Below are 86,374 nucleotides of genomic sequence, written 5' to 3'. Positions count from 1 at the left end.
TTAGGCGAATGGAGTATTCGTGGTGCGATTCTTACGGGAACAGAACTTTGCGACAGCGTTCCTGCCGTAGTGATCGACTTCTTGGACGAGAATGATCCGGCTTGTGGTGGTGTAGTTCCATGCGAAACTCCTTACCCTGCGGTTGATAATGCAAGCTTGAGTGCAGTACAAAATCCAAATGGCTCAATCACCTTCTCTTGGACACCAATCAACGGTCAAATTGGCTGTCAGGTAAATGCACGAGTTGGAGATATTGCCAATCCTGATGCTCAAACAAGTATCATCGTTGGAGGACCTACATCTAGTTCCTTTACAGCTGGAGTAGGTGCGTTGGCACCTTATCCGTTCGCTACGATCAATTTCAGAGTTCGCTGCGGATGTCAACAAAATCCCACCACAATTGCCGGTCCTTACTCCGATTTTGTAAGTGTGTTCAATTTCCCACCTGCAGGTTCTGCTATTAGCGTAGTGGCTGATCAAGATGTAAAGCAGAAGTATGTTAAAGTAGAAGGTAACAGATTGTCTCCTGCGGTAACGCCGACAATGGATAATTGGAATCCTGTTTACCAGAACCCGAATATCATGACTGGAACGGTTAGCAAGAGCGCAAGCTCATCAGTGAAGAAGTCATTTGACGTTTTCCCTAACCCAACTGCCGGATCAGTTAACTTGAACTACGCAGCAGCTGCTGAAGGGCTTGTTAACGTTCGTGTATTTGACTTAGTTGGAAAGGCTGTGGCTGATTACAGCTTCGTCGTAAACGAAGGTTCAAACTTCCTGAGCTTAGATCTTTCTTCTTTCGAGAAAGGACTGTATGTTATTGAAGTACTTGAAAATGGAGCTTCTTCAACTTCTAAAGTTGTTTTGAAATAATCCATTTCAAATATGATTACCGAGAGGGGCGCAATTGTTGCGCCCCTTTTTTTATTTTCGCGTTTCAATTATATAACCCTTATGATTTTTAGATTCTTTCTTCCATCTGTCTTACTGATACTATTATCCATTGAGTGCAGCAACGCACAAATGATTCAAGACTCTTTCCGAGAAATTGATGTGCTTGAAAAGAGTGAGTCGGATCAAAATAGCAATAAACCTTTCTTGGTGAATACAAGACTTTTTGATTTTGACTCTTCAGTTTTACACCCGTGGATAGAAGGTATTACTCATTTGCGGGTTTTTGGTGTCGATTTTAAAGCTGGCAAGGATTCACAAGGACTCTACCGCTATGTTGATCAAAACAGGGTTGATGACTTTATTTCATTCTGTAAAGAGAAGAATCTAAAAGTTGTTTGGACCCTTAATGTGACAAGTTTCACGTTAGACCAAGAGATGGCATACGTAAAAGGTCTAATTAATCGAGGTCTGAATATTGTTGCTTTCGAATACGGGGGAGAGTTTTATCTGAAGAAGTATGCACTGGGCAATATGTCGGCGAAAGGAGTGGTCGAGACCATCCGTATGGATGGAGAGAATCAAGACTATTTGAATCTCTTGGACATGTGGCTACCACCATTTATGGAAGAGTATCCTTCTGATAATTACGAACATATTTTGATTACGGCCTCCGCAAGTAAGGAGAGGAACAAAATGATGAACTACAGACGGGAGTTCAATAGAAAAGTCTTTGAATACGTGAAGGGGAGGCCGGAATTACAGGGGAAGGTCAGCTTCTCCTACCACATATACGCCGGTGCGAAACCTGATTCGTACAACAACGATGAGGAAAATGTGCTAACGCCTGAAAAGGTTGACTGGTCATTTTTAAATGAAAAGCCAGAAGGAAGCAGATGGGTCGTTACCGAGTCAGGTTATTATGTCAGAGACTTTTCCCAATCCGAACTAGAACAAGCCAAAAAGTTCTATACGAAACAGTATCAAAAACTAGGGAGTAAAGGTTTGATTGGTGTCCATACCTTGTATATTCCCTCGAACAAGAAGAACCCTCTCTCGATGTATGATCAAAATGGCATCACGCCTGTAGGAGAAATGATTGACAGTTGGATCAAGTCTAGGGATACGACTAGCAGCGACAACTCTGACGAGACAGCAGATCAAAACACTGCAGGTACTTCAGAAGATGCCTCAAGTCGCACTCCTAGCTCAGGTTCCACATCCGCAAATAAGAAAATCACTTTAGTGAAAATCTATCCTGAATTTGATGGATTATTCGATTGGATTCATTTCAGTCAAACACTTGAGTTCAGTAATGGCAAATCTTACAACAGATCATATTGGTTTTCCAGTCCTGATTTTTCTAATGAGGATTTAGGTAAACCGATCGGATATTTTAAAAATGTAATTAAGTCCAACTAAGCCTCCTATTTCAAGAGTCAATTTGTGGGTAAAGTCTTGACTACTCGATAAAAAGAGAGTACCTTTCCCACCTGTCTCACCTCTTAATAAAATCACAGAATGAAAATGTTAACCTTAGGCAAGCTATGCCTAATAAGCGCCTTCTTATTATCCAATTTATTCTCGAATTCCCAATCATCCGATCACGTATCGGGAGAGGTCATTGTCATGCTTCATCCGGGAATGGATTACGAAAGTTTGAGCAAAGGCCTCTTTCGAGAATCAGGTTTGGAATCCAATCTAAAACACCTCGAAATACTTTCAGAATTATCTAATATTCACTTGTTTTCATTTCAGCAATCAAGCATTGATGAAGACATCTTATTGCGATCGCTTCAAGGTTCTGATTATGTTCGAGCTGCTCAGTTTAATCACTTCGTGAAAGAAAGAGGTCTACCGAATGATCCACAGATCGGCACTCAATGGCACCATGTGGATGCTTCTGATAACGACATTGATAGTGATTTGGCATGGGATATCACCACTGGTGGCACAACGGCCAATGGTGATGAAATCGTTGTTTGCGTAATTGAGCCCGGAGGAGCCAATTACAATCACAATGATTTGGTGGCCAATCATTGGGTTAATACCAATGAAATCCCGAATAATGGAGTCGATGATGATGGCAATGGTTATGTAGATGACTACGACGGTTGGGACCCCTCTACCAATTCGGATAACATTTCTTCCGGTGGACATGGGACCGCCGTTTCAGGAATGATAGGTGCCAAAGGAAACAATGGAATTGGTGGTGCCGGAGTAAACTGGGATGTGAAAATCATGCAAGTCGAAGTTGCAAGCCTCACGGAATCAAACGTGATTGCCTCATACTCTTACCCTCAAACTATGAGAAACCTCTACAATACTTCGGGAGGTGCTCAGGGCGCATTTGTGGTGGCAACCAATGCCTCATGGGGAATAGATGGGGCCAATCCCACAAATTATCCCGTTTGGTGCGCTTACTATGACGATTTAGGAGCAGTAGGTATTTTGAATTGTGGAGCGACAGCAAATAATAATGTAAACATTGATGTGGTGGGTGATATGCCAACCGCTTGCGGCAGTGACTATATGGTGGCTGTGACTGCCTCAAATAGCAGTGATCAAAGAACTTTTTCCGGTTACGGTGCCACAACAATCGACTTAGCCGCACCAGGTGAATCTGTCTACCTTCCTTCCGGATCTTCAAATTACAGCAATACCAGTGGGACTTCTTTTGCCAGCCCCTGTGTAGCAGGAGCAATTGCCTTGGTTTATTCAGCGCCATGTGCAACACTTGCGTCAACAGCATTGGCAAACCCACAATTAGCTGCTGATATGGTTCGCGGTTATATATATGATGGAGTTGACCCTGTCGCATCTCTTCTCAATGAAACCGTAACAGGTGGAAGGCTCAACGTGAACAATGCTTTGGATTTAGCGCTGCTTTCTTGTGGGCCACCTCCTGTTTGTGTCCCTCTTAGCATCGATCTGTCAGAAAAATGCACACTGAATGAAACCAGCGGAGTGGTTGAAGCCTCAATAACCGTAGATGCATCTTTTGATTCAGATTTTTGTAATGCAGAGACAGTGTGCTACCAACCTCAAGGAGGAGCTATAACCTGTATTGATTTAGCTTCGGGAGCTTTGTCCAACTCGTCAAGTTTTGAAATCGACGGACTCAATTCAAATACGACTTACAATATTTACTACACTGCTTCAGACGGAACGAGTGCAACTCAATCAATTACCACGGGCGATTGCTCAAGTCTTGTAGCAGGTTGTACTGATCCTTCTGCACTCAATTACAGTCCCAACGCAGATGTTGATGACGGCTCTTGCCAATTCCCTTGCTCAGAAGTGTCACTCTCTGTACTTACCGATTGTTGGGGCAATGAAGTGAGCTGGGAAATTGCCGATGATCAAGGAAATATAGTCGCGTCTATCGCGCAAGGCGACTACCCCGATGAAACACTAAACACTTGGTCTGAATGCCTTGCGCCAGGTTGTTATACTTTCAACATATTTGACTCCTTTGGAGATGGAATGAGCGGAGCCTCCTACAGTTTTTGTGGAGTGGATGGAGATTATGAAATGCTCGGTCCTGACGGCGAGATACTTTTTGAGATGGGTGCTGCTGACTATGGTTCGCAGGCCACTCATTCTTTTTGCATAGAAGGGACTGGAATTCCTCCATGTACTCAGCCATACCCACAGGTTACCGGGCTAAGCTCCACAGTTCAAGTCAATGGAGTCTTACTCCAGTGGAATCCGATTCTCGGATCAATAGGCTGTCAAATTCAAGGGGGAGTAATAGGCGGCGGAAATGCCTCGATCACTATTGGTCAACCTGAGGCATCGCAATACTTTGTAGGAAACAATAGCTTACAAGCAGGTCAAAACTACCAATGGAGAGTAAGATGCGGTTGTTCCAACAATCCTTTAATAGCTGGCTCTTGGAGTGAATATGATCAGTTTTCACTTGCTTCGGCGCTTGAGGCCCGAGCTTCATCTTCCAATGTAGATTCTGATCAAGAGGTTGTTGTTGCTCCTAACCCCACAAATGGATTTACTCAATTATTTCTGAATTCCGATGAGTCTTTGAATGGAGTGATATCGCTATTCGATATTACGGGCAAGCTGGTCCTTCAGGAAAATGTTGCTTTATCAAAAGGTGCCAATACGCTTCAACTTGATTTTACCGACTACCATTCAGGGATTTACCTCTTGACAACTCAGTGGGGAAATAAAGTATTCCAATCCAAACTAATCATTCAATAATCAATAAATATGAGATATAATATCTTGACTAAAGCGGGAGTCGCACTGCTATTCGTAGCGGCTATTGGCTTTCCCAACACTTCTTCTGCACAGACCACAGATGTTGGAGAGCCATATGGATGGCAATCCAAAACTCAATTGGAAATAGAAAAAGTAACACTGCCAAAGGTGGATATTGACCAATTAAAATCTGAGGATGCCATTAATATGGCAAATAAGGTTGGTCCATTTCGATTCGGTCACGAACACATTGTCAATCTTGATGTAATTCAATCTGCTACTATTACTTCTACTGCCGAAGGTGAAGTATATCAGGTAGAGTTCATCTCTAAGGATGCACTGACGATGAACGTCTTTTTCCAAGAGTTTGATCTTGGGCCTGGCGAATATGTGCATGTATTTGATAGTGAGGGAAAGTTTTATGACGGAGCTTACACTGCCGCAAACAACCAGCCTGATCTATTGCTTTCTACCTTACCTATTCCTGCCACAAAAATCGTAGTTGAGTATTTCAGACCTTCAGATTCTACTTATGATTCGAAGCTCACGATCGGACATGTAGTTCAGGGATATCGACAAGTTGCTCAACATTTTGTTGATGCTCTGCATGGCACTGCAAAGGGGTTGAACGACAGTGGATCTTGTAATTATGACACGGGATGCTCCCAATTGCCTGGTAACCCTTTCGGTGCTCCCGGAGAATGGGATGATCCTATCGCCTCTGTCGCAATAATTCTAATAAATGGTTCAGGTATTTGCAGTGGCGCCTTAGTAAACAATACCGCCAATGATGGTACGCCTTATTTCCTTTCTGCAAATCACTGTGGTACTTCAGGTGGTGGAGGAAGATCATTCCTATTTGGATATGAGTCGGCAACCACGAGCTGTGCTACAACTGCGAATAGCAGTAATGGCCCTACAACAGCCCAAATCAGTGGCGCTACTTTAAGAGCAAGTAATTCAGCTTCAGACGTGGCGCTTTGGGAATTGAATAGCACGATTCCAAATTCTTACAACGTCTACTTTGCGGGATGGGACAATAGTGGAAATATTCCCAACGAGATTACGGGAATTCATCACCCAAGCGGAGATGTTAAGAAAATTTGCCGCGAAGAAGATTCTCCTTTCTATGACACTGCAGGCGGTGCTCAGGTTTGGTGGATCAATGAATGGGAGTGGGGTGTAACCGAGCCTGGTTCATCGGGATCTCCAATCTTTGATCAAAACAAAAGAATCGTTGGTCAGCTTTATGGCGGGCTGGCGGCTTGCTCAGGAACAGTAAACAATGGAACGTATGATTACTACGGCCGTTTCGACGTTTCCTGGGATAATGGTAGTAGCTCTTCAAGTCGATTGAGTGATTGGCTTGACCCACTCGGTTTAAACCCAACAACGCTTGACGGGTACAACCCCAACCAACCGAGTGCAAATCTTGACGCAGCTGTGCAATCAGTAGATGGAGTTTCAGGATTTTTCTGCAACCAGGAGATTTTCAACCCTTCTGTTCAAATTAGCAATGCCGGAGTTAATACACTTACCTCACTTACTATTGCTTACTCACTTAATGGATCTTCACTGGGATCAATCGAATGGACAGGTAGTTTAGTGTCAGGCTCGAATGAGTCTGTGAGTCTGCCTGTTTTGAATATCAGCGAATCGGGACTTTACGACTATGAAGTTACCGTGTCGAATCCCAACGGAGGATCAGATGAGAATGCCTCCAATAATTCAGGAGTTTCGAGTCTTGAAGCTGCAATTGATGCCAACTCGGCTCAACTGGATTTAACATTTGACTGCTGGCCAAATGAGGTTAGCTGGGAACTTGTGAGTGATGCTACGGGCAATGTTTTAGCAACGGGAGACGGATACCCCGGCGATGCTGACGGAACAACTGTTTCTGAAATATTCTGCTTGGCAGAAGGGTGCTACACATTCACGATTTTTGATTCGTTTGGTGATGGTATGAGCGGTGCATCTTACACTAGCTGCGGTTTTGATGGAGACTATCAAATACTAGATGATGACGGAACCGTTCTTGTTGAAATGACTGCGCCAGGTGCCGATTATGGTGATTTTGCTACCCACTCTTTTTGTATAGATGGTGGTACGGTGCCTTGTGCTCAGCCTTACCCTGTAGCACAGAATCTGACTACCACGACACAAATCAACGGTGTGCTATTGCAGTGGGATCCTATTCCCGGTTCGATAGGTTGTCAAATTCAAGGAGGTTTGGCTTCAGCTTCCGGATTGGCCTCATTTACTACCTTCCAGCCCAACGCCAGCTCATTTTTAGCTCCATCCAGCCAGCTCCAAAACGGACAACAATACCGTTGGAGAGTGCGCTGTGGATGTACTACTTCTATCATTGGCGCATGGTCTGATTTTGATTTCTTCAACTGGAACGTAGCTACGAAGAATTACGCGGATCTTTCGGATTCGATGACACTCTTCCCGAATCCGGCTAACAACGAAATGACAGTGAAGCTGGATTCAGGTAATTCGGGAGTCTACATTGCCACGTTCTACGACCTTCAAGGACGCATGGTCAAAGAAGAACAACATGTTATTGACGGAACACAAATGTTGCGGTATGATATTAGTGATTTAGATGCAGGGGTGTATTTATTCCAAGTATCCAATGGAATATCTACTTTCTCTGAAAAGCTGATTAAGCAATAATAAGCTGATTTTTGATACAAAAAAGGGCGGCCAATTGGCCGCCCTTTTTATTCTATTTATGTCGATATAGCTAGTCTACTAGTTCAATTACCATTGCCGAAGCTCCACCACCGCCATTGCAGATTCCTGCACATCCGCGTTTGGCATTGTTTTGCTTCAATACATTGATAAGGGTTACGATGATTCTCGCTCCCGAACATCCCAGAGGATGTCCCAGAGAGACAGCTCCACCGTTTACATCTACTTTCTCAGGATTAAGTCCGAGTTCTTTCATATTGGCCAAAGCCACTACTGAGAAAGCTTCGTTCAACTCCCAAAAGTCAATATCGGAATTTTCCAATCCCGCTTTTTTCAATGCCTTGGGAATAGCCTTGGAAGGAGCCATGGTAAACCATTGTGGTTCGCGAGCCGCATCAGCGTAGCTTACGATTTTAGCAATGGGTTTTACACCTAAAGCCTCGGCTTTTTCTTTGCTCATCAAGATCACAGCAGCGGCTCCGTCGTTCAAGGTGGAGGCATTGGCTGCGGTTACGGTTCCGTCTTTGGTAAATACCGGACGCAAAGCAGGAATCTTTTCCATCCTTACATTCTTGTATTCTTCATCTTCTGAAACCACGATCGGGTCACCTTTTCTTTGAGGTACGGCAACGGGAACAACTTCGTCAGCAAACTTTCCTTCTTTCCAAGCTTTTGCCGAACGCTCGTAAGATTGGATCGCAAAATTGTCTTGATCTTCACGAGTGATGTCGTACTCCTTGGCGCAGAGGTCTCCGCAGGTTCCCATGTGTTTCTGGTCGTAAACATCAGTCAGGCCATCGAATACCATTCCGTCCAACATCGTTATGTTGCCTAGTTTAGTTCCCATTCGCGAACCCGGAAGGTAGTGAGGGACGCGACTCATGCTTTCCATTCCACCTGCCACTACTACATCGGCATCGCCGAGCATTATGGCTTGAGCGCCTTGCGAGATAGCCTTCATACCTGAAGCGCAGACCTTGTTCACAGTTGTACAGGGTACCTGGTCACCGATGTCGGCAAACATTGCCGCTTGTCTGGCAGGAGCCTGCCCCAAACCTGCTTGAAGGACAGAACCCATCAGTACTTCGTCTACTTCAGAAGGGGAAAGATTGATTTTTGAAAGTGCGCCTTTTATTGCAGTTGAGCCAAGTTTTGTGGCGCTTACAGATGAGAGACTACCATTAAAACTTCCTATCGGAGTTCGCACGGCAGAAACGATATATACTTCTTTCATTGGGTTAAATTTTCAGTGGTTTTAAGGCGGCAAAGGTAATGATTAATACCGTCGAAAATTAGGAAGATATGTATCCGAAATGCCTAAGGGCTTAAGGTGTAACTAGATAAAAATCTTGAGTTCCACCCATATTTACCGTGTCATTATTGAAGGTAAATCGTTTGGAAATATTGTTGTAATCACAATCACCGTCGTATTCACCCTCTAGCTCAATATTTTCTATAACACCTCCATAACTTGTTGTGGGATCCACTATAGTGTAGCCGTATATGGTAAAATATGGGGACTGACGATTAACGAATGGATATTCGTCATTGATGTAAAATCGACCTCTTCCCGAGGGGTAATTTCCATTCAAAAATACTGTATCGGCCAGCAAAGGTTCGCTGAAAGGAATGAAACGAACAATGAATATTTCATCCAAAGCCTCATTGGTAAAGCCATCGGAACTTTGGTCAAGTTCAAAGTATAGTGCATTGATTGCTTGAACGTCCGGGTCATCACACTTCTTGCTGCATGAGCTAAATATTATAGCAGTCGATACAAGTACGGTAAGGCAAAGGAAATTTTTCATTCGCGGCAAAAATAAACAAAACAAACTTTGAATCCCTTCTATTCTTAATTTTGAGCTCATGCAGAAAATTCTATTGACTAACGTCGTTTTCCTCTTAATCTTACTTGGCGGTTGCAATACTACTTACCACTATACTGAGTTTATTAAACCTTCGAATCGATATGTGCCATCACCTATCTATGTGGTAGGTGTGGCTCAAAGAAGTACAACTCCAAAAACGGTTTGTTCGGTTTATACCAATGGTATTCCCTACAGTGAATTGAAGAATATCCCCAACAAATCGGCCAATATGACCATCGAGAATTTGAAGAAGCTTTGCGAAAAAATGGGGCGATTCAAATTCGTAGAAATTGAGATCGATGAATCAGACGTAAGTAATGAAGAATTCGCTGCAAAACCTTTTAGCGAAGCTGAAATAGAGAGCCTTTCCAAAATTTATGATTTGGATGGTATCATTTCTCTTGACGGACACAATATGGTCATCCGCACTTCCGGATCTGTCAGCGTAGTTTCGGTGACCGATGGGAGCGGCATGCCAACACAAGTACCCGAGTTTTCCAAAGAAAGCGAAGTGAGTATGTCACTTTTCTGGCGATTCTACGATTCCTCAACCGGACAGATGATAGATGAATACCAAGAGAACTATGAGCGAGTTTTTGGCCGAGTAGCTTATTCGGAAGAAGAGATCCAAGAATTTAAGGATGAAGACATGGGCTTGATGGATGTGTCGGGTATGGCCGCTTACGATTATTTTGAGCGAATTTCACCGCACTGGGAGCCTGACTACCGACAGTACTTTAGTCTGGGCTCAACTGAATTGGAGCAGATAGCGGAAAAGCTCGAATTGACCGGTGATTGGGAAGAAGCTGCAAACTCATGGCGAGAACTGACTGATTCTGAAGAAGCCAAAGTGAGTCATCGCGCATCTTTCAATATGGCCTTGGCTTCAGAAATTCTTGGACAGCCCCGAGTAGCAATCGAATGGATAGACCGAGCCAAGATGATCAATCCTACTAAAAAAACCGTGAAGTACGCTGAAGTGCTGGATCGTCAATTGCTCATTTACGAAGTAGTCAATAGTCAGTTGGGAGTGGAGTGATAGCTCGGGCTGATTATCTAAAGTTGCGACTTACAATCAAGTCATCTCCGCCATTTTAGCAGAAAGCTCGGGTACTTCAGTTAAGCTTTGAGGCAAAGGGAGTATTCTAAAAATGCTCTATGTTGTTGATTTAGATCAGAATATGGAGAAGTCTTATTGCATTTCTCCAAATTATTTTCGTCTCTTGTAGCAAAACGACATCTTTACTCGTCAAACTCTTGAAGCCTTTAACCACCGGATGGAAATCAGCCTGATAAAAAAACAGTTAAAAAGTGACCGTAGGGTTCAGACTGAAGTGTACAATACATGTTGCCGCAGGGTTTATGCTTCTTGCCTCAGAATTTTGAATGATCCTCATGAAGCAGAAGATTTTATGCAAGAGGCATTCATTCAAGCGTTTGATCGGATTGATTCTTTCCGCGGAGATTCTAAGCTGTCTAGTTGGATTTGTAGGATTGCCATAAACAAATGCTTGGATCACTTAAAGAAACGTAAAGTTCCTTTTGATATGGATGCAGAAATCGATGGCAGTCAGCAAAGCTATGATCAAAACGGAGAAGGTAATTACGACGTTGATCGAATTAAAAGAGCGATGAAAGATTTGCCGGAAGGCTGCAGAGTCGTTTTCTCACTTCACCTCTTTGAGGATATGGATCACAAATCCATCTCAAAGCAGCTGAGGATAAAGGAAGCTTCATCTCGGGCGCAGTATGCCCGAGCTAAGAATAAAATTATTGAATTGGTAAACGAAACATATGTCTGATTTTGAAAAATTCATAAAAAAAGAGCGGGATTCCTTTGATGAGGAACCGATGCCCTTGGGGCATGAGAACCGTTTTGTGATGAAGCTCGAAAAAAGAAAACATGATAATGAGAATCGGCAAGGGTTTTGGCGTGTTGCCGCAGCTATCATTGTCTTGCTAGTAGCGGGTGGAAGTTTACTACTTCCTCGATTTAATAGTCCCGTTGATGTTCAATACGGATCAATGGCTTTGAGCGATGTTTCATCAGATATGGCTGACATCGAATTGTATTACACATCTCAATTAGAAGAAAAGTACGCTGAACTTCAAGAAATGTCGGAAACAGATATAGAGGTAAAAATCCTCTTTGAGGAATTGGCTTCATTAAATGAGGAATACGAAAATCTGGAAAGGGAGCTATACCGAAGCGGTACAGACGATAGAGTGGTCTTGGCCATGATCGAAAACTTCAGGCTCAGGTTGAAAATAGTAGAAGAGTTAGAAAAAATTAAACAAGAACAATTAAGCTGATCACCATGAAAACAATTTTATCCATTGGCTTATTTCTCCTTCTGTTCATTGGGGTAAATGCCCAGATCGATCAGAAAGTGGAGAGATCATTCAAAACAGGAGGAAATCCTGAATTGAGTATCAAGAATTCTTTCGGAGATATAAAGATCAACACCCACGATAGCGGTATCATCGAAATCTTAGTAGAGATTAATGTTGTTCCATCAAATAAACGGAACTACGAGAAAGTCAGAGACAAAGTCAGAATTGATATAAAAGAAATTGGGAATAGGGTGGAATTAAGAACCATAAGTGACTTGGATGGAATTTCTACAGAGGAAATGTCCATAGACTATACTGTCCTCATTCCTGAAAATACCATGATCGAAGTTGTCAATCAATTTGGAGATGTATGGATTGAGGGTACGGAGAGTAAAGTTATTGCTCGAATTCAACATGGAGATATGTATGTTGGCGTGGTAAAAGGTAAAGACAGCCAAATTAAGATGCAGTTTGGTGATCTTCGATTGGAGTCAGTTCAGAAAGCTGAATTGGATATACAACACGGTGATTTGAGGGCGGAAAAATTAACTGATGTAGAATTAGATCTCCAATTTTCAGATGCTAGGATTAATGAGTTAAACGGAGAGTTATTTGTGAAGTCTCAGCATTCTGATTTGAAAATAGAAAATGTGAGTAAGAGCGTAACGCTAATAGAAATTGACGGTCAATTTTCTGATATCACTTTCGAATCAGGCCCTTGGAGTGAGTTTCGGATGGACCTGGAAGGTGGGTTTACGGATATTTCAATTCCACATTCAGTTATAAGTTTGGTGAATTACCACTCAGAAGAGATGCATACCGAAGAGTACCGCATCAATGAAAAAGTATTGGGAAAACGAATTATAATCAACGCCAATCACAGCGATGTCGACTTTGATTAAATGAAAACTGCGCTTACTTTAGTAAGCGCAGTTCACTAATCACCCGACTGTAAAAGAAGATAGCATTCGTCGCAATTTCTTTCAAGTATCGCAACACTATCATTTTTTCTACACATCAAAGTTAAATTATTTATTCGTTCGGATATATTCAATATATTTATGATTCATATAAGTGAATCTTATGAATTTTACTCTTCATCAGTTGAAGGTATTTTTGAAGGTCGCCGAGCGAGACAGTGTGACCGAGGCTGCTGCAGACCTTCATCTCACCCAACCGGCTGTTTCATCTCAATTAAAACTTCTTCAAACTCAAGTTGGCTTACCGCTTACTGAAGTAATCGGACGAAAAATTCACATTACCGAAACCGGTAGGGAATTCGCAGAGCTGGCCAAAGAAATCTTGAAAAAGACAGAAGAGCTCGATGAGCGGATGACCACTAAAAAGGGAAAGGTCAGCGGGAAACTGAAGCTTTCTGTGGTCAGCACCGGTAAGTACTTCGTTCCGCCCATATTGGCAGAATTCAAAAAGGCTTATCCCGAAGTCAAAATATCTCTGGATGTATCCAAGAGAGGCGAAAGTGAAGCTGCACTATTGGACTACCAAGCAGATTTTATGATTGCTACTTCAAGTACTTCTCTTGATTCTTACAGTAAAATTGATTTTTTGCCAAATCCATTAATCCTGGCAGGTCCCGCTAACCCTGTGGACTTTGAGCTTCCGAAAGGAAAATTGACTGCGAAACATCTAAAGAAGCTTCCATTCATTTATCGCGAAAGAGGATCGGGAACGAGAAAAAGAATGGATAGATTTCTCCACCAAGAAGGTGTTGAACCCGATATTAGCATGGAGCTCGTGACGAATGAAGCAGTAAAGCAGCTCATTCTCGCTGGTTTTGGTGTTTCATTTCTTTCCATTTATAGCACGCGATTAGAGCTTCAACACAACGAACTTCAAATCATCAATCACTCCAAGCTTCCGCTAAAAGGGCAGTGGAGTTTGGTTTGGCTCAAAGGAAAAAAGCATACCCCTGCTACTCAGGCCTTTTTAGATTTCCTGGTTGAAAATTCTGACGAGTGGATTGATCGACTATTCCCTTGGGTAAAAGAGTACGTTTAAGCGTAAGGTCATTACCTTTGCAGCCATGTTAAATAAAGTTGATCCCGCAGAGCTCAAAAGCCTTTTAGAACAAAAGCCAAAAGTGCTTATCACAATGCACAAAGGCCCTGATGGGGACGCAATAGGCTCTTCACTTGGATTTTATCACTTTCTAAAACAGAAAGGGGTGGAAGCCGTGGTTGTAGCTCCTGATAATTTTCCGAAATTCTTGAAGTGGTTGCCCGCTTGTGATCAAATCATCGATTGCGACCACCAACCTCACAAAGCTGAAAAAGCCATAAAAGATTGTAATCTCATTTTTTGTCTTGATTTTAACCATCCTTCCCGCATGGGTGCTTTTCAGGAGATGGTGATGAAATCAGACAAGCCAAAATACGTGATTGATCACCATCAGGATCCTGACGACTTTGCCAATCAGTACTTCGTAGATAGCGATGCCAGTTCAACCGCAGAAATGATCTATCGACTGGCAGCTGAAATGAATGATGAAAAATTAATCAATGCCGACTCAGCCATTTGTCTGTACACCGGATTGGTGACCGATACGGGTTCATTTCGCTTTTCTTCCGTTACGCCTGAAGTCATGAGAATAGCGGCGACTCTGATGTCTACCGGAATTGATCATGTGAGAGTTTACAACGAAGTCTATGACAATTCTTCTTTGGATCAATTAAGGCTCAGAGGCTACGCTTTAAGTGAAAAGACGGTAGTGATTGGAGAAACCGGTGCTGCTTACATTTCGCTTAGCGAAGAAGAATTGGAACGCTTTAACTACCATAGTGGCGACACGGAGGGACTTGTAAATTATGCCCTTTCGATCGAGGGAATTCATGTAGCCGGATTTTTCTACGAAAGAGATGGATACATCAAGCTTTCGCTTAGAAGCAAAGGAAAAGTAGAGGTGAATAAAATTGCATCGGCTCTTTTTCAAGGTGGTGGGCACAAAATGGCTGCAGGTGGGCGTAGTGATCTTAGTCTGGCGGAGACCATCGCAAAATTTGAAGCAGTTGCCAAGGCGGGATTTCAACTAGAAGCCATTGACTTATGAGAATAGCAACGCTCCTTATTCTTTGGACACTTCTCTTTGCTGCGTCTTGCAGCGATTCAAAACAGGGATCTCAGCAAAGAATGCCTACTCAAGACGAGCTAATCGAAGCCAATAAACGCAAGGTCGGCAAAGAAGCTGATCTCATCAACCAATTCATTGCTCAATCGGGTTGGGAAATGAAAGAAACCAAAACGGGAATTCGTTACGATATCTATCATCTTGAGGATGATACGGTGAATGCCAAATCAGGAGATGTCGTTTCTATCTCTTATAGTTTGCATTTGCTCGATGGAACCAGGGTTAGCGATACTAATCTAAGTGGTCCTGTGATCTTTAAAGTAGGAGAAGGTAATGTTGTATCCGGCCTTCATGAAGCTGTTACCCTTTTGTCAGTGGGAGATAGTGCAAGACTTATATTGCCTTCTTACCTCGGCTACGGACTCACAGGCGATCAAAACAAAATACCTTCCAATGCAGCGCTTTTCTACGATTTGTCATTGGTTAGTTTGGACTAGCCTTATACTCTTATTCCTCTCCTGTAAATCGCCTCCTAAGTACAACGTAACGGACAAAGGTCTGCAGTGGAAGCTCCTCTCTTTTGCAGATAATGAACAATCGCTTGATTCAGCAGAGCAGTACTTCGTGGAGGTTTTGGTCACTCCCCTTCATCGCTCAGATACGCTAGCCTACGTTTATGATCAATTCGTAAAAAGAGGAGGTGATCCCTTGCGAGATTTCCTTCAAAGCCGATCAGTGGGCGATAGTCTTGAAATGGTCACCGCCTTGCGCGATACTTTGAATACCGATCTTCCTTATCAGGATACATTAATTTACCACCTGCGAATTGATCGGATGCGAACACAACGACAGCTGGAGGATAGTCGCCTACAAGAGCTGGTCGGACTCGATTCACTTATGCGCATAGATACCGTTGCTTCTGCTTATCGCGAAATAGGTGGAGCATATTTCAGAACGATACTAAAGGGAGATACCACAGCAGTAAGGAGAGGAAAGGAAATTGTCATTCACTATCAAGGGAGAAACCTAGCGGGAAAGGTCTTTGATGACTCTAGAAGAATGGCAGCTCCCTTGCGATTTGTCTATGGAAATGAGGATCAAGTTTTGAAAGGGTTGGAAATCGCAATGTCGCAAATGCACCTTCACGAAAAGGCTGAAGTCATTCTTCCTTCATGGCTTGCCTTTGGTAGTTCCGGAAGTGCAGACGGCAGAGTTGCGCCCTACACTACTGTGGTGTATCAAATCGAAGTACTGGAGCTGGCTAAAGATTGATCAACGCAAGTTTCCAATGACAAATATGCATGGCTGCTTGTGCAAAGCCGGCTTATTCTTTTTCCAGTTTTGAACAGGAAGGGTTCTCACCATTTCATTCTCAGTAGTGATATTTCGAGCAATACACAGTAGTGTTTGAGGATGACAAACTTGAATCAATTCTTCAAAAAGCTTTTCATTTCTAAACGGCGTTTCCATGAAAATCTGCGTATATCCTGTATCTCGTTGATGAGCTTCCATAGACCTGATGGCCTTTCTGCGTTCTGACTGGTCAATAGGCAAGTACCCATGGAAGGTAAACTGCTGTCCGTTGAATCCTGAGGCGATCAACGCTAAGATGATCGAAGAGGCACCGGTATGCGGAATCACCTGAATTCCTTTTTTGTGACAGAGTTCGACGACTGTGGCACCCGGATCGGCTATTCCTGCTAGTCCGGCTTCAGAGATGAGACCCATGTCAGTTCCTTCCAGCAATGGCTTGATGAGTTGAGGAATCTCAGTAGACTCTGTCCGCTTGTTTAAAGGATAGAAAACCAAGTCGTTTAGAGGAATTCTCGTTCCCGCCTTTTTCAAGTAGCGTCGCGCTGTTTTTTCGTTTTCAGCAATAAAATGAATCAAGTCGCGACTCACTTCCAAGACTTCCTCCGGAACGACCCTTTCGGGATTCGTTTCGCCCAAGAGGGTAGGTATGAGGTGGAGTTTTCCTAGTTTACTCATCAACTTGATTCAAGAATGATTCTGCCGCTTCATCTAGCATGTCGTAAACTTTTTTAAAGCCTTCGTTCCCTCCAAAATAAGGATCGGGAACTTCGCGATCTTCTCCTGGCTGACTCAAGTTCAAGAAGAGTTCTACTTTCTCTTTTTGCGCACTATCGTTTGCCAAGGCAACCACATTTTGGTAGTTGCTCCTATCCATTACAAAGATGCGATCGTAATAATTGAAATCAGCCTTTTTGAATTGCCTCGCCCGAAGATCAGAAATATCATCCCCTCGCTCATTCATACATTGTTGAGCCCTTTTGTCGGGAGTTTCTCCTACATGCCAGTCGCCTGTGCCGGAAGAGTCAATTTCGAGAGAAATGCCTCGTTCTTTTGCTTTTGTACGCAGTACTCCTTCAGCCATAGGGCTTCGGCAAATATTGCCCAAACAAACGAATAATACTTTCATGCCGCGAAGGTATGAGTTATCATAGTGTTGTAATATCGAGACTACTCTTTCTTTGCGGCAACTTCCAACAAGTGTTTTACACCTGCCTCCAACTGTTGGTCAACCCCTTGTGATGCCATGCCTGGCTCGTTGTAGATTAGAATGTCCGGCTGAAGCTCATTGTTTTCCATCAATTCGCCTGTGCGTACATCCTTCATTCCCACTTGAGGAATTCCAAATACGGTTCCGTCTTGCATGCGTTCCCACCATACGGCCGTTCCCGTTCCTGCAACAGGAGTTCCTATCAGTTTTCCAATTTCAAAAAACTTGTACGTATATGGAAACATGTGTGCATCTGAGTAATTGCTTTCGCTCATCAATACGCAACTTGGCTTTGTCCATTTCCCCAAAGGTTCACCACCCATATTGTCCTGACCTCGAGGTAGAAATTGTAGATAAGCTTCACCACTGAGGAAGGTCGCCAAATCATCATGTAGCCAGCCACCACCGTTGAATCTGGTGTCGACAATGAGACCTAGTTTTTTATTGTGTTTTCCAAGGGCCTTCTCGTACACTTCGCGAAAGCTGGATGAATTCATTCCTCTCACGTGTACGTAGCCGATTTTTCCTCCACTCAGGCTGTCTACTTGAGCCTCGCGACTTTCAATCCATCGCTCGTAGAGCAATTGGTTTTCTTCCCATCGACCGATTGGTTCTACTACTTCATCCCATCTTTCTCCGGACTCCGGGTTGAAATAAGAAATCAACGTTTTGTCTCCGGTCTTTCGATTGAATAGCGGGTAGTAATTTTCATCTCTTAGGATTGTCTCGCCATTTATTTTTTCAATCACAATTCCTTTTTTCACTTTCCCTTCTTCGTTGATCACGGGGCTTTTCCCCAATACCTCGGCAATTTTCAATCCATCGCCTTGATAGGTTTCGTCATAAAGTAAGCCCAAAGAGGCAGTTTTGTCTCCCTTTTTGTCACTGGATCTATATCTTCCACCTGTGTGAGAGGCGTTGACTTCACCCAGCATTTCAGATAGCATATCGGCAAAATCATACGGGTTATTAATGTATGGTAGGTATTTAACATATTCGGCTTTGTAATAATCCCAATCTACTCCATGCAAATCCTCCAAATAGAACTTCTTCTTAAACTGTCTCCAAGCATGTTCGAAAAGATAGGCTCTTTCTCCATCAGTGTTTAGATTCATCTCAGATGAGAACGAAACACTCTCAGATTTTCCGTCTTTGACGGTGATCTTTTTCAAGCTACCTTTTGAATTGACGAAGAGGTGTTCGAACTTTTTGTCAAACTGAATATCTGAATAGCCTCCATCCAACTTGGTGAAAACCTTGGTCTCCTTGTCTTTAAATTGAGTTTTCCAGAGGTCAAATCCTTCTCCTGTACTTGCCATGAAATAGAGGTTTTCACCCTCTTTGTCCAAGACAAAGTCGGCGAGGAATGATGAGAATATGGTCAATCGAACCTTACGGTCATCCAGTCCTTCCCAGTCAACAGTGATGTCCTTTACCTCTTCTTTCTCTTCGTCTTCATCATCCCCGTCTTTATTCTTGTCCTCTTCGTCTTTTTCTTCCTTCTCCTCTTTCTTCTTTTTGTCTTTCTGCTCTTCTTTCCAAAGTTCGTAATCGGCTTTGTCTAATGTGAATTTCTTGAAAGCGTTTTCTGTTAAAAAGAGAGCATAAACATCGCTTTGACTGCCCCAGCTTCCATGTGAGCGAAATCCTGCCTTATCGGACGCCCAATAAACCACTTCGCCTTTCATGCCGAATTTGGGCCGACTATTTCCATACCCACTTTTGGTTAAGTTGATCGGATCTTCTTCCCCGGTTGCCTTTACCAGTCCCACCTGATCATTCCAGCGATTGTTGTCAAAAAACTGAACGAGTAACCATTTTGAGTCGGGTGACCAGGTGTAATATTGGTCGCCATCTGAATAAGAATAAGAGTATTCACCAGGTACTACCGTTCTGGTCATTCCCGATTTGAGGTTGATCACTTTAAGGGTAGTTCGCTCTTCAAGGTAAGCTACCTCCTCGTCGTTTGGCGAGTAGCTGGCTTGAAATTCTTCAGCCTCAGTATTGACGATTGGCTTTTCTTCAATGATGGTTGCATTGTAAAAATACTTGTCTTCTTCTCTACCCAGACTGGCTTCATAAACATTCCAGCTGCCGTCACGCTCACCGTTGTAGAGCAATTTCGAGCCGTCGCTGTTGAAGTCAAGTCCTCGCTCTTGTTCAGGAGTGTCGGTTATCCTCTTCGTCTTCGAATAGTCTGTGGCAGTTACGAATACTTCTCCTCTCACGATGAAGGCTATTTCTTTTCCATTTGGGGAAACCTCAAAATCACTCGCGTTTCCATTAATCAACTCTACTACAGCTTCGTTGTAGCGTCGGTCCGTTCTGATAGTAATATTGATTTTCTTGGGTTGTTGCGGTTCCAATTGGGTGTAGATTTCACCGGCATAGTTAAAACATAGCATTCCATTATCGGCCCTCGAAAGTGAGCGAACGGGATGTTTATCCAGATTGGTTACTTGCTTTAAATTAGTGAGGGAATCTCCTGACAGAGTTCCTTTCCAGACATTGAAAGAGCCCGATCTTTCAGAAGTAAAAAACACTTGATTTGCAGTTCCCCAAACCGGCTCGCGATCTTCTCCACGCCAAGATGTGAGCTTTTTGTATTCTTCATTATCGAAATTATAGGTCCAAATATCTCTGGTTACAGAGGATACATGGTGTTTGCGGTATTTGTCTTCGTAGCCTTTTCGGTCGTGGAAAATGATCATATCTCCTGACTCGTTGTATTTGGTCGCGATGGCAGGTGTTGTCAAGATTTGTTCTTCTCTTCCACCTTCTGCAGGAACAGAATACAATTCAGGTAGAACTCCCGATGGAAAAAGTACTGACTCAGAATCATCAACTCTCGAAGATCCATAAATAACCTTTTTACCGTCAGGACTGAAATCGAAGGCTACATCGTCAGCAGAGTGAAAGGTCAACCTTTTTGGAGAACCCCCTTCGGCTTCTATTAGGAAAACATCTTTATTTCCGTATCGCATAGATGAAAATGCAATATGCTTTCCATCGGGACTCCAAACGGGTTCACTCTCGTAAGCATCGTGTATAGTAAGTCTTTTGGCTTCACCTCCTGAAATTAAAACCGTGTATATATCTCCTTGATATGCGAAAGCAATAGTGCTTCCATCAGGAGAGAGCGCGGGGTATCTCAGCCATAAAGGGCTATCAGAGTCTTGAGCTAATCCTGAGAAAGTAAGTGATAGCAGAATGAGAGGTAGAAGATACTTTTTCATGTAGATGGTTTTTGTGGGTGTAAAAAACAAAAAAATCCCGCGATTGAAGCAGGATTTAAAGGTTTTTGGGAAAAGAGACAACTCACCATCCAAAGGTATTTGCCGCTCCTTTGAATGGGCCAACGATTTTTGAGGTAATCCAACCACCGTAAAAGTCTCCTTCCTGAGCTTCAGCTTTTTCGCCGTCGATGAAGCAAGCTTCAACTTTAGAGGGATAAAAAGCGATATGATTTTTCAGCTCCGAATATGCAGCCTTTGGTTCTTGATAATACCAAGCGGCATTGTCTACTTTCAATTCTCCCAACTCCAAGTGGTAGTAGTTTCCCTTGCCTTTCCATTCACAAAAAGTAGTTTGATTTGACTTAGTCAACACCTCCTGATCAATGTCTTTAGGAGGAATATAGATCGTGGGAGGGTGGCTGGTTTCCAGAATTCTCAGCGCCTTATTTGAAGATGCTATCCGCCTTCCGGCAAAAAATACTTCGACCAAAGAAGTTACTTTTTCCAATTTTGGAGGGCGTGGGTAGTCCCACACCGATTCCTGACCTTTTTTGGGTTTTTCAGCTTTTGGATTTTTGGCCATACTTGTTCGTTCTTAAACCTTTGATGCAACGTGAGTCGAAAGGTATACTGAGAACACTGACAATCAATCAAGGTTCAGACTAGTCATCATCTTCGTCACTAGAGTCATCATCGGAATCGGGCATGTAGTCCAAATCAGAATACTTGTCCTCAAAGTCAGATTTCACGGTCTTTTTCAGATTACCATCATCATCGTAATCCTCATCTTCTTCGATTAACTCTTCTGCGCGGGCTTGCGACATTTTGATGAGGTATATTCTTTCATCCGTTTCAAATCGAAGAGCGCTCACTCTGTCTCCATCTTTGTTATTGAAATGAATGAGTTCATCACTGAATCCGTATGGATAAGTTAGCTTTATCTGCTCTTGAATAGCAGGAGCTATTTTTTCGAAAGAAGTAATAATTCTGGGTTTGCTATCAATTGCAGACATGACTATTTGAAATTTTTCGGGTTAACAAATCCGTGCTAAGAAAATAAATAAATCAACCATTCTGACGAAAATCAGCAGCACTTGCCAAATATGGTGAAATCCTGTTGAAAACAACCAAGCGGCAACGATGTAAACGGTTATCCAAAAACTTCCACATCGTTATCTTTGCCGCCATGCAAGAAACCATTTTGATATTGGATTTCGGGTCGCAATATACCCAGCTTATCGCGCGTAGAGTGAGAGAGCATAATGTTTATTGCGAGATTCATCCCTACCATGAATCTCCCGAACTCACTGCTAATATAAAAGGAGTAATTCTTTCGGGTAGTCCTTTTTCTGTTCATGATGAAAAAGCTCCGCAGATCGACTTAAGTCTTTATCGCGAGAAAGTTCCCGTACTCGGAGTCTGTTATGGCGCCCAATACATTGCTCAGCTCGATGGTAAAGGAGAAGTGAGAAAGAGCGATAAACGCGAATATGGTAGAGCAAATCTGAGATCAATCGACTCCGAATCTCTTTTGTTTAAAGATATTCACATTGGATCTCAAGTGTGGATGTCTCATGGCGATACTATTTTTTCTCTACCCGATCATGCAAGAATCGTTGCATCTACCCATGATGTGGAAGTCGCAGGTTATGAAGTAAAAGGAGAAAACACTTTTGGAATTCAATTTCACCCTGAAGTGTATCATAGCACTGACGGTAAACAGCTGCTGCATAATTTCTTGATTGATATATGTGGTTGCAATGGGTCATGGACACCTCATAGCTTTGTAGAGCAATCCGTATCAGAGTTAAAGGCTCAATTAGGAGATGATAAGGTAATTCTCGGATTGAGCGGAGGTGTGGATAGCTCGGTTGCTGCCGTTTTGCTGCATCATGCTATCGGCAAAAACCTTTATTGCATTTTCGTTGACAACGGTCTTCTGCGTAAGAATGAGTTTGAGGATGTCTTGCACTCGTATCAAGATATGGGGCTGAATGTTCGCGGGGTAGACGCCAAGTCACGCTTTTACGATGCATTGAAGGGAATAAGTGATCCTGAAGAAAAACGCAAAGCCATCGGCCGTGTTTTTATTGAAGTATTTGATGACGCAGCTCACGAGGTGCAAGATGTAAAATGGCTTGCTCAAGGAACGATCTACCCTGATGTAATCGAATCTGTTTCAGTAAAAGGACCATCAGCTACGATTAAAAGTCACCACAATGTTGGTGGCCTACCTGACTTTATGAAGTTGAAAGTCGTAGAACCATTGCGCGCACTTTTTAAAGATGAGGTTCGTTTAGTAGGGAAGGATTTGGAGATTTCTCAAGCCATCTTGGGGAGACACCCTTTCCCCGGCCCCGGATTGGCCATTCGAATTTTAGGAGACATAACGGAAGAAAAGGTCCGTATTTTGCAAGAGGTTGATCATATCTTTATTTCAAACTTGAAAGAATCGGGAGAATACGATAATGTATGGCAAGCAGGAGCGATTTTGCTTCCCGTTCAAAGTGTAGGCGTGATGGGTGATGAACGGACATATGAGAAGGCAGTTGCCCTTAGAGCTGTTTCTTCTACAGACGGAATGACCGCCGATTGGTGTCATTTGCCTTATCCACTATTGGCAAAGATTTCAAACGAGATCATAAATCGAGTTAAGGGCATAAACCGAGTGGTTTACGACATTAGTTCAAAACCACCTGCAACTATAGAATGGGAGTAAAAAACGGACTGTTAAGATTCATCTTTGTCGCCGTAGCGGCAATGATTGCCTCCGGCGTTTCGGCTCAGAATTATGCCCAGCGCACGATTGATGGAAACGATTACTATCTCTACTATGTAGAGCCTGGAAATACGCTCTATGCGATATCAAAGATGTTCTCGGTTCCAGTGGATGCTTTGGTTACTGCCAACCCTTCTGCAGAGCAAGGTCTGGAAATTGGTCAGGAAATACTCGTTCCTCTGGGAGAAGTAAATAAGCGAGAAGCCAAGAAAAAAGAAGTTAAGGTAGACGGAGACGTCATTTTGCATACCGTTCAAAAGAAAGAAACGCTTTTCTCCATCTCGAAGGATTATGGAGTATCTGTGAATGAACTGATGGAAATGAACCCTGAATCAGCGCAGACTTTGAGCACAGGAGTTATTTTGAGAGTTCCTTCAGCGAAGAGCTCAAACGTTCAAGAGAAATTTTTGGAGCCTGCTCGAAATGATTCGTTCATTGTTCATCAGATTCAATCGGGTGAAACGATTTTTTCTCTTGCCAAGCAATACGGAATTTCTCAGGATAGTCTTTTGACCATGAATCCTGATTTGGCACTTGGAGTAAAAAAAGATCAATACTTGATTATACCGACTTATACCGAGTCGTTCCTGGAAAAGCGTTCAGCGGAAGAACGCGAATCAATTTTGAGTGAACTGGATATTCCTGTTGGCACACAAGAGGTGTATGACCTAGCCTTGATGTTGCCTTTTGAATTGGAGTTAAATGACAGTATTGAAAAAGTATTGACCAAAGGTGAGGACCTTTATATTCTTACCGAAATTGCGTTGGAATACTATCGGGGAACGAGATTGGCACTTGATTCATTAGCGAAGTTAGGGTTGAGCGCAAACCTGCATGTTTACGAAGTAGGGGAGGATATTGTCAGAACCCGAGAGACTTTGAAGAAGAAAGAGCTTCGTGAAATGGATATGATTTTTGGTCCGATGCACAAGGCTAGTTTGGCATTGGTGAGTGATATGACCATTGATGAGAAGATCTATTTGGTTTCGCCGAACTCTTTTACAAACGAGGTCTTTGAGGATAACCCTTATTTATTGAGAGCTTTGACCTCGAGAGAGACACTACTCAGATACTTGGCAAATTACATTGCTATCAACCATCAAGATCACAATGTTTTGATGTTGAATAGTGAGTCGCCCAAGGAATGGCCAATGCGAAAGGAATTCATTAATAACTACAATACCGCCGTTTCAACTTTTAATAATATCTACTCCGATTCATTGCGAAGTGTCACGAAAGACATGTTTAATAGAGAAGGAGGGGGAGGCAAAATTGTCGAATTTCTGAAAAAGGATACGCTCAATGTGATTGTCGTACCCTCTAACGATTTGGCTTTCGTAAGTGATGTGATGACGAGGTTATCATTGCTCGAAAACGACTACCAAGTCCAAGTATATGGACTCGACAAATGGATCAATTATGAAAATATCGAAGCTGAATACAAGAATCGGTTGAAGTTAAGATTGGTGGTTCCCTCATACGTCGATTTTGAAAGTCCTACGACTATTCAGTTTTTAAAATTATATCGTGAGGCATATGGCACTGAGCCCTCTCATTTTGATTATGGATTTAAGGGGTATGATTTGACATTGTTTTTTGGTGAAGCTCTTCTAAAAGAGGGATTGGGATTCCCGTTGGCATTTGACCGATTAAAGTTGGAGGGAACGGCCGGCTCTTACCGTTTTGGCAAATCAACCACGGGAAAAGAATTTGAAAATAAGGAAGCCTACATCTTGCAGTATGAGGACTTTGAAATAAAAAGGGTGAACTAATGTCTACACCTGATCGAAAAGAAATTGAAGCTTCTTACCGTCAGATTCAATCCCTGATCTGCGAGAAAATCGAAGAAACTGATGGAGCGGGTAAGTTTATAAAGGATAGCTGGAAACGCGAAGGCGGCGGTGGCGGACTCACACGCGTTATGTCAGAAGGGAGTGTCTTGGAGAAAGCAGGAGTAAATTTTTCAGCTGTAGAAGGAGAAGTAACTCCGATGATGGCCAAGAATCTAGGGATGGATGCCAAGTGGTTTTTTGCCACAGGTGTCAGCATTGTTATGCATCCGCACAACCCTCATGTTCCGATTATTCATATGAATATTCGCTATTTCGAAACGGATAAAGGTGATTATTGGTTTGGTGGCGGAATAGATCTTACTCCTCATTATGTAGTCGAAAAGCAAGCCAAGCAATTTCACAGAAGTCTGAAGGAAGTATGTGACCGGTTTGATTCGAGTTGGTACCCACGCTTTAAAAAGCAAGCAGATGATTATTTCTATATTCCTCATCGGAATGAGACAAGAGGAATCGGCGGCATCTTCTATGACCATGAGTCGGAAGACTCGAATCAGTCAAAATCAGAGATTCTGGAATTTTCACTCGCGCTCGGAAGACTTTTTCCTGAAGTCTATTCCTCTTTGATAAATGAAAACAGAGATAAGGCTTTTAGTAATTCCCAAAAGGAATGGCAGAAACTCAGAAGAGGCCGCTACGTTGAATTCAACTTGGTTTATGATCGCGGGACTCGGTTTGGTTTATTGAGCAATGGGCGAACAGAGTCGATTTTGATGAGTCTTCCGAAAGAAGCCAATTGGTTTTATGATTTCTATCCTGAACAAGGGTCTGAAGAGGAGAAAACTCTCGCATTGCTAAAGAAAGAAATCGATTGGATCAAAGCTTGATCCATTGGCCTTTTGCACCTGTTGATCCATTATCAAGTTCCACTAGATAGATACCCGTATTCAAGTCGGAAGCTTCCGTTATTCTTAAGGTGCCTTTTTTTGATTTCCGTCTATCAATATTCAGTACTTCATTTCCGGTTAAGGCCAGTATTTTCACCGAGACTTTACCCTTCAATGAGTGCGTAATTATCAATTCCCCATTCGTTTCTTCTTGGATAGTCAGCGAGTTTGATTGCTCATTGATAATCGAGTAGGTATCAATAATCGAGGTGCGCACGGAAAGCTGCTCGTCATCTAGCCGCGTCCAAACCGGTCTGACGACATTGCCATGAGCAGCGATATTGTTGTAATCACCAAAGAAAATTTCCGGATTGGGGTAAAATGGACTTTCGCTGATTTTGACCTCTGTAAAAGTTGAACCTCCATCTTGGCTTACTGCAGCATAAACATCAGTTCCGTTGTCATCGCCGTTTCTTCGGTCATGGTAGACAAACCATAAGTTTCCGTTGGTTTGGTCAATATCCATCCAAGTAAAAAACTGATGGTTTTGGGATGAGTCCTGATTGACTCTGATCGGCTCCGACCATGATAATCCTTGGTCTGTGCTTTTTGAGAGGAAGATGTCGGTATTGTCGACACCATTTCGTTGATCAGCCCAATTGACGTAAACGGTTCCCTGATTTGGCCCTTCAGAAAGGTCACACTTTGTAACAGGCATTCCATTGACACGGTAAATACCGGGAATGTTAATATTCCACCCTCCCACATGTTCGGCAATTGGTAGTTCTTCCTCTTCCCAAGTTTTACCTGCGTCGAAAGAGCAGTTAAATACCAATCCATTTGGGCCTGACCAGGCAACGTAAATTTGTCCATCAGGACCGACTGCCGGAACTGCACCTTCCACAGTTTCGTCATCATCCAAACAATCTCCATCCACACTATTCACTTGAATAGGATGGCTCCATGTTTCCCCTTTATCAGTTGATTTTGAGAATAGAATATTCGATCGATCCGCCGGATCTTTTGAATCGTACTCATCGAATTGAGTCCAGGTAACATAGATTTCGTTGTTTTCGGGATTCACCACAGCCCAAGGTTTATCCTGTGCTTTATCTCCGTTCAATCCAAAATAGCTGCCATCATTAAAGCTTTTCCCTCCATCGTCTGATCGCTGGCAAACCATACGGTCAATCCAATTTCCGTCAGGGACTTTTGATAAGTGAAAATGGTAAAAACTTCCTGTCGTATCTTGAATAATCACAGGGTCTCCCCACACTCCGTATGGTGATAACTGCTTTTTCTCTGACCACGATAACCCACCATCTTCACTCAGGTAGATGCTGTAGATGTTTGCGCCTGCCAAGAGTCGATGTGGATGCCTCTCATCAATACAGATAGAAATTTCATTGGGATTGTCAGTCGCTGAGATTTCAATAACCGGATTTTGGGCACTGACGGTAATCGCTAAGAAGCTGAATAGCAAAAAAAGAATTTTGTTCATAGGTCAATAATAGCAAAAAGGAGACCACCAATGTTGGCGATCTCCTTTTCAGCTATGAACAAGATTTTAGATTATCTCGCAATCATGATCTTCTCGATAACCGTTTGGCTTTCGGTTACAAATTTCACAACATAGATTCCATTAGGCAACGCACCACCATCAAATGCCAAGCGGTAAGTGTTTCCTGCCTGAACATCTTGGTTGAACAACGTCTCAACTGAGCGTCCGTTCATGTCGAAGATTTCAACTACTGCACGCTCTGTTTGCCCTACACTGAACTCAATTGTTGCTTGACCTTCAGTTGGGTTCGGGTATGAGTTGATAATCGTAGAAGGAGTTGTTACAAATTGAACAACGTCACCTTCACTTTGACCAGGCTCATTTTCTTCCTCTGTCGTTCCTTCACAGTTCCAGATTGCTCTTACACCGTCAAGGTCATAACCATCAGGAGTTGAAGTCAACGTATCGTTGTTTCTGATCTCAACCACGGTAATGTAGTCAAAATCGCCGGCTGCGCTGATATCTACTCCATTGTCGCTTTTGCAAACTGTTTCGGCGAAGAAGAAGTCTACTCCGTTTTGAGAAACATAAACATCTGCATACTCAGGATAAGCGTCACAACCAGGGTTTCCGTATGAAGTTTCTACAACTTCGAGGTCATCGCCATCAAGGTTTGGAACTGCACCGTTGAAGTCCAGCTTAATGCTTCCTCCGTAACCTAGAGTTACGAATACCAATTGATCAATTCCTTCAGGCATTCCTTCAGCTTGAGTTGAGTCAGTGCGGTTAGTAGCTATTGCACCACCGTTGCTTCGCACACCTTCTACATAATCGAAAGCTTCAGCTACATAGCACTCTCCTGGTTCAGGAGTAACTTCCGGATTAGCATCACCGCATCCACCGGCAAGGTCTCCTGCACTTACATTGATGTCAATGTTGTATACAGTTTCAGTAACACTAGCAGTAGCAGGGTCAACAACTCTAAGTTGAGTTCCTGCATTACCGACTAGGATCATTCCACTTTCCATTACAGCTGCTCCATACATTTGATTCAAGTCTACATCAAATTGAGAAACACCGTCTGTGATGTTGTAGAAGCGATTTTGTGATCTGTTGATCAACCAAACGTCGCCGTCATTGGTTTGGATAATATCTCCACCACTAACCGGTACGTCGACAGCATTTGAGGCTTCTCCTGTTGCAGGATTAACTTCGTAGACTTTGTTTTGGTTTGCTGAACCAACTAGAAGTGTTCCTTCTTCAGTTACAACAGCAGCATAAGTTTGGGCTACATTCATGTCGCCCATAGCTATGTTTGAGAAAGTGCTCAAAACATCTGTTACGGGGTCATAGATGGCTACGTCACCACTTCCTTTTACGATGTAAAGCAATCCATTGATTTCGTCATAAGCCAAGTGAGGATCTCCGAGACCTTCAAGAAGAAGTTCTAAAGAAGCAGAACCATCACCTAAAGTAACACGGTAGATGTCTCCACCTTGATTTCCATTAGCGGAAAGGAACAATTGGAAGTTTTCGCATTCTGATCCTTGGTTTCCATCGAAGCATCTGCTCGCCAAGTCACCATTGAATAGTTCCAGACCTGTTTCGAAAGTCTCGCCTGTAGCAATACCTGTTCCAGGCTCGTACACTTCGAATAGTCCATTTAAGTTTCCATTGGAAATCAGTAGGTTTCCATCGGGTAGATTTGCAACACCGTTGATTTCTTCGGCGGCAACGTCAAACTCACCCTCTCCGTTTACTTCAAAGAAACGACCTAATCCTCTGTTAGCACACCATAGCGCACCATCAACAAATACGAGGTCTCCACCACCAACATTGGCTTCACCAAAAATAGTAGCGTTTCCTGTGGTAGGGTCTACTTTGTAGATGATATCTCCGGCTTGAGATCCAACATATACAAATCCGTCGTCACCTGCAACCACAGCTGGAATTTGACCGATGTTACTTCCGTCTACGTTGATTTGTACTTCATTTACTGAGGCAAGCGTTTCAGGATCCCAAGTTGTCAGCATTCCAGAGCCGTATCTTACGATGTAAATCAATCCGTTTGGACCAACTCCGATGTGGCTTCCAGCACCAAAAGTACCAAGCTCCACTAGATCAGCTCCGCCCATTTCATTGAAGTTAACTGAATAAAGGATATCGCTTCCACCACCTACTGCATCTTCCATGTAGTAGGTACGTAAGTCTGAACAACCTTCAATTGATGTACTTCTTTCAGAACACCCTGAAGCCATATCTCCATTTTCAAGTGTGAATGGTTCTCCGTTTAGAATGGCGTTGTATGCAGTGCTTTCGCTAAATCCTCCATCTACATCATATGTCAAGAATTGTCCATTATTTCTTGAGGAAACAATAATGCTTCCGCCATCTTCTAAAGTGGCAATACCCGTCACTTCACCGTTTACATTTCCAAGAACGGTATTCTCAAAACCTGGAATTACTTCGTATAATTTCCCTTCAGGCTTTGAAGCCAAGTAAAGGCTACCTGAAGCGCCAAAAGTGATGTCTCCACCTTGAATATCATTCCCATCAGAGAAATCAGAAAGAGTATATGGATTTGATCCCAAATCAACCACGTAGATTTTTCCATCGTTGGCAGATCCGCCGATCAAGAGGTTTCCTTCAGCGTCAAAAGCAGCAACTGTAATTCCCACACTTGGAGAAACACTTACCTCTTCGGATAGAACTCCGGTAGAAGGGTCCAGTGTACTAATAGAACCATTCGTTCCGTTTACTACATAAATGAGCCCGTTCATCTCATTATAAGCGATGTGTGCTGCATTTGGAATATCTTCAACAATAGCTGAGAGAATTGCATCCTCACCTTCTAGTGAGACTGAATAAATGTCAGTTTCTGTTCCACCCGATGCAGGATAGTTAATATCTGCATAGTAATAAGAGAAATTAGTACAGACTCCTTGAGCAAGGAGTGTCATTCCCGAAAGGAATGTAAAGGCAGTAAGCATACCTTTTTTCATGTCAATTTTTATCATAGCTGGTATTTTTGATTGTTTGTTATGGTTACAAAAGTATAGCGGATTTCGACGAAAGTCAATATTTATACGACGAATGATGATTTTTCTCTTTAAGTCTTTGGCATTGCGAGATATAATTTGTTGTGATAGTCTTTGCCGAACCCTGAATTAGCAAAGGTTTGGGGTCAATTAACCTAGACTGATATAAAAAAAGCCTCCCCGTTGTGGGAAGGCTTTTGGTTGTATAAACTTTTAGAAATTATCTGGCAATCATGATTTTCTGAATTGCCGTTTCACTATGAGTAACGTACTTCACAACATAGACTCCGTTAGGAAGAAGTGTTCCGTCAAAGGTCATTCTATAAGTATTTCCTTCTTGTACATCTTGATTAAGTAAAGTAGCTACAGAGCGCCCGCTCATGTCGAATACTTCAATTACTGCTCTTTCAGAAGAACCTGGCACTATTTGAACATTGGAGATTCCTTCCGTTGGATTTGGGTATGTTACGAAAGAAGTAGCGCCTTCTCCAATCACCACAGCTGTATTCTCAGCTGTAGGAGGTTGCTCCAATCCTACGTAGTTGTCTCCGCATCCACCAGCAAGGTCTCCTGCAGTTAGAGAAAAGTCAAGTTCGAAGATAGTTTCTGTCAATCCCGGAACCGCGGGGTCTACAACTCGTAGTTGGTTTCCTTGGTCACCAACTAGAATCATTCCGCTTTGCATTACTGCAGCACCATAGATTCCGTCAAGCTCCACATCGAATTCAGTCACACCATCAGTCAGGTTGTAAAAACGTCCTTGACCCCGGTTAATAACCCAAACATCACCATCATTGGTTTGAATGAGATCTCCACCGTCAACATTAGCATCCATTGGGTTAGAGGCTGCTCCTGTAGCAGGATCAACTTCATAAACCACGCCGAAGTTTGAGCCTACCAATAGGGTACCTTCATTTGTTACGACTGCAGAGTAAGTATCAATAATATCCATCTGTCCCATCGTAATGTTAGAGAAGGTTGTCAAAATATCAGCTACAGGATCGTAAACTGCTACTTCCCCTGTTGGTCCCAAGATGATGTACATAAGTCCATTGCTTTCGTCATAAGCGATGTGTGGACGACCAAGGTCTTCCAGGAGTAGCTCTAGTGAAACCGTTCCTTCTTCAAGGTTGACTCTGTAAATATCTCCGTCTTGGTTGCCGTTTGCCGCTAAAAACAACTGGAAGTTTTCACATTCTCCTTCTTCATTGTTATTGTCAAAGCATCTACCGGCAAGGTCTCCCCAGTAAAGCTCAAGGCCAGAATCAAACTCTTCGCCTGTCGCATTTCCCGTAAGTGGTTCATAAACTTCAAACGTATTTCCTAAGTCACCATCGGCTATTAGTAGGTTACCGTTAGGTAGTGTTGAAACGCCATTGATTTCAGCTGCTCCCACAGTAAACTGGCCTTCACCATTTACTTCATAGAAAGTAGAGTTGGATCTGTTTGCATACCATAAAGCTCCACCTGCGAACACCAAGTCTCCACCGCTAATATTCTCATTTCCGAATACTTCAGCATCACCTGTGCTCGGTTCAACTTTGTAGATTGTATTCCCCGAACCAATATAAACGAATCCATCATCGCCTACCACTACGGCAGGAATGCTAGTTATGTTATTTCCATCCAGATTTATCTGAACTTGAGCTTCAGTATCTGTATCAAGATCTAGAATAGTCATCATCCCTGTACTCACCCGTACAATGTACAATAGGCCATCTTGACCCAATCCTAGGTGAGAGTCTCCATCAAGCGTTCTAATTGCTGTTAGGTTTGCTTCACCCAAATCGGTCAATTCAACGTTGTATAGAATTACGTCTCCTCCACCAAGTGGGGTATGAATGTAATAAGTTTGGAAATCATCACATCCTTGGAATACGGGTTGTCCGTCGAAACAACGAGTGGCTAAGTCACCATTGAATAGGGCTAGACCTGTTTCAAATACTTCGCCTGTGGCAGCTCCTGTTCCCGGCTCGTAAACCTCGAACAAACCGTTCAAGTTTCCATTTGCAATCAAAAGATTTCCATCAGGCAAAACAGAAACACCATTGATTTCTTCAGCATCCACATCAAATTGGCCTTCACCATTGATCTCGTAGAAACGCCCCTGTGATCTGTTGGCCAACCAAAGGTCATTCCCAACAAATACCAAGTCTCCACCTGCGACATTTCCTTCACCAAATACTTCAGCTTCGGCCGTCATTGGATTGACTTTGTAAATCATGTCCGTAGCGCTTGAGCCTACATAAACAAATCCATCATCTCCTACTACAACAGCAGGAATGCTGGTAACGTTTTCTCCATCAACATTGATTTGACCAATGGTTTCGACGATAGGGTTGAGTGGATTGACCCTGCTTAGCATTCCGTTGTTGTGACGGACAATATAAATGAAGCCATCTTCACCAAGGCCCATGTGTGATCCACCGCCAAGATTATCTACAAGAACAGAAAGATTTGCTCCTCCCATTTCGTTGAAATCAACGGCGTATAGAATAACTGGCCCTGCGCCTTGGGCGTTGTGGATGTAATAAGTTCTTAGGTCATCGCATCCTTCTACTGAAGTGCTGCGCTCAGAACATCCTGACGCCATGTCGCCATTCTCTAAAGAAAAAGGCTCATCATCGAGAATTGCATTGTACTCTCCACTTACTGTTACTTCGCCGTCAAGGCTGTACACTAAGAATCGATCGTTGTTCCGAGAGGAGACAATAACACTCTCACCATCTTCAAATGTTGCCATACCGGTTACCTGACCGTCTACGTTTCCTTTCAAGTCGTTTTCAAAACCGGGAATAACTTCGTAAAGTTTCCCCTCGGGCTTGGAGGCCAAATAGAGATTTCCTGCCTCGGAGAAAGTGATGTCTCCACCTTCAATGTCATTTGATCCTGAAAATTCTGACAAGGAGTAAGGTTCTGATCCAAAATCTACTGAGTAAAGTTGACCACTGTTAGCAGAACCACCGATCAATAGATTTCCTTCGTCGTTGAAGGCAGCAACAGTGATTGAGATACTCGGACTAACGCTTACCGCCTCAGATAATACAAAAGTTGAAGGGTCTAGAGTACTAATTGCGCCGTTATTTCCATTTACAACATAAATCAATCCATCAATTTGATTGTACGCAATATGCGCAGCGTAACCTAAATCTTCAACAATTGGAGATAGGATTGCGTTCTCTCCATCAAGAGTAACAGAATAGATATCTGTTTCTGTACCTCCCGACTGCGGATAATTAATATCAGCGTAGTAGTAGGAAAACTGTGTACACACCCCTTGTCCAAAAGCCATTAAGCCTGAGAGAAAGGCGAAGGCGGTGAGAAAGGAATTTTTAAAGTTGAATTTTTGCATAGCGATTTTGTTGTTGCGTTAAGGTTACGAATTTAAAGTGCTTTTCGATGAAAGTCAAAATAATATCGACGAATGAATTGTCATTATAACCAAGGTAGGTCTCCAAGTGTTCGGGTTTTGAATCACAATATTGTATTTTGACCAAATGCACAAAGGGTTCCTTTTAGTAATACTTCTGTTAGCATCAATTCAATGCCTTGCTCAGGGTGAAGAATGGTCAGTCGAAAAAATTTCAGAAATGGAGTCTCGCCGTTTCATTCAGCACGAATCAAAGAGTGCCACATCTGATGTGGGGCAATCATACGACTGGAAATATGCAGTTTGTAAGTGGGAGATTGACCCTTGGCAAAGACGAATTGAGGGAGAGGTGACGAATACCATTGAGCTCTATGCTACGACAGATTCAATTGACTTTGACTTTAGTTCTGAGCTTGATGTAAGTGGAGTTTGGGTAGATGGAGAAGAAGCAAGTCATTATGGCTTTACTCAGGAAAACTCAATTTTTATAAAGTCAGACTTATTGCAAAGCAATTTGGAGCATGAGATCCGAATAGTCTATGAGGGACAGCCGAGACAGAATAATTACCTTTCTTTCAATCAGGGTTTTCACGGGAGTAGTGTTCCCGAGATATGGACCCTTTCTCAACCTTTTGGGGCGGCTGATTGGTGGCCTTGTAAAATGTCTTTAAGTGATAAGCTCGATAGCATAAGAATAGAGATTACCGTTTCTGCCGGAAATAAGGCTGCATCTCAAGGAGTTCTTGAAGAAGTCATCCTAAATCCCGATCAAACGAGCACCTATGTTTGGACGCATCGTTACCCCATTCCTTTCTATTTGGTGTCTATGGCAGTCACGAACTACGCTGAATTCAGCTATTTCGCTGAATTGGAAAATGACACTGTAGAGATTCTGAATTATGTATATCCTGAGCGGATGGAAGATGAAATGGACAGAGGGCTGGAAATAGTCTCATTGATGGAACTCTTTTCAGATTTATTCGGCGAGTACCCCTATGCCTCCGAGAAGTATGGGCATGCTCAAGCCAGTATTCCGGGAGGGATGGAACATAGCACAATGAGCACAATGTCGGGGCTGTCATTCAATTTATCGGCTCATGAATTGGCTCATCAATGGTTTGGCAATAAGGTGACTTGCGGGAGCTGGTCGGATATATGGCTGAACGAAGGCTTTGCGACATATATGAACGGGCTGGCTATAGAGTACCTGAGGCCTGATGAGTTTGATGAATGGAAAGCCGCTAGAATATCGAGTATTACTCGTCAGCCTGATGGGTCGGTATTTGTGACGGATACCTTGGATAGAGATCGAATATTTAACGGGCGCCTCAGCTATAATAAAGGTGCCTACTTACTACACATGTTAAGGTGGGTTATCGGCGATGAATCATTTTTTGAAGGCTGTCGGAACTATTTAAACGATCCTGATCATTCATTTTCATATGCTCATACGGATGAGTTTATTCAAATCATGGAAGAGGTTTCCGGAAAAGACCTTTCGGAATTTTTTAGCGACTGGTATTACGGAGAGGGTTTTCCCAATTACAAAATTTGGTATGCCCAGACGGACGGAGGGGTGTTTGTGAAGATCAATCAGTCACCTAGTCACCAATCAGTAGACTTTTTTGAAATCCCAATTCCCATTAGGCTAGTTGGTGCAGAGTCTGATACTACGGTGGTTTTGGATAATGTTATTCAGGGCCAGATGTATTTTTTAGAAGTGGACTTTGTTGTCAATTCACTAGAGTTTGATCCTGATCGATGGATACTGGCTTTAAGTGAAGTTGGAATTGATCCTGATATCAATGATGAATATGAGAACTTGTTTCAAGCCTATCCGAATCCTGCTTCTACAGAGGTACGGTTTTTCTCTTCTACCCCAATCAGCGGTCTGAAGACTGCTGAAGTTTATAATGTCAATGGTAAGTTGTGCAAAAGCATAGAGCCGGAAGGTGGGATTCTAAACGGTTTTAGAATGGATATTTCTGAGTTAGAGCCTGCCGTTTATATCGTAAGATTTCAAGGGTTTTCGGATTATTCTGTAAGATTCATAAAAATGGAATAAAAGAAAAACAGCATTTGTTATAGCCAAAATCGTATGAAGGAATTCAAATTATTAATGGAACAAGATTCGTTTAGAGATTTAAATCATATTCAGTCGGATTGCTACCAATATGGATTTAAACTAACTTCGTGTTTGAATCTCGCTGTATTAACTCTCTCTTATGAAAAGTACTAGAAGTAAAGATTTTAAAATTGTTGTCCTATCGATATTGCTCTCTCATTTTGGACTACAGTTGACCGGGCAGGCTGATTACAGCTTTTTAGATCAGACCTGCTATGTTACAAATATTGACGGGGATACTGTGAATACGGGTAATCTACTCATGGAGGATATTCTCACCGAAGATCAGCTTGATATTTTCACTTTTAGGTATGATACAGATACAGTGATCACAAATCGAAACGGACAGGAAGTTCCTGTCTCTCGGAGATTTGATATCTATCTGCCAGATGACTCGCTTTCATTTAAATATTCAGGAGGTGATATAAATGCTTTGCCGGTTGTCGTTATACTACATTCGGGTCAGGGGGATAAAGATAGCGCTGCGCCCAACGGTTTGGCGTGGGCTCGGAGAGGATATATTGTAGTAATTCCTTCTATCCGTTCTGACAGATTGGGTGCAGACTATTGCTATATATACACCAAGTCTTTGTATTTGGCTGCTCAAGACATTTCGGCAGTAGTGAGATCTTTTAGCTTTCTCTATGATGACAGTCAATTGCCTGTCTCAATGGTTGAGGACAATCCTTTGAACGAAAGACCTGTGGACGGAGAATCAATTTTTTACACGGGCTTCAGTTACGGAGGCTCCGCAGGATTTCATGCAGCGAGCAGAATGACACAAGAACAGTGGGAGCCCTATTTAGGAGCGGGAGATGAATACCAAGTAGATGGAGAAGATGGCTTAGTTGAACTAGGTGACGGTGGGTTGCTTCATTCAACGGGTCGCGTTTTTATTGATAACTATGAATTCCCCTACGAAAGAATAAAAGGAGTAATGTCTCGAACTGCGGCCATTTTCAAACCTGAGCAGTTGAGTTATGACCTGAGCCCCGTTAAAGTTCCCGTTCAAATCGTCTGTGGAACGTGTGATCAAATTATTCCATATGAAGAAAGGACGTTTGTAAATGACGAGGGTCTTTGTGATGCACGTGTTACTTTTCCTGATGGAACCAGCGATACTACCATCACCTTCTATGGTCCACAATATATTTCAGATGCCATGGACGAGGCCGATATTTATCATGAGCTCATTACTTTTTGTAACGGTGGCCATACGACTAATCCTTGTGTTTTAGATTATATTAATGCGGCCGAGGTAAGGTTTGTAACATCCATATTGAAAGAGGAAATTGATAATACTGAGAAGTATGACGAGGTGTATCGATACCAATTTGAGAATTACTCGAATCAGTGTTGTGAGCTCGGTGAAGGAGAGTATTCTTACCTTAATAAGTGCAACTGTGAACCTGACAACCCTTTCGAAGTCGTAGATCTGCCATACATAAGCATGCCAGGTTGCCAATTTATGAATGAATGTGATCTGGACTCCATTTGTGAATTGATACCTCTATCAGATGACTTTTTCGAACAGAGTAGGATCACCTCAAATATTGGGCTTGTAAAATGTGAAGAGGGTCTGTGCTTGCAATTTTCGTCCAATGAAGAATACGTCGTTAGTTTTACCTATTACTCAGAAGAGGGAAAAGAGCTTCTAACCGTCAATGAAAGAATTTACTCAGGAATAAATACTGTTCCCGTGCCCTCCGTTTTACCTCGTAACCGAACAATCATATTGCACTTAGAAGGATATGAAAGTATCAGATTCTTTTTGAGAGCTATCTAGCTCTTTGATAACTAAAAATTGCAAGGGCTGCTTTCCTCGAGAAAGCAGCCCTTTTTTACTGGACATTGGTTCTTTTTTTTGACCTAAAGAATGGGTTCAGCTCATTTCAATTTACTTTTTCTTCTTATGCTTGTGCTTACCATTGTCCTTTTCAGCTTTGCCTCTGGCTTTAAGTGGGTCAATTTTCGCCACCACATTAATAATACCCGCTTCCAACCCTTCAAACCATTGAGCCATGAAGGCCTTTCGAACATCTCTCTCAACGAAGAAGGCGCCCTTTCGGTATTCTTCATGTGCAGGGTTATCTTTCCAAAATACCAAGCCTCCTAAAACGGTCGCCAAGGCATTCAGCATTTTCTTCTCTTCTCCCGTTTCCTTATCTACTGCTGCAATTGAAAGGTCGCTATATTCGAAAATTAATTCTCCCGAACAGCTATACTTGTTTCCTATCATATCCAGATTCAGTCGGTTTAACTCTCCCGCCTTAATTTCAATACCGATAGCTTTTTGAAGGAATTCACTCATCAAATCAAGTTTGCTATTTTCCATCATAATAGAACAATCAAACGGTGAGTCATCTCCGAAATAATAGGTTGTTTCAATTCCTCCCGATGCTTTTCCCATTAACGAATGTCTTGCGTTTAAAATGAGGGCGGGTTCTGCCTCATTAATATTTTGTACTGCCACAGTTGCATCAGCGTTTTGAATATTCAAAGATGCTTCCTTGCCATTTTCTTGAATTAAATTTATGGTCACCTCAGCCTCTGTTATTGCAAGGGAGTCCAGTCTAAATTTGAAAGGCAACTGGGAAAGCATCTCTTGAGGCATCAAAGTGACTCGGTCAGGAAATGGCCAACGGTTATCCTTATTTACATGGAGTTGAGCCTGTTTTACCGAGCAAAAGGGAATTCGAATAGAATCAGGAAAACTAGCTAGGTCGACTCTCGTCTTAATTTCAGGAATATGCGCTTCGATCATTCCTTTGTTCCAGCCATAATACTTCGTAAACGCTCCCAACGATAGAGTAGGGGAAAGAGAAAGACTATCAATAAACAGATTATCTCCGAGCGGTTTCCGAATGGATCCAATATCAACTGAGTAAAGAGAGTCTTCCGAAATCAGCTTATCCAAATGGATAGCGAATTGCGAGTTTAAAAACTGAGCCTTAAGGTCTATAGCCGCGGATGAATCTCTTTGAAATTCGCTGAGCGAAAAGCTAAAACGCCCTGAAACTTCTGTGGGTCCCGGCGGGTCGTAGTCAAAATTTCCGGCAGAGATACGGATGCCATTCACCTGAAGTGGTGGCTTTTGTTTCAATTCAGTTTCAACAGAAATGCTGTCCTTATTTGTTCCTTTTTTTGGGCTTTCATGCAAAACAGCGTCCACTCCATAAAGGATGATAGAATCTATTTTAACCCCTTCACTACGAATCAGAGAGGTTACAGAGAGCTCTTTGATGATCAGTTGTTCCACTCTGGCACTCCATGCAACGATTCCTGAATCACTTTTAAATACCTCGACTTCATCAATTTCTGCTGATTGAGTTAAGGCATTGATGGAAATACTTTTGAAGTCGATATCAAAGTCTTCTTCTGTATGAAGTTTAATTTGCTCTCTGAGAAGATCTTCCAGATGAGCGTTTAAATATAGAACGGCTGACGTGCCAATAACAATGACTAGTCCCAGTAATATCAAAATCGCCAATCGAAGTTTGCGGTGCTTTTTCACTTCGACAAAATAGGCAAAGAATAAATAATCAATGAAAAAATGGCGCCATTGAGGGGCCATCTATCTTTATTCTAAAAGAAGGAAGTTCTCTTTTTATCGTGCAGACAATTCTTTAACCGCTCTTTCAGGCTCTCCAATGTAATCGCTTAGTGGGCGAATAATACGGTTGTGGGCTTGTTGCTCCATAATATGAGCACACCATCCGGTGATGCGACTCATTACGAAAATAGGAGTGAACATATCGATTTCAAATCCCATCATGTAATATGCAGGACCTGCCGGGAAGTCCAGGTTGGGGTAGATACCTTTTTCAGAAACCATCGTTTCTTCCAATATATTGGCAATTTCCAGCCACTTTTTCTCGCCCGTAAAATCGGCCATTTTCGTTGTGTACTTCTTCATGGTAGGTACGCGGGAGTCTCCCTTTCGGTAAACGCGGTGCCCGAATCCCATCACTTTTTTCTTTTCTGCCAACGCTTCCAGCATCCATTCTTTGGCTACATCCGGTTCGCCAACTTCTTTGAGCATATGCATTACTTGCTCATTTGCCCCACCGTGAAGTGGGCCTTTCAAAGCGCCGATTCCGCCCACTACCGCACTGTATATATCACTGGTAGTAGAGGTGATTACTCGAGTAGCAAAAGTGGAGGCATTGAAGCTATGCTCAGCATAAAGAATCAATGAAACGTCGAAAGCTTTCACAACTTCCTTGGCAGGGACTTTTCCAAAGCACATGTGAAAGAAGTTTTCACTGATGGATAAGTCCTTGTTTGGTGCAATGAAATCCAGTCCTTTAGAGTGGCGGTATGCCGCAGCAATGGCCGTTGGAATTTTAGCGAGCAAGCTGATAAACTTGTCCATGTTTGTCTTGGGAGAATCATCCCAAATACGTGGATCTTCCATCCCGATAAAACTCACCGCTGTGCGCAAAGTATCCATGGGGTGAGCCTCTTTTGGAAATTTCTTGATCACTTCAAGAAGGTCTCCTGACAAATCACGGTAGCTCTTTTCCTTTGCTGAAAATTCTGTTAGCTGCTGCGCATTTGGCAAGTCAGGATGAGTCATCAAGTAGGCGACTTCTTCGAAAGAGCACTCTTCTGCTAAATCCTGAACCTTGTAGCCTCGGTAAACCAACGAATTGATTTCGGGCATCACTTTAGAAATCGATGTCTCGTCGGTTATTACTCCTGCGAGACCTTTTGGGGCAATTATTTTATCACTCATCAGTAGGTGTTTTTAAGGGGTGGTTATAGTTTGAAATTATACAGCGAACTGTCATAGGCGTTGTAGTCCTCGTAGTGCAATACTTCGTAGAGTCGCTTTCTAGTTTGCATCATTTCGAGGGCTCCTTCTTGGCTTCCTTCACTTGAAATGATATCCAAACCTTTCTCTACCGCGTGCATGGCCAATCGCTGGGTGGTAACTGGATAAATGACCAAGTTATATCCCAAGCTTTCCAATTCTGATTTATTCAGAAGTCGCGACTTACCAAACTCGGTCATATTTGACAACAATGGCACATCTACCGCATTTCGGAAAGCTTCAAATTCTGATTCATCTTTCATCGCTTCGGGAAAGATCATATCGGCTCCCGCATCGACGTAGGCCTTTGCTCGGTCAAGTGCTTTGTCCAACCCTTCCACTCCGCGTGCATCGGTTCTGGCAATCAAGAGGAAGTTTTCATCAGTTTTGGCGTCAGCCGCTGCTTTTACTTTTTGAACCATCGCATCAACTGAGACCAACTCCTTATTGTCTAAGTGTCCGCATCTCTTGGGGTTGATTTGATCTTCGATGTGGCATCCCGCCATTCCCAAGTAAGTTAATTCTTTGATGGTACGTGCTACGCTCATGGTTTCACCGAAACCTGTATCAATATCCATAATGGATGGAAGCGAAGTAACCCGTGCAATAGCAGAAGCAAATTGCGCTACTTCCGTCAATGTGGTCATCCCAATATCAGGGAGACCTAAAGAATTTGCCATTACGGCTCCCGAAACATAGACGCCGTCGAAGCCTTTTTGCTCGATAAGCATAGCCACCATTGGGTTGTATGCTCCAGGAAATTGAAGGAGTTTCCCACTAGCCAATTCCTTTCGGAAAGCGGCTCTTTTTTCGGAAGGACTTTTATCGCTTATGATCATTAGAAAATTCCTTTAGTATTTGGTGTGTTTTCTTTCACTTGGTCGAATGGCATCTCCACGGTCAAATCATTTACTTCCGCGGCTGTGAGGTCTTTTAATCTTTCGGCTACTCCAATAAAGCGATCTCTTTCGACTTTCGTGATCAGCTTCTCGGTTAACATGTCGAACTTCCCAATGTAATTTGGACGTACGAATGGACGGGCACCTGCAGGGTGAGCATTGGCTCTTTCGATTTCGTCTTCGATGACTTCACCGTTCTTCATGGTTATGATCACCTTACCACCAAAAGCCTTCTTGTCAGGATCAGAATCGTGGTAGAGTTTCGTCCATTTTTCCTTTTCAACGGTAGAGATTTTTTTCCAAAGCTCAACAGTCTCAGGTCGCTGAGCGCGTGAAGGAGCATACGAAAGTTCGTGATGCCAAGTACCATCTTCAAGCGCCACGGCAAAGATGTACATGATACTGTGATCGAGTGTTTCTCGGGTAGCATGTGGATCAAATTTTTGTGGATCGTTGGACCCAGTCCCAATCACGTAATGCGTGTGGTGCGATGTCTCTATCAAGATACTTTCGATTTGCGAGAAGTCATTGATTCTTTCTTTCATTCTCGCTGCTAAATCAATCAGTGCCTGTGATTGATACTCGGCGGAGTGCTCCTTTGTATACGTTTCAAGAATCGCTCTTTTCTCTTCACCCACTTCTGGAAGTGGAATGGTATAATGCGCATCGGGACCATCGAGTACCCATGCGATTACGCTGTCTTCTCCTTCGTAAATGGGGGAGGGGCTCTTCTCTCCACGCATGGCTCTGTCTACCGCCTCAATGGCCAGCTTTGCTCCATGCCCCGGGACGTAAGCTTTCCAGCTTGAGATTTCTCCTTTACGACTCTGTCGTGTCGAAACCGAAACGTGGAGTGCCTGCTGAATGGCTTGATACGTTGTCTCCGTATCCAACCCAAGAAGGGCGCAAACTCCCGCGGCCTGTGCCGGGCAAAGGTGAGCTACGTGGTCAATCTTGTGCTCGTGAAGGCAAATGGCTTTTACCAAATTTACATGTACTTCGTAAGAGGCAACAATACCTCTGAGGATATCTTTTCCACTTTTGCCCATTTGCTGCGCAACAGCAATTACTGCGGGTATACTGTCGCCGGGGTGCGAATAATCCGCAGCTAAGAAAGTATCGTGATAATCCAATTCTCTCACGGCAACGCAATTGGCCCATGCCGCCCATTCTGCATGTACTTTAAAATCTGCGGGCATTCCAAAGATATTGGCCCCTTTATCAGTTCGTTTATGACACAAAGCTTGAGCTCTTGCATTCACCACAGGTGTTCGATTTACAGAAGCTATGGCGACTGAGGCATTGTCGATAATACGGTTGATAACCATATCCTCAACTTCAGCGCTGATCGCGACGTCATCGGTTACCATTTTCGCCAATTTATAAGCGAGTTGCTCTTCTTTCGGAAGGTTAGCTTTTGATGGATAAACTTTAACTGAATGATTTTTCATGAAAGGTGGTTTATGCTTTGAAATTTGCCGCAAAGATAATGAATCAAGCAGGAAAATATGATGCACAAAAAAAGCCGGATTTAAATCCGGCTTCAGTAATTAAATCAGAATTGCTTATTGCGTCTTAATCAATCTTTCTTGATGATTTTGACCGTTCTCATCAGTCCATTTTATCAAGTATATACCCTGAGACTTATCAGAGAATTCCAACATTCCTCTTGGTCCGTTTACTACGATCTGATCAATAAGAGCACCAGTAATACTGAATACTTGAATCGTCTCAATGTCTACTCCTGACATGGAAGATAATTCCACATTATCTCTTGTTGGGTTAGGGAATAGCACAAAGTCAGCGTCTACTGACGCTGCTGATAATCCTTGAGGAGAAGCAGCGCCACCACAAGCATCGCCTTCGTAAAGTCTGATATTCCTGAAGTAAGAATTGTTACCTGGTGATCCATTCACATTGGCAGACAAAACAACCAAATCAAGATCATTTCCTGTAAAGTACGTTCCCACAGGGATGACGTATGATTGGTATGAGGAACCTGAGTAATTATCAAAATCAGAAATGACTTGTGGATTATTAAGAGTACCGTGCAGCTTAAAGAGTGCTGGAAGTGTTAGCGAATTATTCGTTTCAACGGCAATAGCGTGGATTGATCCCTGATCGGTGCTTCTGAATTCGAATGACAAATTGGTATTTGCAGTTACATCGTAATTAATAGGTATATATTTCAGGGAATTATCTTCTAAGAAGATAGCCGTTCCGCCTTCTTGAATGGCCCAGTTTCCATTGTCTCTAGATGGAATGTACGACTGAATAGAAAATTCATTGAAATTGATGAAAGCACATGCCTCCGGGTCGTCAAGACAAAAAGAAGTAGATTCAGAAAAAGTAAAGCTACCACCTGAAGCTAAAACATTACCAGCTGCATCTGCAAGAGAGTAATTACCTGCTCCTTGAGAACAACAAATTCCGTCACCAAATGAATCAAGTATTTCAAAATCGTAGCAACCAACAGGAACACAAATATTTTCTGTAAAAGTTGTGAAATCAGAAGCGTAAGGACCACCAGATGCAACGATAGTTCCACCGTCAGTAATCTGCCATGTGGTTTCATCTGGATAATCATCAGTGTTAATTGTCAAAACCAGACTTTCATCTTCACATTCAGTCGGTGGGCTTGTAACACATGTCGTTCCCAAGCATGAACGAGAATCGATGTAGTTTGCCATTCTAGTGCTTGGTTGAGGGCCAAATCCTAAATTGAAATTAACACCAGTACTCAATAAGTGGCAGTAGCTCATGATTGTTCCCCCCCCTGATGGTATAGAAGCATTACAACCTTCACTAAAGCCAGCTGCAAATCCACATCCGTCAATCGCCGTACTATTGCCATTCCACGCACAAGCATGTGTATGAGGAGACGAAAGGTTATGACCAATCTCATGAGCAGTAACATTTACATCCCAAGAGTAACTTGGAATATTGTTGAAAAAGCCAAAGATTCCTGAAACACTCACTCCATTACTAACGGAGCAAAGGCCTGAAAGGAAGGCAATACCTCCACCTCCAGCTCCGGTAATGAGTTGAGTTAGATCAGCATTTGGAGAGTTATTGGACATTTGAAAGAGTCTGTTCTCTAAGTCGCCAGAATATGGGCTACTTCCATTCCATGCAAATATTTCTGATATAGCGATGTCAATGTCATCGTTGGCAAATAGAATAACTACTTGATTGAAAAGAGCAGTGGTGTAATTTGTCGCTCCGACGGTTCCGCCAAAATCGTTCACGATGTCACTGTCTATCTCGATACGCATCCTTACACATTGTACAGTCTTTGGTGCTCCGAATGTTTCAATTTTTTCAGAATCATCGTGATCCTCAGAAGGGATTGCATTGCATGAAAAAGTTTCATCCAATAAAAGATCTTGATCCTTATACCAGATGTGTGCATTTGTTTCCGATCCATCTATTTTTCCTACTACGTAAGTTTCTGAACCGTAAGAAACCAAACCGTTGATTTCATCTTCTGAAATGGTCATGGCTACCAGCGAATGTTCTTGTCCAACTACTATTCCTCTGTAAAATCGAACATCTGGAAGAGGTAGGTACGAGTCGGGAGCATCACTTGTTGAGATTTTCACATCCTCAGTAAATATACTCTGCTCATAAAGCAATACCTCAAAGGGTTCTTCACCAACGGGTAATTGCATTTTTACAAATTCCGAAAGTTCTGATGAGGAAGATTTAGATTCATCAAGGAAGAATGCTGTACCGTCGAGAAGAGCCGATTCTTCTACACCTAAATTCCGAAGAGCTTCGGAACCTTTTGCAGTTGCAGCTTTAAATGGTGAGATTTTTTCAAATACCTTACCCGATTCTTGGTATTTGAGGATGTTCTTTTTTATTGCTTCTTGAGCCATCAAGGTACTAGTTGCAAATAAGGCAATACAAACGAATAATAATTGTCTAATTATTTTCATAAACAGCGAATTTTGTTCTTTTAGTGAGACTTTAAGTAAAAGGGTATTCTGTTAATCATCGGCACGCAGGAATCTTCAGCACGTAAACTCTTGATTTTAACGAGCGTGAAATTAAGTTAAATCAACTATAGAAACAAGGGCTTTATCGTTCAAATTTTGGCAGAACCTGCTGAAGATCATCTTATCTCGGGCTCTTCCTGATTTTTTTTATTTTGTTTTTTCGACCAAACGGTTGATTTCTTCGCTAAAAACTATCTTGTATTAAGGTCCGAATCAATTGGTAGGTTTTAACAGAAGTATTTAGCTTTGCAGCACGAGAAAAATCCACCATGATCGAAATTAAAAAAGCCTTTCAAAATCTTACCGCGGAAGAGTTTAGTCAACTTTTAGACTCACCGGTTTGGATATCTCTTGCTGCTGCTTATGCGGGTGATGGCATAGTAGATGAAGATGAGAAAGCGGAAGCAATAAAGCTAGCTCACTTAAGAAGGTATACAGCTCCAAAATCTCTTCGGGAGTTCTATGAGCTGGTAGATACCCAATTTGCCCAGCGATTTCACATTTTGAATTTAAGGTTGCCCTCTTCTGCTAAGGATAAAGAGATTTATCTCGAGCGACAGCTTAAAAGAGTACATGACATTATGTTAAAGCTCGATCCCGATATCACTTCTTCTTTAGAGGAAAGTTTGGAAAGTTTCTACGAACACGTCTTCAGCTCTCATCAGAGTTTCTTTCAGTATTTCGCTTTACCCGTTATTACAAACAGGCTAGATAAAAAAGCAGGACATTTCCGTTTTTCTGACGATAAGTAAGCGTCAGTTTAGACTTCCAATATCCCTTATCAGAATTTTGCCTCTTTCCATATAGATCTGATCCTCTGACTTGAGTTGATTCAGAACTTCGCTTACCGTTTGTCGAGAAGTAGCAGTAAGTGTTGCAATATCTGAGTGGGTCAGTTTAGTGCGAATCAGTACTTCATGGCCGATGGGTTTTCCTTTCCATGCAGCGGCATCTTTGAGAAATTCTATAATTCGCGTTCTGGCATCTCTGAAGGCGAGAAGCTCTATTTTTCGTTCCAATTTTCTCAATCGAAGGCCCATCCACTTCATTATGCGGAGGCTTAAGTCCTTTTCATCCATCATTAGCTCCCTGATGTCCTCAAGACTTAGCATACATATTAAGGTGTTATTTTCCATCGCCTCAGCGAATTCTCGTCTTAGCTCTTCACCTGCCAAAGCCATCTCTCCAAAAACCTCGCCTTCTCCCAAAATCGATTTAGTGACTTCCTTTCCATCGGCCAAGTATGTTCCGATTTTCACCCTTCCTTGTACAATTACGTGCAGGTATTTTGCCTCAGAATCTTGGAAGTAGATGATTTCTGATGCCTTGAATTGACGAGGATCAGAAACTGATTCGTTACTTTTTGACTTGATCGGACACAGCTTTCCAAATAAATCAACACCCTCTAAGTACCACAATCTTTGTGTATTCATATGCTTTGGCTAAAGGGCTAAAGTTAGGATTTACTTGTATAAGGTGAAAAGCTTTTCACCTGTTCATATGCTACTCCCGTTTTTGAGAATCCTCGTTTTCAAGGAAATAAGAATTCTATTCAAAATGCAAATTAATTTAGTATGATTTGTATCTTAGCGAAAAGGTTTTGATCTATGTTACTGAGTGAAAATATTCGTTTTTTAAGAAAAGAAGTCGGTCTTACGCAGTCAGAATTGGCAGAGCGTGTAGGCGTCAATCGTCCCGTAATCGGGGCATACGAAGAGGGTAGAGCCGAGCCTCGCATACAAACGCTTAAGCTAATGGCTCATTTTTTCAAAGTATCCGTAGACGATATACTCGACAAAGACCTCTCCACGGGTGAGCATTCAGCTGATGTTTCAGGCAAGAGTTTGCGTGTTTTGGCTGTAGCCGTCAATGATGATACAGAAGAGAGAGCAACCTTGGTACCAGTGAAAGCCGCGGCAGGATACCTTTCGGGCTTTGGAGATATGGAGTTTGTCGGCTCATTGCCTCAGTTTTCTATGCCTTTTCCTGAGCTTCCACCGGATCGTACTTATCGCGTTTTTCAAATCGAGGGCGAGAGTATGCTTCCCATACCTGCTAAGTCTTACGTTATTTCGGAGTATGTTCAGGATTGGACTGATCTCAAAACAGATGAGCGCTACGTCTTTCTCACCAAAGATGAAGGTGTTGTTTTTAAGCGTGTTCGGATACATCCGCATATGCGTAGCTACGAATTGATCTCAGACAATCCTGCTTTCAAACCCTATTTTATCAAACAGTCTCAGGTGCTTGAAGTGTGGAAAGTGCGCGGAATCATCGGTTTCGATTTGGATGCCTTCCACTCGGCACCTGCTTCCATGAAGGAGGTTTTGGAGGCTATTGAACGCATTGAAAAAAAGCTTTAGTGTCTGTCTGGAGAGTTCTTTATCATCTGCGATGCACTTGTTTTAAAAACAGTCACTGACTACAGTCAACTCTTTGGTTTTTAAACTACGTGCGCCACTTCGACAGGCTCAGCACAGCGCTTGCTAATGAACTCTCTGGTTCAGACACTTTCTTGAACGATTAAACTTTAATTGATATGTTGACGATCAGTCACCTCGACTTGGATACATTTTTTGTTTCGGTGGAGCGGCTTATGGATAGTCGCCTCAATGGGCGCCCCGTCTTGATCGGAGGAGTGACCGACAGGGGAGTGGTGGCTTCGTGCAGCTACGAAGCCAGGTCTTTCGGGATTCACTCGGCCATGCCCATGCGGATGGCTCGCGAGCTCTGTCCCGAGGCGGTAGTGATTCGCGGAAACACGGCAAACTACACCAAGTACTCGCAAATGGTGACCGAAATCATTCGAGAGCGTGTACCCATTTTTGAAAAAACCTCTATCGATGAATTCTACGTTGACCTTACGGGGATGGACAAATTTTTCGGTTGTCTAAAACTGGCTTCGGAACTTCGACATGCTATTATAAAAGAATCGGGGCTTCCTATTTCTTTTGGCTTGGCAGCCAATAAAACCGTTTCAAAAATTGCCACGGGCTTGGCCAAGCCCAATAACGAACTTCACGTTCCGCATGGCACTGAGAAGCCTTTTTTGGCTCCGCTTTCCGTCAGGAAAATCCCGATGGTGGGCGCCAAAACCTATCAGACGCTACGCAACCTTGGGGTAAAGAAAATCAAGACCGTGCAGGAGATGCCTCAAGATATGATGGGACGCGTCTTGGGAAAGCACGGAGACATCATCTGGAAAAAAGCCAATGGAATTGACCGATCGCCTGTGGTGCCTTATACCGAGCGAAAGAGCATTTCTACTGAGAGAACCTTTGACCGCGATACCACCGACGTAGAGAAGCTACGTGGTATTTTGGTGGCCATGGCCGAGAATTTGGCTTTCCAGCTCAGACGAGGGGAGAAGCTCACCGCCTGTATTACCGTGAAAATGCGCTACAGCGATTTCGATACGCGAACCATGCAGGTACGCGTGCCATATACCTCTGCTGATCACATGATTATTCCCAGAGTAAAAGAGCTTTTTGAAAAACTGTACAACCGTCGGTTGCTGGTGCGCTTAATCGGAGTGCGGTTTAGCCACTTGGTCAATGGTGGGCACCAGATCAATATTTTTGACGATACCGAGGAGCTCATCAACCTCTACCAAGCCATGGACAAGATGCGCGATCGCTACGGTGATAGGGCGGTGATTCGAGCTTCGGGTATTGGGGCAAGAACGATAGGGCGCTTCAATCCATTCAACGGGGAGCCGCCGCCACTTTTGGCGAACCGACGGCAATGACTAATCTCTATTCAAGATATTAGCGTAAGCCTCTGAATACATTCGGGCGACAGCCTCTTTGGAGAATCGATCTTGAGTACCCTTCGCCACTTCAGATCGAGAAAACCGTGATCTGATTTCGATGAACTTGGTTAGGCTTTCGTGCAAAGCATTCACATCACCCGGAGGAGCTAGAAATCCTTTTCCATCCGAAACCAAATTTGGAATGTCGCCGACCGCAGAGGCAATTACAGGGAGACCCATAGAGAGCGATTCTAAAACCACGCAGGGTTGATTTTCGGTATTCGAAAAAAGAACGAGCGCATCGGCAGGAGCCATTTCTTTGGCAATTTCATCGGAAGAAAGTGGCCCTTTGAAATCGACTCTATCGGTGAGGTCAAATTCTTTCGTCCATTTTTTAGCATCACTAAAATCACCGTCAGATACAATCAAAAAGCCAAAGTCATGTCCCGCTTTTTTCAGCATTGAAAAAGCTTCGAGCGTGCCGCGCATGTTCTTGTATACTTCTACGAGGGTGGATACGTGCAAGAAGCGAATTTTTTTGTGCTGCTCAGGGTTCTGCAGCGACTGGAAGAAAACATCTTCCACCACATTGGGAACACAACGAAGTTCAAGATTGGGAAATACTTTCTGAACGGAAGCTGATAGATTTTCTGAAACCGGGAATCCCATTTTTGCCGTTTTTCCGGCATCCATGATCCACTTCCATTTTAACGGATTTATTACCGGTCGAAATTTTTCGTGAAAACCCGACCAATGTTCAGAGAACACCCAAGGGATACCAAGCTTCTTAGAAACAAAGGAGAAAAGTGGTGCCGATGAAAATAGGGTATGAGCGTGAATGATGTCAAATTCAATTCCAATTTCTTCAATCATCTGAAGAACAACCTTTCGCTTCTGAATGTATTTAACCCAGTCATTCCTACCCGGCTTTTGGTAAATGATAATCTCAGTCAGATTTCCGGAATGCGTTTTTTCAATTCGCTCTTTTGACTTTTCGTCAACGGCTGCAACAAAGATCACCCAAACCTTGTGAACGGCAGAAATAGCTTCGCAATGCCTTTTTACAAAGTTTCCGAGAAAGGGGTCTGCATCACTGGGATACCACGAAGAAAGGGCCAAAATATTAAGTGGCTTCACGCGGTCAAAAGTACAGAATATGCTAGCTAGTTCAGTTCTATTGAATGATCAGTTTTTTGAACCGGACAGTTGACCCATTGCTCACCTCTACGATGTACAGTCCACCAGCTAAGTCAGAAACATCAAATTCGACGGTTTGATCAGATGTTCTCTTAGCTGTGATTTCAACACCTGAGAAATTGATTAGTCGAATCAATTTTTCGCCTCTCCCGACAGCTTGAATGGTCACTTTTTCTAGTGCCGGATTAGGAAATACTAAAAGGTCTATTGGCTCTTGAATTGTAACAGGAACCATCGGGTAAATTTCGAATTGGCCGTCGAAATCCGTTTGTTTCAATCGGTAGTATGATGTCCCGCTTAGAGGATCATCATCTATGAATGAGTATGAGATTTCTACAGTGGAGTTACCGTTTCCATTTACAAAACCCACTCTTTCAAAATGTACAGCATCTGCACTTCGTTCTATGGTGAAGAAGTCATTGTTTAATTCAGTGGCGGTAGTCCAATCAATTTTTACCGCTTTATCTGAAGGATACGCATCAAAGAAAATCAGTTCGATCGGTAATGGATTATTGAAAGAACCTGAACCGAATGTGAAAGGGCTAAACTCAGTTATTTCTTCTCCTGAACGAACAGAGCCTGAAAGAGAATCCCCTTGATGGCCACTATAACCGTGGTTTTGCCACAATGAGCCACTCCATCTCGCGATGCGGAGGTCGGCCGGTTCTGAGGTTCCGCAGCTTCTTTCATACTCGTATGCCAGTGAAACAGCAACAGATGAATTACCTGCTTCGCGATCTAGAATCCAGTATTCGCATTGACTTAAAGTAACAAGCGAAGGGTCGCGATCTGAGGTGTTATATCCTGCTTCATCTGCTGAGGTATCGTAGTAAGAAGCCACAAATTCGTCGGTGATATTATCTGGTGAGGAGATTGAAATAGGGGCATAAATGCCATTTGATCCCACAGGAAAGGTGAAAGAATCATTTCCTATTTTTCTCACAAACCCTTCGACATGACTGATGTTTAAACCGGTTCTTGAATCAGCATCATTTTCGTAAATGATATCATTTGTAGTAGCTCTGATGTTTCCTCTGATGAATACGGTTTCATCCTGAATACGAATGGGTGTATTCAAGGTGATGCCTTCTCCGAGATTTGTCTTGTTCATCACCAGGCGATTGAAAGTGACCTCTGATCCTGAAACTTCTGTTTCGCCGAGTCCTCTGAAAACGACCGTACCGGTCTCTGCACTGAAAGTTCCGTTCAAGTCGAAATCTCCCGAAACCAGCAGGCTATTGTCATCCAAACTTAAACTGGCTCCGGCCTGAACTTCTATATCGTTTACTTCCGATACCTCTGTAAGTTCGGGCTGATTTGAAGGTGCTCCGGGTATGGAGGCCGAAATAAACTGATTAGGAGTTCCCATCGTCCAATTTCCTTCAATACTCCAATTCGAATTGACGGCTCCGGTCCATGTCGTAAGGGCAGTTGGCCCGATTATTCTGATTTGGTTTGACGTGAATGCTGCGTTGGTACATCCTGAAAAATCAGGAGTAGTAGAACAGGTAATAATATTTCCATCCACTAAGTTTGTATTGGAATATGAAGTATTTCCCGAACCTACATTTGATCCATTCAATTGCCATTGTATGTCTGGAGAAGCCCCGGCATCGGCTATACTTGCGATAAAATCTCCATTAGTTAAATTTCCAATAATCGCATCAGTCACCGTTCCGTCTATGTCACGAATACTCACATCGGCGAGTAAACTGTTGGCCATTGTTGCTACTTCCCTGAGCAACGCACCATTTCGGAAATACCGGATTGTTGAATTTTCTAAACTGATTCTGAATAAATCACCCGCGCTGTAGGTCCCAAAGAAGCCCCTTTGTGCACCCGATTCAAATATTCTGATATTTCCATTTCCTTCCAGGTAAAATGCGTAGTCGATGCTGCTCTGATTGCTCGAAGTGTTTGAAGTACTAATGCCCACCATCTTTCGTTCGTCATTTTCGGCTGTGGTGAATTCAAAGTAGCCGCCTTGATAAACGGTGTTTTTGGACGCTGCGCCTCCATTCCAGTTGTTGTTTGATTGCACTTTTACGAGAGAGTTTCCATTGGCTTCTACATTTTCCAGAGATTCTGTATCCCAAACAATGTCTTCCTCTGCGTATGCATATCCTACTGTGGTTTGCGTTGTTGCGATAAATTGATCAACGGGCTGCACCTGCGCTTCTTCCAAGACGGTTAGCACATTTGAAGTATAAATCGTTTCTGTACATCCACCCAGGTCAGGTGTAACTTCACAAGTGATTTCATCCCCTTCTTCAATATTCGGGTTGCTATATGTATTGGAATTGCCTCCAACCGGATTGTCATTGAGATACCATTGGTAAGTTGGACTCGCACCCGCATTTTCTATATGAGCGGTAAAGTCACCACCACTAAAATTGGCGATGGCAGCTTTTGAAATTGTACCATTGACATCTCTCATGGAAACATCTACCAGTAAGGGGAGTGACGGTGTAGCAGTTGCAATGCGCAGCAGTTCCTGATTTCGATAGTAGTGAATGCTACCGTTTTTCACGGCAATTCTCAGAGTATCGCCGGTAGAGTAGGTGCCGAAATTGCCTCGATTGCTTCCATTTTCATAGATACCCAAATTGGAATTGGACTGCAGATAAAAGGCAAAATCGATTGTGTTGAAATTGCTGTTGACATTGGAATCTGATAGCCCCGCCATTCTCCGAGAATTCGTCTCAGTTGCTACAAATTCGAAGTATCCGTCAGCGTTGACCGTATTTGAAGATGCGGCACCACCTGTCCAACTGTTACCTCCTTGTATTTTCATCAAGTTGTTTCCGTTTGCGACTAAGTTTACCAGTTCATCGTTATTCCAAACAACTTCCTCCAATACTTGTCGGCAGGCCGATGAGGTGGGGGCATTTGAAATGTAAAAGTTTATTGCCAACTGATTTTCAATTAATTCGCATGTGATGGAATTTGACTGGTAGATAACGGAAGTACACCCGGCTATATCAGGATTTAGCTCGCAGGTTACTACATCGCCCGTCTCAATTGACGTGTTAGTGTAAATGGGTGAATCTGATCCTACGGGATTACCATTTAGTAACCATTGATAAGAAGGGCTTGGCCCTGCATTTTCAACAAAGGCTTCAAATGCTCCTGCATTGTTGTTGGTTACTGTTGCATCGGTAATCGTTCCGTTAATATCCCTAATAGAAATATCAGCAAGTAAGGGGAGGGTTGGAGTGGCCGGCGCAATCCTGAGCAAAGTGCTGTTTTTGTAGTAGTGAATTGTTTGGTTGATAACTGCAATTTTCAAAGTGTCACCTGTGCTGTAATTGCCAAATGTTCCTCGATTGGAACCATTTTCATAAATCCGCAAAGAAGTGTTTTGATCCAGGTAAAATGCAAAATCAATCGTATTGAAATTGCTGTTGATATTGGAGTCAGAAAGACCTGCCATCCTGCGCTTGTTCGTTTCAGAGGCTACGAATTCAAAATAACCATTGTCGCCAATTCTATTTAAAGACGCTGCACCTCCATTCCACGATCCATTGTTTTGGACTTTGCTCAGACTGTTTCCTGTCGCTTCAACATTGAGTAATTCATTTCTGTCCCAGACCACTTCCTCTGTTATTTGCTGGCAAGCAGAGGGAATAGTGCTTCCTGAAATATAAAAGTTTGAAGCCAAAGGTTGATCTACTGTTGTGGCCTCTACTTCCGTAGAAACATAGCTGTTCGATTGACAACCTTGCGCATCAGGTGTAAGCTGGCAAGTCACCAAGTCTCCATCTTGGAAGGTGGTATTGACATAATTAGGAGAATTCGTTCCAACGGGATTCGAATTCAAAAACCATTGGTAGGTTGGAGAGCTGCCCGGGCTGCCTGCAAAAGCTGAAAAGCTTCCGCCTCCCAGATTAGCAATGACTCCCCCTTGAATGGTTCCATTTATGTCCCTTATCGAAACGTCTACTAGATGAGAAGTAGTTGCCGGACTTGGGGCTATTCGAAGGAGCATTCCGTTTTGGTAGTAGTGAACGGTCTCATTTTCTATGGCGATACGCAAGGTGTCTCCTGTACTATATGTGCCAAAGCTTCCGCGGTTGCTTCCATTTTCGTAAATCCTAAGATTGCCGTCAAGGTCAAGGTAAAAAGCGTAATCGATTGTGTTATAATTACTGTTTATGTTAGAGTCAGAAATACCCGCCATACGACGTCGGTTCGTTTCTGAGGCTACAAACTCGAAATAACCATTATTGTGAACTGTGTTTAACGACGCTATGCCACCGTTCCAATTTCCGTTGAATTGAACTTTTTTCAGATCATTTTCGGTGATTTCAAGATTGTCATTTTCACTCTTGTCCCAGATCACTTCTTCAAGAAAAGTGAGACAGCCGGCAGCCGTGGGAGTGGACGTAATGTAAAAGTCGCTATAATCGGGAGCTCTCTTATCTCGTAGAATGGTATAATTTGACAATGTATCCGATCCGAAACAGCTTGCCGAACCAGGCATCAGTAGGCAAGCTATGGTATCTCCAGGCTCTGGTATAGCGAGGTTTAGTTCTGCGTTACTCGTGCCGACAGTAGTACCGTTCCGAAACCACTGATATGATGATCCTGTTCCTTCACCTTCTAACTCAAAGGTAAATCTTCCGTCAGTTGGGTTTATCAGAAAGATCGGCCCGAGAGTAGCGTTATTGTCGCGTAATGAAACGTCGACAATTAAACTCGGAATAGGGGTGAGTGAACTGACGTATAGCAATTGATCATTGCGGTAGTAATGAGCGCCTTCAGATGTATGTTCAATCCTCAGTGTGTCTCCTACGTTGTAAGTTCCGAAAGTGCCGCGATTTGAGGAGAATTCGCGAATGCGCAAAGTCCCATTGTTTTCAAGGTGGAAGGTATGTCTTATTGAATTTTGGTCGGCCCCGGTATTGAAGATGGCGAGACCGAACATCCTACGGAAACCGGTTGATTCTACGATCAAAATGACTGAGCCACCATAACCAATAGATGTTGCTGAAGCGGCACCCCCATTCCAATTATTGCCACCGTTTATTTTCGAAAGTGTCGATCCATTTGAAGTTACATTGACCAGATCAGTCCAAACGATTGGTGTTACCGCTTCCAGGCAAGAGACCTCAGTGTTTGATGGTTGAATAGAAATGTAACACTGTGCGTAAGTGTCAATATTTAAGGTCGATACCAAAATAGCTGTGCAAATTAAGCAGCATAGCTTAGCGACTTTTGCTTTAAAAGTCGACTTGCGAATAAGGAAGGGGAGCCTCATATTTCAAGTGAATATATTCGGTTCATATACTCGGAATCAGCCTTGATTGTTACGTTTGTCGGGGTGCAATTATGCCTGTTATTGCTTTGGGCTATCCTTTGTAATCGGGTTTATGAACCACCGGAGGTTTCAGCAGTTATTACTGAAGCAATGATTAATCAAAAAGAGAAGAAACTATATCGAGGTGTTTCATTTTTTTGATCATTTGAATTAGTTTGGCGCGAAAATGGGAAAGCTTTTTTTCCATTGCTCTGAATCTTAATGATATTTACTTCAATTATGAAGACTTTTAATCTCATCAGAATCGTCATCCTTTTATTTGCTTTACAATTAGCTTCCTGCGCTCCTTCAACTGAGCGTAAAACTGTAGAGATGGATCTCGCCTTGAGTGGTGATATGCTTTTTGAAGGAGCCAATACCTTGCAATTTTCAGGAGAATCACAATTGGAAGTGATTACAAGTGAATTGAATATAAATAGCGAGGCTTTGGAAAGCGCACTCGTGTCATCGGCAATTTTGACTCTTGACGATCCTACCAGAGCCATTACTGAGAGTTTGCTTCTGCAGATTGTAAGCGACAATAATGAGTTGATTACTATCGGTACTTTGAGTCCATTGCCTGAAGGGAATAAAATGACTCTCTCTCTAGCCGAGGAACCTGCTATTCTCAATTACTTGAAAGACGAAGGCACCACTTGGGTTCTTGATTTAAATATAACCGAAGAACATATGGACGAGATGAATATCTCGGCCGCCGTAAGTCTAAATGTTGATTACGTACCTACCGCAAATTAAAAAACTGATATGAAATTGAAACTGATACTTGGTGTTTTAGCGTTGGCTCTTTTTTCAATGAGTTATGCAAATGAAGGAGAGGAAGATAAACTAATTGGAGTTTGGCAGCCGAGTGATGGAAGGAGCTATATTAAGATTGATAAAATCGGGAATAAGTTTTATGGACGGGTTGTTTGGCTGAAAGAACCCAATGATGAAGACGGAAACCCACGAGTCGATATCAACAATCCTGACGAGTCTTTGCGATCAACACCGCTGAAAGGATACCGTATGATGAAGGATTTGGTCTACAACGAGGAAGAGGCCCTTTGGGAAGGCGGAACAATTTACGATCCTAAGAATGGGACAACTTACAATTGCAAAATTGTTTTGACTGCAGATGATCAAATCGAAGTGCGCGGATTTGTAGGTACGGCAGTATTTGGTCGGACCGATGTTTGGACTCGCCTGGTTAAGAAGAAGTGATTTTTTTTAAGGGCTGGTATAGGTAATTCCAACCGTGAAGTACATAGCGTTGTCCAATTCATTTTCGATGAAGTAGGGCTCATCGTTGCCAAAGAATCGTAAGAAGTCTCCGTCTTGATCCAATTCAAAACTGTAATTGATCCTGTAGCCCGCTTCTGCGCTAAACCAGAAGAAACCGAATAATTGCCTTTGATAGGTAAGGCCTGTTCTAATCTCTGAACGTCTCAATTCTACCGCCTCTGCTGCAAAAAGTTCATTCACTTCGGGAGAGTAGGCTTCGGCATTTTCTGACCAATCGTTTAAAGCATAGGTAGCACCAATCACCGTGAAACCTGCTTTTATCAGACTCTTTGAGTCAAACCTGTAGCGCAAAGAACCTCTTGATGGAAGGACAGCCTCGATTCCCCATTTTTGATTTTTAAAGGTGTGATAGTAGTATACAATCGGTACATAGTTCAAAGCTCCGCCTAAATAAGTACGCGACATTCCGAAAGCGTACATCAACCTGTCACTCGGTTTCCACCCGTAGAGCAAAGCAACTGGAAATCGAAAGGCATTACTCGTCTGAATATCGTTTAACGCGTAGTCTCCGTTTATTTCAAAACCAATCTGACCAAGAAAGAAGTTTTTGTCATTTAGAGGTTTAAAGACAGTAAAAAGTGCTCCCATTCGTGTCAGTCCGTTCTCGTTGAGTGTTTCCAGAAGGGGATGTCCGTTTGATCCGCTGATGTCATAGAACTGACGTTGAAAAACGAGGTTGAAATTGACTAATATGTTGTTTCTCGACACGATGGGCAAATTGCTCGTCAAAGCCAGTCGCTGAGAAGAATTTATTGTTCCTTGATTTGATAGATCTACGTTTTCCGAATTTACAGGCGACCCCGCGATAAGTGAATGTTCGGGCATGTAGTCATAAAACCCCCCGATTAGCGTTGTAGGTGATTGTCCTAAAACCTTGTTATTGCAAAAAGCTTTCGCTGGTTCTGTAGCAAGTTCAAAATCAGAGAAATCAAATTCTTCCTCTACAAAGGTGCTATCCTCTTGTGCGTGCACGGCTACACTAATCAAAATTAAAATTACAAGAAATTGAAACTTTTTCATGTTGCTGTCTGTAAATAAAACATCACGAATTTACATCAACATAGAAAAAGATCAATAAGAAGAAGACTTCATCAAAGGATGAATTTTATTGTTCCTGTATTTCAATCTAAAGAATAAAATATCTTATCTTTGACATAAGGTGCGAGGTTTTGGTTAGCCGCTATTCAGCTCTCAGCTGATATTCATAGCAATGTGCACCTTTAGGCCCTGTCTTCGGACAGGGCCTTCCTTTTTAATGGCCAACTAATGTTCGTCTTTTGCTTATTGAATCTTCATAACGGGATAACGGGCAACAGCTTTATTTTGAGTCAGTACCAAATGATAAAGCCCTACTGGTAAATCACCGGTGTCGATGCGTCTTATTTTCAACACTTCATCGCTTGAGAAACTTTCTTTTCTCATTAGTTTTCCCGTGTGGTCATAAAGGCCGTAGTCTACGGTACCCTTGCATAGAGTTTTGAGCGACAATGTGAAATCAGAGCTATGAGGATTCGGGTAAATGGATACTTCAAAACACTCTTCTTCTTCATAAATCTGAAGTCGGTCAACGACTTCCATAACATCAATCTTAACCTCAGAAATTCCCGCACAGGCACCACCATAAGTGTCGATAGCTGTGAATAGAACGAAACGAGCTGTATCTCCGCCAAAGCTGGTGATATCTTCCCCTTCATATAGGCTTTCTCCAATAGCTTGAGCAAGCGTAAATTGCCCAAGGTTTTTCCAGTTCATCCCGTCCAGACTGTAGTCAATATAGAAACCCTTGAACCCGGATTCCAAATATTCGGGAGCATTTAAATTCCAAAATTTCGCATTTCCAAGGCGATATGTATGACTGAAGTCATAGAGAATCCAATGTCCATTGCCTCTTTGAGAATTTGGACTTTCTCTTTTTTCACAAGATATCCAAGCCTCGTTCCACGAAGTATTGTGTCGATCAGGGTAGCATTGCGATATACCGATGAGAGGGAGAACGAAAGCTAAAACGAATAGACTCTTTTTCATACCTATGATGTTGGGTTCATAAATCCGAGGGGATAGCCACCTGATGTGGTGTCGAAGAAATTGGGGAGATCTGGGAGAATGTCGTTGATGTCAGTTGGTGATACCCCAAACCAAAGTGCCAATTCAGCAATATACTCTGCCGCCGACACAGTCGGAATCAGTCGTCCTCTCCGCAACATCAGGTCACTGTCCAATTCTAATGATGGGTAGTTTCCATAAATCTCACCACCGTTCAATCCACCACCCATTACAAGCGCATTTCCTCCCCAAGCGTGATCAGATCCATTTCCATTACTGGTTAGCGTCCGGCCAAAGTCAGAGACGGTGAAAGTGGTGACATTCGAATCGACACCGAGCTCTTCGAGAACAGAATTGAATTCTCCGAGAGCTGCACTGAGAACGGGTAACTGTTCTGCTTGCTTCTCTAATACTCCATCGTGGTGATCCCATCCACCCAACTTGATGAAGAATGTTTGTCTTGAAAATCCTAGCTCTTCGCGGGAAGCGATAACTTTTGCTACCATTTTCAACTGATCAGATAGTCGGGTTTCTGAAAAAGTTGTGTTGAATTCGGGTAGATTATTGATCGCTTCCTGGAACTGTGTGCTGCCCTCAGCCGAAGATTTTACTGTATTCACATACGTTTGCTCAAAAACGTCTTGGTATTCCGCTTCAAGCATGTTGTTAATGGCAGCATTTCTTAAGGTGTGATAGGTGTTGTCATTGTTGAAACCGTCAATCCCGACACTTCCGTTGGTATTGATGGAGAAGTCAACTGTTTGCTGTCCACTTTGAAATTGGTTTCTTCCACTTAGCGAGAAATTCATAGACAAGTTCTGATTGGAGTTCATACTTTGAATCAAATCAGCCATTCTTCCTCCCCAGCCGTGGTTGGCTCTTTCGCCCGGTCTACCCGTCTGCCAATGCATAATTTGATCTGAATGCGAGAAGAGTCCTATCGGCAATGGATGACCCGTACCTTGATATTGTTCTTTTGTTGTGGGCTCAATTAGCGTCCCTACGTTTGCCACAAATGCCGCTTTACCCGAATTGAATAGCTGTTGTACCTCCGGCATATTCGGGTGTACTCCATATAGTCTTCCACCTTGCCCACCGTGATTTAAAGGAAGAATTTGACTCTTTGGTAATGCCAGATTAAAACGCGTAGTCAAGTACTCAGCATGCTCGTTATCTCCTCTTGGGATAAGAACATTGTGGGAGTCCATTCCTCCCGCCAACAAAATGCAAACAAGGGCTTTATAGTCCCCGCCTGATTTGGGTATTGGATTCTTGTCCAATGCCGCAACTGCAATGGCTTTCATATTGACCAAGGTTGAAAACAAGGTTGTCGTTCCCAAAGCAGCACAGCCTGCATCACTCAAGAACTTCCGTCTATCGATTATTCTCTTCTTCGGTGCCATAGCTTACTTTAAAATGTTGAATTCAGGGCTGATCATGACCAAGTACGTGGCTATTTCCCAGCGATCCCTTAGCATGTTTTCTTGATTGTTTTCGGGCAGCCCCTCTAATGCTTCTATAATAATGTTTCGTGTCGTTTCACTGAGGCGTCCTTTAGTCAAAAGGAGGTCCAAGTGGTTAATTAGGACTTGTGGGTCTTGCGCCATTTCATAATAATATTCGCGATTGACTTCCACATCTCCGGTCAGCTCGGGTGCAGTGAAAACGTCTGCGCGGTCAGTCCATTTATTCACCTGATTCAGGTATCCGATACTCGTTACTGAATTGAAGATTTCGAATTCGGGTGCAACTAGTTCCATTTCATTCAATGGTCCATTGGGAATATGATCAGGAGAGTAAAAGTTGAAAACTGACGGCGAGGACAAAACCCTATGAAATGTATCTTCAAAAAAACCTCTGCCTTCTGAATAGTAAAGATTGTTTCCGGCATCAAGTTGCATCGCTCTTGCGAATGCTGTATACCTGAGCGAGGGTGCTAACAGTTTACCATTGGTCGATTCATTTTGCCACAAGCAATCACGCGCCTCTTCGTGAAGAAGAATGGCTTTGATCACAGCCTTCATATCTCCTCTTATGCCCTCTCCGTTGTCATTAAACGCAGCGGAAACATCAGCAATATAGGCTGGGCTGGGGTTCGATTTAACCAAGTTCTGAATTAGTTTTCTGCAAATAAATGGTCCCGTATTTGGATGATTAACCAAATGAGTCAATGCCATTTCGATATCTTCAGTTCCTGAAAGTCCTGAGGGAATGACATATCCGTTTAGCAAATACTTCTCGCCCTCTTCGTGTTCATCTTCGTACATCAACATGGGGACGGTGTAGTCCATGTCGTTTTGGTTGGTGGAGAACCGGAGCACTCGATCGTTTTCTATTGCATTTTTATTTAGTGCTCCCGCTGCTAATCCTGTAAACACTTTTGATAATTCTATAATATCATCATTGTCATAAGTTGGTATGGAATTTCCATTTTCATCTAGCTTAATGCTACCGTCTTGGTTAAGCTCATAAAGGCCTATGCTGAATAGTTGCATTACCTCACGGGCATAGTTTTCGTCAGGAAAGGTGTTTGAAGTGGTATCCGTTTTTGGATTCCGTAAATAAGTCAAGTAGACTCCCATAGCGGGGTGCATGGTTACGTCGTAAAGAAGATCCTTGTAGTTTCCGAAAGCATGCCTTAGCAGTAAATCATAGAATGAAGCGTAGTTCTCACCATTATTGTTGACAGGCCCATTGGTTGAGAGTACTATGATTTCGCTTAATGCCGCTGCCACTCTTTGTCTCAACTGATCAGGGTTTGTCATAACCGATTGCCACCATGCATAGTGGAAATGCCTCGATGAGTTGTTGTAGTTGCTCACATCGTCGGTAAGTGCTTTTAGCTCTTTTGCAGTTTGGTAGGCGCGTCGGTTTTCGTAAAGCATTGATGTGGGCTTTACGGCAAATTGGCGATCAATCCACGACTCAAAGTTGAGATGGGTGGCGAGATTTTTAATTTCATGGGGCTTTCCTCCGAAGCCGGCTTGGGCTAGAAATCTGGCAGCCTCCATTTGGCGACTTTCCAATCCTGAGCCATCGAGCGATGAAGCTCCTGTAGCAGCTTGTTCGCGACCGGGTTTTGATAAAGAGCTACTCGTTGAGATATTAATACCAGAGCTGTGGCCCGCTCCCACGAAGTCTTCGTAGACGGGTTTTTGACTAAAGGCAGAAGTGACGATAATTACGCAGGGGAGAAAACGCAGTAGTTGGGATTTTTTCATGCAGGTTCCAAAAACGTTTTCCAAATCAGGGATTACGACAAATACCTTCAGAGAGTTTCAATTTGTTTTATCTAATCCTTTTTTCGACTGTTTCCTCTAAAATTTGAGTAATCAAATATCACAAGCGGAAAATTCTCAATACCTTAGAAGCACCTACGAAAATTAATCACTAAAACTGTCTAAAAATGCCAAGTAAACCGCTGATACTCGACCTCCACGAGGTCGATTTATCAATGCTAAATACCGTGGGAGGAAAGAATGCTTCACTCGGTGAAATGATCAAGAATTTATCGAAACGTGAAATTCAGGTCCCAGGCGGATTTGTTGTTACTGTTCATGCTTTTGAGGCCTACCTTGAGCACAATAATTTGAATGAAAAAATCAGGGTTCAATTGGAAGGTCTCGATACGTCTGATATCATTTCACTGCGTAAGAAAGGCTCAATGATCCGAAATATGGTTGCGGACGGGACTTTTCCTGATAATTTGAGAGAGGAAATCATTCAACGATACAAAGAACTTTCAAAGTCATACGGAAACGAGGCTACGGATGTAGCCGTTCGCTCTTCTGCCACCGCTGAAGATCTTCCTGACGCTTCCTTTGCAGGCCAGCAGGAAACATTCTTAAACGTACGGGGGTCTCAAGCTCTATTGAATTCTGTAAAAAGCTGCTTCGCTTCACTTTATAATGATAGAGCAATTTCATATCGAACTCAGCGCGGCTATGACCACCAATCAGTGCTGCTATCGGTGGGAGTTCAAAAAATGGTGCGTTCTGATCTTGGTGCATCAGGGGTTGCTTTCTCTCTCGACACGGAAAGCGGTTTTAAAGATGCCGTCATTATCAATGGCGCCTATGGATTAGGTGAGTTGATCGTACAAGGTGAAATTTCTCCCGATGAGTTTATTGTTTACAAGCCAAAGCTCAAAGCTCCTGGTCTAAATCCGATTATAGAGAAGAAGATGGGGCAGAAGCACCATAAAATGGTCTACGGCACGTCACTTACAGAATTGGTAAAAAGAGTTCCTGTAGAACGCAAACTAGCCGGGCAGTTTTGTTTAAATGAAGAACAGATTTTGAAATTGGCCCGGTGGGTTGTAGAAATTGAAGATTATTACACCGAGAAAAGAGGGGAGTGGACTCCAATGGATGTGGAGTGGGCACTGGACGGACTCTCGAAAGAATTATTTATTGTTCAAGCCAGACCTGAGACCATTCATTCTCAAAGTTCGAGTCAGACTTTGACTGAATATCAATTCGAATCAAAGCCCGATCTCGATGCCCTTATTCTCAAAGGAATTGCTGTGGGTGATCGAATAGGAGCGGGAAAGGTCCACAAGCTATTTACCCTTGATGGTCGCGATGGTAGTGGAGATGAATCTTCTTTCCGAGAAGGCGAAGTCTTGGTCACCGAAATGACCGATCCTGACTGGGAACCATTGATGAAGAAGGCTTCAGCTATAGTTACGGATAAAGGCGGGCGAACCTGTCACGCAGCTATTGTAGCCAGGGAAATGGGGATTCCGGCCATTGTAGGAGCAGGCAATGCTTCTGAAGTTCTTCAAGAGGGTGAGCCTATAACCGTATCATGCTCTGAAGGTGAAGTTGGAATGGTTTATCGTGGAATTTTGCCTTTTGAAGAAAAGGTGACTAAATTGGAGGAGCTACCCAAAACAGAAACTCCACTAATGATGAATGTGGCTTCACCCGATTTGGCCTTTAAGTTTTCCCGAATACCCAATAGTGGTGTTGGGCTTGCAAGGGAAGAATTTATTATAAATAATTATATTAAAGTGCACCCGATGGCATTGTTAAGACATGCTCAAGTAGGTGATGCTGAGCTCACTCAAAAGATCGATCAGATCATCTCGGGATTTGATAGTGAACGCGATTTCTTCATTAAAAAGTTATCTTATGGAATAGGAAGAATTGCGGCGGCGTTTTATCCAAATGATGTTATCGTGCGTTTTTCAGACTTTAAGTCGAATGAATACATGAACTTACTGGGAGGTAAGTATTTTGAGCCCAAAGAAGAAAATCCGATGATCGGCTGGCGAGGGGCTTCAAGATATTATTCAAAAGAGTACAAAGAAGCTTTCGGTTTGGAGTGTGAGGCAATACGGCGCGTAAGATCTGAAATGGATTTGAAGAATGTGATCGTGATGATTCCTTTTTGCCGGACACCTGAGGAGATGCAGCGAGTCTTGTCGACTATGACTGAGTTTGGACTAACTAGAGGCCAAGACGGACTTAAAGTATACCTTATGGCTGAGCTACCTTCCAATATTCTATTGGCTGATGAGTTTTCCGAGCATATTGATGGTTTTTCAATAGGCTCAAATGACCTGACTCAACTCACTTTGGGTTTGGATCGTGACTCTGCTTTAGTGTCACATCTTTATGATGAAAGAAACCCTGCCGTGAAATCATTGATCAGTCAATTGATAGAAACGGCCAAGAAGAAAAATGTAAAAGTGGGTATTTGTGGACAAGGGCCTTCAGATTTTCCTGACTTTGCAGAATTTTTGGTGGAAGAGGGAATCGACACTATTTCGGTTACTCCCGATTCGGTGCTCAAGACGCTAGGCGCAATTCATCATATTGAATCGAAAAGAAGCCAATGAACTTCAATAAAATAGAGTATAAAAAACCCTTTTTCCCTATTAGGACACCTCTTCGTCAGCATTTGAAGAGGTATTCACGACAAGCTGATTTACCATTTACATATGATGATCTAACTCGATACAACGATCTTCTCCCTATCCTCGATAACGATGGGAAAGAAACACTTTGGTATTCGGTAATGTACAGCCCCGAGGAGAATACGGCCATTCGAAATGACCTCTTGAATGGGTATCAATTGCTTCTGGGTAGCGGTGATACTACGAGACATTTGAGAGTAGATAGCATTCAGTATTGCTCCTTCGGAAACTCTAAGCCTTTTCGAATCAAAGTGGTAAATGAGATTAATGATAATCACGACTATTATTATGTAAAGAAGGCTGATGCTTCGAGAATTTATGGACTGGAGCTGGAAGAGATCTTTTCTCCTGATAAAGTCTCATTCTTGGTAGGAGGTAATACCTTGATCGAAGAGCACATTGTTGGTATCCCTTGCGACGAGTTTATTAAGAAGCACTCCGGGAATAAAATTGAAAATCGTCTGAGGTTTGCGAAGGAATTTGTGAAGTTTAATGAAAGATGCTTCACCAGGTTGCTGGGAGATATGCGTGCATATAACTTCGTGGTGGAGATTACGCAGGATTTTGATACGGTTCAATATAGAATAAGAGCAATCGATTTTGACCAGCAGAGTTACGAAGGACGGAAGAGTATCTATCTGCCTCAATATTTTAAAGATAATATCGAGTTGGTGAATCTGGCTACTGAAATGTTGTCACATAAAGTAGCTCAACAATACAGGAGGGAAGAGCGTGATGCCATGCGAAAAAGGTATCTGGCCAATCACGTAAGAATGCGAAGTTTGATTAGCAGAATGAGAAAGGACAAAATTTCTACCCGTGAAAATATAGAAACGTTGAGGAAAGAATTGGGACACCACCATAAAGATCCAATTTTCGAGTCACTCACTACGATGGCTGATATTCTGGTGAAGCATTTGGAACATCAATTGGCTTAGTTGATTTCGTTTGTAAATACACTATTTATCCAACCTCTATTCTATATATTTCATTCTTTTTTATCAGCTCCCATTCAATTTGAATTCCTCATCTTTGTAGTCCCAATATTTACCATATGACAATGTTACTCAGAGGGTCAATTTCTTTGGCCTTGTTTTTCATTTTTACATTTTCAAGTGCTCAAACCGTTACAGAACTCTCTTGGCCGCGAGAGGTAGACGTAGATCAAGGTCTTGTCACTTTGTATCAGCCGCAACTCGAATCTTTCGAAGCCAATATTCTTGAAGGACGCTCGGCGATCAGCTTCAAAAAGAAAGGCGAGGAAACCTTATTCGGAGCCTTTTGGTTCAGAGCATTCCTGCAAACTGATTTGGAAACGAGGGTAGCGGTCTTGGATCAAGTAGATGTCCTAAGTATCAAGTTTCCAGGGTTAGAGGATAGCCTTCAAGTAGAATCAGTCAAGACTAAACTGGCATCACTTCTTGAATCAATGGATATTGTTATGTCTCTGGACAGGCTGATTGCATCCCTCGACGATGCGGGAGTGGAGGTGAATTCGTCAAATAATCTGAACAACAATCCGCCTGATATTTATTACAAGAATGAACCCACCGTATTAATCACCATCGATGGCGACCCCATCTGGAAAGACATGGATCAGAACGGTTTGAAGGCCGTGGTCAATAGTCCTTTCTTCATCGTTCAAGACAATAAGTCAAAGCAGTACTACATCAATGGTGGAGAATATTGGTATACCTCTGCCAATGCCACAAGCTCAGATTGGACATCGACGGAAAAGGTTCCTTCCAATGTGATGAAATTCGCCCAGGACAACGCTCCTGAAAAAGAAGAACAAGAAGAGCCCGAAGAGAAAACCCAAGAAGAACCGGTGGTTCCAAAGATACTAGTGGTAACCAAGCCCTCGGAGCTCATTGTAACCGACGGCGAGCCCGATTACCAACCTGTGAATGGTACAAACTTGCTTTATGTAGCCAATACCGAAAGCGATATCATCCTCGATATTAATGCGCAGCAGCATTACATTCTGCTTGCGGGAAGGTGGTACAAGGCCAATAAACTCACTGGCGATACATGGACCTTTTCCGAACCTGAATCATTGCCTGATGAGTTTTCCAAAATTCCTGCAGATAGCAATCTTGCTTCTGTGAGAACCAACGTGCCCGGTACGGACGAATCTCGTGATGCATTGCTTGAGCAAAGCATTCCCCAAACCGCCGAAGTTTCTCGCGCCGATACAAAGATCGAAGTCAATTTTGACGGGCAGCCCAAATTCAAGCAAGTACCCGATACCAAAGTGTCTTACGCGGAGAACAGCGACAAGCAAATATTGAAAATAGGACAGAAGTTTTATGCTGTGGACAACGGGATTTGGTTCGTTTCAGACTACCCCGAAGGGCCTTACTCAGTGAGTGATGAGCGTCCGAAGGAAGTAGATGATTTACCTGCAGACTCTCCCGTGTACAATACCAAATACGTATACGTTTACGACTCTACACCCACCACGGTGTATGTAGGTTATACACCTGGGTATACCCACGCTTATGTGTACAATGGTGTGGTAGTGTATGGTACAGGGTATCACTACCCATACTGGTATGGGAGTGTTTACTATCCGCGGCCTGTGACTTATGGATTCAATGTTCATTACAATCCTTACACGGGTTGGGGATTTAGCGTTGGGATTTCAACAGGAGGTTGGATTGGATGGGGCTATCACCCCTACTATCGCCCTTATTGGGGGCCATGTGGCTATCGCTATGGCTATCGAGGGGGTTATGGTCACGGTTACCATCACGGTTACCGCCAAGGTTACAATCGAGGAATGGCAAACGGATATGTAAACGGGTATAGAGCAGGGCAGAACAATGCCTATCGCAATCAAAGAACCGGAGTTACAAACACTGCTCTCAAAGACCGTGGAAACGTTGATCGCTCTCGCATATCAAAAGGGAAGAACGACCTCTACACGGATAAAAAAGGAAATGTTTATCAAAAGGATAAAGGAGGTAATTGGCAAGAGAAAAGCAATTCACGAGATAAAACTGCTGCGGGGAACAGACAGAATAATGCGACAAACAAGGCGGGGAATAAACAGACGACCGATCGAACAAAATCAACTGCGAATAATCCGAGCAGACAGCCTTCTACTAGAGATAAAGCTACTACTCCAACGAAAACACCTACGCAAACCAAACCCACTACAGGGCCCGTAAATACGAACAGACAGCCCTCTACGAGCAATACTTACAATCGTTCGAACAGCAATGCAGACCTAAATCGCGCTGCGCAAAACCGACAACGAGGCACACAGAACTATCAAAGAAGCAATACGCAGCGCACTGCTCCAACCAGGTCGACGCCAGGTACTCGCACGATGCCAAGTGGCGGAGGTGGAAGAAGACGCTGATCCCAAAGGATTGCGACTTTGGCCCCCGCATGACGGGAAGGCCTTAGTCTTTTTTGTAAACTACCCGTTTTTCATCGAAAGAAAAGAAGTAGGTGCCTTTGGGAAGTTCGGTAACGTCCACCATTTTTTCAGTGCCTTCCTTTATTAGTGTGCCTTCGCTATCGTATAGCTTGTAGGAGGTCTCTTTGTCAAATTCGTAGTAGTTTTTGACTTCGCCTTCTTTGGGCAGGTCTTTAACCGGCGGTAGTGCACTCGGAGTTTCCTCTTGGGCAATAGCCCCGAATGAGAAGGCTACAAAGCACAGAGTGGCGGTCAGAATTTTAATGAACTTCATGGTAGTTTATTTTGGAATTGCATCAAGAACGTGCATTCTCTGACTTTATTTGAAATTCATTCAGAATGAAAGCGGCGGGTTTCGGGCCATTGCTTTCTGATCTCGAACGGGTTTAGAACTCTGAGAATTTCATAGATTAGTCTCCTCGATATGAAGAGAAGCGCCCGCATCATTCTTTTTTTCCTGCTCCTGCCTGTTTTGGTATTAGCACAATCCAAACCCAAACTAGGCGTGGTATTAAGCGGCGGCGGTGCCAAGGGTATTGCACACGTGGGCGTGCTCAAAGCCATGGAAGAAGCGGGTTTGCGTCCTGATTACATCGCAGGTACCAGCATGGGCTCGGTGGTGGGAGGTCTCTACGCGCTTGGGTACAGTGCCGATGAGATCGAACAAATCATTTTAGACATTGACTGGAATCAGCTTTTGGCCAACAGCGTTCCGCTTAATTACATCTCATTCGAAGAGAAGGAATACTACGGTCGTTACCTGCTCGAGTTTCCCATGGACGGGCTGGAGCTTAAATTGCCCACGGGCTTGATCGAGGGACATATTCTCAACGAGCTGCTGCACTATTACACCTGGACATCTACGCCCTTTGCCGATTTCGATGAGTTTCCGATCGTTTACCGCTGCGTGGCCACCGATGTAAGATCGGGAGATCCGGTCGTATTTGCGGGCGGTCCTTTGCAAACAGCCATCCGCGCGAGTATGGCCCTGCCTACCGCATTTACGGCAGTAGACCTCGACAGCACTTTGGTGGTAGACGGGGGTGTGGTCAACAACTTTCCCGTGGATATCATTCGCGCGCTTGGGGCCGACTATGTAGTAGGTGTAGATGTAAGTTACGTCGCTGACGCCCCCGTACCCGGCAGCATGGTGGGTATCTTGATGAATCTTGCTATGGTGCAGAGTGAACGGGCGATGCCCTCCATGATCGATCTCTGCGACATCTACATCCATCCCGATTTGGAAGACAATTCCACGGCCAGTTTTGGAAATGCTGATGAGATTATGGAAATCGGTCACCGCACAGGGAGAATTTATGCCGACACTTTAAAAGCTTTGGCCAATGAGATCGGGATGAATCGAAAACCACTTTCCGTGGGAGATACCACTGAGTCTTATGTGCTGAAAGAGTTAACATTTCAGGGAAATACCCTGTTTGGTAACAAGCTGATCAAAAACAAACTTGGTCTTGAAAGGGGGGATACCATCAACCGCGATAAGGTTAGGGAGGCCATCAGGAGGGTATACGGTATCAATGGATTTCGCGATGTGGGCTACACGCTTAAGACACTGCCCGACGGTGGTGCGGAGATGAAGGTCAGGATGCGCGAAAAGTTGCCCAATTCCTTATCAGCGTCGCTACACATCGATAATGCATTTTCAACGGGCTTTTTGCTCAATTTTACCGCGCGCGACTTACTCTTGCGTGAGTCTCGCTCGGTCTTTATCGCCGATATTTCCAGCAACCCCAAGTTTCGCTTCGACTATTACAAGTACGCGGGACCCGAAAAAAGCTTTGCCGTCAACTTGCGGTACGATTATATCTCTAGAGAAATTCCCCTTTATACCAATGGCGAGGTATCTGATCTAGTCACGAACATTCAACAAGAAGTTCAGCTGAATTTTCTCACCACTCAATCCCTCCGGCAGAGCTTTCTCTTTGGAGGTTTTTACTCGAAACGAACGGACCGAACTGATTTGGGGCTAACCCTTCCTGCCGAGATCGGAGAGCTTACTTCTGCCAATGCGGGATTGCGGGGTGCCTACCTGAGGAATAGCCTCAACGATCGCAACTTCCCCACTCGAGGAGCCGAGCTTCTGGTCAATGCGCGATTATACTTGAGCAATGATTACGGCATTAGCTTCAAAGAAGGCTTTGACGGCGTGGAGTTAGTACCGGGCGATCCGAGTACAATCGTACCCAAGGAGTTTTTCGTCGATTTCGTTGATGCAATTGAGCCCGATTTTTACACGACATTCTTTGTGGATTACCGCAAATTCGTGCAGCTTAATAAGAAGAATCAGCTGATCAGCGCTTTCCGATTGGGGGCCATTTTATCTACCGAGGATCAGGGTAAATCATACAACTCTTTTCGTTTGGGCGGACAGCAACGGGTGCTCATTGATGATGCACGCGCCTACGGATACAATTACACTGAAATAGAGCCCGATAATTTTGGTCTGCTCGGACTGGAATACCAGCACGTACTTTTCGGCAATCTCTTCCTGAGGGCAGGTACCAATGTCATCTCTACATACCGGTATGTGCCACTCGACGATACGGGCGACTTCTCCATGAAGGAATTATTGGAAGAAAACACCACCTTCGGCTACGGCCTATCGGGGAGTTTCCGCACCCGCCTGGGCCCGTTTAGTGCCGGGGTTTCCCGTAATACAAGCGATTCCAATTTCCGGTACTTCTTTTCTTACGGTTTCAGTTTCAATTATTCGGATTAACCGGCTCCGGATCGGCAGGTGCCTCATCGGCTTTAAGCCAAGACATAAACAGGATATACCCCAAGGACACCACAATGGCTCCGGTAAAGAGGCCGATAAATCCCGAAGCAATGAAACCACCGATTACGCCGAAGAAGATCACGAGCATTGGGACTTTGGCGCCTTTACCCAATAGGAGGGGCTTCAGCACATTGTCCGAAAGACCTGAAGCTAAGAAATAGAGGGACCATAAGACAGCGGGAAGGGTATCAAAGGAAGAGAACATCCAAAGAACAACTCCCAGAATGATAATAATTACGGGCAATTGAAGAATCGCAAATATCAAAGTCACCAGAGTCCAAACTCCTGCGTAAGGAACCCCGGCAATCACCATTCCTAAACCGATAAGTAAGGTTTGAATGATGGCAACTCCGATTACACCTTTCACTACACTACGTACAGTGGAACCTACCAATTCAGCAAATTCGTCGCCACGAACCCCAACAAGCCGTTTGAAAAATTTTCTTCCGAAATCTTCAGATCCTATGGTCGCTAAGATCACTCCGGCAATCAATATAGAGACTAAGAACACAAAAAGACCTCCACCAATGCTGGCAACTCCTTTGCCGATGGATTTTGCAATGATTAGTAGTCCGTCTTCATGAGCCATAATAAACCCTTCCAAATTTGTGTGAGCTTCCGTCCACAAGTCAAAGAGTTCATGCCCGATTAGTGGCCATTCTCTAATTTGTTCTGACGGAGACGGAAGCTGAAAGGATTCTGACTCCAAGTACGGTTTGATTTTATGAAACCCCTTGAAGAGTGAGTCGAAAATAAGCCAAGAAGGCAGGATAATAAGTACAAAACAGCCCCCGACCAATATCCCTGCAGCGGCTTTACGCTTGCCTCTTAAACGTTTTGAAATTCTATTATACAAGGGAGAAAAAGCCATGGACAGTATTATACTCCAAAGGATGATGGATGAAAAAGGAGCGATAATGTCAAAACACCAAAGGATCATTAATGCCAGCAAGCTCAGCCGAATAGTAATCTCTACCGAATAGGAGAGGGCAGTGCTGAGTTTTGGGTCGTTTTGGAGCATGGTATTGCGTTTAAGGTTAATTGAAAAGTTCCAAGTGGTAATATATAGCTCTTGCTGCTATTTTCAATTCGGAGGCAGATAAAAATATCGCAAAGCAGAGAAACCGTATTCTTTAAATTTGCAGAATGGCAAAGAAAGAAGAATCAAAAGAACGGCTGATAAAAGGGAATAAACTGCAATGTACTGTTTGCGAGAATGACAAATTCTGGTTTCGAGAAACGCTAATGAATACACCCGGAATGACCTTCTTTGGATTGGAATGGGCCAATAAAAGAGCGCAAAACTACATCTGTGACAATTGCGGATTTGTGCATTGGTTTTTAGAGAGATGAGTTTCTGGGACTCAGTTTTGTGGGTATTTGATGCCTATATCCTTAGCTTTATTGATTCGAACAGTAAACAAAACAGACCATGAATTTTCATACGCGAAAATGGGTGAAGCCCGGTGATTTGAACCCAAATGGTACACTCTTCGGTGGGCGACTCCTGGAATGGATAGATGAAGAAGCAGCCCTGTATACCATCGTACAATTAGAAAACCGCCATATCGTAACCAAGTTTATCTCAGAGATCAACTTCATTCAAGCGCCTGTGCAAGGCGATATTATCGAGATGGGAATCGCCGTTGTGGCGTTCGGAAAGTCATCCATCACCCTGCGTTGTGAAGTGAGAAATAAGATGACCAGAGAAAAGGTTTTGGAGATTGAGCGCATTATCATGGTGAATTTGGGTCCTGATGGAAAACCTGCTCCCCACGGAAAAACAAAAGTGGAATATGTGGCAGATCGAATTGCCGACTCGGATTAAAACCAACTGCCGAAATGGATTTCAAGATTGTCAAAAAAGTCAACTCTGAAAAGCCTGATGAACAGATTTAGCCTGTTTTTAAAATCCCATCCTGCCATAGCCATCGTACTGGGGTTTCAGCTGTTTCGACTCTTCTTGCTCCCTTTTATGGGCCTCATGCCGCAGGACGCTTACTATCATTTCTACGGAGAGCACTTGTCACTTTCTTATTTTGATCACCCGGGAATGATCGGTTATATACTCCGATTGTTTACGACCATTTTCGGGAAGACTGTGCTTGTGGTAAAGCTGGCAGACTTTTTCATCACTTCGCTCACCTTGCTGAGTTTCTACAGCCTGGGTTCTGTTTTTCTGTCCAAGCCAAGATTAAACGCCGGCTTAGCTCTTGTAGGTACCACGGTTTTCATTTCTATCCTCAGCTTCAACTCTACACCTGATGTGCCACTGCTGTTGTTCTGGACGCTTTCTCTGATATGCCTGAGCAAGGCTATTTTCGAAAACAAAAAATGGTATTGGCTCTTGGCCGGACTTGCCATGGGCCTTGCTTTTGATAGCAAATACACCGCGGTGTTATTGCAAATCGGCCTACTTGGTTTTCTCTTGTTTTCAAACCGGCACAGAAAACTCTTGCTTTCGCCTTGGGTTTGGGCTTCGTTGATTATCTCGGCGCTCGTCACTTTTCCCGTTTGGTATTGGAACTATCAAAATGACTTTGCCTCGTTCCTGTTTCAATCTTCAGACAGAACCGGCAGCATCTCAAAGTTTGAGGTCAAGCCCGAATATTTCTTTGGAGCCATAGGCCATCAAGTACTTCTCTTATTGCCCATACTCTTCATTTCTTTTTTCACTCTGCTTTATAAACACATCAAAAAAGCCGTCACCAAATTCAAATTGCCTTCTGACAAAACCTTGTTTTTATTGGCTTTTTTCCTGCCCACATTCTTAGGCTTCTTCTTATTGACTCCCATCTACTGGGTTAAGTTGAACTGGATGATGCCCTCATACATCACGGGAATACTTTTGACTGCCATGGTCATCAAGAAGAAACAGGTTAAAACCCATATGTACTTTGCTGCAGTGATTCATGTATTGCTCAGCCTTGAAATCCTTTTTTACTTAGTGCCCATCAAAGTTGATGACACATGGGTAGGATGGCCCGAACTTGTTGAAAAAGCTGAAGCACTTCAAAACAAGTACCCCAATACCTTCCTATTCTCAGATGATGGATACAAGACTACTGCTTGTATGACCTTCTACTCCGATCAAAAAATTTATGCCCAAAATATCATTGGGAAGCAGGCACTGCACTCTGATTATATCGGGGATGATCTATCAAAGCTTCGCGGAAAAGACGCATTATTTATCGATTCTGACAATAGCTTTACAAACAAAAATAAGAGAGGACAACATTCCATTCTATTAGATAGGTACTTCTCTAATGTGACTGAACTGTCGCCTATCATTATCCAAACTCACGGAAAGGAGACCAGAAAATTCTGGGTTTATCTTTGTGAAGATTATCAGCCCAAATGACATTACCCCTTTGGACAATGTTGGTACTAGCGAACAAGCGCAATCTTTAAGGTTATTCGCTCGGCTAGAGCTGAGGCCCTTATTTTGCGATCAATGAAACTCTACAAAGAAAAAGCACCATTAACACAAGAATAAATTGAGCTTTGCAGAGAATTTTGGAAATTACTATTGAATACCCCACAGCAAATCATGCCTGTAGAAAAGAAGAATCTCGAAAAAGCCCGACTGCATGCTCGAAACAAGAACCGAGAGCAATACGACTTAAACGCTTTGACCAAAGCGACTCCTTCTTTGAAGGACTTTGTAGTGCCCAATAAGTATGGGAAAGAATCTGTAAATTTCTCAAACCCGCAGGCAGTGCGGCTGTTGAATACTGCCATTCTCAAGCATTACTACGGCATTGACTATTGGGAATTTCCTCAAGAGAACTTGTGTCCACCCATCCCCGGAAGGGCAGATTACATGCACCATATGGCTGATCTATTGGCCGAAAATAACTTTGGCAAAATTCCGAAAGGTGATAAGATCTTGGGGTTTGATGTCGGCGTGGGTGCCAGTTGCATTTACCCCATCATAGGCCATACGGAGTACGGCTGGAGCTTTATCGGTTCTGATACCGACCAGAGATCCATTGATTCAGCGCAGAGCATTGTCCATTCCAATCCATCCCTCAAAGGGAAGATCGAATGCCGATTGCAGGAAAACCCGAAGGACATTTTCTACGGTGTATTGGGACGAGAGGATAAAATTGATTTCAACGTTTGCAATCCTCCTTTTCACGCTTCGGCGGAAGATGCTCAAAAAGGGACCAGAAGGAAAGTTTCGAATCTTTCGGGCAAGAGAGTAGACAACCCCGACCTCAATTTTTCGGGAGTCAACAGCGAATTGATCTACGCCGGTGGAGAGTGGAAGTTCATCCAAAATATGATTCGCGAAAGCCAAAAGTTCGCCAAGAACTGCTTTTGGTTTTCGACCATCGTTTCTAAGCAGTCGAATCTCAAAAGAATTCACGCGCTGCTCGATAGGACGGATGCCATTCAGATTAGAACCATCCCGATGGGAACAGGCAATAAATCGAGCCGAGTGATCGCCTGGTCTTTTCTGTCGAAAGCCGAGCGCAAGGAATGGAGAGAGGAGAGATGGAAGAAGGAAGCGGACAAGAAATAGGGCTTTCTATTCATTTCAACTTCAGGAACCATACACTGACTTTATCAAAGAAAATTTAGATGATAGAATACGATCAGAAATTTATGAGGCGTGCCATCGAGCTGGCCATAGAAGGAATGACTAACGACGCAGGAGGCCCTTTCGGCTGCGTGATTGTCAAAGATGGAGAGATCCTGTCGGAAGGCTACAACAGCGTGACTTCCAAAAATGACCCGACGGCTCACGCCGAGGTGGTGGCGATACGGAAGGCCTGCGAAAAGCTGGAAACCTTTCAGCTGAATGAATGCACTGTTTACACCTCTTGCGAACCGTGCCCTATGTGTCTGGGCGCCATCTATTGGGCTCGTCCGGCAAAGGTCTACTACGGTTGCTCCAGAGAGGATGCAGCTGCCATAGAGTTCGACGACCAGTTCATCTATGATGAATTGGACCTGAGCATTGGTGAAAGAAAAATACCCTTTGATCAATTGCTTAGAGACGAGGCGCGAAAGGCCTTTGATCAGTGGGCTGACAAAGAAGATCGCACGGAATACTGAAATTCTGAAGATGCGCTTTTCTCGGTTTCAGTTTATTTACTTGCACTGTACACAATCAATATTCAGTAGCAAATAGACTAGCATTCAAGCTGTCGTATCCATGAATTATAAACGTATTGTTAAAAGAGGGTTTTGGATATCGGGAATAGTAACTTTCGTATATTTTTTGTCCGCATTAATTTTTCTCACAGACACGTCCTGTGCCATTCTTCAAAATTTGTATTTTCCGGTAGGTATTGCTGCATTTGCAGTTGGCTGGGGTGGCGGAAGTCTCCTTTCGTTTGTTTCAATAATCGCATTTGAGTTTATTGTAGCATGGGCAGTTGTATTCTTCCTAACTGTTATTACGCTTTTGGTGAGGGGTGGAATCAGGAGCTTCAAAGACTCTTCTTGAATGGATCAATAAAGACGTTTTAGTTACTCGAATATCTAAATTTTAACATCAGAAATGAGTTTTCCTTGTTCAAGATATTTCCATGAACTGGTGGATAAAGCAATTAGAAAACTGTTTTCATTTAACTCAGATTACCTTTTTGAACCATAAAGCTCCGTCCTAAGCATTTATAACGATAACAAGCACATCCATGGAAAACCAAAATCCCCGGCCCGAACAACAACCCAATAACCCGCTGCACGGAGTAAAGTTGGTTACCATTATGGAGGTCCTTGTGGAGGAACTGGGATGGGAAGAATTGGGCATGCGAATCAATATCAATTGCTTCAACAACGATCCGTCAATCAAGTCGAGCCTCAAGTTTTTGAGAAGAACGCCTTGGGCCAGAGAAAAGGTGGAGCGACTCTACCTCAAAGTAGTCAAGAAGAAATAAAGAGAACAATGTCCCCGCAGACTTGAACCCGGAGACCTACCTTTGCACTACCGACACGACCTATCGATTACATGAAACCCAACAACGAAAAGACTCAATTAACGCAAGAAGAAATTGAGCTTTGTATATCCATTCTCGAGACTTTAAACGGAGATACCGATCAGATTTTTGACATTCCTAAGGAGCGAAGAATAGAGTTAATTACACAAGCGGGAAGACTTTCACGTCCGCAGCGCGACGAGTTCAAAAAGCGCAAAAAAGATGCGAAGAAGAATGCCAAACGCAAAGCGGCTGAAAGGGATAAGCATGCCCGAAACGAAACGGGAATACGAAGTGCCCGCGAAGCGACGGTCTTCGTAGCGCCCAAAATGATCGCACCCGCAGAAACCGATACCGAACGCGCCGAACGAATCGTGGCCCCTCGAAACTGCTACGTTTGCAAAGCCATCTTTACCAAGCTACACCACTTTTACGACACGATGTGCAAAGAGTGTGGCGACTTCAATTACGCCAAGCGCTTTCAAACGGCCGACCTTACGGGGCAAGTGGCTTTGGTCACGGGCTCTCGCCTTAAAATAGGTTACCACATTACCCTCATGATGTTGCGTGCAGGCGCCACCGTCATCGCTACCACGAGATTTCCCGTCGACTCGGCCATCCGCTATGCCAAAGAAGACGATTTCGACGAGTGGGGGCATCGGCTGAAAATCCATGGATTGGATTTGAGACACATTCCCAGTGTAGAGATTTTTTGCAATTACATTGAGCAGCAGTATGATCGATTGGATGTCCTGATCAACAATGCCGCGCAGACCGTGCGACGCCCCGCAGGATTCTACCAGCATTTGATACCGAACGAGGAGCGCCCCATTTCAGAATTGCCACCCTCGGTGCAAGACCTACTCTCTGACCATGAAGCCTGTCTTGAAGAGTTGGGTGACATTAGTGCCATGGTAGCCGGTCAGGAGAAAAACCTACCCGTGTCTTGGCACGGAAGCCAGCCGGGCATAGGCCTTAGCGCTTCCGCGAAATTGTCTCAAATAGCCTACACCGTAGACCATGCGCTACCCGCCGATGAGGTTTTCCCGACAGGGAAACTCGATGCCGACTTGCAGCAAGTGGACTTGAGAACGACCAATAGCTGGCGATTGAAGTTGGGTGAGATTCACACCAATGAAATGCTGGAAGTACAACTCGTCAACTCCGTTGCACCATTTGTACTCTGCAACCGCTTGGTGCACTTGATGAAAAAAGAGAACACAGGGATGAAGCACATCATCAACGTATCGGCGATGGAAGGCAAATTCCACAAATACCACAAAGAGGCCCGCCATCCACATACCAATATGGCCAAGGCTGCACTCAATATGATGACGCTGACTTCAGCTGCTGACTTTGCAAAATACGGTATCTATACCAATGCCGTAGATACAGGCTGGGTGACTGATGAGGATCCAGTAGAATTGGCCAAAAGAAAGCAAGAGATTCACGACTTCCAGCCGCCACTCGACATTGTAGATGGTGCCGCCAGAGTCTTGGACCCCTTGTTTGACGGGATCAACACGGGAAAGCACTGGTGTGGTAAGTTTCTAAAAGATTATAAGCCTACGAGCTGGTAAGCTTGAGTTAGGAGATGTCCTGACAAAGTTTTTTTATCTTCGTGTGATTCAAGGCGAACCGAATTGTCTTGAATGGTGTTAAAGATAGATGGATATGAAGAAACTTATACTTGGACTTTTTTTACTCTGCGGATCTTCGAGCTTCGCTCAAACCAATGTCAGTGTAACCATTGATCACCTTCTCAATGGAGAGGAACTCGCTTGGAACGTTCAAGGAGTAAATAATCTCGATGCAGAATTCACTTTTAATAGATTGGAGTATTACCTATCAGGCTTTAAGGTCACACACGACGGTGGTAATGTTACTACCTACGACGATGTGTACGCTTTGGTACAAGGTGATGAGTCTCCGACGATCGATTTGGGCGAGCTCTTTGCTGAAAACATTGAGATGATTTCCTTCAGTGTAGGAGTAGATCCCGGTAACAACAATGGAGACCCTTCTGCATGGCCACCTGCACATCCGCTTGCGCCAAAGAACCCGTCTATGCACTGGGGATGGATTTCAGGTTACCGCTTTGTAGCTGTAGAAGGCGACATCGTCAGCACTTCGCAAGAATACAGCATTCATGGATTGGGCAATGTGAATTACTTTGAGGTGAGTCTTGAAGTGAACATGCCTGCCAATGAAGATGATGTGAACATCTATTTGAAGGCCGATACGGAGAATTTTCTGTACAATATGAACTTGGACGGTACGGTCTTTTCTCACGGGGAAGAAGGTCTAGCTCTGGAGACCTTGATCAATATGTCTGAACGTGTTTTCTCTATCACTTCGGCTCCGTTGAGCACAGAAGATGAGAACGAACTGTTGAAATTCAACTTGTTTCCTAACCCTACGGATAATGGCTCAGTGCAATTGAACTTTGCTACGGATGCAGGTGATTTCTACAACCTAGTGGTAAGGGACATTCAAGGCAAAATAGTACTGCAGAGAAACCAAGTGAACTCAGGGTATCAACTTGATGTGAATGGCCTGCACGAAGGGCTATACCTGGTGAGCTTGTACAACGATACCGAGTTGAGAGCAATAAAAAAGCTCGTTGTCAGAAAGAACTAAGAACCTTTCGTTTTGGGTAAGAGATGGTTGTTGTGGGGCTTGATTTGTGGAGTGATGCTTTCTTGTGAGAAAGACAATGGGGATTCGAATACCCCTGATCGCTCTGAAGCCCTCTTGGTCATCCCCGACGGATTTCCTTCCATGGAATTTCCCGACGACAATCCCTTCACTAAAGTCAGTTACAATTTGGGAAAGAAGCTGTTCTTTGATCCCATTCTTTCCAGAGATTCTTCCATTAGTTGTGGTTCATGTCACCTTCCGGGAAAAGCCTTTAGCGATGAGTTCAGCGTAAGCTTGGGGGTAGATGATGCACCCGGAACACGCAATTCGCCTTCCTTGGCCAATGTTGGTTACCAACCTTACTTCATGCGCGAAGGAGGTGTGCCCACACTTGAAATGCAGGTGCTTGTGCCCATCCAAGAGCACAATGAGTTTGACTTTAATATCTTACTCATTGCCGAAAGGCTGAACCAAAACCCCGAGTATGTGGAGATGAGTCTGGAAGCCTATGATCGGGCCCCGGACGCATTCGTGATCACACGAGCCATATCTAATTTTGAACGCACCTTGATCAGCGGAAACGCTCCCTACGATCGATACTTCCTTCAAGGAGATGAAGCTGCACTCAACGAATCTGAGAAGCGAGGGATGGACCTCTTCTTCAGCGATGAGCTGGCATGCAGCTCTTGCCACTCGGGATTTAACCTCACCGATTATTCCTTTGGCAATAACGGACTCTATGCCGCCTACGCCGATATTGGGCGTAAACGATTGACGGGACTCGACGCAGATGAAGCGCTTTTTAAAGTGCCGTCGCTGCGAAATGTGGAAGTCACGGGGCCATACATGCACGACGGGTCTATGGCCACGCTGCAAGAGGTGATCCTACACTACGAATCGGGAGGGGAGGAGCACCCCAATAAATCAGAGCAGATTCAGGGCTTTGAACTCACTAATGCGGAAAGAGAAGACTTAATAGCTTTCTTACATTCACTCACCGATACTGATTTCATTACCAATACGAATCATACACCATAGACCAACTGCATGAAGACTTTTACTTACGCCTTCTTTTTTCTCATTCTCATGGTGGCTGTGGGTTGCCAAGACGATGACGACAATGAGCAAACGGATACGCCCGACCCGGCAGTTTTTGACGATACTCCATATGCTTTCGATTCGCAGGGATTACCTCCGCCACAAGCTTTGCAAGCAGATAATGAGCTAACAGTGGAAGGAGTAAAGCTGGGAAAGATGCTCTTCTTTGAGCCTATGCTTTCTAAGAACAATGTGATGTCTTGCGGCTCTTGCCACAACCAAAACACGGGATTTTCGGATACAGCCCGATTTTCCATCGGTGTAGATGGCATAGCCGGAGGGAGACAAGCGATGGCCGTATTCAACATGGCGTGGCATACCAATGAGTTCTTCTGGGACGGACGCTCCAACTTATTGAGAGATCAAGCCTTGAAACCTATCCAAGATCCGCTTGAAATGGACGAGACATTGGATAATGTAGTGGCTAAGCTTAGCGACAGCGAGATGTACCGCGATCAGTTTATAAGAGCCTTTGGCAGCGATGAGGTGACACCCGGGAAAATGGGATTGGCCATGGAGCAGTTTATGCTCAGTATCGTATCGGGTAATTCAAAGTACGACCGATTCAAAATGGGACTGGAAGAGCTGACCGAAAGCGAGATGCGCGGGTTGGAATTGTTTGAAACGGAATACAACCCTTTCTTTCCCGAAGTTTCAGGAGCCGACTGCCAGCATTGCCACGGCGGACCAAATTTTGAGAACGACCTCTACATGAACAATGGAATGGATACCGATGCCGAGATTCAAGATGTAGGTCGCCAAGCCGCTACCGGAAATCCTGCCGATAGAGGCCGCTTCAAAGTGCCGAGTCTGCGGAATATCGCCTTGACACCTCCCTACATGCATGACGGAAGATTTTCCACTCTAGAGGAGGTAATCGATCATTACAATGAGGGCATCAAGATATCGGCCTCATTGGATGGAGCCCTTCTTGCCACCGAACCTACAGGACTTCTCCTCACCGATCAGGACAAGACGGATCTGGTAAACTTTCTGCACACCCTCACCGATGAGTCACTGGCTACCAATCCCGAATACGCCAATCCTTTTTGAAGTATTTTTGTAAGCTTGCGGAAGCTGCACATTACAGTCAGCAGATTCCATTCAATTTGAAGAGCATCCGAAATGGATGGACAGAATAGGCACAGAATAAAATGAAACAGAAAATGAAAAAAGGACAATTACTGACCGTGGTTTTTTTTGTATTTTCCATTATGGGATTCACTCAGGATGTAAAGCCGGAGAAACCCGATTACAAAACCATCAAAAAGGAAATTTCAAAGAAAAAGTCGGAGTTCTACTACCCTGATCTTTTAGAAAGATTCCAAAACGCCGATACCACTATGACCTTAAAAGAAAAGAGGTATCTGTATTATGGCTACTCTTTTCAAGACGCCTACTCTCCTTACGGCGAATCTGATTATGAGGATAGTTTGAGAACGCTGGCGCGAAAGGAGAACCCCACGGAACCTGAACTGAAGAAAATCTGTGATTTTGCAGACTCCGTTTTGGTAGAGAGCCCTTTTAACTTAACTGCTATCAATTCCCAGTTGTATGCGCTGGACGAACTTCAGGAGATATTGAAGTTTAATGAGCGATTGAGTCAAATGCAAATGGTATTGGATGCACTATTCAGTTCGGGAGACGGGCTCGAAAAAGAGACGGCTTTTTATGTGCTGTATGTTTCTCATGAGTACGCTGTGCTTAGCATCATGGGATACGAATTCCGCGGTCAGAGTTTGATCGAACATTATGATTACTTGACCGTTGCTAAGAATCCTGAAAAGATCGAGGGCTTCTACTTTGATATCTCCCCTTGTTTAGACTCCATGAAGGAGATGTTTAAGTAGGCCAACTGCCATTTAACCGCAAGTGTTCTAAAGAATAGCCGATATCTTTATTCGCTGAGTAGCGAGAATACTCCGAGGGGGCATACAACCAATCTCCGGATGAGTTCGTCATCCGCGAAATAAGGAACTACCACTATGAAAAAAATCATCGCCTCGATCATCTTGGTCTCAGCCACTCTTTTTGCAAACGGACAGTGTTCAAGCATGGGACTCTCAGTGTCAGCATCCGATACGGCTTATGTTCAGTTGTACCACCCGGGCTTTTTCCTTATTCCTTCGGGATTTGCCAATACCTGCGAGTGGGAAGTGACCACCTTCTCGGGTGAAGTGGTTTTTCAAGATGCCACTTCGGGAGACGCATTCGAACAAGGACAGGTGCTATTTGATCATATGGTGCCCATCACGGATTCTATGGAAGTAACCGTAGCCATTACCAATACCATTGAGGGAATCATCTGCACGGTGACAGACACGCTATTCTGGAAAGAGACTGAAGTCCTGCCGGGGATATTTATTGGAAACTGGGATGTGCTGAATATCGTCGGTGGTGTAGAGGAAGTTCTGACCTCCACGGCTCATTATGGTGGAGAAGACAATGACTTCAAGGTATTTCCTTCTCCATTTGATACTTATTTTCAAATTGAAGGCAGCCAAGATTTGTACTCGCTCAGCCTTCTTAATTTAAGTGGACAAGTGATCGAATCATACGCTAGCGTATCGCTTCTTGAAAAGGTAGATGTGAGCCATCTTCCTGCGGGCATGTACTTCGTACAGTTCCTAAGCGCAGATCGCTCGAGCTATGGTGTCAAAAGGATGGTGAAGGCGAAGTAGCAGTCTCACTGATCAAAGGGGAGTAATCGATTTGTCAGTTCGACAGATTCCTGAGGAACGAAGGAATAGTATGGAGAACCCTTCGAAGTCAAATCCTAACCCCTAAAACCGAACCCCAAGATTGAAATAACCTTGAGCCAGTTTGGAGTCAACATCTTCCAGCAAGTCAGTGACCCCTTGGTTATAACCAATTTCAACAAACAGGAACAAAACGTCCACACCTACTCCGATTTGTCCCATAAATTGGCCACTGTTGAAATCATCAATGGTCAAATCGAATTTGTTGTTGGACACGTCCAAAAGCACTCCCGGTACACCACCGACAAATGCGCGCAGGCCAACAACTCGTCTCAATGGAGATAAGACGTTTATTCCAAGCGAAACGGGGAAATCCAATTGCCGCATGTTCAGGGTCTCTTCACTAGAAAAATTGCTTTCATCCAAAGCGATGGACGAGCCATTAAATCTGACTCCGACTTCCCAATAGAATAGCCGTCCGCGTCTATATGAGCCACCCAAATTGTAGCCGGCAGAACCAGTGCTTTCGTACTTACTGTCGTTGATGATTATGTCACTCAGCGTAACTCCCGCATAAGCCTTAAAGTCACTCACGCGTGCGTGCTTTTTCTTTTCGGCTTCTGTTTCTTCGGGCTCAGCCGTTTGGTCAGAAACAGCCGTTGCGGTGCTGTCTGTTTGTCCCATGCCTACAAGGCTAATTGTACAGAACAAAATAAATGCAATAAATCTCATGTGGATAGTTCAAAAGTAGTTACCTGCAAGGTAAGCATCTTTGGAAAAATATAGAGCTTATGATCACCACCTGTAAACCAAGTAAGCCTGAGTGAGGAAGGATTATAACTCAGCGACAGGGGAGCGCTCTCACCGAGCCAAGGGAAGTAAACGAGAACAGTTTTGATGCAGGTGGAATGATTCCATTAATTTTGGAAAAGTCATCGGAAGTGGTTGACAGCAGAAGACCGTCTCTAATCATATTTTCGGATGCCGATTATTGTTTCACTTAAAAGCGCATACTAATGGGATTGACACCTCGCGAAATGGAAAATGCTATTGTTAAGAATCTGAAAGATAAAACGGGAAAATCTCTTGAAGAGTGGATAGCCTTATTAGCAAATCAGAGCCTTTCAGATAAAAAGGAGATGAATGCTTTTCTCAAGGAGAAACATCAGGTTGGTCATTTTCAAGCGCAAACCATTGTAAAGCTGTTTCTCAATCAGAATGGATAAAAACAAGACTTGGACTCTTGAAGTTCAACCTACCACCCAGGACTTCTCGAGCCTCTCTTGTCAGTTCAAACGAAGCTTGACCACCCCAAAAGAAAAAAACCCCTTCTGCTCACGGTAGAAGGGGCTTCACCTTTATGAAGATGTCGCTTTAAATATTCAGACAAGTCTCACCAAGTCCGAACAGCGCGTTTTGGTCGATACAAACATAGGCCCTACGTTTGAAACAGCGTACAGGAAAAACCCTGAGTTTTTTAAGGATTTTTCCTCAGAAAAAACAGGAAATTTCCTATTTATGCTTTCACCTTCCTTCTCTATCTTGCGCATACCTATCCGAGCAGTGAGGCTTTGAGGGGAGCAAACAGAAGAATGAAAGCACTCACAGATGGCGTTGCTGCAATGGATTTGGCATTGGTCTAACCAAAATCTTATTGCCATGAGTCAAACAGAGAATGTAGATTACCCAAGATTTGAGATTACCAACAATGCTGACGGCACTTACAATTGGGAATTGTGGTCAGTCAACGCGCGATGCCTTGTCTCGGTAAAGAATGTATCCTTGTCTTTGTCAGAACTGGAAAAGCGTATCAATACCATAAAAACGCACGTCGAAAAGCGTCATTTTGATCGGAAGAAACACCATGATGACAAGCACTATCTATTCGATCATGTCAGCGACGATCCTTTCGAGGTTTTGTACAGGAGCAAGCTTTACACCAGTTTTCAATCTGTAGACAAGGCTATTTTCGCCATACAGCGCGATGCGCCCGATGCTCCTATAGATCATGTGGACAGGCGTCGGCTGTAGGGAACAGAAAAAAACCATCCGCAATCCCACCCCCGTCTTCTGTTCGTGCCTCACAGAATCCACCCCCGCCAGCGGGGGACACATGCCCAAGTTCATTTTTTGAGTGGGTAACCAACAGGTACTACTCAAAACATCCGTGATTTTGTCTCCCTCTTGAGGGAGTAGCAGTTTCAATGAT

General features: G+C 43.4%; 66 protein-coding genes. 41 read left to right on the top strand and 25 right to left on the bottom strand.

Going from position 1 to position 86,374, the window contains the following annotated elements; genetic code table 11:
* From O3Q51_16980 to O3Q51_16965, 4 genes are all read left to right on the top strand, one after another.
* On the top strand, window positions 1-873 hold an 873-nt coding region (locus tag O3Q51_16980), incomplete at its 5' end, for a T9SS type A sorting domain-containing protein (GenBank protein MCZ4410514.1).
* Window positions 874-954: 81 nt separating this feature from the next.
* The gene (locus O3Q51_16975) at window positions 955-2,313 is read left to right on the top strand and encodes a hypothetical protein (GenBank protein MCZ4410513.1); all 1,359 of its coding nucleotides are present in this window, start codon (window positions 955-957) and stop codon (window positions 2,311-2,313) included.
* A gap of 99 nt (window positions 2,314-2,412) precedes the next feature.
* Window positions 2,413-5,112: a S8 family serine peptidase gene (locus tag O3Q51_16970; protein MCZ4410512.1), complete on the top strand. Its 2,700-nt coding sequence runs from the start codon at window positions 2,413-2,415 to the stop codon at window positions 5,110-5,112.
* 9 nt (window positions 5,113-5,121) lie between these two features.
* Window positions 5,122-7,791 carry a T9SS type A sorting domain-containing protein gene (locus O3Q51_16965; protein ID MCZ4410511.1) on the top strand — a complete coding sequence of 890 codons (2,670 nt, stop codon included), beginning with the start codon at window positions 5,122-5,124 and terminating at the stop codon, window positions 7,789-7,791.
* Between the two features lie 70 nt (window positions 7,792-7,861).
* Here the strand turns inward: O3Q51_16965 and O3Q51_16960 are convergent, their stop codons facing one another.
* Together O3Q51_16960 and O3Q51_16955 are read right to left on the bottom strand one after the other, a co-directional pair.
* Window positions 7,862-9,043 (bottom strand): acetyl-CoA C-acyltransferase, encoded by a 1,182-nt coding sequence (locus O3Q51_16960; GenBank protein MCZ4410510.1) that lies wholly within the window; start codon window positions 9,041-9,043, stop codon window positions 7,862-7,864.
* A gap of 91 nt (window positions 9,044-9,134) precedes the next feature.
* Window positions 9,135-9,617 carry a hypothetical protein gene (locus O3Q51_16955; protein ID MCZ4410509.1) on the bottom strand — a complete coding sequence of 161 codons (483 nt, stop codon included), beginning with the start codon at window positions 9,615-9,617 and terminating at the stop codon, window positions 9,135-9,137.
* Between the two features lie 58 nt (window positions 9,618-9,675).
* Between O3Q51_16955 and O3Q51_16950 the strand changes: the two genes are divergently transcribed.
* The 8 genes from O3Q51_16950 to O3Q51_16915 all read left to right on the top strand — a co-directional run bounded on the left by O3Q51_16950 (window position 9,676) and on the right by O3Q51_16915 (window position 16,368).
* Window positions 9,676-10,716: a DUF6340 family protein gene (locus O3Q51_16950; GenBank protein MCZ4410508.1), complete on the top strand. Its 1,041-nt coding sequence runs from the start codon at window positions 9,676-9,678 to the stop codon at window positions 10,714-10,716.
* A 238-nt stretch (window positions 10,717-10,954) separates the two neighbouring features.
* The gene (locus O3Q51_16945; GenBank protein MCZ4410507.1) at window positions 10,955-11,479 is read left to right on the top strand and encodes a sigma-70 family RNA polymerase sigma factor; all 525 of its coding nucleotides are present in this window, start codon (window positions 10,955-10,957) and stop codon (window positions 11,477-11,479) included.
* Window positions 11,472-11,990, top strand: coding sequence for a hypothetical protein (locus O3Q51_16940; protein MCZ4410506.1), 519 nt, complete (start codon window positions 11,472-11,474; stop codon window positions 11,988-11,990). The genes O3Q51_16945 and O3Q51_16940 overlap by 8 nt, the downstream gene beginning before the upstream one ends.
* A 5-nt stretch (window positions 11,991-11,995) precedes the next feature.
* Window positions 11,996-12,913 carry a DUF4097 family beta strand repeat-containing protein gene (locus O3Q51_16935; protein MCZ4410505.1) on the top strand — a complete coding sequence of 306 codons (918 nt, stop codon included), beginning with the start codon at window positions 11,996-11,998 and terminating at the stop codon, window positions 12,911-12,913.
* A gap of 181 nt (window positions 12,914-13,094) precedes the next feature.
* The gene (locus O3Q51_16930) at window positions 13,095-14,030 is read left to right on the top strand and encodes a LysR family transcriptional regulator (protein ID MCZ4410504.1); all 936 of its coding nucleotides are present in this window, start codon (window positions 13,095-13,097) and stop codon (window positions 14,028-14,030) included.
* 25 nt (window positions 14,031-14,055) lie between these two features.
* On the top strand, window positions 14,056-15,078 hold the full coding sequence (locus O3Q51_16925) for a bifunctional oligoribonuclease/PAP phosphatase NrnA (protein MCZ4410503.1): 1,023 nt from the start codon (window positions 14,056-14,058) through the stop codon (window positions 15,076-15,078).
* The gene (locus tag O3Q51_16920) at window positions 15,075-15,593 is read left to right on the top strand and encodes an FKBP-type peptidyl-prolyl cis-trans isomerase (GenBank protein ID MCZ4410502.1); all 519 of its coding nucleotides are present in this window, start codon (window positions 15,075-15,077) and stop codon (window positions 15,591-15,593) included. Before O3Q51_16925 ends, O3Q51_16920 begins: the two co-directional genes overlap by 4 nt.
* Window positions 15,550-16,368 carry an FKBP-type peptidyl-prolyl cis-trans isomerase gene (locus O3Q51_16915; GenBank protein MCZ4410501.1) on the top strand — a complete coding sequence of 273 codons (819 nt, stop codon included), beginning with the start codon at window positions 15,550-15,552 and terminating at the stop codon, window positions 16,366-16,368. Before O3Q51_16920 ends, O3Q51_16915 begins: the two co-directional genes overlap by 44 nt.
* Here the strand turns inward: O3Q51_16915 and O3Q51_16910 are convergent, their stop codons facing one another.
* The 5 genes from O3Q51_16910 to O3Q51_16890 all read right to left on the bottom strand — a co-directional run bounded on the left by O3Q51_16910 (window position 16,369) and on the right by O3Q51_16890 (window position 21,866).
* A complete protein-coding gene (locus tag O3Q51_16910) occupies window positions 16,369-17,085 on the bottom strand; it encodes an SAM-dependent methyltransferase (protein MCZ4410500.1) in 717 nt (238 codons plus the stop codon).
* On the bottom strand, window positions 17,078-17,536 hold the full coding sequence (locus tag O3Q51_16905) for a low molecular weight phosphotyrosine protein phosphatase (protein ID MCZ4410499.1): 459 nt from the start codon (window positions 17,534-17,536) through the stop codon (window positions 17,078-17,080). The genes O3Q51_16910 and O3Q51_16905 overlap by 8 nt, the downstream gene beginning before the upstream one ends.
* A 41-nt stretch (window positions 17,537-17,577) precedes the next feature.
* Window positions 17,578-20,853 (bottom strand): S41 family peptidase, encoded by a 3,276-nt coding sequence (locus O3Q51_16900; GenBank protein ID MCZ4410498.1) that lies wholly within the window; start codon window positions 20,851-20,853, stop codon window positions 17,578-17,580.
* Between the two features lie 82 nt (window positions 20,854-20,935).
* Window positions 20,936-21,436, bottom strand: coding sequence for a DUF427 domain-containing protein (locus O3Q51_16895; protein MCZ4410497.1), 501 nt, complete (start codon window positions 21,434-21,436; stop codon window positions 20,936-20,938).
* A gap of 79 nt (window positions 21,437-21,515) precedes the next feature.
* Complete coding sequence (locus O3Q51_16890; protein MCZ4410496.1) at window positions 21,516-21,866, bottom strand: hypothetical protein; 351 nt, start codon at window positions 21,864-21,866, stop codon at window positions 21,516-21,518.
* 173 nt (window positions 21,867-22,039) lie between these two features.
* On the opposite strand from O3Q51_16890, the gene guaA reads away from it, so the two are divergent.
* The 3 genes from guaA to hemF are packed head-to-tail and all read left to right on the top strand — an operon-like array spanning window position 22,040 to window position 26,309.
* The gene (guaA, locus tag O3Q51_16885; GenBank protein MCZ4410495.1) at window positions 22,040-23,572 is read left to right on the top strand and encodes a glutamine-hydrolyzing GMP synthase; all 1,533 of its coding nucleotides are present in this window, start codon (window positions 22,040-22,042) and stop codon (window positions 23,570-23,572) included.
* Window positions 23,563-25,404 carry a LysM peptidoglycan-binding domain-containing protein gene (locus tag O3Q51_16880; GenBank protein ID MCZ4410494.1) on the top strand — a complete coding sequence of 614 codons (1,842 nt, stop codon included), beginning with the start codon at window positions 23,563-23,565 and terminating at the stop codon, window positions 25,402-25,404. Before guaA ends, O3Q51_16880 begins: the two co-directional genes overlap by 10 nt.
* Complete coding sequence (gene hemF, locus O3Q51_16875; protein MCZ4410493.1) at window positions 25,404-26,309, top strand: oxygen-dependent coproporphyrinogen oxidase; 906 nt, start codon at window positions 25,404-25,406, stop codon at window positions 26,307-26,309. Before O3Q51_16880 ends, hemF begins: the two co-directional genes overlap by 1 nt.
* Here hemF and O3Q51_16870 read toward each other — a convergent pair.
* The 3 genes from O3Q51_16870 to O3Q51_16860 form a co-directional block, all read right to left on the bottom strand.
* Window positions 26,299-27,810, bottom strand: coding sequence for a sialidase family protein (locus tag O3Q51_16870; GenBank protein MCZ4410492.1), 1,512 nt, complete (start codon window positions 27,808-27,810; stop codon window positions 26,299-26,301). The two genes, hemF and O3Q51_16870, sit on opposite strands and share 11 nt — an antisense overlap.
* A gap of 71 nt (window positions 27,811-27,881) precedes the next feature.
* A complete protein-coding gene (locus O3Q51_16865; GenBank protein ID MCZ4410491.1) occupies window positions 27,882-30,827 on the bottom strand; it encodes a T9SS type A sorting domain-containing protein in 2,946 nt (981 codons plus the stop codon).
* 241 nt (window positions 30,828-31,068) lie between these two features.
* Window positions 31,069-34,200 (bottom strand): T9SS type A sorting domain-containing protein, encoded by a 3,132-nt coding sequence (locus O3Q51_16860; GenBank protein ID MCZ4410490.1) that lies wholly within the window; start codon window positions 34,198-34,200, stop codon window positions 31,069-31,071.
* Window positions 34,201-34,438: 238 nt separating this feature from the next.
* Here O3Q51_16860 and O3Q51_16855 point away from each other — a divergent pair, with 238 nt between their 5' ends.
* Both O3Q51_16855 and O3Q51_16850 read left to right on the top strand, forming a co-directional pair.
* Window positions 34,439-36,283, top strand: coding sequence for a M1 family aminopeptidase (locus tag O3Q51_16855; GenBank protein MCZ4410489.1), 1,845 nt, complete (start codon window positions 34,439-34,441; stop codon window positions 36,281-36,283).
* Window positions 36,284-36,443: 160 nt separating this feature from the next.
* Complete coding sequence (locus tag O3Q51_16850; GenBank protein ID MCZ4410488.1) at window positions 36,444-38,129, top strand: alpha/beta hydrolase; 1,686 nt, start codon at window positions 36,444-36,446, stop codon at window positions 38,127-38,129.
* 111 nt (window positions 38,130-38,240) lie between these two features.
* On the opposite strand, the gene O3Q51_16845 is transcribed toward O3Q51_16850, so the two are convergent.
* The 5 genes from O3Q51_16845 to O3Q51_16825 all read right to left on the bottom strand — a co-directional run bounded on the left by O3Q51_16845 (window position 38,241) and on the right by O3Q51_16825 (window position 45,999).
* Window positions 38,241-39,917: a hypothetical protein gene (locus tag O3Q51_16845; GenBank protein ID MCZ4410487.1), complete on the bottom strand. Its 1,677-nt coding sequence runs from the start codon at window positions 39,915-39,917 to the stop codon at window positions 38,241-38,243.
* A 33-nt stretch (window positions 39,918-39,950) separates the two neighbouring features.
* Window positions 39,951-41,081: a bifunctional 2-methylcitrate synthase/citrate synthase gene (locus tag O3Q51_16840; protein ID MCZ4410486.1), complete on the bottom strand. Its 1,131-nt coding sequence runs from the start codon at window positions 41,079-41,081 to the stop codon at window positions 39,951-39,953.
* Between the two features lie 23 nt (window positions 41,082-41,104).
* Entirely contained in the window at window positions 41,105-41,998 is an 894-nt protein-coding gene (gene prpB / locus O3Q51_16835; protein ID MCZ4410485.1) for a methylisocitrate lyase, read from the bottom strand.
* Window positions 41,998-43,509 (bottom strand): MmgE/PrpD family protein, encoded by a 1,512-nt coding sequence (locus O3Q51_16830; protein ID MCZ4410484.1) that lies wholly within the window; start codon window positions 43,507-43,509, stop codon window positions 41,998-42,000. The genes prpB and O3Q51_16830 overlap by 1 nt, the downstream gene beginning before the upstream one ends.
* A 114-nt stretch (window positions 43,510-43,623) precedes the next feature.
* Entirely contained in the window at window positions 43,624-45,999 is a 2,376-nt protein-coding gene (locus O3Q51_16825) for a zinc-dependent metalloprotease (GenBank protein MCZ4410483.1), read from the bottom strand.
* Between the two features lie 329 nt (window positions 46,000-46,328).
* On the opposite strand from O3Q51_16825, the gene O3Q51_16820 reads away from it, so the two are divergent.
* The gene (locus tag O3Q51_16820) at window positions 46,329-46,811 is read left to right on the top strand and encodes a hypothetical protein (GenBank protein MCZ4410482.1); all 483 of its coding nucleotides are present in this window, start codon (window positions 46,329-46,331) and stop codon (window positions 46,809-46,811) included.
* A 3-nt stretch (window positions 46,812-46,814) separates the two neighbouring features.
* Here the strand turns inward: O3Q51_16820 and O3Q51_16815 are convergent, their stop codons facing one another.
* Window positions 46,815-47,492: a Crp/Fnr family transcriptional regulator gene (locus tag O3Q51_16815; protein ID MCZ4410481.1), complete on the bottom strand. Its 678-nt coding sequence runs from the start codon at window positions 47,490-47,492 to the stop codon at window positions 46,815-46,817.
* 174 nt (window positions 47,493-47,666) lie between these two features.
* On the opposite strand from O3Q51_16815, the gene O3Q51_16810 reads away from it, so the two are divergent.
* Window positions 47,667-48,422: a helix-turn-helix domain-containing protein gene (locus tag O3Q51_16810; GenBank protein MCZ4410480.1), complete on the top strand. Its 756-nt coding sequence runs from the start codon at window positions 47,667-47,669 to the stop codon at window positions 48,420-48,422.
* A gap of 176 nt (window positions 48,423-48,598) precedes the next feature.
* A complete protein-coding gene (gene dinB / locus O3Q51_16805) occupies window positions 48,599-49,807 on the top strand; it encodes a DNA polymerase IV (GenBank protein ID MCZ4410479.1) in 1,209 nt (402 codons plus the stop codon).
* Here the strand turns inward: dinB and O3Q51_16800 are convergent, their stop codons facing one another.
* Together O3Q51_16800 and O3Q51_16795 are read right to left on the bottom strand one after the other, a co-directional pair.
* The gene (locus tag O3Q51_16800; protein ID MCZ4410478.1) at window positions 49,808-50,947 is read right to left on the bottom strand and encodes a glycosyltransferase; all 1,140 of its coding nucleotides are present in this window, start codon (window positions 50,945-50,947) and stop codon (window positions 49,808-49,810) included.
* 37 nt (window positions 50,948-50,984) lie between these two features.
* Entirely contained in the window at window positions 50,985-56,267 is a 5,283-nt protein-coding gene (locus O3Q51_16795; GenBank protein ID MCZ4410477.1) for a T9SS type A sorting domain-containing protein, read from the bottom strand.
* Window positions 56,268-56,639: 372 nt separating this feature from the next.
* On the opposite strand from O3Q51_16795, the gene O3Q51_16790 reads away from it, so the two are divergent.
* Both O3Q51_16790 and O3Q51_16785 read left to right on the top strand, forming a co-directional pair.
* Entirely contained in the window at window positions 56,640-57,062 is a 423-nt protein-coding gene (locus O3Q51_16790; GenBank protein ID MCZ4410476.1) for a hypothetical protein, read from the top strand.
* A gap of 9 nt (window positions 57,063-57,071) precedes the next feature.
* The gene (locus tag O3Q51_16785) at window positions 57,072-57,527 is read left to right on the top strand and encodes a DUF2147 domain-containing protein (GenBank protein MCZ4410475.1); all 456 of its coding nucleotides are present in this window, start codon (window positions 57,072-57,074) and stop codon (window positions 57,525-57,527) included.
* 6 nt (window positions 57,528-57,533) lie between these two features.
* On the opposite strand, the gene O3Q51_16780 is transcribed toward O3Q51_16785, so the two are convergent.
* From O3Q51_16780 to O3Q51_16765, 4 genes are all read right to left on the bottom strand, one after another.
* Entirely contained in the window at window positions 57,534-58,628 is a 1,095-nt protein-coding gene (locus O3Q51_16780; GenBank protein MCZ4410474.1) for a hypothetical protein, read from the bottom strand.
* A 261-nt stretch (window positions 58,629-58,889) separates the two neighbouring features.
* A complete protein-coding gene (locus O3Q51_16775) occupies window positions 58,890-59,633 on the bottom strand; it encodes a T9SS type A sorting domain-containing protein (GenBank protein MCZ4410473.1) in 744 nt (247 codons plus the stop codon).
* Window positions 59,634-59,635: 2 nt separating this feature from the next.
* Window positions 59,636-61,054 carry a DUF1501 domain-containing protein gene (locus O3Q51_16770; GenBank protein ID MCZ4410472.1) on the bottom strand — a complete coding sequence of 473 codons (1,419 nt, stop codon included), beginning with the start codon at window positions 61,052-61,054 and terminating at the stop codon, window positions 59,636-59,638.
* Window positions 61,055-61,057: 3 nt separating this feature from the next.
* Window positions 61,058-62,872 (bottom strand): DUF1800 family protein, encoded by a 1,815-nt coding sequence (locus O3Q51_16765; GenBank protein ID MCZ4410471.1) that lies wholly within the window; start codon window positions 62,870-62,872, stop codon window positions 61,058-61,060.
* 185 nt (window positions 62,873-63,057) lie between these two features.
* Here O3Q51_16765 and ppsA point away from each other — a divergent pair, with 185 nt between their 5' ends.
* From ppsA to O3Q51_16750, 3 genes are all read left to right on the top strand, one after another.
* On the top strand, window positions 63,058-65,496 hold the full coding sequence (gene ppsA / locus O3Q51_16760; protein MCZ4410470.1) for a phosphoenolpyruvate synthase: 2,439 nt from the start codon (window positions 63,058-63,060) through the stop codon (window positions 65,494-65,496).
* Entirely contained in the window at window positions 65,493-66,512 is a 1,020-nt protein-coding gene (locus tag O3Q51_16755) for a hypothetical protein (GenBank protein ID MCZ4410469.1), read from the top strand. Before ppsA ends, O3Q51_16755 begins: the two co-directional genes overlap by 4 nt.
* A 116-nt stretch (window positions 66,513-66,628) precedes the next feature.
* Window positions 66,629-68,941, top strand: a complete 2,313-nt coding sequence (locus O3Q51_16750; protein MCZ4410468.1) for a hypothetical protein — start codon at window positions 66,629-66,631, stop codon at window positions 68,939-68,941.
* Window positions 68,942-68,984: 43 nt separating this feature from the next.
* On the opposite strand, the gene O3Q51_16745 is transcribed toward O3Q51_16750, so the two are convergent.
* Window positions 68,985-69,275 (bottom strand): hypothetical protein, encoded by a 291-nt coding sequence (locus tag O3Q51_16745; protein ID MCZ4410467.1) that lies wholly within the window; start codon window positions 69,273-69,275, stop codon window positions 68,985-68,987.
* A gap of 150 nt (window positions 69,276-69,425) precedes the next feature.
* Between O3Q51_16745 and O3Q51_16740 the strand changes: the two genes are divergently transcribed.
* Window positions 69,426-71,738 (top strand): patatin-like phospholipase family protein, encoded by a 2,313-nt coding sequence (locus O3Q51_16740; GenBank protein MCZ4410466.1) that lies wholly within the window; start codon window positions 69,426-69,428, stop codon window positions 71,736-71,738.
* Here the strand turns inward: O3Q51_16740 and O3Q51_16735 are convergent.
* The gene (locus tag O3Q51_16735; protein ID MCZ4410465.1) at window positions 71,722-72,819 is read right to left on the bottom strand and encodes an AI-2E family transporter; all 1,098 of its coding nucleotides are present in this window, start codon (window positions 72,817-72,819) and stop codon (window positions 71,722-71,724) included. The two genes, O3Q51_16740 and O3Q51_16735, sit on opposite strands and share 17 nt — an antisense overlap.
* A 125-nt stretch (window positions 72,820-72,944) precedes the next feature.
* On the opposite strand from O3Q51_16735, the gene O3Q51_16730 reads away from it, so the two are divergent.
* From O3Q51_16730 to O3Q51_16670, 13 genes are all read left to right on the top strand, one after another.
* A complete protein-coding gene (locus tag O3Q51_16730; protein MCZ4410464.1) occupies window positions 72,945-73,151 on the top strand; it encodes a hypothetical protein in 207 nt (68 codons plus the stop codon).
* A 79-nt stretch (window positions 73,152-73,230) separates the two neighbouring features.
* On the top strand, window positions 73,231-73,626 hold the full coding sequence (locus tag O3Q51_16725; GenBank protein MCZ4410463.1) for an acyl-CoA thioesterase: 396 nt from the start codon (window positions 73,231-73,233) through the stop codon (window positions 73,624-73,626).
* A 57-nt stretch (window positions 73,627-73,683) separates the two neighbouring features.
* Entirely contained in the window at window positions 73,684-75,159 is a 1,476-nt protein-coding gene (locus tag O3Q51_16720; GenBank protein MCZ4410462.1) for a glycosyltransferase family 39 protein, read from the top strand.
* A 189-nt stretch (window positions 75,160-75,348) separates the two neighbouring features.
* Complete coding sequence (gene rlmF / locus O3Q51_16715) at window positions 75,349-76,326, top strand: 23S rRNA (adenine(1618)-N(6))-methyltransferase RlmF (GenBank protein MCZ4410461.1); 978 nt, start codon at window positions 75,349-75,351, stop codon at window positions 76,324-76,326.
* A gap of 59 nt (window positions 76,327-76,385) precedes the next feature.
* Window positions 76,386-76,862 carry a nucleoside deaminase gene (locus O3Q51_16710; protein ID MCZ4410460.1) on the top strand — a complete coding sequence of 159 codons (477 nt, stop codon included), beginning with the start codon at window positions 76,386-76,388 and terminating at the stop codon, window positions 76,860-76,862.
* Window positions 76,863-77,079: 217 nt separating this feature from the next.
* Complete coding sequence (locus O3Q51_16705; GenBank protein MCZ4410459.1) at window positions 77,080-77,256, top strand: hypothetical protein; 177 nt, start codon at window positions 77,080-77,082, stop codon at window positions 77,254-77,256.
* Between the two features lie 190 nt (window positions 77,257-77,446).
* Window positions 77,447-77,689, top strand: coding sequence for a VF530 family protein (locus O3Q51_16700; protein MCZ4410458.1), 243 nt, complete (start codon window positions 77,447-77,449; stop codon window positions 77,687-77,689).
* Between the two features lie 71 nt (window positions 77,690-77,760).
* Window positions 77,761-79,308 (top strand): SDR family oxidoreductase, encoded by a 1,548-nt coding sequence (locus O3Q51_16695; GenBank protein MCZ4410457.1) that lies wholly within the window; start codon window positions 77,761-77,763, stop codon window positions 79,306-79,308.
* Window positions 79,309-79,402: 94 nt separating this feature from the next.
* Window positions 79,403-80,368, top strand: coding sequence for a T9SS type A sorting domain-containing protein (locus tag O3Q51_16690; protein MCZ4410456.1), 966 nt, complete (start codon window positions 79,403-79,405; stop codon window positions 80,366-80,368).
* Between the two features lie 12 nt (window positions 80,369-80,380).
* Window positions 80,381-81,406 (top strand): c-type cytochrome, encoded by a 1,026-nt coding sequence (locus O3Q51_16685; protein MCZ4410455.1) that lies wholly within the window; start codon window positions 80,381-80,383, stop codon window positions 81,404-81,406.
* Window positions 81,407-81,415: 9 nt separating this feature from the next.
* Entirely contained in the window at window positions 81,416-82,519 is a 1,104-nt protein-coding gene (locus O3Q51_16680; protein MCZ4410454.1) for a cytochrome-c peroxidase, read from the top strand.
* Between the two features lie 113 nt (window positions 82,520-82,632).
* Window positions 82,633-83,316: a DUF4919 domain-containing protein gene (locus O3Q51_16675; protein ID MCZ4410453.1), complete on the top strand. Its 684-nt coding sequence runs from the start codon at window positions 82,633-82,635 to the stop codon at window positions 83,314-83,316.
* Between the two features lie 135 nt (window positions 83,317-83,451).
* A complete protein-coding gene (locus O3Q51_16670) occupies window positions 83,452-84,147 on the top strand; it encodes a T9SS type A sorting domain-containing protein (GenBank protein ID MCZ4410452.1) in 696 nt (231 codons plus the stop codon).
* Window positions 84,148-84,249: 102 nt separating this feature from the next.
* On the opposite strand, the gene O3Q51_16665 is transcribed toward O3Q51_16670, so the two are convergent.
* Window positions 84,250-84,849, bottom strand: a complete 600-nt coding sequence (locus O3Q51_16665; protein ID MCZ4410451.1) for an outer membrane beta-barrel protein — start codon at window positions 84,847-84,849, stop codon at window positions 84,250-84,252.
* 332 nt (window positions 84,850-85,181) lie between these two features.
* On the opposite strand from O3Q51_16665, the gene O3Q51_16660 reads away from it, so the two are divergent.
* Window positions 85,182-85,391 carry a DUF4287 domain-containing protein gene (locus O3Q51_16660; protein ID MCZ4410450.1) on the top strand — a complete coding sequence of 70 codons (210 nt, stop codon included), beginning with the start codon at window positions 85,182-85,184 and terminating at the stop codon, window positions 85,389-85,391.
* A 433-nt stretch (window positions 85,392-85,824) separates the two neighbouring features.
* Entirely contained in the window at window positions 85,825-86,196 is a 372-nt protein-coding gene (locus tag O3Q51_16655; protein MCZ4410449.1) for a hypothetical protein, read from the top strand.
* The last annotated feature ends 178 nt before the right edge of the window (window positions 86,197-86,374 follow it).

Source organism: Cryomorphaceae bacterium 1068, from assembly GCA_027214385.1.
Lineage (GTDB): Bacteria > Bacteroidota > Bacteroidia > Flavobacteriales_D > Cryomorphaceae > JAKVAV01.
The sequence above is the reverse complement of the archived record's forward strand: the minus strand, read 5'-3'. Positions and strand labels throughout refer to the sequence as shown.

What these genes read in the sequence shown, in the direction of transcription:
- O3Q51_16975 (MCZ4410513.1), top strand. Translation starts at nt 955, where the DNA reads ATGATTTTTAGATTCTTTCTTCCATCTGTCTTACTGATACTATTATCC.
- O3Q51_16970 (MCZ4410512.1), top strand. Translation starts at nt 2,413, where the DNA reads ATGAAAATGTTAACCTTAGGCAAGCTATGCCTAATAAGCGCCTTCTTA.
- O3Q51_16965 (MCZ4410511.1), top strand. Translation starts at nt 5,122, where the DNA reads ATGAGATATAATATCTTGACTAAAGCGGGAGTCGCACTGCTATTCGTA.
- O3Q51_16960 (MCZ4410510.1), bottom strand. Translation starts at nt 9,043, where the DNA reads ATGAAAGAAGTATATATCGTTTCTGCCGTGCGAACTCCGATAGGAAGT.
- O3Q51_16955 (MCZ4410509.1), bottom strand. Translation starts at nt 9,617, where the DNA reads ATGAAAAATTTCCTTTGCCTTACCGTACTTGTATCGACTGCTATAATA.
- O3Q51_16950 (MCZ4410508.1), top strand. Translation starts at nt 9,676, where the DNA reads ATGCAGAAAATTCTATTGACTAACGTCGTTTTCCTCTTAATCTTACTT.
- O3Q51_16945 (MCZ4410507.1), top strand. Translation starts at nt 10,955, where the DNA reads ATGGAAATCAGCCTGATAAAAAAACAGTTAAAAAGTGACCGTAGGGTT.
- O3Q51_16940 (MCZ4410506.1), top strand. Translation starts at nt 11,472, where the DNA reads ATGTCTGATTTTGAAAAATTCATAAAAAAAGAGCGGGATTCCTTTGAT.
- O3Q51_16935 (MCZ4410505.1), top strand. Translation starts at nt 11,996, where the DNA reads ATGAAAACAATTTTATCCATTGGCTTATTTCTCCTTCTGTTCATTGGG.
- O3Q51_16930 (MCZ4410504.1), top strand. Translation starts at nt 13,095, where the DNA reads ATGAATTTTACTCTTCATCAGTTGAAGGTATTTTTGAAGGTCGCCGAG.
- O3Q51_16925 (MCZ4410503.1), top strand. Translation starts at nt 14,056, where the DNA reads ATGTTAAATAAAGTTGATCCCGCAGAGCTCAAAAGCCTTTTAGAACAA.
- O3Q51_16920 (MCZ4410502.1), top strand. Translation starts at nt 15,075, where the DNA reads ATGAGAATAGCAACGCTCCTTATTCTTTGGACACTTCTCTTTGCTGCG.
- O3Q51_16915 (MCZ4410501.1), top strand. Translation starts at nt 15,550, where the DNA reads ATGCAGCGCTTTTCTACGATTTGTCATTGGTTAGTTTGGACTAGCCTT.
- O3Q51_16910 (MCZ4410500.1), bottom strand. Translation starts at nt 17,085, where the DNA reads ATGAGTAAACTAGGAAAACTCCACCTCATACCTACCCTCTTGGGCGAA.
- O3Q51_16905 (MCZ4410499.1), bottom strand. Translation starts at nt 17,536, where the DNA reads ATGAAAGTATTATTCGTTTGTTTGGGCAATATTTGCCGAAGCCCTATG.
- O3Q51_16900 (MCZ4410498.1), bottom strand. Translation starts at nt 20,853, where the DNA reads ATGAAAAAGTATCTTCTACCTCTCATTCTGCTATCACTTACTTTCTCA.
- O3Q51_16895 (MCZ4410497.1), bottom strand. Translation starts at nt 21,436, where the DNA reads ATGGCCAAAAATCCAAAAGCTGAAAAACCCAAAAAAGGTCAGGAATCG.
- O3Q51_16890 (MCZ4410496.1), bottom strand. Translation starts at nt 21,866, where the DNA reads ATGTCTGCAATTGATAGCAAACCCAGAATTATTACTTCTTTCGAAAAA.
- guaA (MCZ4410495.1), top strand. Translation starts at nt 22,040, where the DNA reads ATGCAAGAAACCATTTTGATATTGGATTTCGGGTCGCAATATACCCAG.
- O3Q51_16880 (MCZ4410494.1), top strand. Translation starts at nt 23,563, where the DNA reads ATGGGAGTAAAAAACGGACTGTTAAGATTCATCTTTGTCGCCGTAGCG.
- hemF (MCZ4410493.1), top strand. Translation starts at nt 25,404, where the DNA reads ATGTCTACACCTGATCGAAAAGAAATTGAAGCTTCTTACCGTCAGATT.
- O3Q51_16870 (MCZ4410492.1), bottom strand. Translation starts at nt 27,810, where the DNA reads ATGAACAAAATTCTTTTTTTGCTATTCAGCTTCTTAGCGATTACCGTC.
- O3Q51_16865 (MCZ4410491.1), bottom strand. Translation starts at nt 30,827, where the DNA reads ATGATAAAAATTGACATGAAAAAAGGTATGCTTACTGCCTTTACATTC.
- O3Q51_16860 (MCZ4410490.1), bottom strand. Translation starts at nt 34,200, where the DNA reads ATGCAAAAATTCAACTTTAAAAATTCCTTTCTCACCGCCTTCGCCTTT.
- O3Q51_16855 (MCZ4410489.1), top strand. Translation starts at nt 34,439, where the DNA reads ATGGAGTCTCGCCGTTTCATTCAGCACGAATCAAAGAGTGCCACATCT.
- O3Q51_16850 (MCZ4410488.1), top strand. Translation starts at nt 36,444, where the DNA reads ATGAAAAGTACTAGAAGTAAAGATTTTAAAATTGTTGTCCTATCGATA.
- O3Q51_16845 (MCZ4410487.1), bottom strand. Translation starts at nt 39,917, where the DNA reads ATGGCCCCTCAATGGCGCCATTTTTTCATTGATTATTTATTCTTTGCC.
- O3Q51_16840 (MCZ4410486.1), bottom strand. Translation starts at nt 41,081, where the DNA reads ATGAGTGATAAAATAATTGCCCCAAAAGGTCTCGCAGGAGTAATAACC.
- prpB (MCZ4410485.1), bottom strand. Translation starts at nt 41,998, where the DNA reads ATGATCATAAGCGATAAAAGTCCTTCCGAAAAAAGAGCCGCTTTCCGA.
- O3Q51_16830 (MCZ4410484.1), bottom strand. Translation starts at nt 43,509, where the DNA reads ATGAAAAATCATTCAGTTAAAGTTTATCCATCAAAAGCTAACCTTCCG.
- O3Q51_16825 (MCZ4410483.1), bottom strand. Translation starts at nt 45,999, where the DNA reads ATGAAAATAATTAGACAATTATTATTCGTTTGTATTGCCTTATTTGCA.
- O3Q51_16820 (MCZ4410482.1), top strand. Translation starts at nt 46,329, where the DNA reads ATGATCGAAATTAAAAAAGCCTTTCAAAATCTTACCGCGGAAGAGTTT.
- O3Q51_16815 (MCZ4410481.1), bottom strand. Translation starts at nt 47,492, where the DNA reads ATGAATACACAAAGATTGTGGTACTTAGAGGGTGTTGATTTATTTGGA.
- O3Q51_16810 (MCZ4410480.1), top strand. Translation starts at nt 47,667, where the DNA reads ATGTTACTGAGTGAAAATATTCGTTTTTTAAGAAAAGAAGTCGGTCTT.
- dinB (MCZ4410479.1), top strand. Translation starts at nt 48,599, where the DNA reads ATGTTGACGATCAGTCACCTCGACTTGGATACATTTTTTGTTTCGGTG.
- O3Q51_16795 (MCZ4410477.1), bottom strand. Translation starts at nt 56,267, where the DNA reads ATGAGGCTCCCCTTCCTTATTCGCAAGTCGACTTTTAAAGCAAAAGTC.
- O3Q51_16790 (MCZ4410476.1), top strand. Translation starts at nt 56,640, where the DNA reads ATGGATCTCGCCTTGAGTGGTGATATGCTTTTTGAAGGAGCCAATACC.
- O3Q51_16785 (MCZ4410475.1), top strand. Translation starts at nt 57,072, where the DNA reads ATGAAATTGAAACTGATACTTGGTGTTTTAGCGTTGGCTCTTTTTTCA.
- O3Q51_16780 (MCZ4410474.1), bottom strand. Translation starts at nt 58,628, where the DNA reads ATGAAAAAGTTTCAATTTCTTGTAATTTTAATTTTGATTAGTGTAGCC.
- O3Q51_16775 (MCZ4410473.1), bottom strand. Translation starts at nt 59,633, where the DNA reads ATGAAAAAGAGTCTATTCGTTTTAGCTTTCGTTCTCCCTCTCATCGGT.
- O3Q51_16770 (MCZ4410472.1), bottom strand. Translation starts at nt 61,054, where the DNA reads ATGGCACCGAAGAAGAGAATAATCGATAGACGGAAGTTCTTGAGTGAT.
- O3Q51_16765 (MCZ4410471.1), bottom strand. Translation starts at nt 62,872, where the DNA reads ATGAAAAAATCCCAACTACTGCGTTTTCTCCCCTGCGTAATTATCGTC.
- ppsA (MCZ4410470.1), top strand. Translation starts at nt 63,058, where the DNA reads ATGCCAAGTAAACCGCTGATACTCGACCTCCACGAGGTCGATTTATCA.
- O3Q51_16755 (MCZ4410469.1), top strand. Translation starts at nt 65,493, where the DNA reads ATGAACTTCAATAAAATAGAGTATAAAAAACCCTTTTTCCCTATTAGG.
- O3Q51_16750 (MCZ4410468.1), top strand. Translation starts at nt 66,629, where the DNA reads ATGACAATGTTACTCAGAGGGTCAATTTCTTTGGCCTTGTTTTTCATT.
- O3Q51_16745 (MCZ4410467.1), bottom strand. Translation starts at nt 69,275, where the DNA reads ATGAAGTTCATTAAAATTCTGACCGCCACTCTGTGCTTTGTAGCCTTC.
- O3Q51_16740 (MCZ4410466.1), top strand. Translation starts at nt 69,426, where the DNA reads ATGAAGAGAAGCGCCCGCATCATTCTTTTTTTCCTGCTCCTGCCTGTT.
- O3Q51_16735 (MCZ4410465.1), bottom strand. Translation starts at nt 72,819, where the DNA reads ATGCTCCAAAACGACCCAAAACTCAGCACTGCCCTCTCCTATTCGGTA.
- O3Q51_16730 (MCZ4410464.1), top strand. Translation starts at nt 72,945, where the DNA reads ATGGCAAAGAAAGAAGAATCAAAAGAACGGCTGATAAAAGGGAATAAA.
- O3Q51_16725 (MCZ4410463.1), top strand. Translation starts at nt 73,231, where the DNA reads ATGAATTTTCATACGCGAAAATGGGTGAAGCCCGGTGATTTGAACCCA.
- O3Q51_16720 (MCZ4410462.1), top strand. Translation starts at nt 73,684, where the DNA reads ATGAACAGATTTAGCCTGTTTTTAAAATCCCATCCTGCCATAGCCATC.
- rlmF (MCZ4410461.1), top strand. Translation starts at nt 75,349, where the DNA reads ATGCCTGTAGAAAAGAAGAATCTCGAAAAAGCCCGACTGCATGCTCGA.
- O3Q51_16710 (MCZ4410460.1), top strand. Translation starts at nt 76,386, where the DNA reads ATGATAGAATACGATCAGAAATTTATGAGGCGTGCCATCGAGCTGGCC.
- O3Q51_16700 (MCZ4410458.1), top strand. Translation starts at nt 77,447, where the DNA reads ATGGAAAACCAAAATCCCCGGCCCGAACAACAACCCAATAACCCGCTG.
- O3Q51_16695 (MCZ4410457.1), top strand. Translation starts at nt 77,761, where the DNA reads ATGAAACCCAACAACGAAAAGACTCAATTAACGCAAGAAGAAATTGAG.
- O3Q51_16690 (MCZ4410456.1), top strand. Translation starts at nt 79,403, where the DNA reads ATGAAGAAACTTATACTTGGACTTTTTTTACTCTGCGGATCTTCGAGC.
- O3Q51_16680 (MCZ4410454.1), top strand. Translation starts at nt 81,416, where the DNA reads ATGAAGACTTTTACTTACGCCTTCTTTTTTCTCATTCTCATGGTGGCT.
- O3Q51_16675 (MCZ4410453.1), top strand. Translation starts at nt 82,633, where the DNA reads ATGAAAAAAGGACAATTACTGACCGTGGTTTTTTTTGTATTTTCCATT.
- O3Q51_16670 (MCZ4410452.1), top strand. Translation starts at nt 83,452, where the DNA reads ATGAAAAAAATCATCGCCTCGATCATCTTGGTCTCAGCCACTCTTTTT.
- O3Q51_16665 (MCZ4410451.1), bottom strand. Translation starts at nt 84,849, where the DNA reads ATGGGACAAACAGACAGCACCGCAACGGCTGTTTCTGACCAAACGGCT.
- O3Q51_16660 (MCZ4410450.1), top strand. Translation starts at nt 85,182, where the DNA reads ATGGGATTGACACCTCGCGAAATGGAAAATGCTATTGTTAAGAATCTG.
- O3Q51_16655 (MCZ4410449.1), top strand. Translation starts at nt 85,825, where the DNA reads ATGAGTCAAACAGAGAATGTAGATTACCCAAGATTTGAGATTACCAAC.